Source organism: Eisenbergiella tayi (assembly GCF_001881565.1).
Taxonomy (GTDB): domain Bacteria; phylum Bacillota; class Clostridia; order Lachnospirales; family Lachnospiraceae; genus Eisenbergiella; species Eisenbergiella tayi.
Genome location: NZ_MPDJ01000001.1, coordinates 356,651 through 471,993, shown reverse-complemented (window position 1 = coordinate 471,993; position 115,343 = coordinate 356,651). Strand labels below are relative to the sequence as shown.

The 115,343-nt window shown below is 48.4% G+C and carries 101 protein-coding genes (1 of these 101 cut by a window edge); 80 read left to right on the top strand and 21 right to left on the bottom strand.

All coding sequences use genetic code 11. From position 1 onward, the window contains the following. Window positions 1-1,381, top strand: partial view of an AAA family ATPase gene (locus BLA28_RS01975; protein WP_071698868.1) — the 3' portion only. Its footprint begins 308 nt before the window's first position; the window shows 1,381 of its 1,689 coding nt (coding positions 309-1,689); its start codon lies beyond the left edge, outside the window; the stop codon is at window positions 1,379-1,381. 156 nt (window positions 1,382-1,537) lie between these two features. On the opposite strand, the gene BLA28_RS01970 is transcribed toward BLA28_RS01975, so the two are convergent. After that, window positions 1,538-1,852 (bottom strand): hypothetical protein, encoded by a 315-nt coding sequence (locus tag BLA28_RS01970; RefSeq protein ID WP_044970693.1) that lies wholly within the window; start codon window positions 1,850-1,852, stop codon window positions 1,538-1,540. 264 nt (window positions 1,853-2,116) lie between these two features. On the opposite strand from BLA28_RS01970, the gene BLA28_RS01965 reads away from it, so the two are divergent. After that, window positions 2,117-2,665: a hypothetical protein gene (locus BLA28_RS01965; protein ID WP_069155814.1), complete on the top strand. Its 549-nt coding sequence runs from the start codon at window positions 2,117-2,119 to the stop codon at window positions 2,663-2,665. 71 nt (window positions 2,666-2,736) lie between these two features. On the opposite strand, the gene BLA28_RS01960 is transcribed toward BLA28_RS01965, so the two are convergent. After that, window positions 2,737-4,812: a pyruvate formate lyase family protein gene (locus BLA28_RS01960; RefSeq protein WP_069155813.1), complete on the bottom strand. Its 2,076-nt coding sequence runs from the start codon at window positions 4,810-4,812 to the stop codon at window positions 2,737-2,739. Continuing rightward, window positions 4,809-5,732 carry a glycyl-radical enzyme activating protein gene (locus BLA28_RS01955; protein WP_069155812.1) on the bottom strand — a complete coding sequence of 308 codons (924 nt, stop codon included), beginning with the start codon at window positions 5,730-5,732 and terminating at the stop codon, window positions 4,809-4,811. Before BLA28_RS01955 ends, BLA28_RS01960 begins: the two co-directional genes overlap by 4 nt. A gap of 319 nt (window positions 5,733-6,051) precedes the next feature. Here BLA28_RS01955 and BLA28_RS01950 point away from each other — a divergent pair, with 319 nt between their 5' ends. Together BLA28_RS01950 and arfA are read left to right on the top strand one after the other, a co-directional pair. Further along, window positions 6,052-7,083, top strand: coding sequence for a LacI family DNA-binding transcriptional regulator (locus BLA28_RS01950; protein WP_069156571.1), 1,032 nt, complete (start codon window positions 6,052-6,054; stop codon window positions 7,081-7,083). 133 nt (window positions 7,084-7,216) lie between these two features. Continuing rightward, entirely contained in the window at window positions 7,217-8,752 is a 1,536-nt protein-coding gene (arfA, locus tag BLA28_RS01945; RefSeq protein WP_069156570.1) for an arabinosylfuranosidase ArfA, read from the top strand. Between the two features lie 119 nt (window positions 8,753-8,871). Here the strand turns inward: arfA and BLA28_RS01940 are convergent, their stop codons facing one another. Both BLA28_RS01940 and BLA28_RS01935 read right to left on the bottom strand, forming a co-directional pair. Beyond that, window positions 8,872-10,590: a sensor histidine kinase gene (locus BLA28_RS01940; protein WP_069155811.1), complete on the bottom strand. Its 1,719-nt coding sequence runs from the start codon at window positions 10,588-10,590 to the stop codon at window positions 8,872-8,874. Next, entirely contained in the window at window positions 10,587-12,095 is a 1,509-nt protein-coding gene (locus tag BLA28_RS01935) for a response regulator transcription factor (RefSeq protein WP_044971140.1), read from the bottom strand. The genes BLA28_RS01940 and BLA28_RS01935 overlap by 4 nt, the downstream gene beginning before the upstream one ends. Window positions 12,096-12,349: 254 nt before the next feature. Here BLA28_RS01935 and BLA28_RS01930 point away from each other — a divergent pair, with 254 nt between their 5' ends. From BLA28_RS01930 to BLA28_RS01920, 3 genes are all read left to right on the top strand, one after another. Continuing rightward, window positions 12,350-14,062, top strand: a complete 1,713-nt coding sequence (locus tag BLA28_RS01930) for an extracellular solute-binding protein (RefSeq protein ID WP_069155810.1) — start codon at window positions 12,350-12,352, stop codon at window positions 14,060-14,062. An 86-nt stretch (window positions 14,063-14,148) separates the two neighbouring features. Beyond that, window positions 14,149-15,090, top strand: a complete 942-nt coding sequence (locus BLA28_RS01925; RefSeq protein WP_009254579.1) for an ABC transporter permease — start codon at window positions 14,149-14,151, stop codon at window positions 15,088-15,090. Between the two features lie 66 nt (window positions 15,091-15,156). Then, window positions 15,157-16,044, top strand: coding sequence for a carbohydrate ABC transporter permease (locus BLA28_RS01920; RefSeq protein ID WP_009254578.1), 888 nt, complete (start codon window positions 15,157-15,159; stop codon window positions 16,042-16,044). Between the two features lie 152 nt (window positions 16,045-16,196). Here the strand turns inward: BLA28_RS01920 and BLA28_RS01915 are convergent, their stop codons facing one another. The 3 genes from BLA28_RS01915 to BLA28_RS01905 all read right to left on the bottom strand — a co-directional run bounded on the left by BLA28_RS01915 (window position 16,197) and on the right by BLA28_RS01905 (window position 17,866). Further along, the gene (locus BLA28_RS01915; protein ID WP_069155809.1) at window positions 16,197-16,487 is read right to left on the bottom strand and encodes a helix-turn-helix domain-containing protein; all 291 of its coding nucleotides are present in this window, start codon (window positions 16,485-16,487) and stop codon (window positions 16,197-16,199) included. Then, window positions 16,484-16,726 (bottom strand): type II toxin-antitoxin system RelE/ParE family toxin, encoded by a 243-nt coding sequence (locus tag BLA28_RS34630; protein ID WP_242879804.1) that lies wholly within the window; start codon window positions 16,724-16,726, stop codon window positions 16,484-16,486. The genes BLA28_RS01915 and BLA28_RS34630 overlap by 4 nt, the downstream gene beginning before the upstream one ends. Window positions 16,727-16,996: 270 nt before the next feature. After that, window positions 16,997-17,866, bottom strand: coding sequence for a LysR family transcriptional regulator (locus BLA28_RS01905; RefSeq protein ID WP_069155808.1), 870 nt, complete (start codon window positions 17,864-17,866; stop codon window positions 16,997-16,999). Window positions 17,867-18,044: 178 nt separating this feature from the next. Here BLA28_RS01905 and BLA28_RS01900 point away from each other — a divergent pair, with 178 nt between their 5' ends. The 10 genes from BLA28_RS01900 (at window position 18,045) to BLA28_RS01855 (ending at window position 29,564) form a co-directional block, all read left to right on the top strand. Beyond that, complete coding sequence (locus BLA28_RS01900; RefSeq protein ID WP_069156569.1) at window positions 18,045-19,328, top strand: L-cysteine desulfidase family protein; 1,284 nt, start codon at window positions 18,045-18,047, stop codon at window positions 19,326-19,328. A gap of 64 nt (window positions 19,329-19,392) precedes the next feature. Further along, window positions 19,393-21,135, top strand: a complete 1,743-nt coding sequence (locus BLA28_RS01895; RefSeq protein WP_044972609.1) for a peptide ABC transporter substrate-binding protein — start codon at window positions 19,393-19,395, stop codon at window positions 21,133-21,135. Between the two features lie 145 nt (window positions 21,136-21,280). Further along, window positions 21,281-22,237, top strand: coding sequence for an ABC transporter permease (locus BLA28_RS01890; protein ID WP_044972610.1), 957 nt, complete (start codon window positions 21,281-21,283; stop codon window positions 22,235-22,237). A 12-nt stretch (window positions 22,238-22,249) separates the two neighbouring features. Beyond that, window positions 22,250-23,167 (top strand): ABC transporter permease, encoded by a 918-nt coding sequence (locus BLA28_RS01885; RefSeq protein WP_044972611.1) that lies wholly within the window; start codon window positions 22,250-22,252, stop codon window positions 23,165-23,167. Window positions 23,168-23,183: 16 nt separating this feature from the next. Beyond that, window positions 23,184-24,212 (top strand): ABC transporter ATP-binding protein, encoded by a 1,029-nt coding sequence (locus BLA28_RS01880; protein ID WP_044972612.1) that lies wholly within the window; start codon window positions 23,184-23,186, stop codon window positions 24,210-24,212. Continuing rightward, on the top strand, window positions 24,209-25,201 hold the full coding sequence (locus BLA28_RS01875) for an ABC transporter ATP-binding protein (protein ID WP_069155807.1): 993 nt from the start codon (window positions 24,209-24,211) through the stop codon (window positions 25,199-25,201). Before BLA28_RS01880 ends, BLA28_RS01875 begins: the two co-directional genes overlap by 4 nt. A gap of 20 nt (window positions 25,202-25,221) precedes the next feature. Next, on the top strand, window positions 25,222-25,569 hold the full coding sequence (locus BLA28_RS01870) for a hypothetical protein (RefSeq protein ID WP_069155806.1): 348 nt from the start codon (window positions 25,222-25,224) through the stop codon (window positions 25,567-25,569). Between the two features lie 516 nt (window positions 25,570-26,085). Continuing rightward, window positions 26,086-27,540 (top strand): DEAD/DEAH box helicase, encoded by a 1,455-nt coding sequence (locus BLA28_RS01865; RefSeq protein WP_069156568.1) that lies wholly within the window; start codon window positions 26,086-26,088, stop codon window positions 27,538-27,540. Beyond that, a complete protein-coding gene (locus BLA28_RS01860; RefSeq protein ID WP_069155805.1) occupies window positions 27,537-29,033 on the top strand; it encodes a methyltransferase domain-containing protein in 1,497 nt (498 codons plus the stop codon). Before BLA28_RS01865 ends, BLA28_RS01860 begins: the two co-directional genes overlap by 4 nt. A 102-nt stretch (window positions 29,034-29,135) precedes the next feature. Beyond that, entirely contained in the window at window positions 29,136-29,564 is a 429-nt protein-coding gene (locus BLA28_RS01855) for an isochorismatase family protein (protein WP_069155804.1), read from the top strand. 86 nt (window positions 29,565-29,650) lie between these two features. On the opposite strand, the gene BLA28_RS01850 is transcribed toward BLA28_RS01855, so the two are convergent. Next, window positions 29,651-30,001: a DUF2200 domain-containing protein gene (locus tag BLA28_RS01850; RefSeq protein ID WP_069155803.1), complete on the bottom strand. Its 351-nt coding sequence runs from the start codon at window positions 29,999-30,001 to the stop codon at window positions 29,651-29,653. Between the two features lie 160 nt (window positions 30,002-30,161). Here BLA28_RS01850 and BLA28_RS01845 point away from each other — a divergent pair, with 160 nt between their 5' ends. Together BLA28_RS01845 and BLA28_RS33950 are read left to right on the top strand one after the other, a co-directional pair. Continuing rightward, window positions 30,162-31,559, top strand: a complete 1,398-nt coding sequence (locus BLA28_RS01845) for an MATE family efflux transporter (protein ID WP_044971225.1) — start codon at window positions 30,162-30,164, stop codon at window positions 31,557-31,559. Window positions 31,560-32,154: 595 nt separating this feature from the next. Continuing rightward, complete coding sequence (locus BLA28_RS33950) at window positions 32,155-32,805, top strand: coiled-coil domain-containing protein (RefSeq protein ID WP_176726798.1); 651 nt, start codon at window positions 32,155-32,157, stop codon at window positions 32,803-32,805. 60 nt (window positions 32,806-32,865) lie between these two features. Here the strand turns inward: BLA28_RS33950 and BLA28_RS01835 are convergent, their stop codons facing one another. Next, window positions 32,866-33,876, bottom strand: coding sequence for a LacI family DNA-binding transcriptional regulator (locus BLA28_RS01835; protein WP_069155802.1), 1,011 nt, complete (start codon window positions 33,874-33,876; stop codon window positions 32,866-32,868). Between the two features lie 305 nt (window positions 33,877-34,181). Here BLA28_RS01835 and BLA28_RS01830 point away from each other — a divergent pair, with 305 nt between their 5' ends. Genes BLA28_RS01830 through BLA28_RS01805 form a run of 6 tightly spaced genes read left to right on the top strand, consistent with a single transcriptional unit; the run spans window position 34,182 to window position 41,379 of the window. After that, window positions 34,182-35,582 carry an L-fucose/L-arabinose isomerase family protein gene (locus tag BLA28_RS01830; RefSeq protein ID WP_069155801.1) on the top strand — a complete coding sequence of 467 codons (1,401 nt, stop codon included), beginning with the start codon at window positions 34,182-34,184 and terminating at the stop codon, window positions 35,580-35,582. A gap of 40 nt (window positions 35,583-35,622) precedes the next feature. Then, complete coding sequence (locus tag BLA28_RS01825) at window positions 35,623-36,453, top strand: transketolase (protein ID WP_025485588.1); 831 nt, start codon at window positions 35,623-35,625, stop codon at window positions 36,451-36,453. Then, window positions 36,446-37,384, top strand: a complete 939-nt coding sequence (locus BLA28_RS01820; RefSeq protein WP_069155800.1) for a transketolase family protein — start codon at window positions 36,446-36,448, stop codon at window positions 37,382-37,384. The genes BLA28_RS01825 and BLA28_RS01820 overlap by 8 nt, the downstream gene beginning before the upstream one ends. A 41-nt stretch (window positions 37,385-37,425) precedes the next feature. Continuing rightward, window positions 37,426-38,910, top strand: coding sequence for an FGGY-family carbohydrate kinase (locus tag BLA28_RS01815; RefSeq protein ID WP_069155799.1), 1,485 nt, complete (start codon window positions 37,426-37,428; stop codon window positions 38,908-38,910). 21 nt (window positions 38,911-38,931) lie between these two features. Continuing rightward, a complete protein-coding gene (locus tag BLA28_RS01810) occupies window positions 38,932-40,470 on the top strand; it encodes a DUF5605 domain-containing protein (RefSeq protein WP_069155798.1) in 1,539 nt (512 codons plus the stop codon). A 48-nt stretch (window positions 40,471-40,518) separates the two neighbouring features. Then, on the top strand, window positions 40,519-41,379 hold the full coding sequence (locus BLA28_RS01805) for a helix-turn-helix domain-containing protein (RefSeq protein WP_069152030.1): 861 nt from the start codon (window positions 40,519-40,521) through the stop codon (window positions 41,377-41,379). Between the two features lie 33 nt (window positions 41,380-41,412). Here BLA28_RS01805 and BLA28_RS01800 read toward each other — a convergent pair whose 3' ends face one another. Beyond that, window positions 41,413-42,054 (bottom strand): CPBP family intramembrane glutamic endopeptidase, encoded by a 642-nt coding sequence (locus BLA28_RS01800; protein ID WP_069155797.1) that lies wholly within the window; start codon window positions 42,052-42,054, stop codon window positions 41,413-41,415. A 161-nt stretch (window positions 42,055-42,215) separates the two neighbouring features. Here BLA28_RS01800 and BLA28_RS01795 point away from each other — a divergent pair, with 161 nt between their 5' ends. Both BLA28_RS01795 and BLA28_RS01790 read left to right on the top strand, forming a co-directional pair. Continuing rightward, entirely contained in the window at window positions 42,216-43,379 is a 1,164-nt protein-coding gene (locus tag BLA28_RS01795) for a Gfo/Idh/MocA family protein (protein WP_069155796.1), read from the top strand. 82 nt (window positions 43,380-43,461) lie between these two features. After that, a complete protein-coding gene (locus BLA28_RS01790; protein WP_044964672.1) occupies window positions 43,462-44,541 on the top strand; it encodes a Gfo/Idh/MocA family protein in 1,080 nt (359 codons plus the stop codon). 74 nt (window positions 44,542-44,615) lie between these two features. Here BLA28_RS01790 and BLA28_RS01785 read toward each other — a convergent pair whose 3' ends face one another. Then, a complete protein-coding gene (locus BLA28_RS01785) occupies window positions 44,616-45,704 on the bottom strand; it encodes a helix-turn-helix domain-containing protein (protein WP_069155795.1) in 1,089 nt (362 codons plus the stop codon). Window positions 45,705-45,910: 206 nt separating this feature from the next. Here BLA28_RS01785 and BLA28_RS01780 point away from each other — a divergent pair, with 206 nt between their 5' ends. The 4 genes from BLA28_RS01780 to BLA28_RS01765 all read left to right on the top strand — a co-directional run bounded on the left by BLA28_RS01780 (window position 45,911) and on the right by BLA28_RS01765 (window position 50,766). Further along, window positions 45,911-48,337 (top strand): glycoside hydrolase family 2 protein, encoded by a 2,427-nt coding sequence (locus tag BLA28_RS01780; RefSeq protein ID WP_069155794.1) that lies wholly within the window; start codon window positions 45,911-45,913, stop codon window positions 48,335-48,337. Between the two features lie 252 nt (window positions 48,338-48,589). Next, window positions 48,590-49,123: a helix-turn-helix domain-containing protein gene (locus BLA28_RS01775; protein ID WP_069155793.1), complete on the top strand. Its 534-nt coding sequence runs from the start codon at window positions 48,590-48,592 to the stop codon at window positions 49,121-49,123. Beyond that, the gene (locus BLA28_RS01770; protein ID WP_069155792.1) at window positions 49,110-49,592 is read left to right on the top strand and encodes a hypothetical protein; all 483 of its coding nucleotides are present in this window, start codon (window positions 49,110-49,112) and stop codon (window positions 49,590-49,592) included. Before BLA28_RS01775 ends, BLA28_RS01770 begins: the two co-directional genes overlap by 14 nt. Window positions 49,593-49,785: 193 nt before the next feature. Further along, a complete protein-coding gene (locus tag BLA28_RS01765) occupies window positions 49,786-50,766 on the top strand; it encodes an alpha/beta hydrolase (RefSeq protein ID WP_069155791.1) in 981 nt (326 codons plus the stop codon). A 102-nt stretch (window positions 50,767-50,868) separates the two neighbouring features. Here the strand turns inward: BLA28_RS01765 and BLA28_RS01760 are convergent, their stop codons facing one another. Beyond that, window positions 50,869-51,486: a peptidase C39 gene (locus BLA28_RS01760; RefSeq protein WP_069155790.1), complete on the bottom strand. Its 618-nt coding sequence runs from the start codon at window positions 51,484-51,486 to the stop codon at window positions 50,869-50,871. A gap of 267 nt (window positions 51,487-51,753) precedes the next feature. On the opposite strand from BLA28_RS01760, the gene BLA28_RS01755 reads away from it, so the two are divergent. Genes BLA28_RS01755 through BLA28_RS01730 form a run of 6 tightly spaced genes read left to right on the top strand, consistent with a single transcriptional unit; the run spans window position 51,754 to window position 58,468 of the window. After that, on the top strand, window positions 51,754-53,430 hold the full coding sequence (locus BLA28_RS01755; RefSeq protein WP_069155789.1) for an ABC transporter substrate-binding protein: 1,677 nt from the start codon (window positions 51,754-51,756) through the stop codon (window positions 53,428-53,430). 24 nt (window positions 53,431-53,454) lie between these two features. Then, window positions 53,455-54,429 carry an ABC transporter ATP-binding protein gene (locus tag BLA28_RS01750; RefSeq protein ID WP_009254543.1) on the top strand — a complete coding sequence of 325 codons (975 nt, stop codon included), beginning with the start codon at window positions 53,455-53,457 and terminating at the stop codon, window positions 54,427-54,429. A gap of 2 nt (window positions 54,430-54,431) precedes the next feature. Then, window positions 54,432-55,448, top strand: a complete 1,017-nt coding sequence (locus BLA28_RS01745) for an ABC transporter ATP-binding protein (protein ID WP_069155788.1) — start codon at window positions 54,432-54,434, stop codon at window positions 55,446-55,448. Then, entirely contained in the window at window positions 55,445-56,392 is a 948-nt protein-coding gene (locus BLA28_RS01740) for an ABC transporter permease (RefSeq protein WP_009254541.1), read from the top strand. Before BLA28_RS01745 ends, BLA28_RS01740 begins: the two co-directional genes overlap by 4 nt. Before the next feature lie 13 nt (window positions 56,393-56,405). Continuing rightward, entirely contained in the window at window positions 56,406-57,299 is an 894-nt protein-coding gene (locus BLA28_RS01735; protein WP_009254540.1) for an ABC transporter permease, read from the top strand. Window positions 57,300-57,355: 56 nt separating this feature from the next. Beyond that, the gene (locus BLA28_RS01730; protein ID WP_069155787.1) at window positions 57,356-58,468 is read left to right on the top strand and encodes an amidohydrolase; all 1,113 of its coding nucleotides are present in this window, start codon (window positions 57,356-57,358) and stop codon (window positions 58,466-58,468) included. A 109-nt stretch (window positions 58,469-58,577) separates the two neighbouring features. On the opposite strand, the gene BLA28_RS01725 is transcribed toward BLA28_RS01730, so the two are convergent. Then, window positions 58,578-59,825, bottom strand: a complete 1,248-nt coding sequence (locus tag BLA28_RS01725) for a GNAT family N-acetyltransferase (RefSeq protein ID WP_044964644.1) — start codon at window positions 59,823-59,825, stop codon at window positions 58,578-58,580. Between the two features lie 199 nt (window positions 59,826-60,024). Next, window positions 60,025-60,687, bottom strand: a complete 663-nt coding sequence (locus tag BLA28_RS01720) for a Crp/Fnr family transcriptional regulator (protein ID WP_069155786.1) — start codon at window positions 60,685-60,687, stop codon at window positions 60,025-60,027. Window positions 60,688-60,846: 159 nt separating this feature from the next. Between BLA28_RS01720 and BLA28_RS01715 the strand changes: the two genes are divergently transcribed. Then, window positions 60,847-61,473, top strand: coding sequence for an ATP-binding protein (locus BLA28_RS01715; RefSeq protein ID WP_069152043.1), 627 nt, complete (start codon window positions 60,847-60,849; stop codon window positions 61,471-61,473). A 193-nt stretch (window positions 61,474-61,666) separates the two neighbouring features. Here BLA28_RS01715 and BLA28_RS01710 read toward each other — a convergent pair whose 3' ends face one another. Beyond that, window positions 61,667-62,503, bottom strand: a complete 837-nt coding sequence (locus BLA28_RS01710; protein ID WP_069155785.1) for a polysaccharide deacetylase family protein — start codon at window positions 62,501-62,503, stop codon at window positions 61,667-61,669. A 255-nt stretch (window positions 62,504-62,758) separates the two neighbouring features. Here BLA28_RS01710 and BLA28_RS01705 point away from each other — a divergent pair, with 255 nt between their 5' ends. The 3 genes from BLA28_RS01705 to BLA28_RS01695 all read left to right on the top strand — a co-directional run bounded on the left by BLA28_RS01705 (window position 62,759) and on the right by BLA28_RS01695 (window position 65,412). Then, a complete protein-coding gene (locus tag BLA28_RS01705) occupies window positions 62,759-63,601 on the top strand; it encodes a tyrosine-type recombinase/integrase (protein ID WP_069152045.1) in 843 nt (280 codons plus the stop codon). A 353-nt stretch (window positions 63,602-63,954) separates the two neighbouring features. Further along, window positions 63,955-64,488: a hypothetical protein gene (locus tag BLA28_RS01700; RefSeq protein ID WP_069152046.1), complete on the top strand. Its 534-nt coding sequence runs from the start codon at window positions 63,955-63,957 to the stop codon at window positions 64,486-64,488. A 195-nt stretch (window positions 64,489-64,683) separates the two neighbouring features. After that, on the top strand, window positions 64,684-65,412 hold the full coding sequence (locus BLA28_RS01695) for a hypothetical protein (RefSeq protein ID WP_069429158.1): 729 nt from the start codon (window positions 64,684-64,686) through the stop codon (window positions 65,410-65,412). Between the two features lie 94 nt (window positions 65,413-65,506). Here BLA28_RS01695 and BLA28_RS01690 read toward each other — a convergent pair whose 3' ends face one another. Then, entirely contained in the window at window positions 65,507-66,862 is a 1,356-nt protein-coding gene (locus tag BLA28_RS01690; RefSeq protein ID WP_069155783.1) for a carbohydrate ABC transporter permease, read from the bottom strand. Window positions 66,863-66,874: 12 nt separating this feature from the next. Beyond that, a complete protein-coding gene (locus tag BLA28_RS01685; RefSeq protein WP_069155782.1) occupies window positions 66,875-67,774 on the bottom strand; it encodes a carbohydrate ABC transporter permease in 900 nt (299 codons plus the stop codon). Window positions 67,775-68,046: 272 nt separating this feature from the next. On the opposite strand from BLA28_RS01685, the gene BLA28_RS01680 reads away from it, so the two are divergent. The 10 genes from BLA28_RS01680 to BLA28_RS01635 all read left to right on the top strand — a co-directional run bounded on the left by BLA28_RS01680 (window position 68,047) and on the right by BLA28_RS01635 (window position 78,918). Next, on the top strand, window positions 68,047-69,447 hold the full coding sequence (locus BLA28_RS01680; protein ID WP_069152050.1) for an extracellular solute-binding protein: 1,401 nt from the start codon (window positions 68,047-68,049) through the stop codon (window positions 69,445-69,447). A gap of 136 nt (window positions 69,448-69,583) precedes the next feature. Further along, window positions 69,584-71,542 carry a cache domain-containing sensor histidine kinase gene (locus tag BLA28_RS01675; RefSeq protein WP_141702853.1) on the top strand — a complete coding sequence of 653 codons (1,959 nt, stop codon included), beginning with the start codon at window positions 69,584-69,586 and terminating at the stop codon, window positions 71,540-71,542. Further along, window positions 71,517-73,052, top strand: a complete 1,536-nt coding sequence (locus tag BLA28_RS01670) for a response regulator (RefSeq protein ID WP_069155780.1) — start codon at window positions 71,517-71,519, stop codon at window positions 73,050-73,052. The genes BLA28_RS01675 and BLA28_RS01670 overlap by 26 nt, the downstream gene beginning before the upstream one ends. A gap of 209 nt (window positions 73,053-73,261) precedes the next feature. Then, complete coding sequence (locus BLA28_RS01665) at window positions 73,262-73,921, top strand: response regulator transcription factor (protein WP_009254525.1); 660 nt, start codon at window positions 73,262-73,264, stop codon at window positions 73,919-73,921. Then, window positions 73,918-75,345: a sensor histidine kinase gene (locus BLA28_RS01660; RefSeq protein WP_069155779.1), complete on the top strand. Its 1,428-nt coding sequence runs from the start codon at window positions 73,918-73,920 to the stop codon at window positions 75,343-75,345. Before BLA28_RS01665 ends, BLA28_RS01660 begins: the two co-directional genes overlap by 4 nt. A gap of 64 nt (window positions 75,346-75,409) precedes the next feature. Continuing rightward, the gene (locus tag BLA28_RS01655; RefSeq protein ID WP_069155778.1) at window positions 75,410-76,312 is read left to right on the top strand and encodes a hypothetical protein; all 903 of its coding nucleotides are present in this window, start codon (window positions 75,410-75,412) and stop codon (window positions 76,310-76,312) included. 146 nt (window positions 76,313-76,458) lie between these two features. After that, complete coding sequence (locus BLA28_RS01650) at window positions 76,459-77,088, top strand: TetR/AcrR family transcriptional regulator (RefSeq protein WP_069156566.1); 630 nt, start codon at window positions 76,459-76,461, stop codon at window positions 77,086-77,088. A gap of 112 nt (window positions 77,089-77,200) precedes the next feature. Continuing rightward, window positions 77,201-77,935 carry an ABC transporter ATP-binding protein gene (locus tag BLA28_RS01645; RefSeq protein WP_071698867.1) on the top strand — a complete coding sequence of 245 codons (735 nt, stop codon included), beginning with the start codon at window positions 77,201-77,203 and terminating at the stop codon, window positions 77,933-77,935. Next, a complete protein-coding gene (locus BLA28_RS01640) occupies window positions 77,929-78,627 on the top strand; it encodes an ABC transporter permease (protein ID WP_069155776.1) in 699 nt (232 codons plus the stop codon). Before BLA28_RS01645 ends, BLA28_RS01640 begins: the two co-directional genes overlap by 7 nt. Further along, window positions 78,628-78,918 (top strand): hypothetical protein, encoded by a 291-nt coding sequence (locus BLA28_RS01635; protein WP_069155775.1) that lies wholly within the window; start codon window positions 78,628-78,630, stop codon window positions 78,916-78,918. A 181-nt stretch (window positions 78,919-79,099) separates the two neighbouring features. Here BLA28_RS01635 and BLA28_RS01630 read toward each other — a convergent pair whose 3' ends face one another. Continuing rightward, window positions 79,100-80,176, bottom strand: coding sequence for a sensor histidine kinase (locus BLA28_RS01630; RefSeq protein ID WP_069155774.1), 1,077 nt, complete (start codon window positions 80,174-80,176; stop codon window positions 79,100-79,102). A gap of 100 nt (window positions 80,177-80,276) precedes the next feature. Here BLA28_RS01630 and BLA28_RS01625 point away from each other — a divergent pair, with 100 nt between their 5' ends. From BLA28_RS01625 to BLA28_RS01480, 28 genes are all read left to right on the top strand, one after another. Then, entirely contained in the window at window positions 80,277-82,070 is a 1,794-nt protein-coding gene (locus tag BLA28_RS01625; protein WP_169897193.1) for a sensor histidine kinase, read from the top strand. Then, complete coding sequence (locus BLA28_RS01620) at window positions 82,045-83,052, top strand: response regulator transcription factor (protein WP_069155772.1); 1,008 nt, start codon at window positions 82,045-82,047, stop codon at window positions 83,050-83,052. Before BLA28_RS01625 ends, BLA28_RS01620 begins: the two co-directional genes overlap by 26 nt. Window positions 83,053-83,295: 243 nt before the next feature. Continuing rightward, window positions 83,296-84,612 carry an urea ABC transporter substrate-binding protein gene (gene urtA / locus BLA28_RS01615; protein ID WP_069156565.1) on the top strand — a complete coding sequence of 439 codons (1,317 nt, stop codon included), beginning with the start codon at window positions 83,296-83,298 and terminating at the stop codon, window positions 84,610-84,612. A 77-nt stretch (window positions 84,613-84,689) separates the two neighbouring features. Continuing rightward, complete coding sequence (gene urtB, locus BLA28_RS01610; protein ID WP_069155771.1) at window positions 84,690-85,598, top strand: urea ABC transporter permease subunit UrtB; 909 nt, start codon at window positions 84,690-84,692, stop codon at window positions 85,596-85,598. A 16-nt stretch (window positions 85,599-85,614) separates the two neighbouring features. After that, window positions 85,615-86,748 carry an urea ABC transporter permease subunit UrtC gene (gene urtC / locus BLA28_RS01605; protein ID WP_069155770.1) on the top strand — a complete coding sequence of 378 codons (1,134 nt, stop codon included), beginning with the start codon at window positions 85,615-85,617 and terminating at the stop codon, window positions 86,746-86,748. A gap of 38 nt (window positions 86,749-86,786) precedes the next feature. After that, window positions 86,787-87,554, top strand: a complete 768-nt coding sequence (urtD, locus tag BLA28_RS01600; protein WP_009254509.1) for an urea ABC transporter ATP-binding protein UrtD — start codon at window positions 86,787-86,789, stop codon at window positions 87,552-87,554. Window positions 87,555-87,568: 14 nt separating this feature from the next. After that, window positions 87,569-88,255: an urea ABC transporter ATP-binding subunit UrtE gene (urtE, locus tag BLA28_RS01595; RefSeq protein ID WP_069155769.1), complete on the top strand. Its 687-nt coding sequence runs from the start codon at window positions 87,569-87,571 to the stop codon at window positions 88,253-88,255. A gap of 671 nt (window positions 88,256-88,926) precedes the next feature. Then, on the top strand, window positions 88,927-89,958 hold the full coding sequence (locus BLA28_RS01585) for an RpnC/YadD family protein (protein WP_069155767.1): 1,032 nt from the start codon (window positions 88,927-88,929) through the stop codon (window positions 89,956-89,958). A 122-nt stretch (window positions 89,959-90,080) separates the two neighbouring features. Further along, window positions 90,081-90,425, top strand: a complete 345-nt coding sequence (ureA, locus tag BLA28_RS01580; protein WP_009254506.1) for an urease subunit gamma — start codon at window positions 90,081-90,083, stop codon at window positions 90,423-90,425. Beyond that, window positions 90,422-90,802 carry an urease subunit beta gene (gene ureB, locus BLA28_RS01575; RefSeq protein ID WP_069155766.1) on the top strand — a complete coding sequence of 127 codons (381 nt, stop codon included), beginning with the start codon at window positions 90,422-90,424 and terminating at the stop codon, window positions 90,800-90,802. Before ureA ends, ureB (BLA28_RS01575) begins: the two co-directional genes overlap by 4 nt. Beyond that, on the top strand, window positions 90,799-92,517 hold the full coding sequence (gene ureB / locus BLA28_RS01570; protein ID WP_069155765.1) for an urease subunit beta: 1,719 nt from the start codon (window positions 90,799-90,801) through the stop codon (window positions 92,515-92,517). The genes ureB (BLA28_RS01575) and ureB (BLA28_RS01570) overlap by 4 nt, the downstream gene beginning before the upstream one ends. Before the next feature lie 45 nt (window positions 92,518-92,562). Next, entirely contained in the window at window positions 92,563-93,045 is a 483-nt protein-coding gene (locus tag BLA28_RS01565; RefSeq protein ID WP_009254503.1) for an urease accessory protein UreE, read from the top strand. Window positions 93,046-93,125: 80 nt separating this feature from the next. After that, window positions 93,126-93,824, top strand: coding sequence for an urease accessory protein UreF (locus BLA28_RS01560; RefSeq protein ID WP_069155764.1), 699 nt, complete (start codon window positions 93,126-93,128; stop codon window positions 93,822-93,824). Window positions 93,825-93,922: 98 nt separating this feature from the next. Next, a complete protein-coding gene (ureG, locus tag BLA28_RS01555; protein WP_069155763.1) occupies window positions 93,923-94,534 on the top strand; it encodes an urease accessory protein UreG in 612 nt (203 codons plus the stop codon). Further along, window positions 94,527-95,381: an urease accessory protein UreD gene (locus BLA28_RS01550; RefSeq protein WP_081329798.1), complete on the top strand. Its 855-nt coding sequence runs from the start codon at window positions 94,527-94,529 to the stop codon at window positions 95,379-95,381. Before ureG ends, BLA28_RS01550 begins: the two co-directional genes overlap by 8 nt. Window positions 95,382-95,773: 392 nt before the next feature. Beyond that, a complete protein-coding gene (locus BLA28_RS01545) occupies window positions 95,774-96,700 on the top strand; it encodes a hypothetical protein (protein WP_069156563.1) in 927 nt (308 codons plus the stop codon). An 88-nt stretch (window positions 96,701-96,788) separates the two neighbouring features. Further along, window positions 96,789-97,841 (top strand): NAD-dependent epimerase/dehydratase family protein, encoded by a 1,053-nt coding sequence (locus BLA28_RS01540; protein WP_069155762.1) that lies wholly within the window; start codon window positions 96,789-96,791, stop codon window positions 97,839-97,841. A gap of 385 nt (window positions 97,842-98,226) precedes the next feature. Beyond that, entirely contained in the window at window positions 98,227-99,171 is a 945-nt protein-coding gene (locus tag BLA28_RS01530; RefSeq protein WP_009254495.1) for an ABC transporter permease, read from the top strand. Window positions 99,172-99,189: 18 nt separating this feature from the next. Continuing rightward, window positions 99,190-100,098: a carbohydrate ABC transporter permease gene (locus BLA28_RS01525; RefSeq protein ID WP_009254494.1), complete on the top strand. Its 909-nt coding sequence runs from the start codon at window positions 99,190-99,192 to the stop codon at window positions 100,096-100,098. A 73-nt stretch (window positions 100,099-100,171) separates the two neighbouring features. Further along, a complete protein-coding gene (locus tag BLA28_RS01520; protein WP_069155760.1) occupies window positions 100,172-101,824 on the top strand; it encodes an ABC transporter substrate-binding protein in 1,653 nt (550 codons plus the stop codon). A 116-nt stretch (window positions 101,825-101,940) separates the two neighbouring features. Continuing rightward, window positions 101,941-102,975, top strand: a complete 1,035-nt coding sequence (locus BLA28_RS01515; protein ID WP_330388759.1) for a LacI family DNA-binding transcriptional regulator — start codon at window positions 101,941-101,943, stop codon at window positions 102,973-102,975. An 11-nt stretch (window positions 102,976-102,986) separates the two neighbouring features. Then, a complete protein-coding gene (locus BLA28_RS01510; RefSeq protein WP_069155759.1) occupies window positions 102,987-105,467 on the top strand; it encodes a glycoside hydrolase family 2 TIM barrel-domain containing protein in 2,481 nt (826 codons plus the stop codon). Window positions 105,468-105,671: 204 nt separating this feature from the next. Beyond that, on the top strand, window positions 105,672-106,520 hold the full coding sequence (locus BLA28_RS01505; RefSeq protein WP_069155758.1) for an SAM hydrolase/SAM-dependent halogenase family protein: 849 nt from the start codon (window positions 105,672-105,674) through the stop codon (window positions 106,518-106,520). A 136-nt stretch (window positions 106,521-106,656) separates the two neighbouring features. Then, entirely contained in the window at window positions 106,657-107,706 is a 1,050-nt protein-coding gene (gene hisC, locus BLA28_RS01500) for a histidinol-phosphate transaminase (RefSeq protein WP_069155757.1), read from the top strand. Between the two features lie 30 nt (window positions 107,707-107,736). Then, window positions 107,737-108,237, top strand: coding sequence for a COG2426 family protein (locus BLA28_RS01495; RefSeq protein ID WP_069155756.1), 501 nt, complete (start codon window positions 107,737-107,739; stop codon window positions 108,235-108,237). 24 nt (window positions 108,238-108,261) lie between these two features. After that, window positions 108,262-109,047 (top strand): class I SAM-dependent DNA methyltransferase, encoded by a 786-nt coding sequence (locus BLA28_RS01490; protein ID WP_069155755.1) that lies wholly within the window; start codon window positions 108,262-108,264, stop codon window positions 109,045-109,047. 15 nt (window positions 109,048-109,062) lie between these two features. Continuing rightward, window positions 109,063-109,944 carry an Hsp33 family molecular chaperone HslO gene (gene hslO, locus BLA28_RS01485; protein WP_009254485.1) on the top strand — a complete coding sequence of 294 codons (882 nt, stop codon included), beginning with the start codon at window positions 109,063-109,065 and terminating at the stop codon, window positions 109,942-109,944. Between the two features lie 43 nt (window positions 109,945-109,987). Beyond that, window positions 109,988-111,895 carry an NAD(+) synthase gene (locus BLA28_RS01480; RefSeq protein ID WP_069155754.1) on the top strand — a complete coding sequence of 636 codons (1,908 nt, stop codon included), beginning with the start codon at window positions 109,988-109,990 and terminating at the stop codon, window positions 111,893-111,895. An 18-nt stretch (window positions 111,896-111,913) separates the two neighbouring features. Here the strand turns inward: BLA28_RS01480 and BLA28_RS01475 are convergent, their stop codons facing one another. Together BLA28_RS01475 and BLA28_RS01470 are read right to left on the bottom strand one after the other, a co-directional pair. After that, complete coding sequence (locus BLA28_RS01475) at window positions 111,914-112,561, bottom strand: hypothetical protein (protein ID WP_009254483.1); 648 nt, start codon at window positions 112,559-112,561, stop codon at window positions 111,914-111,916. A gap of 92 nt (window positions 112,562-112,653) precedes the next feature. Further along, a complete protein-coding gene (locus tag BLA28_RS01470) occupies window positions 112,654-113,109 on the bottom strand; it encodes a GNAT family N-acetyltransferase (protein ID WP_069155753.1) in 456 nt (151 codons plus the stop codon). A gap of 317 nt (window positions 113,110-113,426) precedes the next feature. On the opposite strand from BLA28_RS01470, the gene BLA28_RS01465 reads away from it, so the two are divergent. Beyond that, window positions 113,427-115,199 (top strand): methyl-accepting chemotaxis protein, encoded by a 1,773-nt coding sequence (locus BLA28_RS01465; RefSeq protein ID WP_141702851.1) that lies wholly within the window; start codon window positions 113,427-113,429, stop codon window positions 115,197-115,199. The last annotated feature ends 144 nt before the right edge of the window (window positions 115,200-115,343 follow it).

Sequence of the window (115,343 nt, the reverse complement as noted above, 5' to 3'; positions counted from 1 at the left end):
TTTGAAGTCTTCAAAACAGCCGGATTTTGGAATGGCTTTTGATGCGGTGGTGAATGAGATATCCAAAGAGTTTGACCGGCATAACTATATCATAAGCGGAGATATTTTGTTACCGGAAGAAAAAGAGCAGTATATTCGTATAAGAAGGAAACGGGCTTCTCAGATAGAGTATGCCACGGCGCTGGAATTTCTTACCCGCTGCCTGAAAAAGGTATACCGCAAAAATGTCATTATCCTCTTGGATGAGTATGACGTGCCGCTGGAGAATGCTTATTTTAAGGGTTTTTATGAGAAAATGACGGATTTTATCCGTTCACTGTTTGAATCGGCGCTGAAAACGAATCCGAACCTGGAGTTTGCAGTTATTACCGGATGCCTGAGGGTAACAAAAGAGAGTATTTTTACAGGGCTGAATAACCTTGAAATAATCTCGATCATGAATAAGAATTATGCGGAGTACTTCGGATTTACCCCAAAAGAGGTAGAAAGCATGCTTTGTGATTATGGGATTGAAGGCAAAAGTGATGAAGTAAAACAATGGTATGATGGATATCTCTTCGGAAATACTGAGGTGTACAATCCCTGGAGTGTAATAAATTATGTGAAAGCAGTGTCAGCAGATCAGGGGGCATTTCCGAAGCCATACTGGGCGAATACCTCTTCCAACAGCATCGTCCGGGAACTGGTAGAACGGGCGGACGGCAGTGTGAAACAGGAAATGGAAGAATTGATTGCCGGAGGAAGTATAGAAAAACCGGTGCATGAGGACATTACCTACGACGAGGTTTATAAAACAGAGGATAACCTGTGGAATTTCCTGTTTTTTACAGGGTATCTGAAAAAGCTGTCTGAAAGATTTGACGGGGAGATGGTTTACCTGACTTTGGCGGTGCCAAACACGGAGGTAAAACTGATTTACCGGAATACAATTTTAGACTGGTTCAGCCAGAGTATAAAGAAAAAAGATTTTTCTGCTTTGTACGGTGGGCTATTGAAGCAGGAAACAGGGGTGCTGGAACGGGAAATATCAAAAAAACTGATGGAGACGATTAGCTTCTATGACTATAAGGAGGATTATTACCATGGGTTTTTGGCCGGTCTGCTGAAAATGATGGACGGTTACACGTTAAAGTCGAACCGGGAAAGCGGCCTTGGGAGGAGCGACCTTCTCCTTCTGTCTCCGCCATACGAAGGGGTTGCGATAATTATGGAGCTTAAGATGGCAGATTCCTTTGCGCAGTTAGACAGAAGCGCTCAGGAGGCGTTGTGCCAGATAAAAGAAAAGCAATATGACGCAGAATTGAAGTTGGAAGGGTACCACACATTTCTTTATTACGGCATATCTTTTTTCAAGAAATTGTGCAGGGTTATGGCAGAATAAGCATAATAGGATAAGAAAGTGACAGAGAGGCATACGTACAGTATGCCTTTTCGTAAGAGTCAAAAGGTATTAAAATCAGCCGCCCTGTTATGCTGCCAAAGAGCATTTATCAACTCCTGTATATAAATTGCCGCCATAAGAAATTATTGATTTATTTCATAATTCTTCAATTAACTTTACCTTTAATGGCCTGTTTATTAAAAATTCAGCATTTTCATCCATTGTCGTTCGAGGATGTTGATATATGTCTTTGCCTATTTCTACAGGTTCATCAATAATATATAAATATCCCTTTTCTTTTCCATTGTGACTGATGTTGCCGTTATCGTCATAGCCAAGTATTGTTGGCTGATGGGAAAAAGCTTCCGCTAATTCTTTCCACTGCGTAATGGTACTTCCCTCTCTTAATTCAGAAAGCACAATATTTGAGCCATGAAACCAAATCCCATCTGCTTTTATTTCTATAACCATTTTAGTATCCTTTCAGATTCTTACTTGTACTTCACAGAAAACTTTACCTATGGCTTCCATATTCACATTATATCATTCTGATATAAATTATTCTATTATTTACCTGTTTTGGCTTACGAGTGGTTATCTGGTTTAAAGATGATATGGTATAATCTTTTCTGATAGCATCACTTAATTTCAGAAGATATTTCTGTCAGGTTAGTAATAGATAAAATCAGATTAGAAAAATATGAAATTACTTATATGCTGAAGAGGTGAAGTTAAATGATAGATATAAAAGAATTATATATTGTAAATTATTGCCATCCTAATTGTAAGCTATTACAAAATATAATGCGCCTGCCTGAAAAACAAGCGTTTGAAAAGGCCGGAGAATTAGCCCGGAAAAATCCCGAAACGAATGCATTTTACCGATTTGCGGATTTTGAAAACTATTATCCTCGTCGGTTAAAGGCTGATAGCATAATATACCGTTTGTTTATTGAACTTGGCGGCAAACCGAAAGAAAAACATCCGCTGTCGTTTGCTTTACAAGATAGTAGATATTTAGATAATTGGTTTGGAAATGGAATAATTACGAGAATTCCGCTTAAAGACATTCCGGAGGAATACATTAGTTTTACCTATGGTGACAGCAGTGCAATGATAGAGAAAACCGGTAATGTAAAGCTGATTACAAAGCAGATGCTTTTAGATGACATTCTCTCTTTTGACGGAACCATAGAAGAGTATTTGAGAGAGGCAGAAAAGAACTATTGTTACATAGAAGTACAATTATGGAATGATGATGTGATTAATGCATATATTGAATGATATTCCGACAAATGAGAGGGAGAAAGCACAGCAAATGCTTTCTCCCTCAATCCGTATAGACAGACCGTTCATCAGACAGTCAATTCCATCCTCTTAATAATATGATCCTGATATTCTTTATCCAGTTCCACAAAATAACCGCTCCAGCCCCAGACTCTGACGATCAGGTTATGATATTTTTCCGGGTGCTTCTGGGCATCCAGCATGGTATCACGGTTTACGGCATTGATCTGCATCTGATGGCCTCCCATATCAATGAAGGACTTGACCAGCGCTGCCACTTTGGTAATGCTTTCCTCACCGCGGAACAGCGTATCATGCAGTTCAATGGTGAGCGGGCCTCCGTTAATGGTATGCTTCAGACACGGACGGGTAAAGGATTTGACAATGGAAACCGGCCCCTTGCTGTGGATAAACAAACTGGGAGAGTAATTACAGGAGAAGCCTTCTCCGGCTCTGCGCCCGTCAGGTGTGGCGCCCATGTCTTTGGAATACCAGAGGTAATACATGGCGGAGCCGGTACCGGCCCTGAAGCAGCCTCCCCTTTCATTCTTCTTTCCTTTGACGGCGCGGGCAAAGGCTTCCAGCAAATCACCGGCAATGGAATCAGGAAGCTCTTCGTTATTTCCCATTTTGGGAGCTTCATACCGCAGCAGATGAAGGAGACGATCATAACCATCAAAATCTTTTTCCATGGCATCAAGCAGCTCTTTTCTGTCTATTTCGCCTGTATCGAATACATATTTTTTGATGGCCGCAAGGGAATCAGCGGCTGTGGCAAGACCAGTCCCGTGAAAACCATAGTTGTTGTAAACACCGCCGAGGGAGATATCCTTTCCGTTTTCCAGACAGCCATCCATCATCAGGGAAAGGAAAGGAGCCGGGAAAATGTAAAGGTTTTTGGTGTTTTCACACATCTCATCCACTCGTTCCTGAAGCTTTTCTGTCACGGCCTCAAAGAGGGAGGTATAGTCGGGGACGTCGGCCAGATGTCCGGTAACGGCTTTGCGCATGACATCCGCGAAGCACAGCGCATCGATATTGGGGATTTCCATTCCGCGTCCCGGTATGATGAATTCCCAGCAGGCCGCCACGGCATAATTGCGAGCATCCTCCGTGCGGTAACCCAGTTCTTCGAGTCCCGGGATAACCACGTCATCGTTGGAATATTGAGGGAAACCAAGCCCCTGTTTGGTCAGCTGGGTTCCCAGTTTATAGATTGACAAAGGTGTATTTTTGCTTACCCGGAGGTTGATTTTCGGATCAATCAGGCGGAGCTCCAGGCTGGCCTGCAGGCAGAGGCGGGAAAGGAGGTTAAAGCCGTCTTTCCCTTCGGGTGTCATGCCGCCGAGTACCATGCTCTGGCCGTTATCGCCCTGCTGCATGCCCGGATAGAGGTCGCTGTCCAGGTTGAAGGTAAGAAAAAATTCTTCCAGAAGCTCCAGCGCGCTTTCTTCCGTAAGCCGTCCTGCGTCCAGATCCGCCTGGAGATAGGGCATCATGTATTGATCAAAGCGTCCCAGCGTATTATGGTAATTGCCGGCGCACCACATGGTAAAATGGATTATGCGCTGCATCTGCAGGGCATCCTGCAGTGTATGCGGGGCATCGGAAAGCAGGCGGGTTAAGGAATCGGCTGAAAGCGTATTTCCGGCATCGGATGCGGCATCCCTGTACCGCAGGATTAAAGACTCAAGAGCCTTCAGAATGGTGAGCTGTCCTTCCAGATAAGCCGCTTTTTCCATCTGGCCGCAGGAAACGAACTTATTTTTATGTGCCTCCAAACGACTGCGCATGCCGGGAAATCCTGCATTCAGAAAACGGGTATAGTCCACACAGATATTGGATAGTTCCCCAAGTTCATGCAGACGGTATGCGGCGGCAAGGGCTTCTTTTTCTTCTTCCGTAAAAAGGGCCTGGAGCGTGGGATTGGTGCGCAGGAACAGAATGGTCTGTTCCGGAAACAGCAGAGGCGTTTCTTCATCCAGCATGTAAACCAGCCTTTTTACGGCTCTTTCCGTGTCGGGCAGATTCTGTTCCCGGAAGGCTGCGGCGAGCAGGTAGGGATCGCCGGGAGCTTTGCGAAACGTCCTGTGCTGGTGTTCCTCAATAAAAAATTTTCTTAAATTACGGATTCGTTCTGTCATAATATTTCACTCCTTATCTTATATTTTTCAAAGACAGACTGAGGCATCCGAAGAGGCGCCTCCACATCAAAGCCCGGATGGTATTCCATACCCAGCATACTGTACTTGGCGCCGGCGGTTTTGTGGTAAGGCAGGATCTCCACCCGCAGCAGGGAATCGGAACCGGCCAGGAAAGCGGCTGTGGCTTCCAGGTTTTCCCGGGTATCATTCACGCCAGGAATCAGCGGAATACGCACGACAAAAGGCTTGCTGCCCCGGCACAGACTGCGCAGGTTTTCCAGAATTACGGTGTTGTCAACTCCGGTATAATGCTTATGGAGTCCGGGATCCATGAGCTTGACATCCGTCATGATAAAGGAAAGGCGTTCTGCAATCCGGCTAAACAGCTGCGGTGAGGCATAAGCGGAGGTTTCGATGGCTGTATGTAAATCAGAGATCTGCTCAAGCACCTCCAGCAGGAAGGCTCCCTGCATCAGAGGATCGCCTCCGGAGAAGGTGACTCCTCCGCCCAGAGCGGCATAATAATCGCTGTTTTCCCGTATGGCATCCGCCAGCTGCACGGAAGTCATGACCTTACCGCTGATCTGCCTCAGTCCCATGGGACAGACCGAAACACAGGCCCCGCAGGCGGTACAGGCGGAGCCGGGAAAAAAAGCACCGGTTTCTTCCATACCGGTTTCATCCGGGCTTCCGGATGTTTTCTGTCCGGCTGCTGCTCCGAACGGGCAGACTTCCATACATTTCCCGCACCGGATGCAGGAGCTGCGGCTGAACATGAGCTGAGGGCGGGCTTCAAGGCCCTCCGGATTATGGCACCATTGGCAGCGCAGGGGGCAGCCCTTCAGGAATACGGTCTGACGTACCCCCGGCCCGTCATGGACGGCAAATTCTTTTATGTCGAAAATGGTTCCTTTTTCCATAAGCTTCTCTTTTCTTCTGTTATGCGTGTGTTCTGATTAAATTCAAATCCCACCATGCATTAACGTTAACATTATCGATAATTGAAGTATAGTCTAAAAATAAGTTTATGTCAACGATAATGTAACGACAAGTTGCACAAAAAATACAAATAAAAAATAGTGGGTATTACGGAATTGACTTATTTTCATTCTGTGATAAACTAAAACCAATCCGGAACGCAAGACCGGCTATGCCGGCGTAAGGTAGTACGGAGCAGCTGGTACAGCATTGCATGAATATCACAGGAATACAATGCTGCACTGGGACAAAGGAGAAGATATGGCAGCCAGAAGAAAGACAGGAAATGTGACATTAAAGGATATCGCCCAGGCTACGGGCTTTTCAGCCAATACGGTTTCCCGGGCTCTTGCCGACAAGCCGGATATTTCGGAGGAAACAAAAGCGGTTATCCGGGAAAAAGCATCCCAGATGGGCTATATTGCCAATGCTCTTGCCAGCTTTCTCAGGTCAGGAGTGAGCCGGAATATAGCTATCCTTGTAGGAGATATATCCAACCCTCATTTCAGTGTGATGGTAAAGGAAATGCAGACGCTGCTTCAGCGAAGGGGTTATAATTCCATCATTTTCAATACCGAAGAAAAGGCCGCCGTGGAAAAACAGGCGATTACCACATCTCTGAGCCAGAATGTGGACGGCATTATTCTTTGTCCGGCTCCGGGAGGGGAGGAAAATATCCATTTCCTTCAGATGCATGGAAAGCCGTTTGTCATGATTGGAAGGCATTTCACCGGTGAGGATGCCAGTTTTGTGATTTGTGATGATGTGCACGGCGGATACGCGGCAGCCCGCTATCTGCTGGACAGGGGACATAAGGATATTTTATTCCTTAATGGCCCAAGGGGAATATCCAGCTCCGCAGAACGTCTGGAAGGATACCGGGCGGCGCTGGAGGAAAAAGGGATTGCATACCGCAGCGAGCTGGTACAGACGGTGCCGGTCACTTCCCGCAGGGGAACGGAAAAAATGCGGGATATCCTGTCTCAGAGAGCCGAATGCACAGCGGTTCTGGTGTTCAATGATATCCTCGCCTGGCAGGTGATCTGTATCCTGGGTGAACTGGGAAGAAAGGTACCGGAGCAATGCTCTGTGGTAGGCTTTGATAATATAAAATACCCCTATCCCGTTCATCTGACGTCCGTTTCCTCTTCCAAAACCACTATGGCGAAAAGAAGTGTGGAGATCCTGCTGAAAAAGCTGGAGGGACAGAAAGGAGCAGGAGAGGAATGCGTCGTCCTTGAAACCGATGTGGTGGAAGGGGGAACGGTAGCCGTACTGAATGAAAAAAGGTAACGGTCCAGGGATATCTGAATACTTACGAAGAAGGCTGTTAAGGAACCCGCCTGAGGGCGGTTTTCTTTTACAATGCTATGTTAACGTTAATGGTAACGATAATATAAGGAATTTCATGGAGGAGGACAAAAACATGGAACAGAATAAGGCAAAGAAGCACGAGGGGGATCCGGGAAAGGCTGTCATGAAACTGGACAGGGATTTTCAGATCGGGGAAATTGACAAGAGGATTTACGGATCGTTCATCGAGCATATCGGCAGAGCGGTTTACGGAGGCATTTATGATCCCGGCCATCCTCTTGCAGACGACTGCGGATTCCGCAGGGATGTCATTGAGCTGACCAGGGAACTGCAGGTGCCTATTGTACGTTATCCGGGCGGTAATTTTGTTTCCGGATACAATTGGGAGGACGGAATCGGGCCGAAGGATAAAAGGCCGAAGCGTACGGAACTCGCCTGGTTTGCCGTGGAAAACAACCAGATGGGCACGGATGAATTCTGTGAATGGAGCCGCAGGGCAGGCACGGATGTGATGATGGCGGTAAATCTGGGAACCAGGGGAGCGGACGCCGCCCGGAATCTGGTGGAGTACTGCAATTTTTCTTCCGGCACTTACTGGAGTGATCTGCGGATTCAGAATGGTTATAAGGAGCCTCACAATGTCAGGCTGTGGAATCTGGGAAATGAGATGGATGGCCCCTGGCAGATCGGACATAAAACGGCCCAGGAGTACGGAAGGCTTGCCAGCGAGACCGCCAAGGTCATGAAATGGGTGGATCCCACGATTGAACTGGTTGCCTGCGGAAGCTCCAATTCAGGAATGGATACCTGCTATGACTGGGAAACAACAGTCCTGGATCATGCCTATGACTTCGTAGACTATATCTCCATGCACCAGTACTATGGAAACCAGGAGGACGATACCCCCAACTTCCTTGCCAATACGATGGACATGGATCATTTTATTGAAAACATAATTGCCACCTGTGATTATATTCAGGCCAAGAAGCGTTCCAAAAAGAAAATCAACATATCCTTTGATGAATGGAATGTATGGTACCATGCATTCCCGGAAAATGAAAAGGCGGTAAAATGGCAGGAAGGGCCTTCCTTTAACGAAGATATCTATAACTTTGAGGATGCGCTGCTTGTAGGAGGAATGCTGATTTCCCTCCTGCGCCATGCGAACCGTGTGAAGGTAGCCTGCCAGGCCCAGCTTGTGAACGTCATCGCCCCTATCATGACGGAGAACGGAGGCCGCATCTGGAAACAGACCATTTATTATCCTTACCTTCATGCATCTGTTTACGGAAGAGGAACCGCACTGGATGTTCTCGTGGATTCCCCTAAATACGACAGTAAGGACTTTACGGATGTTCCGGTATTGGATGCTGTGGCAGTGGAGAGTGAAGAGAAGGATTATCTCACCATTTTCGCCCTCAATAAGGGAACGCAGGATTTGGTAACCGACTGCGATCTGCGGGATTACCCGGGATGCCATGTGGAGGAAATGCTGGCATATACCAGTCCGGATCTGAAGCTGTCCAATTCCGCGGACTGTCCTGACAGAGTGGTTCCTCATACCAGCAGCGATTATAAACTGGAGGACGGGAGGCTGACTGTGAAACTGGCGGCTTATTCCTGGAACGTGATCCGTATCAGGCTGTAAAAAGAGGGATTACGTCTCAGGTATGGCCTGTCAGGGAGGATAAAAAAGGAGTCTTTGCGTTATTACAACGAAGACTCCTTTTCGTTTTGATTTCATACCATATATGAAATGTATTTTTATTAGTCCATCGCCCCCGAAACCGGCACCATGAGTACCGCGAGTGTCCCTTCCCCCGGCGTGCTCCGAATCACCAGGGAGTAATCCGATCCATAGAGCAGACGCAGTCTGTCATTCACATTTTTCATACCATACCCGCTTGTCTGTACTTCAAACAGAAGCCGCACGGTTTCTTCTTCCATCCCCACACCGTTATCCCGGATACGGATGACGATATATTCCTTTTCATCGCCGTCCAGACAGCCCTTATCCCTGTCTGCGGAAAGATGCAGGCTTTTATCCGGCCGGGAACTGTTTTTCAGTCCATGATCCAGTGCATTTTCCACAAGAGGCTGGAGAATAAAATTAGGGAAAGGCATTCCCGGCAGGGAATAGTCGATGTCATAGGAAACCTGAATGGGTTCGCTGTAGGACAGAAGCTGTATCTGTACATAGGACTGGATATTCAGGAGTTCATTTTCCAGGGTGGTCATATCCTTTCCCTTGTTCAGCGCGGTCCGGTAAAAGGTGGACAGCAGAAGAACCATATTGCTGATTTCATCCTGGCCGGAGATTATGGCCTTGCTGTTGATCAGCGACAGGGAATTATAGAGAAAATGAGGATTGATCTGTGCGTACAGGATTTTCTGCTGGTACGTCTTTTTCTCCAGTTCATTTTTCAGGTTCACCTGGATATAATGGTGGATTTCTTCCATCATTCGGGAAAAATTCTCAAACAGGATTCCGATCTCATCCTTCCTTTCGTTATCCAGCTGGATGGAAAAGGTCTGGAAACCGGCGTCCCTTACCTCGCGTATCTTTGTGGTAAGGCTCTCTATCGGCGATATGATGGAGGCGGAGAGAATGAGGACCATGGCTCCCAGAAAGAGCAGGATTATCCAGCCGAAGGCATAGATCCGGCGGGTGATTCCATTCACATATTCCAGCAGCACCCGGTAGCTTTTGGAATAGGTTACAGTCCAGCCTGTGGCAGAAAGCCTGGAGGTGAGCTGGATACACCGTGGATTATCCGTGGAGTTATCGGAAGACGCTCCCGCAGAAAAAATCTCTCCGCCGTTTTCATCCGATACAAGGATGGCATAATCGTCCTCCGAAACGCTCAGCAGGGGCGCGAACAGGTCATCATAGTCCAGCTTCAGGGAAAGATAGTTCACACTTTTGTAGCGTCCGGTATCCCCTATCTGGCGGATGGAATATAAATGTTGGCTGTCCTCTTCCTCATATACGATCCAGACAGGGATATAATTGTTGCGCACAGCCGGGTAATATTCCTTCTCCTTCAGCTTGTCCAGAGATACCACATAACCGTTGTAGGGGTGAAGATCACAGGAGGAATAAATGGTGATGTTCTCCAGCCCCGGATGCAGTGCGTAATAGGTCTGGAACAAAGGCTCTATGGTATCCTGGTAAGCCTTGTACATACGGAAATAGTCCTTGCTGTATTCCGTATTCAGTGCCTGGAGGATGGAGGTATTGTTGAACATATAATTTGACAGATTGTTATAGGTTTCCAGCTTGTTTTCCACAGACTGCACGGCCTGCTGGAGAGCGCTTTCGGTCAGGCTGGTTTCCCTTTCCAGCATGATTTGGTTCGTATAGCGGTTGGAAAAAATAATATAGCAGAGAAAAGGCAGGACTCCCACCAGAAGAAAAATCAGGAGGACTTTCCTGCGTATTTTCATGTTGATCACATATTTTTTCAGGGAAGAGAGCTTATTCATATACGTGTCTCCTTTTGGCGGCAGCTTTCCGGGCTTTCCCCGTAATAATCCCGGAAACGCTGACAAAAATAGGAGGTGTTTTTAAACCCCACTGTTTCCGCAATCATATGGACCTTCATTTCCGTAGTGAGCAGCAGCTGTCTGGCCCGCTGCAGCCGGTAATCATTAATGAATTTGATGAGATTACATCCCGTTTCCTTCTTAAAAACGGAACAGAGGTAATTAGGGCTTATGTAAAAGGCTGCGGCGATATCGTCCAGGGTGAGGGGACTCGCATAGTTTTGGTAAATATACTGCTTTATTTTTTCAATTTTCAGGTTGTCTTTATCCGACGCTTCCGAAACGGAGGTCAGCTGTTCCATAAGAGCCCGGGCCATATCAATGAGCTGTGTGATGTTGGAGGCGGTATAGATCTGTTCCGCCAGGCTGACCAGATCCGGCCGGGCTGAGGGAGGCAGAGATGCGGTCAGCTCTTTCATCAGTTCTGTAAAACAATATTTGACATAGATCAGGGAATGGGTCTTTTCATCTTTCAGGGAGTCAAAAATTTCTTCCATATGCTGTTTCAGGGAGCCGTAATCCTTCAGTTTCAGGTCATCGGTAATCATATCCATGGAGATGTGGCCTGATACGCTCTGAGACTGCATGGAATTATCCGGCAGCAGGCAGGTGCGTTCCGGAAAGAAAAAACGAGTCTCTATTTTTTTCTCCAGACGCTGGTAAACCTGGCTGATGGAAGCACGTCCCTGAAGGCTTCCGAAAGTGATATAGCATTTCTTTCCGTATTCCTCTCCGGCAGACAGGCTGATGGTCTGCGCGGCGGACAGAAGATAGGATTCTTTTTTAAAACGGGCTTCGTTATCCTGCCGTATGAAGATAAGGCTGCGTGTGGGATAGAGATTCAGGTAGTCAAAGGTGAATGGCAGCAGTTCTTCCAGCTTTTCCTGAAAATCCAGCGCCTCCTGGCTGAAAAATTCTTCTTCGCATTCCAGCATCATCAGATGGCTGTATTCGTCGGATATGGCATCCATTTCCTCCTTAGACAGACAATTATTCACAGAGAGCAGAAGCCGGTGGCTTTTCAGCAGCCGGGTCCGCTTCTGCATCTGTTCCGCCAGTCTGCCGTCTTCTTCGATCGCGGAGATGAGCCTGCTTACGGTGGCCGCAAAGTCAGCAGGCACAATTGGTTTCATCAGATAATCCTGCACGCCGATTGTGATAGCGGTTTTGGCATATTCAAAGTCATTATAGCCGCTGAAAATGATGATTCTGGTGTCAGGGGAAAGCCTGCGTGTTTCCCGGGAAAGCTCCAGCCCGTCCATGAGCGGCATTTTGATATCCGTAAAAAGAATATCAAAATGTCTCTCCCCGGCCTGCAGCTGCCGGAGCGCCTCCTGGCCATTGACTGCCGTGGTGGCATGGAGGGGAAGTTTATATTTGTCAATCAGAAAAAGAATACAGTCAATGTCCAGAACAGAATCATCAACAATCAGTATTTCATACATGGGAAACTCCTTTTACCTACTTTTTTTATAGCCTTCATTATAACCGGCGCTGTATTTATTCTACCATATTTTTCCGGGTGAAAAAGAGGACGGAAGGAAGTCGGTAATTTTCTGATATGAATGATAATATCCTTTTATTTACATGAAAAATGGCGGCCTGTATGATAAAAATATAGATTCATTCAGCTGTTAACGGCGCCGTAACGCTAAAATCTATAGAAAAAATATTGGGTATACAGGGAGGTTACCAAGATATGAAAAAAAGAAAAGTAATATCCGTCCTGCTGGCTTTAACGCTTATTGGAAGCTGCCTTGCAGGCTGTCAGGGTAAAGCGGAAACAACCGCAACCGCCGATAGCAGTCCCGCGCAGACACAGGCTGCGGCTGATAACGCAGAGGTTCTGGAAGAAAATGTGGATCCTTATGGGCCGGTGAGCGATGAAAAGACGGTCATCCATGTGGGCAGGGCGGAATCCGCCAATGTTTCTTATGAGGATGGTGAGGATTCCCAAAATAACTATATAGTGAAATATCTGCAGGATAAGCTGAATGTGGAATATGTGTATGATTTCAGCGTGGACGATTCTTCTTACAACACCAAGGTTGCCATGGCCATTGCATCCGGAGATATGCCTGATGTGATGAATGTTTCCTACACACAGCTGGTACAGCTGGTCAATGCCGGGGCTGTGGAGGATATGACGGATGCCTTTTATACATACCGTTCGGAAGGACTGGCGAAATGCTTTGATTCCACCAACGGCATTTCAGAAGGGCTTGCAACCTTCGACGGCAGGCTGATGGCTATTCCTGATATCCAGCCCGGTATGGATGCGGTTCCCCTTGTTTTTGTCAGAGGCGACTGGCTGGAAGAACTGGGGCTGGAAGAGCCGAAGACATTGGATGATATCGTAACGATTGCTAAAACCTTTATGGAAAAGAATCCGGGCGGGAACGTTTCAAACGGGATTGCCATTGATAAGGATATCGTGCAGAAGGGTGGCGGCGCATGGCATATGAACGGGCTCTTTACCATGTTCGGCGCATATCCCAAAATGTGGCTGCAGCAGGATGACGGCAGCGTGGTTTACGGTTCCGTGACTGAGGAGACGAAGCACGCGCTGACGGAAATCAGAAAGCTTGTGCAGGACGGCATCATTGATCCTTCCTTTGCAGTGCGTGACGGCGATCAGTGTACGGAAATGGTCAGCAACGGGCAGGCCGGTATTTTCTTTGGCGCATGGTGGTCCTATCAGTGGCCGGTTGTATCCATGCTGGAAGGTGCGGACGATTCTGTGAAATGGAATGCTTATCTGGCTCCGCGGGGCGATGACGGCAAGCTCAATGTTCCGATGAAGAGTCCCACAAGCACTTATATCGTAGTGAAAAAAGGATGCTCCGATGAAATAAAGGAAGCGATTGTTAAGACAGTGAATTATCAGTATGATCTGGATCAGTCCCAGGCGGAAGGTGTCCGCCCCAATGGTATGGACTCCCCGTTCTCCTGGCATTATTATCCTATCAATGTTCTTCATTGTGATTATGATGCGAAGGAAAAACAAATCCAGGCCGTTATGGACTGTATCGACGGCAAGGTGGCTTATGACGATCTGAACGGTGACGGAAAGACCTGGTACAACGGCTATACAACCGTTCAGAAGGACGGCTTCCGTAAGGCGGTGGAAACGAATATATCCACGGCAAATGCATGGGGCTGGGCTACCGGCGCATGGGTCGTACAGAGCCAGGCTGCAGACCTCAATCAGGTATATGCCGCAACCTATGCGGAATCCCCGTCAATGGAATCTTTGTGGGCGACGCTGGAAACCCAGGAGGATGAGTTCTTCCTTCAGGTGCTGACAGGAGACGTTTCCATAGATGAATTTGACAGCTTTGTAAGCCAGTGGAAGGCCCTGGGAGGAGATACCATTACCGGGGAAATGAACGAAATGGTAAAGGCAAAATAAAGCCGATAGTGCGCGGCTGACATAAACCGGGCTTCCGGGAATACCGGACAGTCCGGTTTTTATGAAAAGAAGAGGTGAAAAAGCAGATGCTGGGAAAAAAACAAAATGTGAAAAAAGTGCAGGCCGGCCGGAAGGTTACGTTCAGACAAACCTACCAATATCATCTGTTGATGCTTCCGGGCTTTCTGGTGCTGTTTATTTATACAATTATCCCTTTTTTCGGAAATATCATGGCATTCCAGAATTTTCAGCCCATACTGGGCTTCTTCAAGTCCCGGTGGGTGGGTCTGGATAATTTCAGACATATGCTGATGCTGCCGGACACGGCCAGGATTTTCAGAAATTCCTTTGTTATTGCAGTGGGAAAGCTGGTGTTCACCATGGTGTTCTCCATCCTGTTTGCGATCCTGCTCAATGAAATCAATCATATAAAGTTCAAGAAAACCATACAGACAATCTGTTTTCTTCCCCATTTCCTTTCCTGGGTTATCCTGGCTACCATTTTCAGGAATCTGCTGGATACCAACGGGATTGCCAACCAGCTCATGATGAGCAGCGGGCTGATTAAGGAACCGCTCATGTTTCTGGGTTCCAATAAGATTTTCCAGGGAGTGATTATCAGTACGGATGTATGGAAGGAATTCGGATATGGGGCCATTATTTTTATTGCAGCGCTGATGGGAATCAATCCGGAGCTGTATGAGGCGGCCAATGTGGACGGGGCGGGAAGGCTTCAGAAAATATGGCATGTGACCCTTCCGGGAATCCGGGTGACGATAGTCCTTGTGGCGACGCTGAATATTGCAAATATCCTGAATGCAGGCTTTGATCAGATTTACAATCTGTACAGTCCCATCGTTTATAAAAGCGGCGATATCATAGATACCTATGTATACCGGATGAGCTTTATCAACACCCAGTATTCCCTCGCTACGGCGATAGGCCTGCTGAAATCGGTGATCAGCTTCATCATGATTGTAACTGCCCACGGCCTGGCAAAGAAGTTTGCCAACTACCGCATTTTCTGAAAGGGATTTCCCTGATTGGATTGCATGATTTACATGCCTGCCTGTGGCGGGCAGATGGGAGCAAATATGAGAAAATATAAAACATGGAGCAATTTCCTTTTTGACAGTGTTGTGGTGCTGCTTCTCCTGATTTTCGGACTGAGCTGCCTGATTCCCATTCTGCATGTGGTGGCCTTGTCTTTGAGCAGTAAGACGGCGGCGCTGGCGGGAAGGGTATATCTGTGGCCTGTGGAATTTACCATAACGCCCTATAAGGTGCTTGTGACCGATGCCAAGTTTATGCAGGCGCTTTGGGTTTCTGTAAAAAGGGTCGTGCTGGGAGGCGGGCTGAATCTGATATTGACTGTCATTACGGCCTTCGCCCTTTCCCAGGAAGAAAAAGATTTTCCGGGAAGAAAAGTTTATATGTGGTTTCTGGTTTTTGCCATGCTGTTCGGCGCGAGCCTGGTGCCCTGGTATTTTGTGATTAAAGCCACAGGGCTGATGGACAGCATATGGGCTCTGGTGGTTCCCGGCGCCCTTCCGGTCTATAATACGATACTTCTGATGAATTTTTTCCGGAACCTGCCGAAGGAGATCAAGGAATCGGCCATACTGGACGGTATAAGCCCTGTGCAGATGATGCTGCGCATCTGCGTGCCTCTGGCTCTGCCCGCGATAGCCACTGTAACCGTATTCTCCATAGTCGGCCACTGGAACAACTTCTTTGATGGGCTGCTGCTGACCAATACACCCAGCAAAATGCCCCTGCAGACCTATATTCAGACGCTGACCAATAAAAATATCGATGTGTCCAGTTCCTCACTCACGCCGGAAGAACTGGAGGTGCTGACCTCCCTCAAGACCTTTAACGCCGCCAAAATTGTAGCGGCATCCCTGCCGATTGTGGTGTTTTATCCCTTTATGCAGAGATTTTTCGTGTCCGGGCTGACCTTGGGGTCGGTGAAGGAATGACGGAACGGGATAATTTATTCCATAATGAAATAAAAGGATTTCTGCCATCCGGAGGGGTTAGTCCGGCTGGTGGGAATCCTTTGTTTATACGTTCATGGAAACAAATTTTTAATCTGCTCCATTATGACAATAGACTGGTTATATAATTGCAATTACCGTCCGGTTTGTTTGGATACTGATACTGTGAGTTTTAACCCTAATGGCTGGAAAATTTTTAACAGGGTATCTAAGTTAGGTGTAGTCTTGAAGGATTCAATTCTTGCCACGGAAGACTGGGGGATTCCGCAGATAGCGGCAAGTTCCCTCTGGCTGATTCCAAGTGCCTTACGCTGTTCAATCATAGCTCCTACAATGGCGGCAAGATTTTCAGCTTCTTCGATATCAACTTTGCTTTCAGGGTCAACTGTCTTTACATGGCTTTTGTAATCGTTCCAGGTTTTCATGCTTTTTCAGCCTCCTTTCTGGATAAGTAATCATCACGCTCTGATTTGGCCTTGTCAATTTCGCGGCGTGGTGTTTTCTGCGATTTTTTGCGGAATTGATGGAGAAGAACAAAGGTGTCATTATTAAAATAGAAATAGAATACACGGTTGTTTCCGGGACGCAGTTCCCATATGCCATCGCCGAGATGTTTGGTGACATTTTCCGGAAGGCGGGTACCATTGTCCTGTAGAAGCTGAATGTAGAGGACTGTCTGCTTATATTGTATGCGGGCGTCTTTATTTGTGGATGCTTTCTTCCGCAGCGATTCAAGGAACTCCCAAATTTCGGATTAACCGTTGCTTTTTTCATAAAATTCGATTGTATACATCCTTAGTATGCTCCAAAATGTTTTAGTTATTTCTTAATGATACGATAGCACAAATGCTATCATATATCAACGACTTTATATATATTTATGGATAATTTATTCCTGTGCGAGGATACTGTCGCTCCGGTCTGATATCAAATCTCACAAAGAATCAAGAAAGGCTCTGAGGGGCAGGGATATCCGGCGCTTGTTGCTGTAAATAACCTGGATGGACATGCGGATCTGGTAGTTTTGAACCTGGATCAGGGAAATGGTTCCGAGCCGCAAAGCCTCCGAAAGGGTCATGGCAGGAAGCAGTCCGATACCCAGCCTGCGGGAAACCGCCTGGATGATGTACCTGGTATAGCCGATTTCGGTGATGCAGGTCAGTGTCTGGCCCCTGGCGGCGACCTCGCTTTCAAATACCTCCCGGTAATTGCAGCCCTTTTCGGTCAGGATGAAGGGCTCCTGCAGAAGCTGTTCCAGCGTAATATCTTTCTGGGAAGCGAGCGGATGGCCGGAGGCGCAGAAAAAAGAAATATCAACAGGGTATTCCCGCGCAGTCACCATGTCTGGGCGGGATATTTTGTTGTCCAGAAGGAAAATCAGGTCGAACTTTCCTTTTTCCAGCATATCAAGAGCCTGGTGGGTGGTGACGATTTGTAAATTCAGTGATACCTGGTGATAATTCAGACTGAAATTCTGGAAAAGGTTAACGAACTCGGAAGCGCATATTGTTTCCATAATACCGATGTTCAATTCCCCTTCGGGTTCGCCTGACAAAGAAAAATGTTCGACAGCCATGGACTCATATTTGATTATTTGATAAGCATACTGAAGGAATTCTTTTCCGGAAGCGGAAAGGACAATACGTTTTCCATTCCTCTCGAAGAGGTTCACGTGCAGTTCGTTTTCCAGCTGCTGAATCTGTGCGGTTACTGTTGATTGTGCATATCCCAGTTCCTGTGCGGCCTTTGTAAAATTTCCCAGCTCCGCGGCCTTGACAAATGTACATATATTTTTAATCTCCATATCGTCCTGTCCCCTCGTTCTGAAACTCATTTTTTCTCAACGTATTTATAATCGAAAAAATCGATATGTATTATTATACATTTTAATTATGCATATTACAATAAATATGCTATACTGTAACACAAATTTAAAAATGATTTACCATAGTATACACATGATAATCAGGAGCCGGGAAATGATGGAACTTACGAAGGAAGAGTATAGAAATTTTGTGGAAATATTGAAGGAAGAGCTGACGCCGGCCTTTGGGTGTACGGAGCCAATCGCCATCGCCTATTGTGCGGCGAAGGCAAGAGAGACTCTGGGATGCCTTCCGGAGAAAGTAGTGATTGAGGCTTCCGGCAATATCATAAAAAATGTGAAGAGTGTAATCGTTCCGAATACCGGCAGGCTGAAGGGAATTCCGGCGGCTGCTGCAGCAGGGATTGTGGCGGGAGAAGCTTCAAAGATCCTGGAGGTGATTGCACAGGTTTCTGATGTCCAGAGAGAGCAGATCCGGGAATATCTGGAGCAGGCCTGTTTTGTGGTGAAAGCGCTGGAAAACGGGGATAAGCTGGATGTGCGGATCACTGTTTCGGCAAAAGGGCAGGAAGCGGTGGTGCGGATTGCCAAATGCCATTCCAATATTGTGCGTGTGGAAAAGAACGGTGAAGTGCTTTTGGACAGGGAAGGGGAGAACTGTGACGTTTCAGGCCGCAAAGCCGACCGCAGCGGCCTTTCCATTGAAAAGATAATAACCTTTGCCCGGGAGGCGGAGATATCTGATGTGCAGGAGATTCTGGACAGGCAGATTTCTTATAATTATGCAATTGCCGAAGAGGGAATCAAACACGATTGGGGAGCAAATGTAGGAAGCGTCCTGCTCAGAACCTGCGGCACAGATGTGAAGACGAGGGCCAAGGCCATGGCGGCGGCCGGTTCCGATGCGCGTATGAGCGGGTGTGAACTGCCGGTTGTCATCAATTCCGGAAGCGGTAACCAGGGGATTACAGTATCTGTCCCAGTCATCGTATATGCAAAGGAACTGCATTCCTCTGCGGAAGAACTGTACCGGGCGCTTCTGGTATCCAATCTGATTGCCATCCATTTAAAGAACGGCATCGGCCCGCTGTCCGCTTTCTGCGGGGCGGTGTGCGCCGGCTGTGCGGCCGGATGCGGCATCGCATGGCTGCAGGGCGGCAGGCTGGAAGATGTTTCTCATACATTGGTCAATTCCATTGCCATTGTCTCAGGAATCGTGTGTGACGGCGCCAAACCGTCCTGTGCCGGGAAAATAGCGTCTTCTGTAGACGCGGGCATCTTAGGGTATTCTATGTTTCAGGAAGGACAGCAGTTCTATGCGGAAGACGGGATTGTATCCCAGGGTGTGGAAAACACCATACGGAATATTTACCGTCTGGGTGCGAAGGGGATGTGTGAGACCGACGAGGAAATCATACGAATCATGACGCACTGTGATTAAAGCATGGGACACAGGCTTTCACAATAGAAGATGTACAAGCAGATAAGAAAAAGGAGGACACAAAATGAAAAAGATACTGGCAATGTTACTGACGGGCGTGATGATAATCGGCACACTGTCAGGCTGTGGGGACGGTACGACAGAAGTGGCTACCGCCGGGGATTCCAATGTTTCCGCTCAGGCGACGGATAATGCTTCCGACGAAGGCGCGGCGGCAGGCGCTGATACGCAGGTGCTGAATCTGCGGACAACCGCATTCGGAAACAATTATGACGTACAGGATATGGGCTGGCGCTGGATGATGGGCGACTGCTATGAGGGGCTGTACCGCAACGTAGCGGATGAGGACGGGGAGCACTTCATCCTGGCAGGCGCGGAGAGCGTTGATGTTTCCGACGATGGCCTGGTATATACCTTCCATCTGAGACAGAACGCGAAATGGTCCGATGGGCAGCCTGTTACGGCCCATGATTATGAATATGGCTGGAAAAGACTGCTGGATTCTTCCAAAGGTTATGATTACGCTTCCTTCGCCCTGAATGTTGTGGGTGCGGAAGAATATAACAAAGGAACCGGAAGCAGAGATGATGTGGCGGCAAAGGCGCTGGATGATTATACCTTTGAGGTTACACTGAAGGTGGCGGATCCTACCTTTGATGCGAAGCTGGTGGCAACTCCTCTGTATCCCACACGTGAGGATATTGCGGAAGCTGCAGGCGACAACTGGGGCAAGGACTGGACGCTTTGTGTTTACAACGGACCGTTCTGTATGTCCGAGCTGGTGGAAGACAATAAAATGGTATGGACGAAGAACCCTTACTACTGGGATGCGGACAATACAAAGCTGGATACCGTGAATTGGTTTTTGGTAGCGGAGGATTCCACCGCAGCGACCATGTTTGAAAACGGAGAGCTGGATGTGCTGCAGACCTCCGGCGATTATGCGACAAAATATTCCGCAGCGGCAGCTGAAGGAAAGTATGTGGAGCTGACCTCGGATTATCCGGGAACTGTTACCATGAATTTTGAATTCAGAGACGGCGGCCTCTCCGGACTGATGAAGAATGTAAAGATCCGGAAAGCGATTTCTTACTGTATTGACAGGGATGAAATGGTGGAAGCGATCTATGGCAGATACAAACCCGCTTACGGATATGTGGCTCCTGCGATCACCTTTGACGGAGAGCCCTGGCGCAACCAGGTAGAGGAGCCTGCAAAGGCAGAATATGAGCAATATGGCGGCGATCCGGCCAAGCTGCAGGCACTGTTTCAGGAAGGTCTGGATGAACTGGGCGTGACCACACCGATCAGTGATATTACACTGAACCTGCTTACCAGCGGGAATACGATTGAGAATCAGTCTGAGAGGGAATATATCCAGCAGGTGATCTCCCAGAAGCTGGGCTGTAAGGTGGAACTGAATTCCGTGGGTGATTTTGCCCTGTTTAAGGCACAGAGAGATGATAATCAGTATGATATGATGATCGGCGGCTGGTGGAGCGATTACAATGATCCGCTGGATTACCTGAATACCTTCCATACCGGTTATTATGATTCCTATGGATATTACAGCAATCCGGAATATGATGCGCTGGCTGATTCCCTGGTTGGTGAAAACGATATGGCAAAGCGTAAGGAAATCTATACACAAATGGAAAACATGCTGTTTGATGACTGTGCGCTGGCGCCGATTTATTACAATACCAAGCAGGTATTCCTGCAGAACTGGGTGAAGGACTTCAGGACTTCCTCCTTCGGCGCGAGCCAGGAGCTTTATATCACCAGAATTGAAGGAAGAAACAGATAAAAGAAGCTGTAATTTCAGTGAAATAAGGTATACGATAAAAGAAAAAACTTTAGAAGGGCTTACGAAGGGCGGTATGGTTTGGCGAAGGTGCCAGGCCGTCCGCGTGAAGTAGCCCTTCTTTGGTATAAGAACAGGGAGTGCTGTTATGGTAAAATACTTACTCCGGCGATTCTGTGAAATGATACTGACACTTTTCCTAATCGCTACCGCAACATTTTTTCTCCTGGAGGCGGTTCCGGGAGATCCTCTATCCCAGCGTGCGGACAAGCTGCAGCCGCAGGCAAAGGAAACTCTGTATAAGAGATACGGTCTGGATAAGCCCGTGATGGAGCGTTATGCCATCACAATGGTCAATATGGCGAAAGGCGATTTCGGTGAATCCTTCGTATATGCGGGGCAGACGATCGGCAAACTGGTTCATGACAGGCTGCCTGTATCCGCCAGGCTGGGGATCCAGCAGATGCTGCTGGGTGTTACCATCGGCCTTCTTCTGGGAATTCTGGCTGCCACACGGAGGGGAACGATTGCGGACTATATGGTGGTCGGCCTGTCAGTGCTGCTCATTTCCGTCCCGCATCTGATTTTCGGCCTTCTGCTGCAGAAGGTATTCGCGGGAAACCTGCGATGGTTCCCGACGATCGGCTGGCCGGCGGGGAAGGATCTGTGGGTAGGAGGCTGGGAGTATACCTTCCTGCCGACGCTGACAGGGTGCTTTACCTATGTAGCTACCTATGCCAGGCTGTTAAAGACCTCCATGCTGGATGTCATCAACCAGGATTATGTGCTGACTGCAGAATCCAAGGGCTTAAGCCGTGCGGCTGTCGTGCGGCGGCACATTCTGCGCAACTCCTTTATTCCGGTCATGACGCAGCTGCCCATGTCCGTGGCCATGTGTATCACCGGCTCCTTTTTTATTGAGAGCATTTTTTCGATACCGGGCATCGGACAGTATTTCGTGACAGCGGTTAATAATCAGGATCTTTCCATCGTGCTTGGGGAGACGGTGCTGCTCGCCGCGCTCTATATTGTGGTGCTGTTCATCACTGATATTCTCTATGTGCTGGTGGATCCCCGGATCGGTATGCCGGGCAGCGGAAAATAGGAGGAGAGAAGAATGGCACAATTAACACCGGAAAAATTTAAAGTCATCGGCTTCTCCCAGGAGGAAGCCAACCGGATCGACCGTCCAACCATCTCCTACTGGCAGGATGCCTGGAGAAGGCTGAAGAAAAATCCTGTGGCTATGGTATCGCTGGTGGTTCTGGGACTGCTCGTTGTCCTTGTCATCATCGGTCCTTATATCCGCGGCTACGATTATATTGCCATGAATGTGGTGGATAAGAACAAGGGCTCAAGCGCCCAGTACTGGTTTGGCACCGATAACCTGGGACGTGATCTGTTTTCACGAATCTGGGTCGGCGCACGGGCTTCTATCCTGATCGCCATCGTGGCTACCATATTAAAGCTTGTTGTGGGCACCCTGTACGGAGCGGCTATGGCGCACTTCGGCGGCTGGGTGGACGATGTGCTGATGAGAATCATTGAGGTCATCAATTCCGTTCCCTATCTGCTGGTGACCATCCTGATCATGATGGTACTGGGCAATAATTTGTTCGCGCTGCTGATCGCCCTGAGCATTACCGCATGGTGCAATACGGCCAGACAGACCAGAGGTATGATCAAGCAGCTGAAGGAATCGGAGTATGTCTATGCGGCAGAGGTCCTGGGGGCAAAGCCGTCCCGGATCATCTTAAAGCATTATATCCCGAATATGCTCAGTATCCTCATTCTGGATGCCTCCACGGCAATCCCGCAGTTCATTTTCACTGAGGCCGGACTGAGCTTTCTGGGGATCGGCCTGAAAGCTCCGGCGATCAGCCTGGGCGTCCTGATTTCCCAGGGACAGCAGACCATGGATTTCTATCCGGCCCAGCTGTTTTATCCCTGTGCGGTCCTCTGTATCATCGTCATGGCCTTTAACCTGCTGGGAGACGGCCTGCGTGATGCCCTTGACCCGAGACTGAGACAGTGAGGGAGGATAAGACAAAATGAGCGAAACAAAAAATATACTGGAAGTGAAGGATCTGCGGGTTTCCTATCATACCTATGCGGGAGAGGTACAGTCTGTCAGAGGGGTTTCTTTTGAATTGGAAACAGGGAAAGCGCTGGCAATTGTGGGTGAGTCCGGCTGCGGGAAATCCGTTACCGCCAAGTCCATTATGGGGCTGATCAAAGGACCTGCCGGAGAAATCAAGGAAGGCAGCACGATCCTTTATAACGGCGATAATATATTAAAATACAGCAAAAAGCAATGGCAGGCATATAAGGGCGGGGAGTGCGCGATTATTTTCCAGGACGCGCTGGCCTCCTTAAATCCCACCATGCGTGTGGGAAAGCAGATTATGGAAAATCTGATGGCCCATAAGAACATGGATAAAAAATCGGCGCAGAAGGAAGCGGTGGAAATGCTGCGTATGGTCGGCATCCCGGAGCCTGAGAAGAGGGTGAAGCAGTACCCGCATGAATTTTCCGGCGGTATGCGCCAGCGTGTTATGATCGCCATCGCCTTTGCCTGTGACCCGAAGCTCCTGATCTGCGACGAGCCGACGACGGCGCTGGATGTGACTATCCAGGGGCAGATTCTGGATATCATCAAGGATCTGCAGAAGAAGCATAATACATCCGTTATCATTATCACCCATGACCTGGGTGTTGTGGCGAATCTGGCGCAGGATATCGCGGTCATGTATTCCGGCGTGATCGTGGAAAAGGGAAAGTGTGCGGACATTTTTTACCGCCCGAGGCATCCCTATACCTGGGCGCTGATCGAATCCGTACCGCGCCTTGACCTGGAAAACAAACAGGAGCTGGCATCCATACCCGGAACGCCGCCCGATCTGCTGAATCCGCCCAAAGGCTGCCCTTTTTCCACCAGATGCAGATACTGTATGGAAATCTGTAAAGAGGAAATGCCGGAGCGCACGGATTTCGGGGACGGCCATATGGCATCCTGCTGGCTGCATCATGAGATGGCGCCGAAGGTGGAGATGCCGGAGCGGAAAGGAGGAAAGCGATGAAGGAACAAAAGGAAGTGCTGCTTTCCGTACAGCATCTGAAAAAATATTTTCATGTGGGGAAAAATACCATATTAAAAGCGGTGGACGATGTTTCCTTTGATATTTATAAGGGCGAGACGCTGGGGATGGTAGGGGAATCGGGCTGCGGCAAGACGACCTGCGGCCGTACCTGTATCGGCCTCTATGACAGAACGGACGGAAAGGTCCTGTACAAAGGGCAGGATGTACACGCGCTGGATCCGAAGGAGAAACGGTCCTTTAAAAAAGAAGTGCAGATGGTGTTCCAGGATCCCTATAATTCCCTGGATCCCCGTATGACAGTTGCGGAAATCATCGGCGAGGGAATTGACATCCATCACCTGGCAAAGACAAAACAGGAACGCCAGGATATCATTTATAAGTATCTGGAGCTGGTTGGGCTGAACAGGGAACACGCGAACCGGTTTGTACATGAATTTTCAGGAGGACAGCGCCAGAGAATCGGCATTGCCCGCGCGCTGGCGGTGCAGCCGGAGTTTATCGTGCTGGACGAGCCGATCTCCGCGCTGGATGTTTCCATCCAGGCGCAGATTGTCAACCTGCTTGTCGATCTGCAGAAGAAGATGGGGCTGACCTATCTGTTTGTGGCGCATGACCTGTCCATGGTAAAGCATATTTCCGACAGGGTGGCGGTGCTTTATCTGGGAACGCTGGTGGAGCTGACAACCTCGGCGAAATTATATGATAACCCGCTTCATCCCTACACGCAGGCGCTGCTTTCCGCCATCCCGATCCCGGATCCGGAGATCGAAAAGGAAAGGGACGAGAACAAAATACGCCTGGAGGGGGAAGTGCCGAGCCCCATCAATACAAAGCCCGGCTGCAGATTCAGGGGAAGATGCAAATATGCGATGCCCGTCTGCGAACAGGAAATGCCGCCTCTTACGGAAATCGGGGAAGGGCATTATGTGGCCTGCCACCGCTGTGTACAGGGAAACGACGGTAAGTGACAGGTTTTAGAGGAGTGAATATGAACAGGATAAAAAATCTGCTTAAGGATTTGGTAAAAGCGCTTCTCGTGGGAATGGCTGCTGCATTGGCAGCGGCTGTTCTTTTATTTGTTTCAGGCTTACTTTTCGGAAAGGGGGGAATTGGCACCGGCCTGGAAACAGCAAAAAACGGCGTTTTTCTTATTGCGGCGCTTCTTCTGTTTCTTTTGTCGGGAATGCTTATAGTGAAGGGGAAAAAGCCCGACAGGGAGGAAAAGGGCCTTCGGAAACATTTCGAGGTGATAGGTTTTAAAACGGCGGCAGGCATGGCTGCCGTGGCTTTTGTGGCTGTTGGAGCTGCTGCGGATTTCCTTCAGCGTTATTTATAGCCTTATTTATTGCAGCAAGTTACGATTCATAGCCGTCTGGCCCCTGCCCCGCTGCCCCGCCCTGCTTTGTCCCGCCCCTGCTGTCCGCCCTGTGCCGCGCCGGTCTGCAAGGTTTCCTGTAAGGGGCGTTATAAGCTCGCCGGTCCTTAGGCTGCGTCTTTTGCAGCCTTAGTACCGTTGCGTGCTTATCCGAACGGAAGTGTCCCCTGTAAGGAACCTTGCAGACCGGCGCGGCACAGGGCGGACAGCAGGGGCGGGACAAAGCAGGGCGGGGCAGCGGGGCAGGGGCCAGACGGCTATGAATCGTAACTTGCTGCAGCAGGATATGGATAAAGCCGCTTGACAGGAGTATTTCTTCCGCCTTACAATAGACACAAGGCTGCTTTGTTTCTGCGGATTGGTTCTATCCTATTGCGGAATCAATCGGGCAGCAGGAATAAGGAAACAGGTAATGAAAACGGAAAAGGCTTTCCCGGATCAGGGGAAGTCTTTTTTCTGGGTAACGGAAAGGGTTTTATGATAAATCAGGATAATGTGCAGTTCAGTGACTATGCCATATCGGACGGAATTCTGGAGGCATTAAAGGCTTTGGGCTATAACAGCCCTACAAATATTCAGAAGGAAGTGCTGCCCGTTCTGCTTGCCGGGAAAAATGCGGTGGTAAAGGCGCCTACAGGCAGCGGAAAAACGGCGGCGTTTGCCATTCCCATATGTGAAAGTATCGAATGGGAGGAAAATGCGCCGCAGGCACTGGTTCTTGAACCAACCAGAGAATTATCCGTGCAGGTCAGCGATGAAATTTTTCATATAGGAAGAAAAAGAAGGCTGAAGGTTCCAGCCGTATTCGGCGGATTCCCTGTTGACAAACAGATACAGACGCTGCGGCAGAAATCCCATATCGTCGTGGGAACTCCGGGACGTGTTATGGATCTTGTGCGCAGGGACAGCCTGAAGCCTGATAAAATAAAGTGGCTCATTCTGGATGAAGCGGATCTGATGCTGGATATGGGATTTGTCGATGAAGTGAAGGAAATCTGCGCCCTCATTCCTAAGGGGTGCAGGATATCCCTGTTTTCTGCGACTCTTAAACCGGAAATTCAGGAGCTGGTGGATGAGTTTATCCGGGATATGGTTCCGATTATCGTGGAGAACACGGAGGAAAGCGCGGGCAGTATCGAACAGAAGGCATATCGGGCGGACGGGGAGGAGAAATATCATACGTTTCTGCATGTTTTGATGGATGAGAATCCGGAAAGCTGTATTATTTTCTGCGGAACGCGGGAAATGGTAAACGTACTGTTTCAAAAGCTGCGGAGAAACCGGATTTTCTGCGGGATGCTTCATGGGGATATGGAGCAGAAGGAACGTCTGAAGACAGTGGATGCTTTCCGACGGGGATGCTTCCGGTTTTTGATTGCCACAGATGTGGCGGCAAGAGGGATTGATTTTGAGAGCATTACCCATGTCATCAACTATGATTTTCCGACGGGAAAAGAAACCTATGTGCACAGAATAGGAAGAACCGGAAGAAATGGGAAAAGCGGGATTGCGGTCAGCCTGGTATCGGACGAGGAGCTGCATATGGTAAAGCAGGTGGAAGCGTATACAGGCCGCAGTCTCACATTGCTTGCGGATCCGGGAACGGATGAAGAGAAGGAAAAAGAATTCTGGAAAAGCCAGCGCATCAAATCAGCGCCCAAACCGGCAAAGGGGGCGGCGCTGAATGCGGGAATTATGCGACTGTCCATCGGCGGGGGACGGAAATCGAAGCTGCGGGCGAGCGATATTGTGGGAACCATCTGCGGCCTTGAGGGAATAGAGGTTTCCGATATCGGTATTATTGATATCAGGGACAGCCTGAGTTATGTGGAGATACTGAATCAAAAGGGAAACATGGTGCTGGAGTACCTGCAGACCAGACCTATCAAAGGGAAAATCAGGAAGGTCAGGAAAACGAGAGGGACGTTATGATTAAAGAAGAGTGGCAGCAAATCAAAGAAAATCAGGATGTACGGCAGAATTTAAGCAGGCTCAGGCAGGAGATAAAGGATAAGGATTTGCGGCGGCGTTTTTCCGAACTGATCAGAGGGGAGGAATTCCTGCTGACAGAGCTGCTTCATTCCGAGGATGCCAAGACAAGGAAAAATGCGGCGCTGCTGATGGGTGATTTGGGCCGTCAGGAGTTCATGGCTCCTGTTTTTGAAAGCTACAGAAAAGAAGAACAGCGTTTCGTCCGAAGCTCTTATCTGACGGCAATGGGGAATTTTGATTATGAGGAATATGTGCAGGACTTAAAGGAATGTCTGGAAGAGCTTCAGAAAACGGAAGTAACAGCTGAAAACCAGAAACATCTGGCGGAGGAAATGAGGGAATTATCTTCCCTGATCGTCCGGGCGGAGGGAATTCAAACCCATCGTTTTACCGGCTGGAACGAATCCTTTGATATCATCCTGCTTACAAACCGTAACTTTGCGGAGTATACACAGAAGGAGCTGATCAGCCTTGAGCCCGGTGCAAAAACAAAGCTTTTCGGAGCAGGGGTCAGGGCCCGGGTGACGAATCTGAAATGGGTGGATACCATACGCACCTACCACGAACTTCTTTTTGTCATAAAAGGAATGGAAAATTCCCCCATGGATGCATTGCAGATGGCAGAAAAAATTGTGAAATCCGATCTGCTCTGCTGGCTGGAAAAAATACATGCCGGAGAAGCGCCATATTTTTTCCGTGTGGAGATGAAGAGCAAAAAGCCGCTGGACGAAAAGAGTGCATTTGTGAAGAAATTGTCTGCCCGGATAGAACGGTTATCGCAGAGGAGACTCACGAATAATACGGCCAATTATGAGCTGGAGCTGCGCGTTATACAGAATAAAGAAGGCGGCTGTAATCTGCTTATGAAGCTGTTTACATTGAAAGATGATCGCTTTTCCTATCGTAAGGAAGTCATTCCCACAAGCATCCGTCCGGTGAATGCGGCCCTGACGGCGGCGCTTGCGGCCGAATATATGAAAGAAAATGCCCAGGTTCTGGATCCCTTCTGTGGCGTGGGAACAATGCTGATCGAACGTTATAAAGCGGTTAAGGCCGGTTCCACCTATGGCGTGGATATCCAGGAAGACGCCATTGTGAAGGCCAGGATAAATACCAGGGCGGCGGGCCAGATCATTCACTATATAAACCGGGATTTTTTCCGCTTTGAGCATGCGTATCTGTTTGATGAGGTGATTACGGATATGCCTTTTCAAATAGGCAGAATTACGGAAGAGGATGTGGAAGAGATTTATGAACGTTTTTTTCATAGCATTTCCGATTATCTGAATCCGGATGCTCTCATGATTCTCTATTCCCATAACAAGGAGCTGGTGGAACGCTTTGCCCCGCGCAGCCGGTTTTATATATATAAGAGCTTTGAAATCTCCAAAAAAGAAGGGACTTATGTATTGCTGCTTCGGCGGAGGGGATAAAGGCTGTAAGGCCAGGGCGCAATGGTATAGCTTGCAAAAAGCAGGGAACGGATGGAATTGAAATGAAGGCATTATTAGTAATAGACATGCAGGAAAATTATCTTGGAAAAAAATGCAAAAAGCCATTATGATGCGGAGGGGCTGATTCAAAATATAAACAGGCGTATTGCTGAATGTCAGGAAAATAAGGAACTCATAATTTATATTGTCAATCGTTTTTTCTATCAGAGAAAAGCGTTCAGGCCTCAGCTGGCCGATGGATTGACGGTAGCATCAGAATTGCTGTTTGAAAAGCAGCATGCAGACTGTTTTTCCAATCCGGATCTGGTGCGGTTTCTGGAGGAAAATTCGATTGATGAAGTTGAGGTGGTCGGTATAGACGGGCAGTTTTGTGTGGGTATGTCGGCGCTGGGGGCCGTAAAACATGGGCTGACGGCGGTTTATAACAGTGACTGCGTCGGGATAAAAAATAAGGCCGGATTTCAAAAAATGAAGGACAGGCTGGAAAAGGCAAAAGTGATTTTTATTTAATCAATCCAATAATCAAACTTCGCCCCTGCTCCCTACGGCAAGTGCGAAGTTTGTCAATAAACAGACCATACATCCGCAAAGAGCCATTATTTACGCAGGATTTTGTCCATTGCTTTTCCCTTGGACAGCTCGTCGATCAGTTTATCGAGATAGCGTATTTCCTGCATAAGAGGTTCTTCAATTTCTTCTACCTTGATACCGCATATGGAGCCCTTTATCAGGTGCCGGTCAGCATTCAGCTCCGGAGCATTCCGGAAAAACTCAGCATAGCTGACCTGTTTTTCGAGAATTGTTTTTATATCTTCCGGCTGGTATCCGGTAAGCCAGCAGATGATTTCATCCACTTCGGCCTCAGTTCTTCCTTTTTTCTTTGCTTTGTTCACAAGAAGGGGATAAATTTTTGAAAAATCCATCTGATATACTTTATCGTTGTTCATATAGGCTTTCCTCCAAAACAAATCTATTGATATTGTATCATAAATTGTTGGATAAGCCACAGTAATTTTAAGGGAATGGTTGAATTTTGTCTGAAGAAAGATATAATGAAAGATATCGGCTTTTTAGCTGTATTTGTTAGGGAAGACGAGGGGATTTACATTGAAAAAGACAAAGGTTGACTGGAGTATATTTTTTAAAGCAGTGGTGACAATAGCCCTGCCCATAGCCCTGCAGAATTTTCTGTCCACAACGGCAAGCATGGTGGATACGATTATGATTGGAAGCCAGGGAGAGCTGTCTGTGGCTGCGGTCGGGATCTGTTCCCAGATATCATCGTTGTTTTTTTCCTGCTACTTCGGTTTTGCAGGAGGCTCCCTGCTGTTTTTCTCTCAGTACTGGGGCGCAGGGAACGAAAAGGGAATCAATAAGACCTTTGGCCTTTCCATGGTCTTTATGCTGGCAATAGCCTTGCTGTTCGGCACAATGGCCGTTACCAATCCGGAGTGGATTCTGGGTATTTATACGGATAAGGAAAATATCATAGAGGTGGCCGTTCCTTATATACGTATTGTGGGATTTGCCTATCCTCTGCAGGTATTGGCCATGCTTGTGAGCTTTCTGATGCGATCCACAGAACGGGTAAAAGCGCCCCTTATCAGTTCCATTCTGGCGCTTATTACCAATTTTGTCCTGAACTGGATCTTAATTTACGGACGGTTTGGCATGCCCAAAATGGGAGCGGCAGGAGCCGCTGTGGGGACACTGGTGTCCGGTATTGTAAATCTTTGCATACTGTTCACTTTTCTTCTGAAGGACAGCAGAATGGTGAAATTGAGAATAAAGGATATGTTCAGCTGGGGAGATGGTTTTTCCAAAGTCTATCTGAGCAAATGTCTCCCCATTCTCTGTAATGAGCTTTTTTACGGAGTTGGCCAGATGCTGATCAATGTGGTAATCGGAAGACAGGCGGAATCCGCTATAGCGGCTATGGCTGCATTCCGTGTGCTGGAAGGCTTTGTGTTCGCCTTTTTCGGAGGACTGGCGGATGCAAGTTCCGTGGTGGTGGGGAAGGAAGTCGGCGCGGGCCATCATATGAAGGGATATCAGTACGTGAAAGGCTTTGCCCTGCTGTGCCCGGCTATTACCTTTGTTATCTGTTCCATCGGGCTGGCGTTTAACCGCCCTCTTCTCGGTTTGTTCGGGCTGGGGTCAGAGGCTATGTTCTACGGAAAATATATGATTATGATCTACCTGGCGGCAGGCACCATCCGTACCTGCAACTATATTATGAACAGCTGTTACCGTGCGGGCGGGGAGGCTGTTTTCGGCACGGTTCTGGAAATCGTTTGCCTCTTTACCATCAGTGTTCCGGCTACATGGATTGCGGGAATGGTGCTTCACCTGCCGTTTCTGGCGGTATTTGCCTTCATCTATACGGATGAAATTATCCGTCTGATTTTTGAAGTTTATTATACGAGAAGCGGAAAGTGGATTAAGCCGGTTACGGAAGAAGGAAAAGCCATGGTTCAGCAATTCAGGGAAGAACTGCGGGGGTGAAGCGTTTAGCTTCGCCCTTTTCTATTCAAGGAAATGGAGGTTGAGTAATATCCTTTAAGAAAAATTTTGATTGTCGGAAATACATGCTTTTGACATCTGAAAAATCAGTATTTATGCGGCCTGAAAGCTTTTTGAGGCACAGGAAGCATTAAAAAAAACGTCATTTTGCCAATTGAAATTCTGGATGTTACCAGTTAATATAACAATCAAGGACGAGATGAAATCGTCAGCCAGATTAAGGGACTGCAGTTTCCCGGAAATAACTGCACAAAATGTCGGTGTATATTCTGACGCGCCGCTAATTTCTTAATTACTGTTTTTATACCTGATTTTGAAACAGTATCACCTATACAAGTCCGGTATTACTTCCCCCTGTTTACGAGTGAGTTAACTGCTGACTAACGGTATGTTTATGTGCTGTTTTTATGCATAAAAAGGCAGCCCGGACTTGTTCCTATCTGAATCAAGATGCGCATGCACAGAAGAAAGCGGATGCAGAATTCATGAAACGTTTGCTGAATGTGATGCTTTTTCCAAAGCTTTTCATGCGGTCTTCATTATATATTTTATTAATTGTACACAGGAGGTATTGCGTGTGAACGACAGTGAAAAAATGGATTTGATTTTGAATATTGGTATGGAGATTTCAGAACAAATGAAGGCTGCGAACGGCCGGATGGAAGTGATGGAAGGCGGAATGAGTACGCTGTCAGAACAAATAGGGGGTCTGACAGGGCGGGTGGATGAATTTGCGGAACAGGCGGCGGCTCTGACGGAACAAGTATCTGCGATGGCAGGAGGAATGGACACATTAACCGGACAAGTATCGGTGCTGGCAGAGCGGATGGATATGCTGACGGGGCATATGGATACGCTGGCAGAACAAGTGGACACGCTGACGGGGCGTATGGACACGCTGGCAGAACGGGTGGATACACTGACAGAACGGGTGGATACACTGGCAGAGCGAATGGATATACTGACGGTACGAGTGAATACACTGACCTCCCGAATGGATGCCCAGGAAGCGCGAATGGACGATATGTCTGAACAGATTGACAGCATGGCGGATCAAATCAAAAAGATAAATAACCGTATCGACTTTTTGGAACTGCAGATCAAGAGCACAGAATCCAATCTGAAAAGTGAAATTCATAAATCAGAAGGCCTTATATTGGATGAAGTGGAAAGAATCCATAACATATTAAACAGGCACATGGCTGATCCAAAAGCACACAGCGCATAAACAGAAATACAGTATGGAACATAATGTAACATAAAAAATGCCGCATAAAAGAAAGGCGTCTCACAAAACAGAGACGCTTTCTCTTTTTATTAACTTGGTTGCCATACACATTTTCAGACATTCAATTTGGTTGTTTTCCACCCGATCCATCAGCCGCTGGATCGCAGTCGCCCCCAGTTCCTGCTTCTTTACGCGCATGGTGGACAGCGAAGGGACCATCATATCACACAGGGGCATATCGTCAAAGCCTATGATGGAAATATCTTCCGGGAGGCGATAGCCCCGTTCCCGGAAAGCCTTCATGGCTGCAGCGGCTATGATGTCATTATCTGCAAAATATGCGTCTGCCAGTTCCGGTCTGGTATCCAGAATGGCCAGCATGTCCTGATAGCCTTCTTCCGCAGTGGGGGAAATAGCATGGACATAAGGGTGGGAAGTGCTTTTGTTATGAGCGCGAAGAGCTTTGTAATAGCCGTCTGCCCTTTCTGCAAAATTGCTGATTTCTATGGCGGAGCGCAGATAACCGACTTTCTGATGTCCGCATTGAAGCAGATAATTGGTAGCTTTAAATGCTCCCTGTATATTATTTATCAGTACACAATCATATTTCAATTCATCGTAGTAACAGTCGAGAACCACAATAGGCACATGAAAGTCTTTGAATTTCTTAAAATCTTCTTTTCCCATTTCCGTTGCCAGAAGCAGAATGCCAATACAGTCCACTTCCTTCAGGGATGCAAGCTGGGTGGGAATATCCATGTTTTCATAAAAATAAGAAATGTGGAGGGCTGCGTTCTGGCGGTAACATTCCTGGGTAATCCCTTCCGTCAGTTGGGAAAAGAAAGGCGTATCTGCTGCAATTTTTCCATGCTTTTTATAATTGATTAACTGAATAACTCTGGAAGAGGATGCCGTCTGTGTGCTTTTTCCCGTATATCCATACTGCGCAGCGGTGCGCATAACCAATTCTCTGGTAGCCTCGCTGATTCCCGGTTTATTGTTAAAAACCATGGAAACGGTTGCAGGTGAGACATTTATTAATTGAGCTAATTCTTTTGCTGAAATTTCCATGAAGAATCTCCTGAAGATTTGAATTTTTATTTAATTTTAATACGAATTTAAACATTAGTCAAATTATTCCTTCAAAATTTAATTAAATCCCTATAAAATATGATAAATATGGCGTTTTTGCCACGGTATATCAACATGTCAGCTATCTGTATGATTAATTTAGTTACTCTGATTTAGTAAATTATATAAAAACATATCTTGACAAATTTAGTTAAATTAAATAGTATTAAATTAATAATTAAATAAGTTCAGTAAATGTTAATTATTTATTCAGCGGGCGCCGGAGTGCGCAGAAGGGAGATTGTATGAAAAGAATTAAAATTGGTTTTCTGCCGACCAGAAGAAGTATTTTCAGTGCACCGGATGCAATAAAATATGCTAATCTGACCAGAAAACGTCTGGAGGAACTGGGCATTGAATTTGTGGATATTACAGATGTAAACGAAGAAGGGCTTTTTTATGATGAGGCCGACAGGGAGAAAATCCAGGAGAAGTTTCGGTCTGAAAAAGTAAAGGGCATTTTCATGCCTCACTGTAATTTCGGGACGGAGTATGTTTGCGCAAGGCTGGCAAAAGAGATGAATCTGCCGGTACTCCTGTGGGGCCCCAGGGATGAAAGACCAGATGAGGATGGTATCCGGCTGCGTGACAGCCAGTGCGGATTGTTTGCTACCGGTAAGGTCCTGCGCAGATTTCGTGTCCCCTTTACATATATGACAAACTGCCGTCTGACGGATCCGGAATTTGAGAGAGGCATACGTAATTTCCTTGCTGTCTGCAATGTGGTGGATGTATTCCGTCATACCAGGATTCTGCAGATCGCTCCCAGACCTTTTGACTTTTGGTCCACTATGTGCAATGAAGGAGAGCTTCTGGAAAAATTCAACATCCAGCTTTCCCCTATCCCCATGCCGGAGCTGACCGCGGAGATGAAGAAGGTGAAGGAGGAAGGCCTGGAAGTAGAAAAAGTAGTTGCCTACTGTATGGATAAGATGTGTGTAAAAATCAAACCGGAGGAGCTTGTCAATGTGGCGGCGCTGAAGGTGGCTATGAAAAACCTGGCTGATAAATATGGCTGCAATGCCATTGCCATACAATGCTGGAATGCCCTGCAGGGAGAGATAGGAATCATGCCCTGTGCGGCGAATTCTCTGCTGAATGAAGAAGGAATTCCCGTGGTATGTGAAACAGATATCCATGGAGCGATTACGGCTGTACTGGTGGAAGCAGCGGGAATGGATGAAAACAGAAGCTTTTTTGCAGACTGGACCGTTCGGCATCCGGATAATGAAAATGGGGAACTGCTTCAGCATTGCGGGCCATGGCCGATTTCCGTGGCAAGGGAAAAGCCGGTTATCGGATACCCTCTTGCATTTGATCATCCCGGTGCTGTGGAAGCACAGGCTAAATCAGGCGATATGACGCTGGTACGTTTTGACGGAGACAACGGGGAATATTCTCTGCTTCTGGGAAATGCAAAAGGAGTGGAAGGCCCTTATACAAAGGGAACCTATGTATGGGTGGAGGTGGAAAATCTGAAGAGGCTGGAAGCGAAACTGGTGGAAGGGCCTTATATCCATCATTGTGTGGGGATCCATCAGGATGTCGTGCCGGTGCTTTATGAAGCCTGCAAATATATGGGAATCACTCCGGATCTTTATGATGATAAGGAAGAGGAAGTAAAAGCATTTTTAAGAGGGGAATGAATGTCACTTTTCTGATAATGGAGGTAAGAGAATGGATGAGATAAAAAAGCTGTCGGCGCTGGCCTATGAACTCCGCAAAGATGTGGTGGATATGATTGTGGAAGGAAAGGGCGGACATATCGGGGGCGATATGAGCGTTATGGATATTCTGGTATCTCTTTATTTTAAGGAGATGAACATAAGCCCGGAAAATAAAGACGATGAAAACAGGGATCGCTTTATTCTGAGCAAGGGGCATTCCGTGGAGGCTTATTATGCTGTACTGGCCGCGAAAGGTTTTTTCCCTAAAAAAGAAGTGATGGAACAGTTTTCACGGTTCGGTACACCCTATATAGGACATCCCAACAATAAACTTCCCGGAATTGAAATGAATTCCGGTTCACTGGGGCATGGTCTGCCTGTGAGTGTGGGCATGGCGCTGGCCGGAAAAATGGATCGAAGAGATTATCGTGTATACACGGTTATGGGAGACGGGGAACTGGCAGAGGGCTCTGTCTGGGAAGGGGCTATGTCGGCTTCTCAGTACAAACTGGATAATCTGTGTGCGGTGGTGGACAGGAACCGGCTGCAGATATCCGGAAATACGGAGGATGTAATGGGGCAGGACAGCCAGGAAGAGCGCTGGGCATCATTCGGCTGGAATGTTATCTCCATTAACGGCAACAGTATGCAGGAATTATGCGATGCATGGGAAGCGGCGAGAGCATGTAAGGGAAAGCCTTCCGTAGTGATCGCCAATACCGTGAAGGGCTGTGGCTCCGCAGTTATGGAAAATAAGGCGCAGTGGCATCATAAAGTGCCGGGAACAGAAGAATACCGGCAGATTATGCAGGATTTAGAAGAACGAAGGGAGGCATTCTGTCATGAATAAAATACCAAACAGACAGGCGATTTGTGATGTCCTGATGGAAAAAGCAAAGGAAGACAAAGACATTGTTGTTTTATGCAGTGATTCCCGGGGCAGCGCTTCCCTGACGCCTTTTGCACAGGAATTCCCGGAGCAGTTTGTGGAAGTGGGAATTGCGGAACAGGATCTGGTAAGTATTTCCGCGGGATTGGCGAAATGCGGCAAAAAGCCGTTTGCCGCCTCTCCGGCCTGCTTCCTTTCCACAAGAAGCTATGAACAGGCGAAGATAGACTGTGCATATTCCGATACCAATGTAACCCTGATAGGAATAAGCGGCGGTGTCAGTTATGGAGCCCTGGGGATGAGCCATCATTCTGCCCAGGATATTGCGGCTATGGCGGCAATTCCCAATATGCGCGTATACCTTCCAAGCGATCGTTTTCAGACGGCAAAGCTTACGGAAGCCCTTCTTCAGGATAAGAAACCGGCTTATATACGGGTCGGGCGAAATCCGGTGGAAGATATTTATGATGAAACGGCGGGAGCGTTTGTCATGGATAAGGCCACAGTACTGGCGGAAGGGACGGATGTTCTCCTGGTGGCCTGCGGGGAAATGGTGCGTCCGGCTCTGGATGCAGTGGCTCTTCTTGCCGAAAAAGGTATCAGCGCAGGGCTTTTGGATATGTACTGTGTGAAGCCGCTGGACAAAGAATCGCTCATCCGGGCGGCAGAAAAGGTTAAGGCTGTGGTTACCGTGGAAGAGCATGCGCCCTACGGCGGCCTGGGTGCTATGGTGAGCCAGGCAGTGGGAAGCTCCTGCCCCCGCAGGGTACTGAATATGGCGCTTCCGGATGCGCCTGTTATATCCGGTACCTCAAGGGAAGTGTTTGATTATTACGGCCTGAATGGGGAAGGGATCGCGGCGAAGGCGGAAGAAGGCCTGAAACTGGCCTGAGGGAACTGTTTTATGGAAGAAGACAGGAAGGTTGATGAAAAGTGAAACAGGAATATATCATAAGTATCGATCAGAGTACCCAGGGAACGAAGGCGCTGCTGTTTGATTGTGAAGGAAAGCTGCTTTTTAGGGAGGACCTTCCTCATAAACAGCTAGTGAACGAACAGGGCTGGGTATCGCACGATCTTTGGGAAATCCGTGATAATACAATCCGGGCGGCAAAGCTTCTCATGGAAAAGGCGTCTGTCAGCCCGGGGCTGATAGCTGCCGTGGGAATCAGCAATCAAAGGGAAACCACTGCCATGTGGGACCGTAAAACGGGAGAACCTCTGGAGCATGCCGTCGTGTGGCAGTGCGGCCGGGCGGCCGGTATTGTAAGGGATATTGCAAAGAAGGGATTCGGTAGTATAATAAGGGAAAAGACAGGAATTCCCCTTTCTGCATATTTTCCTGCGGCCAAGATGGCGTGGCTGCTGCAGCAGAATGCAGAAATACGGGAGCGGGCTGAATCAGGCGCAATCTGTCTGGGGACAATAGACAGCTGGCTTCTATGGCAACTCACACAGGAACATGTTTTTAAAACGGATTATTCCAACGCCTCCCGGACGCAGCTGATGAACCTGCAGACACTGGGCTGGGATGAAGAACTGGCGGAAATTTTCGGGATTCCCATGGTATGTCTTCCGCAGATCTGCGATTCCGATTCTGTTTTTGGTTATACCCTTATGGGAGGGTTATTTGAGAAGCCTGTGCCGATATGCGCAGTTTTAGGAGATTCCCATGCCGCTTTGTTCGGTCAGGGATGTCTTCTGCCCGGAATGAGTAAGGCTACCTATGGCACCGGTTCTTCACTGATGATGAACATCGGGGAGAAGGCGACAGCAAGCCGCCACGGAGTCGTGACCTCCCTTGCATGGAAACGCAGAGGCCGTGTAGAGTATGTGCTTGAGGGAAATCTGAATTATACCGGTGCGGTGATTACCTGGCTTAAGGAGGATATGAAGCTGATTCAGACGGCCGGGGAAACGGAAGAACTGGCGCTGTCTGCCAATCCTGCGGATGAAACTTATCTGGTGCCGGCGTTTACAGGGCTGGGAGCTCCCTATTGGGATGAAAATGCCAGGGCGGCTGTAATCGGAATGAGCCGGGTAACGGGAAAAGCAGAGCTTGTAAGGGCGGCTTTGGACTGTATAGCCTATCAGATAACGGATTTGATCATGGCTATGGAACAGGATACGGGAATTCCCATGAAGGAACTTTGGGTGGACGGCGGACCCACCAGAAACCGTTATCTGATGCAGTTTCAGAGTGATATTTCAGGAAAGAAGCTGAGGATACCGGCTGAGGAAGAGCTGTCAGGCATAGGGGCGGCCTATATGGCTGGTATTGCCGCAGGATTATATCAGGAGGAGGTTCTGTTCGGCAGGGAGAACGGGACAGAATTTATACCTGAGATGGGCGAAATGGTGCGGAAACAGAAACAGGAAGGCTGGAAAGCGGCAGTGGCAAAGGTTACGGCTGTTTGATAAAATAGGAGAGAATGGGAAATGAGCAGATTAAGTTATCAGAAGAAGGCAGAACGATGGGACGTATGGGAGGTAAGCTGTCACGGTCCCGAAGAGGGCAATCCCTTTGCAGATCATTGGATGAAGGGCAGCTTTTCCTGTGATAAGGAAACTGTGGATGCCGATGGTTTTTATGACGGGGACGGTATTTATAAAGTACGTTTTATGCCTTCTTATGAAGGGGAATATACATTTAAGGTGACGGCGGATTTTCTGGAGGAAGAAGAGTGCGGAAGTTTTTCCAGCATGCCGGCGAGTGCAGGGAATCATGGCCCGGTGCGGGTGGCGGATACCTATCATTTTGCCTATGAGGATGGAACACCCTATTATTCAATAGGGACTACCTGCTATGTATGGGATCTGCAGTCGGATGAGCGGATTGCGCAGACGCTGGAAACTCTTAGAAGCAGTGCATTTAATAAGATACGCTTCTGTATTTTTCCCAAGCATTACGACTATAACCTGGGAGAACCCAGATCCTATCCTTATGAAGGAACACCTATGGATTCCAGTGTGCTCACAAAGGAGAACTTCTGGGATTATGTGGGCAATGCGCAGGGAAATGACTGGGATTTCTACAGGTTTAATACGGAGCATTTCCGCCATATAGAGAAGTGTATCCTTGCCCTTCGGGATCTGGGGATTGAAGCGGATTTGATTGTGATGCATCCGTATGACCGCTGGGGCTTTTCTGCCATGAATAAGGAGCAGGATGACCATTACTGGAAATATGTGATTGCAAGATTCTCATCCTACCGCAATGTCTGGTGGTCACTTGCCAATGAATTCGATCTGATGAAGAGCAAGACAGAGGAGGACTGGGAACGCTACGGCGCTATGCTTGTGGAGAAGGATCCTTATCACCATCTGCGCTCCATTCATAACTGTATGAGGATGTATGACCACAGCAGGCCATGGATCACTCACTGCAGCATACAGCGTGTGGATTTATACAGGTCTTCCGAACTGGTCGATGAATGGCGGGAGAAATTCCATAAGCCTGTAGTGATGGATGAAATCGCCTATGAAGGGAATATCCAGCATGGCTGGGGAAATATCAGCGGAGAAGAGATGCTCAGACGCTTCTGGGAAGCGGTCTGCCGCGGAGGTTACCCCGGACATGGGGAAACGTATATGAATCCTGATGATATCCTCTGGTGGTCACACGGAGGAAAGCTTCATGGCGAAAGCTATAAGCGGTTCGGTCTTCTCCATGCGATTATGAGTGAAACTCCGGGAAGCGGCCTGATGCCTTACAAACGAGTTTGGGATGAGGTATGTGCGGTACCGGAGGAGAAGGAAGGAGAAGAGAAGGCTGTCAAAGATTATTATTTGATTTATTACAGCTTCATGCGCCCTTCCTTCCGGGATTTCTGCTTTGATGAGGAAACCCCATTCCGGGTAAAGGTGATTGATACCTGGGACATGACAGTGGAGGACAGGGGAGTTTTCTGCGGGAAATTCCGTGTGGAGCTTCCCGGAAAGCCTTATATGGCAGTACAGATAAAGAAAGAGCAGTGAAATCAGGCAGCAGGTATAAAGCCGGCCGGTGAGCGGCGGGGAGAGAAGATGAAGAACAGTGATGAATTTTTTCTGGAATTGAAGGATTCTGTTTCCATCATGGATTTATATACGGAGGAGCCTTGTGACGCCCATTTCCATTTTCATGAGGATTATGAAATTTATCTTTTCCAGGGCGGGGATGTGGACTTGTATATCGAGCAATCCTTCCATCACATGCTAAGAGGGCATCTTGCCGTTTTTAATGACAGAGAATTACACAGGGCCTGTCATTACGGAAGGGTTCCTTACAAAAGACTTGCCGTTCATTTTAATCCCCGTCTGGTTCATGGAATGTCCACGCCGGGAACAAACCTTCTGGGATGCTTCCAGAACCACCGCCCCGGCAGGGATAATGTAATCCTGCTTTCTGAAGAGCAGATGGATAAGCTCCTCAAGCTCTGCAGAAGGCTGGATGAAGTGAGCGGTTCCGGCGAATATGGGGCGGATATTCTCACCGTCACCAGCCTGGCGGAAGTACTGGTGTATGTAAATTCCCTGTATCGTGAATTTCGGCAGGAAAAGCCGGTGGTTCCTGATAAAACAATAACATCTATTCTGGATTATATTGACACCCATCTTTCTCCGGAGCTGTCGCTGGCCAGCATAGCGGACTGTTTTTCCATAGACAGGTATTATTTGAGCCATCTGTTTAAGCAGCAGACAGGCAATACCGTTTATCACTATATTCTTCTCAAAAAAACCGCCGCGGCCAAACAGCTTCTGGCTGAAGGGAAAACGGTAACGGAGACTTGTTACCTGTCCGGATTCAACGATTATAATAATTTTATCCGAACCTTTAAGAAAATAACGGGGATATCCCCGGGACAGTATCAAAAAAGCTTTTTAATGAAGCAGGAGCTTCATTAAAAAGCTTTTTTGTATGTATGAATTCAGACGGATTTACATAAAGGAGAATGCCATTAGCATGGAATTGATAAAATTACCTGCCCCGTGAAGCAGGATTCCCGGCAGAATGGATCCGTTGAATATCTTTTCATTCAGCCAGCCAAGCAGCAGGGCGGCCATTCCTGTAAAGAGGAACATAAGCATGTGATACCATAAACCGACCTGAAGGCCCGCCAGCAGATATAAGGCATTATGCATCAGGCCGAACAGGACAGCCTGCAGCAGAATTCCTTTTACTCTCCCAAGCTTATTGCAGAATCGTTTGCAGAAAAATCCTCTGTACAGGATTTCCTCCGCCACGCCGTTGCCGATAAAGTTTTCAATAAATGCAGGCAGAATGGCGGCCGCGCCGATACCGGCAAAGGCATTCACGGAAACGGAACCGCTGTTTTCCAGGTATTCCATGGTTTCCGGTGAAATCCACTGAGTAAAATCAAAGGTATAAAAAAAGTAATAAACAACAGCAAAAAGGAGGAGTGTCCACCATTTACTTTTCAGCTGCGGCTGTATAAAGCCCAGCCATTTGAAAAAAGAAGTTTCTTTTCTGTGCCGGAAAAACCACCATAAAAAAGGTATGAAAGAAAATACCAGCAGATTGACACAGGCAGTAGTGATACTGGAAAGAATAAGCTCCATATTCATAGTCTCCCTTGTTTTAGTTTTCCAGTATAATATACTCTTTTTTATTTTTGTTGTAAACGCAAGAAACGCATACTTTATGGCAAAACACGCAAAGAATTTGTATTTCTGTTGTGATATGATAAAAAATAAAAGCGGAACAGAGAAGGAGGTTTTTTATGATTTATGCGGCAATTGTAGGAACGGGAAACATATCGGCAAGCCATATTCAGGGGCTTATGACCTTTCCGGAGAGATGTAAAATTGCAGCTCTTGTGGATATTTACCCGGAGAAGGCGGAGGCGGCGAAGGTGAAATATCAGCTTGAGGATGCACAGGTTTTTGACAGCCATGAAGCGCTTCTGGCATCCGGGCTCAAAATTGACCTGGTACATGTATGCACCCCGCCGTCTTCTCATGCACAGATAGCCATAGACAGTATGAAAGCGGGCTGCAATGTGCTGGTGGAAAAACCGATGGCGCCCAGCCTGAAGGAATGCGATGCCATGCTGGAGGCGGAGAAAAAATATGGTGTGACCATGGGTATCGTTGCCCAGAACCGTTTCCGCAACAGCATTTACAAGCTGAAAAAAGCGGCGGACAGCGGCCTGGCCGGAAAAGTGCGCTGCGCTCATGTAAATTCCTTGTGGTGGAGAGGACATTGCTACTACGATTTATGGTGGAGAGGCACCTGGGAAAAAGAAGGGGGAGGCCCTACCCTGAATCATGCCGTGCATCATATCGATATGATTAACTGGATCCAGGGAGGACTCCCGGAGGAGGTGACCTCTGTTCTGGCAAATGTGATGCATGATAACTCGGAGGTGGAGGATCTGTCCTTTGCCGCCCTGCGGTATGAAGACGGTTCGGTAGCCGAGGTTACCAGTTCCGTGGTGCACCACGGAGAGGAACAGGGCATTGTGCTTCAATGTGAAAAGGCCAAGCTGGCAGCCCCCTGGTCCTGTGTTGCGGAAGTGACACAGACCAATGGTTTCCCCGTACCGGAGCATAACCGGGAGCTGATGAAGGAACTGGATGCTTTCTATGAAGCCATAGAGGATCTGCCCTATGAAGGACATACCGGCGAAATAGAAAATGTATTGTCCGCTCTGGAAAACGGAACCCGTCCTTTTATCACAGGGGAAGACGGAAGAAAAACGGTGGAGCTGATTACGGCAATTTATAAAGCCGGTTTCCAGAAAAGAACAGTGAGCCTGCCTATCCTCAAAGAGGATGAATATTATACGATGGAAGGTATTCTTAAGAATGCGGTTCATTTTTATGAAAAATCCGCAAGTGTTGAAAATTTTGCATCCGGAGACATAACCGTAGGAAATTATTAATTATTCAGCAGGTCAGCGCATTTACTGCGCTGACCGTAAGAAAGTGATTCAAGAGCGCAGAGGTGCGCGGACAGGAGTGAATATGGATAAGAAAGACGGCATGAATTATGCACCGAAGGGTAAGCCCAATCCGGTGGTGAATAAAGGAGAGTTTGTTTTTGCGGCAATAGGACTGGATCATGGGCATATTTACGGCATGAGCAACGGGCTTCTGGAAGCGGGGGCATCCCTGAAATGGGTTTACGATCCGGATCCGGCCAAAGTGGAGGCTTTTATAAACACCTACGAAAAGGAGGGCGTAAAAGCAGCGGAAAGTGAGGAACAGATTTATAACGATCCGGAAGTAAAGCTGGTGGCTGCGGCATGTGTTACTTCAGAGCGGGCGGCGCTGGGCGTGCGTGTCATGAAGGCCGGAAAGGATTACTTTGTGGACAAGGCGCCTCTTACCACCCTGGAACAGCTGGAAATGGTGAAGGCTGCCATCCGGGAAACCGGGAAAAAATATATGGTCAGCTACAGTGAACGTCTGCAGGTGGAAAGCGCCGTATATGCCGGAGAACTGATTAAGCAGGGAGCCATTGGCAGGGTTATTCAGGTACTTGGAATGGGCCCTCACCGCCTGAACGCCCCTTCCCGTCCGGACTGGTTTTTTGAGAAGGATAAATACGGCGGTATTCTCTGTGATATCGGAAGCCATCAGATAGAACAGTTTCTCTATTATACGGGAGCAACGGACGCTACGGTGGTAAACAGTGAAATAGGAAACTACAATCATCCGGAATATCCCGAGCTTGATGATTTCGGAGACGCCACACTTGTGGGAAATAATGGGGCCATGGGTTATTTCCGCGTGGACTGGTTTACGCCTGACGGGCTTTCCACATGGGGGGATGGCCGTACCTTTATTTTGGGAACGGAAGGCTATATTGAGCTACGTAAATATGTGGATGTGGCTAAGGAAGAATCCGGCGATCATGTTTTCTGGGCGGACAAGGACGGCGAACATTATCTGAATGTAAGCGGACAGGTGGGCTTCCCCTATTTTGGGCAACTGATCCTGGACTGCATAAACCGTACGGAGAACGCCATGACACAGGCTCATGCGCTGAAGGCGGCGGAGCTGTGCGTAAAAGCGCAGATGCTGGCAAGAAAAGTAAAGTAGGCGGCCAGACAGGTTCTGCCTTTTTGCCGGCATAAAATGAGATTTCCGGCCAAAAATTCCTTTGGCCGGAAATCCTATGAAACAGATGTATCTTTATGCTTTTTACGGTATTCCAGAGGTGTTTCATTGAAGGCATTTTGAAAAATACGGTAAAAGTAACTGCGGTTGGAATAGCCAAGTTCCGTTATAATCGCCGAAACGCTCATATCAGTCTTAGTGAGCAGGCGTCCGGCCTCTGCCAGGCAGAAGTCCTGCCCATATTCTGAAATAGTCTTTCCCGTATATTTTTTTACAATACGGTTCAGGTATTCCCCATTATAATGCAGCTGTTTTTCCAGATATTCCCTGGAGCTGCGCCCCCGGCTTGCCTCCATGATATGGCATATCTTTGAAAAAATGTATTCCTGGCTGCTGGAGTCGGACTGGACCCGGGCCATACAGTAAAGGGAAGGCGTGTCAAGAATCTGGAGAAACCGGGCAAAAGTCCCTTTCAGAAAAAACAGGGAACCGGGAGAATTTTTCCGAATCTCTTCCAGCATAAAATTAAAAAGAGGATTCAGCTGTTCCAGGATACTGTCGGCTGGGATCACAGGAAGATAATCCAGATATACTTTATGGAAACGGCTGGTTTTATGCAGGCTGTCCAGGTAGAGCTGGAAAATAGGGTTCATACCGGGAGCCTCCGTCTTATGCTCCGAAACCTCCTCATATTCTTCCAGAAGCTGTTCCAGGAACACATCCTGAATCATGAAAAAGACAACCTGGAAGTCACCTGCAACAATCTCGCAGTGCTTGATATTTTTATTCATAACACAGCATTGTCCCGGCCCATAGGTAAAGGTCTGGTTTTCCACATGATTGGTTATGGAACCGGAAAGCACAAACATGATTTCATAACAGGAATGCTGGTGCAGGGGGCGTTTTGAAAGGGCTTTGTACTGGGAATAGGTTGATTGGGAGGAATAGGTATTCCCAGGAGTGATCTGATATATGGAAAAGAAATTATCCTTTTCATGGCAGGTTTCCAGCAGGATCATAAAGGGCGTGTTCAGTTCATACAGCTGCAGGATATTGCTGTCAGGATTGTGGATGACAAGATTGTCCGGAGCGTCTCTGCGTATCTGCTCCAGGAATTCCTGCATAGAAGAGGATTCTGTATTCATAAGCGCCTCCCAGGTTGGTTTAGGTTACAGCAGGGCGGGGATGTTTTGGATCCCGTTATTGAAGCCGAATGTCTTTCTTTTTATACTGAGATCATACATCAGGAAAACAGGGGACGGGGAACAAAGAGTCCATGTTTTCTATTATACAACAGTATACACGAACACTGGGAAAAAAGGAATGGCACAGCGGAAAAGGAGGAGTTCAGATGCTGAAAACAAGCTTTAATGCCGGCTGGATTTATCACGATGGGGGAGGAGGCGCCCTGGATGCCTTGATTCATGGAGGGCAGGATAACGGAAAGCCGGTTACGCTGCCACATGATGCTTCGGTGGCAAGGCCCAGAGACAGCCGGGAGCCGAACGGGAGCGGGAACGGTTTTTTTGTGGAAGAGAACTGTTATTATACCAAGGAATTTTTGGTGGATGAGGCGGACAAAGATAAAAATGTGTGGCTGGAATTTGAAGGAATTTATCAGAATGCATTTATCTATATCAATCATTCCTATGCGGGACAGTGTCCTTATGGCTACAGTAATTTTTATATTGATGCCACCAAATTTATCAGGTTCGGTGAAAAAAACCTGGTGAAGGCAGTGGTCAAAAACGGAGTGCCCAGCGGACGCTGGTATACCGGCGGAGGGATTTACAGGGATGTTAACCTGATGATCTCGGATCGTATGCATTTGATTCCCGACGGTATCCATCTGTCTTGCGTGGATCTGGAGGAAGGGCAGGCCGTTATCCGGGCGGAATCCACGCTGGAATATACTGGCTGCCATACAAGAGATGTGGTGCTGGAGCTTAAGTTCATGGATGAAGAAGGAAATCTGGCGGCAGCAGACAGCATGCCGGTGACCGCGGAGGAGCATTCCCGGGAAACCTATCGTCAGAGGCTTTTTGTGAAACAGCCCTGTCTTTGGAGCGTGGATTCGCCCTGCCTGTATACATATTGTATCAGTGTCCGGGAAGGGGACCGGGTGCTGGATGAGGAAAGAGGAACCTTCGGCATACGTACACTGCAGCTTGATACAACGCATGGACTGCGTATTAACGGCGAGACGGTAAAGCTGCGGGGAGGCTGTATCCATCACGATAACGGTATCATCGGTTCGGCCGTATTCGCCCACGCGGAGGAATTCCGGGTGAAAAAGCTGAAGGAAGCGGGCTATAATGCCATCAGAAGCTCTCATTATCCCATGAACAGAAGGCTGCTGGAGGCCTGTGATAAATACGGCATGCTCGTCATGGATGAATTTGCCGATGTCTGGACCAGCACAAAGGTGGATTTTGATTATGGAATGCATATGGCCGACTGGTGGGAGCATGATGTGACCAATCTGGTGAATAAAGATTACAACCATCCCTGTGTAATTATGTATTCGATAGGAAATGAGATCCCGGAAACAGGGAACCGGTTTGATGCGGCATGGGGAAAGAAGCTTGCCGATAAAATCCGAAGCCTGGATGACACCCGTTATGTCACCAACAGCGTCAACATGATGCTGAGCATTATGGATCAGATAGGTGAAATGATGGCCGGACAGACCATGGAAATAAACAGCGCCATGAGCAGTATGGGAGAAATGATGAACCGGCTTATGGCCAGTGAAATAGCCGGAAAAGCGACGGAGGCCTCTTTTGCCCAGGTGGATATTGCGGGATACAATTATGCGGCCTGCAGGTATGAGCAGGATGGAAAAGAATATCCCAACCGTATTATTGTGGGCTCGGAAACCTATCCTCAGGATTTGGATGTGAACTGGGAGCTTGTGGAGAAAAATCCTTATGTCATTGGTGATTTTTCCTGGACGGCCTGGGACTACCTGGGAGAAGCGGGGATCGGAAAGATTTCCTACGGGGAAAGCCAGGGCATGGGCTTTTATGCCGATTATCCCTGTAAGGCCGCATATTGCGGAGATATGAACCTGTTGGGAGACAGGCGGCCGGTTTCCTATTGGAGAGAGATTATCTGGGGCTTCCGGAAAGCGCCGTATCTGGCCGTCCAGCCGCCGCAGCATCATGGACAGGAGCATCATATGACCAGCTGGAGCATGACCAATGCGGTACGCAGCTGGAACTGGTCCGGGTATGAGGGAAAGCCTGTAACGGTAGAGGTGTATACGGACGCGGAGGAAGCCGCACTTTATGTGAATGGGGAATTCCTTGAGAAAAAGGCGGCCGGACAGGAAAAGAAAGCCAGAGTTCTGTTTGAAACCGTATATACGCCGGGAATTCTGGAGGTAGCGGTTTATCAGGACGGGACAGAAACCGGCAGGGACCGTATCGTTACGGCTGATTCTTCGGTGAAGCTTCAGGCGGAGGCGGATCGCAGCGAAATCCCGGCGGACGGAAGCGATATAGCCTATGTGGAAATCTGCCTGACGGATGAGGCAGGCAATCTGAATCCGGAGGTGGATAAAGCGGTCAGCATATCGGCGGAAGGTCCGGGAACTATTTTGGGCTACGGCAGTGCGGATCCGGATTCCGAAGAGAATTATTTTGATACGACGGCCAAGGCTTTTGAAGGAAGGCTCAGGGCGGCGGTAAGAGGTACGGGGCAGGCGGGTACGATCACGATAACACTGCAGACAGAAGGCTGTGAGACGGTTACAGTGGAATTAAAAGCTGTCTGACAGCAGGTGTTGCGCAAAATAGTGAAGACGGTTTCAGAGCAGAAAGAATCTGTTCTGAAGCCGTTTTTTATTTACTCAGGCAGCGGGCCAGACGGCGCATCGGCAGAGAACCGAACATTCACAGGAACCGCCGGGATTTTCCGAACATGCAATCGTACCTGCCCGTGACGGTTGACAAGATGGAAAGCCGGCTTTATAGCGGCATATTTCCATGTTATGATATAATCCGGGCAAAACAAAGGAGGTGGTCAAATGAATTTATCCATAAAGATATATGAACTACGAAAAGCGAAGGGCATGTCACAGGAAAAGCTTGCCGAACTGGTAGGTGTTTCCCGCCAGTCCATTTCCAAATGGGAATCAGGGGAAACAATACCTGAACTGGAAAGGCTGGTGGAATTAAGCAGAATTTTTGAAGTGACAACCGATTATCTTCTGAAGCCGGGTGAAATGGATGAACTGACAATACGTACAGAGAAGCTGGAAAAACGGCAGAATGATCTGCAGTCGGAAGTGCGGAAAGAGCATATTAAAAATATCCGTATTTTAAGCACCGGTTTTATATATGCCATCGCTCTGGCTATATTTTTTTATCTTCAGCTGCCGTTTCCGTATCTTTGGCCCTTGGGAACAGGAATGACGGTAAGACTGATCGTTCTGGCTGTTGTGCTGCTGATTGCAACGGCAATTGCCATTCAAAATAACCTGTGGATAACGAAAAAGTATTGGAAACAATCGCAGGAGGATGATAAGGAAACGGGAGGAAAAAGCGATGAGGAGAAATAAGAAAAAAAGGACTCTTGTTATTACGGTTTTCTGTATTACTGTGTCCGCAGCCTTATGTATTTGGCTTTCCCGCCAACCATCGTTTAATCCCGGGCGTATTTATCATAATGATGATTTATTAGTGAGGGAGCAGGAAAACTTTCATGCCGTGAATTATGCGTTGGAACCGGTTGACGGCGATTCCGGCGGCCGATTCTTTACCGATGGATTTTCCGGTTCACGGACTGTAGCTATTATGGAGTTGGAAGAAAGAAACAGTGTGTCCTGTACGTGGAATATAGATGTAAAAAAAGGACTTTTTAAAATAGTCCTGATTGATACACAAAATGCACGGATAGCGGAAACCATATGCGAAGGATCCGGCGAAGGAAATATGGTGCTTGAAGGTCTTCCTGCCGGTGAATACCGGGTGAATTTTGCGGCAGATAATGCCGCAGTGGAAGGCATATTCCATATCATATCGGATTGATTTTTTATTAAGACACAAGTCTGCGCAAAAACAGTCCGGAATCATTCTTTTTATAAAAGATTTTTGCATATAGGGAGATATGGTATGTTATAATTAGAATGCTTTTCTGAGAATGACATAAGCAAATAAATCATTTGCTGCCAATCAAATTTGAATAGATAGAAAGTAAGCGTTTGAAAGGAGACGGGAGAAAATGAAAAAAGAAACACTGGCGGTATGGCAGGAGGGGGAATACAGTTACCCGCTGGCCTTTGGATTCGTTCCCAATCTGGTGAGCTATATCCATGAGGAGGATACGCAGGAGCGGCCATGTATGCTTGTTGTACCGGGAGGCGGCTATTGTGTGGTTTCCCCGACGGAGGGGGAAATTGTGGCGATGGAATTTTACGAAAAGGGTTATAATGCCTTTGTATTCACCTATACAACCAATCCGCTGATGCTGGAGCCCTTAAAGGATCAGTCCATGAGGGATCTGTCCAGGGCGATTCGCCTGATCAGAAGCCGTGCCGGCGAATTTCATATCGATCCCTGCAGATTGATTTTATGCGGTTTTTCCGCGGGCGGCCATCTTTGTGCCAGCGTGTGTGTCCATTATATGGATGTGGAGGACGGCAGATACGGCAGCTTTTCCAACCGCCCGGATGCGGCTATTCTTTCCTATCCGGTGATTACATCGGCGGATAAGGCGCACAGAGGTTCTTTCCAGGCACTGCTGGGCATGGATGCCGCAGAAGAAGAACTGGAATATATGTCTCTGGAAAAGCAGGTTTCTCCGCAGACGCCGCCCTGTTTTTTATGGCAGACGGCAACGGACGAAGCGGTTCCTGTGGAAAACAGCTACCTGTTCGCAGAGGCTTTGAAGGAAAACGGAGTGCCCTTTGCCCATCATGTTTTTTCCGAGGGACGGCACGGCCTGTCTCTGGCGAATGAAAAGTGGGCGAACGGGGAATACGGCGAACCCTATACCATGGAACAGACTCTGAAAATAGCGGAGAATGTGAAGAACGGAAACATTCAGGTTTCCGAAGAGGTAAAGGAAAGCTTTTTGCCTCAGTTTGAACGCAGCGAAGAGGAAACAAAGGCGCTTCTTGCAGAAAACAGCCCGAATGACGAAGTGGCTGTCTGGCCGGCGCTGGCCCATCAGTGGATAAAGGCTGTGCTTAAACCCGAATGATTTCATAAAAAATAAAAACCCCCTTCCAGGAAAGAGGCAGAGGTACCGGACGGCACCCTGCCGCATCCCTGGAGGGGGTTTTTGGCTTCTAAATATCAGAAGTCAGGTATAATCCGGATTTCTTGTGTTAAACATAATCAAAGCTTCTCTGCAGGAAAATTCCCCCATCTCATAATAACCCTTACTAAAACGGTTCAGCCGCTCCATAGAGATGGCCCGGTTGGCTTTTTTGGGCTGATCATTAATGAAGGAAATGCCTTCGGTATAATATTCCGCATCGAATTCCGGCGTGCCTTCCTCTTCGTAATAAGGATCAAACAAGAGAACATTATCCTCCTCAATCCCTGTGAGCAGCACGTAGTGGCCGACTTCCAGAAAAACATGCAGCAAAACCACGCCTCCCTGCAGGAGGGCATTATATATCTTATTTCCCTTTGAAATAGTCACGGATTCTCCGGAAAGAAACTCGCAGTGGATAGGGAAAGGCTTGACCTGGCTGAAATGGTTGAGCCAGCTGGAAACAAAATTCATAGCAGCGGCAGAGGTGCCGTGTTTACAAAGTTCACCCGCTTCATTATAAGTATCCATACAATAGAGCATAATAAACTTAATGACATCAGGATAAATTTCTTCCCGATCAAATAAGTAGCGGATGCCGTTAATAAGGGAAACAGGGCCGCAGTCGTATTCTGATGATTGATAAATTAAAAAATTTTTCATTTTTATTGTACCTTTTTCCCATAGTGTAGTAAAATGAATAAGGTTGTAAAAAGGGCGGAAATGCAAATTGATTGTAATATAACCCGTCAGCCCTGTTTTGTCAAGAAAAGTACAGAGATTGTGCATAACTTTTTTTAGAAAATCTTGACAAGGGAGTCATGTGACGATATAATAAACCAATTTATTTCATATTTGTCTGGTAGGAAAACTATAGTATCTATTAATTATAATACGTAGCAATACGTAAAAAGTGAAGGAGGAGTAACCATGAAAAAGTTTGTGAGCAAGACAATGAGCCTGCTGCTTGTGGCGGTGATGGCATTATCCCTGGCGGCCTGCGGCAGCAAGACGAATGACAGCAGCCAGGCGGCGCCGGAAAGCACCGGCAGCGCATCCGGGGAAAGCACTGCAGCCACGCAGCCTGCCGGTAATTCCGGTGAAAAAATCGTGAATGTGGGAGTGACGGATACACTTGGCAGCCTGAACCCGCTTTTATTAAACGGCGGAGAAATCAACAAATATGCCACGGCGCTGATGTTCCTTCCCCTTATGGAGCTGGATGCGGACCTGAATTTCCAGGGAATGCTGGCAGATTCCATCACTACGGAGGATAACCGTAATTTCGTCGTTCATATTGATGAAGCGGCGACCTGGTCCGACGGAACGCCGATTACGGCAGAGGATGTGGCTTACACCGCCCTGCGCCTGACCAGCCCGGTAATCAATAACACGGCTATGATGTATTATGTATTTGAAGGCGTTGGAGATGACGGATTTGTGGAAGCCGGAGCAGACAGTGTGGACGGCATTCAGGTGATTGATGACAAGACCATACAGTTTACAACAAAGGATTCCATGTCTCTGACAACCTTTGAAAATTCCTATGCCAGATATCTGCTGACTCTTCCCAAGCACGTGATCGAGAAATACACGGAAGAAGAGCTTTCCACGGCAGAATGGTTTAACCAGCCCGATGTTATCAGCGGTCCCTTTTATGTAACCGAATTTGATGTGGATCATTATATTTCCTATAAGGCGAATCCGGATTACTGGAAAGGCGCTCCCAAGATTGACAAGCTGAATATCAAGATTGTGGACGGCAGCCAGTTGTATGCAGGCCTGCAGTCCGGTGAAATCGATATAACCCAGCATACCATGAGTGTAATCCCTCCGGAGGATTATGCCAGCGTGGAAGCACTTGACAATGTGGATGTGGTTTACGGTTCTCCGGTAACCAATCAGTCCATGTTCATCCAGACGGCCAATGTTCCCGATGTGAGAGTGCGTCAGGCGATGCTGTATGCCATCAACAGAGAACAGCTCCTTTCCGAGCTGCTGGACGGCCACGGTGAAGTGGTGGACGGTTTCCTGTCCAGTGCCAGTCCTTTTTATGATGACAGCATCACGCCTGTGACCTATGATCCGGAAAAGGCGAAGGCCCTTCTGGAGGAGGCAGGCTGGGACGGTTCCCAGACGCTTCGGTTTTATGTGAATTCCGGAGACAGCACCTTTGTGAACGCGGCGACGGTTATGGTGGCCCAGTGGGCGGCTGTCGGCATCAAGGCAGAAGTGCAGACGGTGGATTTTGCCACGCTGATGTCTGTGGCGGGCACCAGGGATTATGATATTCTTGCCGTACAGTATACCTATGCTCCTGTGGATCCCTATCCCGATGTGGCATGGCTGTTAGGCGGAGAAGGAAGCTGGACCGGTTATGGAGATGACGAAGTAAATAAGGCGCTGACCTCCACCCAGCTGACAAGCGATGTGGATGAAATCAAAGGCCTTTATTCCATAGTGGATAAAAAAGTACAGGAAGATGTTCCGATGATTTCCGCTTATATTATCAGCGCCCAGGGAGCGGTAAACAAGCGGCTGACGGGTGCGGTTCCCAGCGTATACGGATTCTTTAACGATGTGCAGAACTGGGATATTGCGCAGTAGTTTATAAGCAAGTGAGGAAACGATATGTCGCATTTACTGGAGGTAAACGGGCTGACCACCGCTTTTACCGGTGATTATGGAAAGACGGTCAGCGTGGATCATGTTGATTTTTACGTGGATGAGGGAGAAGTGGTCTGCATCGTAGGCGAGTCGGGATGCGGAAAAAGTGTTACCTCACTGTCAATTATGGGACTATTAGGAAGGGGCGGGGCCGTCATAGACGGCTCTGTCCTGTTTGATGGTAAGAATCTTCTGGAAATGGGGGAAAAAGAGCTGGATGAAATCCGCGGAAACCGGATTACCATGATATTCCAGGATCCTCTGACCTCCCTGAACCCTGTTTTTACCGTAGGGAACCAGATTACGGAAAGCATACGCAAGCATCTGCACCTTTCGAAAGAAGAGGCGGCAAAAAGGGCGGAAAGTGTCCTGGAAAAAGTAGGAATGCCGGATGCTCATGCGGCCATGAAAAAATATCCCCATACTCTATCCGGAGGCATGCGCCAGCGTGCCATGATCGCCATGGCCCTCTGCTGCAATCCTGCTCTGCTCATCGCAGACGAACCGACGACGGCTCTGGATGTGACCATCCAAGCACAGATCATGAGCCTGCTGAAGGAGCTCCGTGAAGAAATCGGGATGTCGATCATCCTGATCACCCATGATATAGGTCTGGTTGCCAGCATGGCGGACAGAGTGCTGGTGATGTATGCCGGACAGATTATTGAAGAGGCGCCGGCGAAGGAAATATTCCGTGCGCCCAGGCATCCGTACACAAAGGCGCTGCTGGCCACAGTCCCCAGCATTTATGACGGGGATGACAGAGAGCTTGTGTCCATACCCGGAATTGTGCCGGAGGGTTATGACGATATACCCGGCTGCCGGTTCGCCGATCGGTGTGAATACCGCAGGCCTGAGTGCGATAAGCCTCAGGAGAATTATTCCTTCGGGGAAAAGCACAGGGCGAAATGTGTTGTTATGAAGGAAGAGGAAAAGTAAGAATGGCTCAGGATAAAAGAAACAAGGTTCCCCTGATTGAAGTGGAAAACATGAAAAAGTATTATCCCATCAAGGGTGGGATTATTACTCATACCACAGGATATGTGAAAGCGGTGGACGGCGTGAGCTTTTCCGTAATGGAGGGAGAGACGCTGGGACTGGTTGGGGAATCCGGCTGCGGGAAGTCTACTATCGGAAGGCAGATCGTGGGGCTGGAGAATCCGACCGAAGGGAAGATATATTATGACGGTAAGGATCTGGCCGCCTGTAAGCCCGGGGAAATGAAAAAAATCCGGACACAGCTGCAGATGGTTTTCCAGGATTCCTATTCTTCCCTGAATCCAAGGAAGCATATTTATGAAATCCTGTCCCAGCCCATGCTGTATCATCACATATCCACGCCTGCCACCGTGTCGAAGGATGTGGATAGAATTCTGGATATGGTGGGGCTTTCCCGGAATGTGCTGGGAAGATATCCCCATGAGTTTTCCGGGGGACAGAGACAGAGGATCGGGATTGCCAAGGCGTTGTCTTTGAATCCCCGATTCCTTGTCTGTGATGAACCCGTCAGTGCGCTGGATGTGTCCATTCAGGCCCAGATTCTGAACCTGCTTCGCCAGCTGCAGAAGGAGCTGCATCTCACCAGCCTTTTTGTGGGGCACGGACTGGGCGCGGTCAATTATGTGAGCGACCGGATCGCCGTGATGTATCTGGGAAAAATAGTGGAAATAGGCCCGGCGTCAGAGGTATTCCATACGCCGGTGCATCCTTATACAAAGGCTCTTATCCAGGCAGTTCCCGTTGCGGATCCGGACAGAGCCGGAGAAGAGAGGAACATTCTGCAGGGAGAAATAGGCTCCAGTACCAATCCGCCGTCAGGCTGCCGGTTCCATCCCAGGTGTCCTTATGCGGTGGAAAGCTGCAGCCGGGAAGAGCCGGAAATGGTGGAAACAGCCCCGGGAAGCGGCCATATGGCGGCTTGTCCTGTTGTAATGAGGAAGGAGGAGGAGCAGTCATGAGTAAATATATTATCAAGCGGATTCTGATTGCCATTCCCGTCCTTATCGGGATAACAATAATAGATTATGCCATAATGTGTCTGGCGGGAAGCCCTCTGGAAATGCTTCAGGGCCCCAGGATTTCCGAGGCGGCGGTAGAGGCAAAACGGATCGCCCTGGGACTGGATCAGCCCTTCTATGTCCAGTACTTTGTATGGCTGGGGCAGCTGCTCCACGGAAATATGGGCTATTCCCTGAAAAGCTACCAGTCGGTGAGCTCCATGATAGGAAGCCATCTCGGGCCTACGCTGCTTCTCATGGGCGCTTCCCTGATTGTGAGCCTGATCATGGCGGTGCCTGCAGGAATCTACAGCGCTATCCATCAGTATTCCAAAGGGGATTATACGGTGGTTACCTTATCCTTTCTGGGAAGCAGCATTCCCGGATTTTTCCTGTCCCTGCTTTTGATCTTTTTATTTACGGTAAAGCTGGGCTGGCTGCCCTCCAGCGGAATGAACACGCTGGGAGCTTCGGGAGGAGCCCTGGATGTGGCTAAACATATGGTCATGCCGGTTCTGGTTCTCGCCACCTCTATGGCGGGCACCAACATACGTTATATCCGAAGCGCGGTTCTGGAAATTTTACAGCAGGATTATCTGCGTACGGCGAAGGCGAAAGGGATCGGACGTTTTAAGGTGATTAACAAGCATGCGCTGCGCAACGCCCTGATTCCCATCGTGACGGTAATCGGGATGGAAATCCCCATGCTTTTCGGCGGACAGGTAATTATTGAGCAGGTATTTTCCTGGCCCGGCCTGGGCCTTATGACCATGAGTGCCATAACCAACAGAGATTATCCGGTGATCATGGGAGTCTGCCTGCTGTCCGCTGTGGTGGTCCTGGCGGCGAATCTGTTGACCGATATTTTGTATGCACTGGTGGATCCTACGATTCAGCTGCAATAGGAGCAAAGCGGATATGTGGAAGAAAAAACAAACGGAAGAACCTAAAAATAAGGATATTACAAGAGAGAGCTATCTGCAGACTGTGTTCCGGCGTTTCCGCCGCCATCATCTGGCGGCGGTAAGCCTTGTGATCCTCGTGATCCTGGGAGGTGCCGCCTTACTGGCTCCGGTGATCGCCCCGTATGATCCGGATGCCATTGTGGGAAGCTTCAGCGGCGCGCCCAACCTGCAGTTCTGGCTGGGAACGGATCAGATAGGAAGAGATGTATTCAGCAGATTGCTGTTTGCCATGCGGATTTCTTTGCTGGTGGGCGTGATGGCCACACTGATTTCCACGGTTATCGGCGTGGTGCTGGGCCTGATTGCCGGTTATTTCGGCGGTGTGGCGGATATGATCATCATGCGTTTTACGGATATGGTCATGTCCTTTCCCTACATCCTCCTGGTGCTGGTGGCGGCCTCTATTTTCAAACCCGGTCTGTGGAATATCATTCTGATTCTGGGGTTTGTGGACTGGCCGGGAATCGCCCGTCTTGTCAGGGGAAATGTTCTCAGTCTTCGGGAAACCAATTTTATCAAGGGAAATATTGTGGCGGGTATGCCCCTCAGGCATATTCTTTTTTCGGAGATCCTGCCGAATACGGCGGCGCCTATCCTGGTATACGCCACTTCTGTGCTGGCGCTTTCCATGCTGGACGAAGCGGCCCTGAGCTTTCTGGGAATGGGAGTGCAGCCCCCCACGGCCAGCCTTGGAAATATGCTGAACGGCGCACAGTCACTCACGGTGCTCACCAAACAGCCCTGGCTCTGGATTCCCCCGGGACTCCTTATCGTGGTGCTGGTCATCGCCATCAACTTTATCGGTGATGCCCTGAGAGATGCGTTGGATCCCAACAGCAGGAACTAATACCACTCTTCATGAGTATCAAAGGAATGCCGGACCGGAGGGAAAAGAGGTAAGCTATGCTGGAACAAAAACTGAAGGAAGCTTTTTACTGGTTCCATCAGAACCCGGAGCTTTCTTATGAAGAATATAATACGACGGCCAAAATCAGGGAGCTGCTGGAAGGGGAAGGGATAGAAATCCTTCCATACAGGCTGGAGACAGGCCTTGCAGCCGTAATCCGGGGGGAAAAGGAAGGGCCTGTGCAGGCTTTGCGCTGTGATATTGATGCGCTTCCTATAAAAGAGGAGTCCGGGCTTTCCTACAGTTCCCTTTGTCCGGGGAAAATGCATGCCTGCGGGCATGATTTCCATATCACGGCAGGAATCGGCGCGGCCCTGCTTCTTCAGGAAAAAAAGGAAGAACTGAAGGGGAACGTGCGGATTCTTTTCCAGCCGGGCGAGGAAACCTCTCTGGGCGCGCTGAAAATGCTGGAAACCGCTGCCTGTGATGGTGTGGAACGGATTTGGGGGTTCCATGCGGATCCCACCAACCCTGTGAACACCATAGGAATCAGGGAGGGCTATGTTGCTGCCGCGGTGGATCGGTTCGTGGTAACGATAAAAGGCGTGGGCTGCCACGGGGCGCATCCCGATGACGGAACGGATCCCATCCCTGCGGCGGCAGCCATGGTGCAGGCGTTTCAGACCATAGTAAGCAGAAATGTCAATGCTTTTCATCCTTCTCTTTTAAGCGTCACGAGGATCCAGGCGGGAAATACCTGGAATGTGATTCCGGAAACGGCACAGCTGGAGGGTACCGTAAGGACAATGGATCGGGATGACAGGAAGCTGTATGAGAAAAGGCTTCGGGAAATTGCGGAACAGACAGCCCTTGCTTACGGCGCTGCGGCGGAAGTGGAATGGATTCCCGGGCCCCCCGCCGTATATAATGACGGGGGTATGGCAGAACTTGGAAGGAAGAAAGCGCAGGAACTGGGTTTCCTGGCAGTGGAGGAAGAACGTTCTCTGGGCGGTGATGATTTTTCTTTTTATGAAGAAAAGATACCTGGCTGTTATATCAAAATCGGAACGGGACAAGGACAGCTGATCCATCAACCGGGCTTTCAGGTGGATCCCCGGGTGCTGCTTCCTGCGGCGCAATATCTGGCGGAGCTGATCCGTGATGTTTAAGGATTGAAATAAGAAACATACAGATAAGAGAATAAGAATCTGTGCGGAAAAAAGGATGGCGTACCTTAATGGTATTGCCATCCTTTTTGACTGCATATAATTCTGTATCTTAAAAATAATCCGAAAAATAAGGCTTTTCGACCGGTATCAGACGTTCCAGCCAGGTGAGCATGTAATATTCGGTCTGGATTTTTTCATGATCATAGAGATAGGTAGGCCGTTTATAGCCCATGAGCATGGTTGTCAGTGTATTGATGCTCAGTTCCACCACATTGATGGACTGATTATCCTCCACCTGCTCACATATCGTTTCCCCGTTGTGCCAGGATACCATGAAATCACCATTGTTCCAGGAAGACATTTGATCGATCACCCGGAAATGGATTTTAAAATCTTCGGGCTGGATCTGGTAAGGATATTCTGTAAGAAAATCCTTTACGTCTATGATGCGGGCCATGATATAGGGAGAGATCGTTTCCGTAATTTCACTGTCTTCAAAAAGATAGGCCATGGGTTCGCCGGAATAGTTGTCTCCCTGTACCTGAGTGATCATGGAAAAATGGGCGCTGATATAGTTCCACAGCCCATAGTTGGCTTCAATATTCAGATAAACCATTTCTTTAATGTGGAAAATTTCATTGGCGATGTAGTAAACCACATAACCCAGGGGCTTATGTTCTTTATTATAGTAGACGGCGGCAATCATATCATCATTTTCCCAGCGCCAGTATTCGTCCCAGGCGAGAGAGTCCCGGATCATGGCGCCATGCCGCTGATATGCGAAGTAAGAATATACGTTTTTGTAATCTTCGGATTCCAGGCTGACCCGCTCCACCATACCTTTTACAGGCCTGGCTTTGGGCAGCTGGGTATCCTTTACCGTAAAGGAAAGCTTGTCGGAAACAATTTCCCAGCCCATTTTACGATAGAAGGGAATCGAGTAGGGATACAGGAATGATATGGGGAATTCCTGATCGTGCATATAGTTGATGGCCCGCTTCATCAGGGAATGTATGAGCCCCTTGCCCGTATATTCCGGATAAGTGGCAACACCTGTGATTCCGCCCATATCCATAATGTTGTCATGGATATTTACCTTCATGGAATAAACTACGATCATGGAAGCCAGTTTTTCCCTGTAAAACCATCCCAGGACGTAAGCCGCTTCCAGGATGGGGCGTTTGGCATATTTTATTTCGTCCTGCTCCCAGCCGGTCTGGAGCAGTTCGTATGAGGTGACCTGGAATGCGTATTGGAGCAGGGCATTGAACTGTTCCAGGTCACTTTTGTCCAGCTCCCGCATTCGGTAATCTCCGTTTGTTTCCAGATACTTATGATTTTCTTTTTGGTTTTCCATAAAAGCCTCGTCTGCTGATAGTTGTTATGTTTCTTTTCCCGTTCCTGAATACGGCTGTTTGCCGCAGCACGGATTTCCTTTTTATTTTACATCAAGAAAACCCCAGCGTCCATGGGCTTTTTAAGAAAAACATCTTTAAGTTTTTACAAAAGATCCTTTTCCCGGGGGTCCCTGTGCTGTCCCGGCGTATTTATTACTCCTATTCTTTTTGCTTCAGGATAAAGTGGTTTTTATTTACCTGAAGCAGCCCGTCGCGCTGCATTTTTCCCAGTTCATTGGACAGGGCGCTGCGATCTACGCTGAGATAATCCGCCAGCTGCTGACGGTTAAAGGGGATCGTGAAGTCCGGGCTTTGGGATTGCGCAGCCTGGACGGAGAGGTAGGATACCAGGCGTCCGCGGATGGTTTTGGCGGAGGTATGGAAAATCCGTCTGGAAAGATTCAGGTTTTTTTGTGAGGATATGGTCAGGAGGCGGCGGATCAATTTGCTGTGGTGGACACAGGCATTGGGACAGGACTGCAGAATTCGTGCTCCGTTTAAAAACAGGATTTCGGAAGGCTCGGAGGCAACGGCGCTGACCATGAGGGGCTCGCCGGGAAGGAAAGCATAGGTTTCCGCAAAAACCATGCCGGGGGCTATGCTGTCCAGAACACTTTTATTCCCCCACAGATCGTCATTTTCAATTTGTACACGGCCGGAGAGAACCAATCCCATGGACTGTACGGTATCTCCGGCACGGTAGATCACATCGCCTTTGGCGAATTTCTTTTTTTCCGCTCCCAGACAATTCAGCATAGACTTTATTTCATCTATGGAAGAATCACAGAATAAGGGTGTTTTCTGTAAAAATTGATAGTCCATTCCGCTCCTTTGTTGTTATAACAACATACATTTGTGAGTCATTGTATTATACTGAATCCAATAAGTCAAGATTGTGCCCTGAACTGCAAATTGAAAACAAAACGTTTTTGGCATATTTATGCTATCTGCGTCAGGGAAAATGAAAAGGAGGACGAAAGTATGATTCGTAAAATAATTCATATTGATGAAGAAAAATGCAATGGGTGCGGGCTGTGTGCGAAAGCCTGTCATGAAGAAGCGATCGGTATGGTAAACGGAAAGGCAAAGCTGCTCAGGGATGATTACTGCGACGGCCTGGGTGATTGCCTTCCGGCCTGTCCCACAGGGGCCATCACCTTTGTGGAACGGGAAGCTGCCGGCTATGATGAGACGGCTGTCCTGGAAAATAAGAATAGAAAAATGCAGAAGGAGGAAGGCGGTATTTCACAGCTGACGCAGTGGCCGGTACAGATTAAGCTGGCGCCGGTTAATGCGCCGTATTTTAACGGTGCAAATCTGCTGATAGCGGCGGACTGCACCGCATATGCCTATGGCCGCTTCCATGAGGATTTTATCCGGGACAGGATCGTGCTGATCGGCTGTCCTAAGCTGGATGCCTGTGATTATACGGATAAGCTGACCCAAATTATCACGGGGAATGATATTAGGAGCCTGACGGTGGTGCGTATGGAAGTCCCCTGCTGCGGAGGCATCGAACATGCGGCCGTGACGGCCCTGAAGAACAGCGGTAAGTTCATTCCCTGGCAGGTAGTCACTGTCTCAACAGACGGACGTATTTTGCAATAATACAAGGTTGGCTGAACTCCCTCTGTTCTGCGCGGACAGTTACCAATACCAGGAATAAAGAAGATCATAAAAGACCGGGCTTTGTCAAAAAGGATAAGCAGCAGTATGCTTTCCTTCAAACGGACAAAAAACCCGGTCTTTTATGATGTTACTGGCTGGAGGATGGAAAAATGAGAATCTGTTTCAGCGGTATCTATTTATCCTTGACCTGCCGTCCTTCCGCATCCATATGGTAACCGTCACGGTAAATCAGTTCAGAGATGGGAACAATTTCATATCCCTGCCCTTTCAGGTTGGTAATCAGGGTATCCAGGGCATCCGCTGTAAATTTTGCTCCGTTATGGCACAGGATGATGGAACCGTTTCCCAGATGCTTGTTGCTGCATACCGTGTTTACGATGGAATCAACACCGTAATCCTTCCAGTCCAGGGAATCCACATCCCATTGGATCGGGTAATAGCCGCATTTCGTAGCGGTCTTTATGACATCATTATCATAATCACCGTACGGAGGGCGGAAGAGGAACATTTCATAACCGGTAAGATTCTTCACTTTTTCATGTACCTTCATCAGTTCCTGCTCTTTGTCATCATTGGAAATCTGGCTCATGTTTTTATGGTTCTCGCTGTGGTTGCCCAAATCATGGCCGCCGGCGAGTATGGCCTTCACATCTTCGGGATAGCTGTCAACCCATCCCCCTGTCATGAAAAAGGTCGCATGTACGTTATGTTTGGCCAGTATCTCCAGTATTTTCTGCGTATCCTCATTTCCCCAGGCGGCATCGAAGGAAAGGGCCACCTTTTTATCATCCGTTTCCACACAGTATATGGGAAGCTCTTTTCCGTTGATTGTGCTAGAGACGGAAACCGCCTGGGGCACAAAGGTGGTAACACACTTGACAAAGGCCACTACGCCCAGAAGAAAAAGGGCGGATTTGATAACCTGGTTGCGCAGATTGGTCTTAAAATCCTCCGCTTCCCGGAGCCTTTTTATCTTGCATTGTATGAGGTGGATAAAATCTTTTAACATATGCTGCACCCGGTAAATCTATTGTTACAATATATGCCGGGATAACGGGGTTATGCGGACTGTTATCCGCAGACAAGTTATAATTTTCTTTGGGTTTCAGGTTGTACAGGCATGATGTAATGTAAAAATTATGTAAAATATAGTATTTTCACCGCCTAAATGCCCATTTTAAACGTACTTTCCATTATTTTCCATTATAGGGTAAAATAATACGCCGTATAATAAGCTGTATCTGAAAATAAGAGGAGGTACTATATGAATTCAAAATCTGAGAAAAGCGACTTATTGCAGAGATATAAAGAAGAACTGATAGAAAACGAAAAATCAGAGGCTACGGTAATTAAATATATGAGAGAAGTGAATCTTCTGCTTGACTATCTTGAAGGACATGAAAGAAACAAGGCATCTATTCTTGATTACCGTGAGGCTTTAAAGAAAAATTTTCAGGCCCAGACGGTTAATGTAAAGCTTGCTGCTATCCATTCATTTCTGGAATTTTGCAACAAACCCGAGTGGAAGGTGAAGTTTTTAAAAGTACAGAGAAGGGCTTTTGCGGATGAGGCGCGGGAGCTGACAGAAAAAGAATACAGAGTTTTGCTTGATACGGCCAAAAGAAGAAAAAAGAACAGGCTTTATTTTGTTATGCTGACTTTGGGAGGCACGGGAATCCGGATAAGTGAGCTTCCCTATATAACGCTTGAAGCCGTAAAAAAAGGAAAAGCAGAAATCAGCATGAAAGGAAAAAACCGTATCATTCTGATACCGAAATGTTTAAAAGAAAAGCTGCTGGCTTACGCATCGCAATGCGGTATAAAAAACGGCAGCCTTTTTCAGAGCAGGAACGGAAAACCGCTTAACAGAAGTAATATCTGGAGGGAATTAAAACGGCTCTGCGGGGAAGCGGCAGTAAATCCGGAAAAGGTATTCCCTCATAATTTCAGGCACTTATTTGCCAAATGCTATTATGCAATAGAAAAGGACATCGCCCATCTCGCAGATATTCTTGGTCATTCATCTGTGGAAACCACCCGTTGTTATATCGCTGTCAGTTACAAGGAACATGAAGAGACATTGACAAGACTCCGGCTGATAATATAAAAATACAACAGAATTATAGTTATGTTGTTAAAAAAATAATACGACTGTTTACATATCATTCAGATATCGATTATTATATCTGATTGTTCGATTTTTTTCAACAAAATATAATTAAGTAAATGAAAATTCCGTGTGTGTACGGTAAGCAGCAACAGAAAAAAGACATCAAAAAATAAGCCTGTTAAGAATTTGGGTTAACAGGCTTTTGGGCTTGCCCTTAAAAAACGGCGCAAAATTAAAGAGTTATCAAAATGGAGATAACTCAAAAGATTTTACAACATAACTATAATTCTGTAGTAAAAGTGTTTTGCTTTTTGGAAAACAGGTCGGTTTTTAACGAAGGAGAAAAAAGTATGTATGATGAAAAAACGAGGGAGAAGCTTATACGAGAGACAGCCGAGAGCATCTATCAATATTATCCGATGGCCTGTAAAATGGTGATATGTTTTCTTTCCTATAACAACAGGAAGGTGAGTGGATATGTAAAATCGGTATATTATGATAACAGGCCGTTTTATTTTGAAGGTCTGGATCATCTGCTGCTTCTCATGGAGGATATTATGGATACCACAGATTATCCTCAGGTTACCGTGGATTACCATAACCTGAAAGGGAAAACCTTTAAGAGGCAGTCCGATATTTTTAAGGCATATGACGATCGTAAAATGGTCAGCCTGTTTGAGGATGAAGAAATAAAGGATGCTGGCCCTAAGAAAAAGATTGCCTGTGTTCAGGTCATTTCCAGAAAAAACAGCAGCATACAGGGGGAACTCAGCATTAATGCAAAAGTAAAGGTCTTTTTCCGCAGCGGGATAGAACTGATGCAGCTATTATATGAATTAATGGAGGACTGGCAAAGGGAAACATCGGAACCGGAGGAATTATAAAACAGCGCCGCGATTCCCGTACAGTCAGTAAGAATCGTTAAAGAAACAGTGTCAATGTCCATTCGGAGATGTATTTGTGTCCTTTCCCTGTCGTAAAAAAATATATTGTATTATGATATTTTTTTTAGTATCATTATTCTGTAAAGACATCAAAAGATGTTTTATAAGGGAATAATGAAAAGGGGGCTTTATGTTATGAACAGAAAAATTTGGGGAGTATTGCTCAGTGTGGTGCTGTTTGCCATGTATCCGCTGCCCGCGTCGGCCGCGCCAATGACCGAGGCTCCGGTCACCTCGGATCAGATGGTACAGATATCGAATGGGGCCATGGCAGGGGTTACATCCTTCCGTTTTGACCACATGGTGATATCGGATATTACAAATAGCGTGAATCCCAAACTGAGCGGTACGGGACTTACTACGAAGCAGATTATTGTGGGTCCCAATGTGGTGCATCAGACAACAAGTGATTCCATGACTGTCGCCGGCAGAACCAAAACAGAATACACGGATCAGTATATCGTGCGTGAAGGGGGGAACACAAAGGTTTATATGCAGAAAAACGGACGGGCATGGGTGGTTATGCTTTTCCCTGATAACGGCAAGACCGTTGATAATTTCCGCCTGCCTCAGCTGACAGGAATGACCAAGCCCGGAGTCGGGCAGTCCGCTGCGCAGGTTTATACGGACGGGGAAGTATTTCAGTTTACGGAAATCCTGGCCGGAAATAAGTATCCCACAGTTTTCACCTTTGATGCCGTTACCATGCTTCCTGTCGGCTTACGATTGGAAATGCCGGCAGAGGCGGACAGCTCAGGGCTGGTTCAGACTGGAACGATCGAAATGGTTATCTCTGACTTTGGCATGTACGATACGCTGACAGTACCTCCGGAGGTGGTTGCTTCCGCAGTTCCGTTATATTAAGATAAAAATGCCCATAATAAAACAGGTCCCGTTTACCGGGGCCTGTTTTATTTGGAACAATGGCCGGCCTGAAGCGTATGGCAGCCGGTTAATATTATCCTTTTACGCCGGAAGCCATGACACTCTGTTTCAGCTGTTTGGAGAAGAGAATTGACAGCAGGATTACCGGTGTGATGGTGACGATGGCAAGCCCCATCAGCGCATTCTGCTTGGTTCCTCTGTTGTTGGAGATATTGTACAGGGCTACATTCAGCGTCCAGAGCCTTTGATCCTCCGTTACCAGCCAGGCCCAGAAGAAATCGTTCCAGTTCCCGATGAAGGTCTGCAGGGCGATCAGGGAAATGATGGCTTTGGAAAGGGGCATGCAGATTTTCGTGTACAGGTAGAAATTACTGGCGCCGTCCAGGGAGGCCGCTTCGAAATAGCTGCCGGGAATCTGGTCGAAAAATCCCTTGTACAGATAGACATAAAAGCCAAAGGGATAGAGGAAGGGCAGCAGCAGGGCGGCATAGTTGTTGTAGGCCCCTATCTGACGGTACATGATGAGCTGCGGCAGCATGATGCTGGCAAAGGGGACCATCATCCCTCCCATAAAAAAGAGGAGGACGAAGTTTCCCGCTTTTTTCGTCAGCAGGCGGCTGATCACGAAGGCGCAGACGGAGCAGAGAATCACCTGGGAGATCATGGCGAAGCCGATGACGATAATACTGTTGGCAACGAAGGTCATAAAACCGAACCGGACGATGGTTTCGTTCTGGGGATAAATATATGCGGGCATCTGGAGATAGTATTTGAAGCTTTCCAGATTCAGAATATTCCTGGTACGGCTGCCGGCAGCGGCAAGCGTGCCGTTCAGGGGATAATTATCCGAAAGGAGCAGGGATACCTGCTGCTCAAAGGCATCCGACAGGCCTTCGGCAGGTGTCCGGGCGATCCCGTCAGGATCGAATTCATAGCCGATGGAATCGCTGGCCCTTACATAACGGTCCCCATGTAGCAGCACATCTTTTTTAATGGTGGTGCTGGAATAAATCCCGTAATCCCGTTCCATTTGAAGCTTCATCTGGTGCGCCCTGGAATAAAAAATCGTTTTGCCGTCTTTTGTCCCGTACACCTTGATTTCCATGATGGACTGGTCGGCCATTTTGTAGTTGATGCCGAGCATTGCCAGAATATTGTCCTGCAGCATGGCGTCCTTCATCTGCGCTTCGTCAGAGAATTCCATTCCGGAGTAATCTATGACGACAGAAAGGCTGTTGGCGCTGTCCGGCAGAAGCTGCGGCGGTATTTCATAGATTTTGGCATTGTCCTTCATGGAACTGGAAATGGCAAAAATAAGCGGATAGAGCATGAGTGCGGCAAACAGCAGCGAAATGACCACCGCACAGATTTTCAGCCTTCGTTCCGACGGACCCGGTTTTACATGGATAGTCTTGTTTTTATTTTTCATGGATATCCGCTCCTATTCTTTTTCTGATTTTTCAAAATGCATCTGCAGCATGGTCAGGCCTGCAATAACGAAAAGCAGGACGATGGATGCGGCGGACCCGCGGCCATAGTTGAGATCCTGGTTAAAGGCGTTATAGATGAAAATCCCCTGTGTGGTGGATGCCCCGCTGGGGCCTCCGGATGCGTACATATAGGGAGCGTCCAGCAGCTGCATGGTGGTGATTACGCACATGATCAGCTGGATAAAAATCATAAAGGAAATGTTGGGCAGGATGATCCGAAATATTTTACTGAAGCCCGTGCAGCCGTCCAGGGCCGCGGATTCCATAATATCGGAGGAAACTCCCTGTATGGCGGACAGATACAGAAGAACGGTAAGACCGCCTCCCAGAACGCCGGGGAAGATAATACAGAATTTGACCAGGCCGGGATCACTCAGCCAGGCCTGGGGCTGCCCTCCGAAAAATTTGATGATTTGATTGGCAACGCCGTAGTCCGGATGCCAGATCCACTTCCATATAATGACGTTTACGGAGGTGGGAATGAGGGCCGGAAGGATGTAAAGGGTGGTAAGGCATTTCTGGAGCCGGATCAGCTCGTTTAAGAAAAGCGCCTGGATCAGGGGAATGAAAAAACACATGGCCAGCTGCAGCAGCAGAAAGATAAAGGTGTTTTTCCAGGCATCCCAATAATACTGCATCTTAAACATTCCTATATAATTCGAAAGCCCCGCAAATTTCCCGGGCGGGTTGATGGGATCATATTTGAATAAGGAAATAAAAAAAGCACTGAGGATCGGATAGTATTTAAGCCATGCGGTAAATGCCATGGGCAATGCCAGGATGCACCAGGGCGCGGCCTTTTTACGGAACGTATAGCTGAAGGGGCCGCCGGTATTTTTTTTGCCTTTCATAGAGATTTCCTCCCAAAATGAATTATTTTTTTACGTCTGACGAATTAACCTTATTATATAAAGATTCTGTCCGGCGCAAAATCAATAAAATAAACCTCAATGTCACCTTTCTTAAGCTGTTTCCATTCATTCGCAAAAAGCTTAAGATAAGTGACATTTTCAGCGATTTTGGTTAATATTGCATCGTTTTCAGAAGCAGTGATATTTGTTATGATAGTTCTATCAAAAGCGCGTTCCCATTATTTCGGGGAAGAGAAAAAGGAGGAAACAGGATGAAAAAGAAAGCACTGGCTATTGCTTTATCACTGTGTATGACAGCCGGTTTGATGGCGGGCTGCGGAAGCAAGCCTGCGGAAAATACGGCGGCGGAGCCATCGGAGCAGGCTGCTGAGCAGCAGAAGGCCGAAACGGAAGCCGCGGCGCCGGAAACGGAGGCGGCGGAGATGGAAAAGGAGCCTGTGGAGTTGACCTTATGGGTAACAAGCCGTAATACGGACGATTTTTCTGAAGAGATAGAGAATCAGTTCCTGGAAGAGCATCCATGGATTACCTTAAATAAGGTGGTAAAGGAAGGCGACCCGGGCAACGAATTTTATCAGGGTGTGGCTGCGGGAAATGCGCCTGATCTGGCAAACTGTTCCTTTACCATGATGAATTCCTATATGGCGGCCGGCATTCTGGAACCGCTCAATGCCTATACGGATACCTGGGATGAATGGGGAAATTTCACGAAGGAATATGTGGATATGTTTACAAAGGACGGCAGCGTTTACGGTCTGCCGGCAACCGTTTCCCCCATGCTTTTTGGATACAATAAGGCTCTTTTTGAGGCGGCAGGAGTGACGGAACCTCCCAAAACCTGGGACGAAGCCATCGAAGCGGCCAAAAAGGTCAATGACCCTTCCAACCAGATTACCGGATATGCCACACTGGCGGCGGAATGGACCGAATGGTTTTTCCAGTATTATGTATGGCAGGCCGGCGGCGATCTGACAAAAGAGAATGCTGACGGAACCGCGGAGCTCACATTTACCGATCCCGCTGTGATTGAGGCGGCGAAATATTATCAGAGACTTCGCAGTGAAGGGGTTCTGCAGAGTGATCTTACCTTGAAGTTCGGGGATCTTGTAGCGAATTTCGGCCTTGGAAAGGTGGGAATGATGCCTTTTGCAGGCGACTGGGTATCAGAGGCTATTTCAAACGGGATCGATCCTGATGATATCGGCCTTTGCCTTCCTCCGGCAGGTCCTTCGGGGGATCAGACAACGGCTATCGCAGGTACCTGTTATGTAATTAATGCGAAATCGGATCAGGCGAAGAAGGATGCGGCCTGGGAATTTATCAGCTACTATACCAGTAAAGCCTATCTGACCGCTTATTTTGAAAATCTGGCTACCAAAGGGGCTCCCAATCCGATGATTATTCCTCGTGATGATATGAGTGTAACTGATTTTTATGAATTCCCGGAGGAATATAAGGAAGTCCTGGAAGCGGCTAAGGTAGTGGGACGTCTTGAATTTTACGGAAAGGCCGATTTCGGTTCCTATGTAGACAGGGCGGTACAGAAGATTCTGGTTGATCCCAACGCGGATCCGGAAAAAGAGTTCGCCGATGCCCAGAAGCTTTGTGAAACAGAAGCTCTGGATGCATTCAATGAAGCCAACAAGAGATAAACCTTTTTAACGGGAAAAGGGAAATAAAACCTTGCAGCCGGAAAGTGTGAGAATTTATTCTTGCACTTTTTGGCATTTACAGCTGCTTATGGTATAATTCCAACAGGACATATGTTTTACGGAGGGATCCAGACGTATGAATGTACTGAAGAAGGTGAAGGAAGCAGGAAGAAGGGCCAACAGGCATATCAGGACGATCCTGCGGAAGGTGAGTATCTTCCGCAGGCTTAATTTGTCATTTATGCTGCTGATTATATCAGCAGCTATATTTCTCACTTTTTTCAGCTTTTACAAGTATTCGGATGAAATCAGTAAAAATATAGACAAGTATATATCCCTGCTGGTTCAGAATGCCGCCATGAAAATAGAAGACACCATGCAGGAGTACGAAGAGGAAGCCCTCCGGTTTTATGATAACAGCCAGGTGGTGCGTGCGCTGCTGGAAAATGCGGGATCAAAAGCCGACACGGAGAGCGGTGAATATGAACAGAACCGTTACTGTATCGAAAATGCGCTTTACAATATGGGTTATGGACGGAAATATATCGTAAATGTCCAGTTTGTCACGCCTGAAGATCAGTATTATATGGTGGAGCCGGGGGGATACCGCCGGGGAGGGATCATACGGGATCCGGATGCGTTTTATGAGACGGAATTTTATACGCTTCCCCAGGAAAAAAGAGGGTATCCCGTCTGGTTTGATACGGCGGAGCAGACGTCGGTTTTTTATAAAAACGAACAGAATGTCTATGGCCTTGCCAATATCGTAACCCTGGGCATCGCGGTGTATGCGCCCGCCGACAGGGAATTCCTCGGCGTCCTTCTTCTCAACATTGATTTGAACGCATTTTCCGGGGCAATGGAAGGGTATGAGGAATATAATGACGGAAATACGTTCCTGATAGGGGAGGACGGGATTCTGATGTGGTTTAATCCCAGCATATCGGCACCCGCTTTTCCCAGGGACGGACTGCTGTTTCAGGAAATGAAGGGGAACGGCAAGGGAATATCGCAGATGAACAGTGACGGGCAGGAGCTGCTTCTGGCGTATGAAAAAATACCCAATACCGATGTCTTTGTAGCCCATGTCGTGGATTTGGCGGTGCTGTATGCGGGTACCTATCAAATCAGGAACCTGTGTATTCTGGTGCTGCTGGCGGTGGTGATCGCCTGTACCGTAATTTCCTATTATGTTACCAGCAGTATTTCGGAGCCGATAGGCCAGCTGATTAAGGTTATGCAGATGACCGGGGACGGAAAATGGAATGAGAGATTTCCCAACTCCGGAAAGGATGAGATCACCATTTTAGGAGATCGTTTTAATGAGATGGCGGATAAGACCGATCAGCTCATCGAACAGGTTTACCTGTCGGAAATCAGAAGACAGGAGGTTTCCATCAGCTGGACCAATGCAAGGCTGGATGCCCTGCTGATGCAGATCAATCCCCATTTCCTGTATAATACGCTGGATATTATCCGCTGGGAGGCCATGTATGAAGCGAACGGGGAAAGCCCTGTCACGCAGATGATTGAAAAGTTCAGCCAGCTTTACCGTATGGGCATGCGTACCGGGGGAAATACGATTACCCTGAAGGAAGGGATAGAGCATGCGAAAACGTATCTGGAGGTTATTAATTTCCGGCACAGGGAAAAAATACAGCTGGAAATCCATGTGGAACCGGAGGAGGAACAGCTATACGTTCCCCAGTTCATGCTGCAGCCGATCATGGAAAATGCGGTGGTACATGCCTTCGGTGACGCCAGCAGGGGGTACCGGATCACGATCCGCGCATATCGGGAGGAAGAAAAGCTTTTTATCAGAATTAAGGATAATGGAAAAGGAATGTCCGGGGAGGAGCTGGAAAAGCTGTCTCTCACCATGGAGAGGAATGCTTTTGCAGAAGAAAATATAGGGCTTGTGAATGTAAACCAGAGGATACGGCTTTTCTATGGGGAAGGCTACGGAATACGGATAACCAGCAGAATCGGGGAAGGAACCGAAATAATAATTTCACTGCCGGTGAGGAACTGCTCGGAAAATATGGAAAAGAACAGGGGAGGGGAACAGGATGGCATACAAAGTATGGATCGTTGATGATGAGGAGATTGTATGCAGGGGCCTGGCCCAGTTTGTCAAATGGCAGGAGCATGGGTTTGTGGTTGCGGGAATTGCCAACAGTGTGGATGAAGCGCTCCTGCAGCTGGAACATGCGGAGGCCGACGTTATTTTTCTGGATATCCGTATGCCCGGGAAAACGGGGCTGGATATGCTGCAGATTCTGAGGAAATCCCGGCCCGGGGTGAAGACGGTGATACTGAGCGGTTTCAGTGAATTTTCCTATGCAAGGGAGGCGATCCGGTACGGCGCGGTAGATTACCTCACCAAGCCTGTTAATTTAAAGGAAGTGGAAGCTCTTCTGGAAAGGTTGAAGGAGGAATTTGAGAAAGAAGACAGGGAACAGGAGATCCGCGACAACCGGATCGAAGGGCTGCTTATATCGGTGGTAAAAGGGGTTGCCGAGGTGGAGCAGGAAAAATACCAGCTGCCGGAGCTGGAGCAATGGTACGGTTTTTCCGCCAGATTACTGGATAATGAGATATCGGACGAGGAGCTTGCTGAAAAAAAAGAGGAGCTTCGAAGAAATATCAAGGCAGTGGTTCCCGGTTCCTATATTTTAGATCAGGATGTATACGGAGTGTTTGCGATTGTGCCCTGCAGTGAGGAGGCGGAAGCGGAAAATTTTGTGGTTATGCTGGAACAGACCTGCCGGGTGGAACAGGAATGGGCCTGCGGGCTCAGTAAATACAAGCGGGGGATCCGGGATTTAAGGGAAGGCTACCGGGAAGCCGAGTACGCACTGCGCTATCATATGGCGAGAGAAATGCATGGAATTGTCTGGTATAAAAATATTGAGACTCTCTTCTCACAGAGCGCACCGGAGGTTCCGGATATCGTAAAGGATCTGACGGGAAGGCTTATGAACCCGGAGGAGAGAGCCGGAGTGGCGGAACAGATGGAACAGGCTCTTGAGAATATCTGCCTGCAGCGGCCGGTCATCATGCAGTTCCAGACCACATGCATCCGATGCCTGATCGAGATGAACAGCCTTTTGGAAGGGATGGATTTGAAAGGGCTTGATCTTCACGGACAGCTGAATAAGGCGCTGGAAAAAATACTTTTCTGTAATGAATATAAGGCGACAATCGGCTGTATGACAGATTATGTGAGGTTTCTTGCAACAGGGCTTGAAAGAACGGACGAAAAGCAGCTGGGGAAGGGGGTAATCCGCGAAATCCAGCTGTTTATCAGACAGAATTACAGTAAAAATATTACCCTGAATATGCTTGCCGAGCAGTTTTATTTACACCCTAATTATTTAAGCAGGCTCTTTAAGGAGAAGACGGGGAAAAACTTTGTGGAATATATGACGGAGATCCGGATGGAGCAGGTGAAAAAGCTTCTGGAAAACCCGGAAAACCGGATTGCGGATATCAGCATTATGGTGGGTTATGATAATGCCAGGTATTTTAACAAGGTATTTAAGCAATATATGGGGATGACGCCCAGTGAATACAGGGAAAAGATATTAAAGAAGGCGGAGTAAAGGCGGCCGATCCTACCGGAATGTGAGTAGGATCAGCCGCTTTTGTCCTGCCGGGATATTCACGGCAGGAATGCCGGAGAATTTTCCGGAAATTGGATGGGCGCAGGCTGAGCAGAAAAACGGAAAATATGGTAGTATTATGTTTCAAATCTGTTACAAACGGGGCGTATACTACGGTTCATAACAGAAAGGAAAGGAGGCTGCCGGCAGTGAAGATATTGATTGTGGAGGACGAGGAAATGATTGCCAGGCTCATCCGTATAGGGCTGGAAAAAGCGGGATATTCCTGTGAATGCGTCTATGATGGAAAGGCGGCTGCGGATTTACTGGAGGAGAAGCGTTATGATCTGATTCTTCTGGATATTATGCTTCCGGAAATCGACGGATATGAGCTGCTGGAATACATCAGGGAATTTGAAATCCCTGTTATATTCATCACGGCAAAATCCAGCCTGGAGGATAAGGTAAAGGGCCTGAGGGCGGGGGCAGATGATTATATAACGAAGCCCTTTGAGCTGGCGGAGCTTACGGCCAGGGTGGAAAGCGTGCTGAGACGGTATCACAAAGGGCAGGACAAGATAAAATTAGCGGGCCTGGATATTGATATGGAATCCCGGACGGTAAAAAGGGACGGAACGGAAATAGAACTCACCATGAAGGAACTGGAGCTTCTGCAGCTCTTTCTCCGCAACAGGAATATAGCCTTGTTCCGCGACCGGATCTATGAAGAGGTCTGGGGCGGGGAATATGATCCGGAAAGCAGGACGGTGGACGTGCATATCCAGCGCCTGAAGAAAAAGCTGGATCTGGAAGGCGTCATCGTTTCGGTAAGAAAAATAGGATACAGACTGGAGGCGGATAAAGAATGAAGCTGAGACAAAAAATAGTCATTTCCACTCTTTTACTCTTCATGGCAGTGTTTACAGGAGCGAATATACTGACCATTGAAAATAACTGCAAGCTCTCCTTTAACCGTATCCTGCAGCAGGCCAGGGATGAACAGGAGAGTATTTCCTCGGGAATCGAACAGTATGTGTGGGCTGAAGGGGAAAAAAACGGAGGGGATGCCAGGTATCTGAATGCGGTCATGGAATATCTGGACAGCAGGGTGAATACCCAGGGAACCGCGCTGGAGATCCTGGCGGAGGACAGGGTGCTGTACAGCACTCTGGATTTTAAACAGCAGGTGACGGTGAAGGCTAATTATATCGGCAGGATGGCCGAATACAGCAGGCAGGAAATTGACGGGAAGGAATATTTGATTTTAAGCAGCTTTTTTCCGCTGAAGGATACACAGATCAGAAATCTCTTTTTCGTGGATATCAGCGGTATCTATGCGGATCGGGCGCAGCAGTATGCCTTTTTCCTCCGGCTTGCCGCCGTGACCCTGCTGCTGCTTGCCGCGGGCCTGTTTCTTCTCACCGGCCGGCTGACGAAGACCCTTCGCCTGCTCACCGCTTCCGTGAGGAAAATCGGGGAAGGGAATTACCGGGAGAGAATACAGATCAAAGCAAAGGATGAAGCGGGAGAACTGGCGGACAGCTATAACAAAATGGCGGATGCCATTGAAAGCACGGTGGAGGAGCTCAAAAGAAAAAACCAGGAGCAGCAGCGTTTTACGGATAATTTCACCCACGAACTGCGGACGCCCCTGACGGCGGTGGTGGGCTATGCGGATCTGCTGCGTTCCACTAGCGGGGACGAGGAGTACGTGCAGGAGCTGGGAGAGTGTATTTTCCGGGAGGGAAAACGGATTGAAAGACTGTCCGAGGTGATGATGGATCTGATTTTTGTGAGACGGCATACCTTTGATATGGAGCCCTGTGATGCGGGAGAGCTGCTCCGGCAGTCGGTCATGGCCTATGAACCGGCAGCGGCGAAAGCGGGGCTGCGGCTGGAAACCGAATTGCCTGAGAAACCGGTTATGATTTTCGGGAAAAAGGAACTGCTGCTGGCCATGTTCGGAAATCTGCTGGATAATGCGGGAAAGGCTTCTGACACCGGCGGCAGGATCTGGATAAGGCTCAGAGAGGAGGGCGGCTTTGTGACCGCAGAGGTAGAGGATGAGGGCAGGGGGATACCGGAGGAGGAACAGTCCCGGATATTCGAAAGCTTTTATCAGGTGGATAAGGTGAGAAACCGGAAAAATAACGGCGTCGGGCTGGGGCTTTCCCTGTGTGCGGATATTGCCGGGATCCATGAGGCGGAAATAAAGCTTGCTTCCCGGGTGGGAAAAGGGACTTTGGTGACAGTCCGTTTTCCCTGTTACAAAGAGGTTACAAAAGCGATGTAGACTATAAATCTGACAAAAAGCAGGTAAATAAGAAACTGCGGAAATGATTAGGAGGATTATACGGATGAAACGAAGAAAACAATGGTTACTGCTCCCGGCTGTGCTGCTGGCGCTGGTGCTGTCAGGCTGCGCAGGAGGGGCTTCCGGCAGCGGGGAGGCTGCTGCCGCGGCTGTGCCCCCAGAGATTACAGAAAGCTCTCTTGATGAGGCAGGAGAGGAAGAAGAACTCCATCCTGGTACGGAGGCAAATGAAGAAACGGAAAAACAGCAGCGGACCGATACTGCCGGAGGGGAAACAGATGTAAGGGAAACAGACGTAAGGGCAATGGACACGGACGGTATACAGGTGACGGCAGAAAACAGCACGGTTGTCAGCAGAGATCCGGCGGACAGGCAGCAGAAGACTCCTTCACCGGAAATGGTGCAGAAGGCAGCAGAAGCCTTAAATTACTACTTTGATGTGACGCTGGATACAAAAGACTTTGAAATCACCAGCCGTTTTTCACCGGAAGAGGTTTATGAAGGCGACCTCTATAAAGCGAATACCACCTTATTTTTTGCTTCTCCGGAAAACAGGGAGAAGACGGGAGTTTTTACGGGTGAATATGTGACGCCGGAATATATGGTATCTTTTCTGGAAAACGGGGAGATAAAGGATATCTATCTGTCGGGGATGAATACGGTGTGGGAGGATGCACAGAGGCCGCCTACCGTGGAAGAAGCGAAGAAGGTTACCAGGCAGTTCCTGATCTCCAAAAAGCTTTTTGCGGAAAAGGATATCGAACTTCTGGGAGCGGCCTTTACCAACGATACATCTATCGCAGTCATCTATAAAGACGGTAAGGACGGGGCTATTGTGGTGACTGTTGATGTGGCTTCGGGAAAGGTGGATTGCTTTGACCGCCAGAGCAGGGGACGGGCCATGAGATGGATTGCCCCCCTAGATGCAGGAGCTGGAAAGGGATGAGCACGGTGAAGCAAAGCAGGCACGGACAACGGCAGAAGGCTGAACTGTAATGCAAAGGATGAAGTAAAGTAAACATATTCTTGACAAATGATAAACAGACTGATAGAATAATGGAAACCGACCATCGGTTTGTATGGGAGAAGAATATGGGAAGAAACAGACATCCGGAGCAGACCCTGGAAAAAATAGTAGATATATCTGCGGAGCTCTTTGCGAAAAAAGGTTATGAACAGACAAGTATTCAGGATATCCTCGATGCGACAGGGCTTTCAAAGGGAGGGCTTTATCATCATTTTAAATCAAAAGAGGAAATATTAGAGGCTGTCATGCAAAAACGCGTTCAGTATGTGAACGGCAGGTTTCATAATATCATCCGGAATACCGAAGAAACAAACGCAAAAGAGAAATTGAAAAGAATACTTTATCAGCTGGCAAGTGATATGGAAACCCATTCGCTTGATAAGGCAATAACTGCCCGGATAGACCCCTATTTTGTGGTAAACGGCCTGCAAAGCTGTATCAATCAGGATGCGCCGATTATTTGTGAAATAATTGAGGAAGGCATCAGGGACGGCTCTTTACAGACAACGCAGCCGGCATTTTGTGCGGAGGTTTTTTTAATGCTTCTAAATTACTGGGCCAATCCCATTTTGTTCGCACGTAATTATGCAGAAACGGAGAGCCGGCTGCATTATCTGCGGTTTGTCATGTGTCAGCTTGGACTGGATGTTATGGATGATAATTTAATCGCGGCCATGCTGAAAGCATATGACTGATTTTTAAACACTATAAACAGCTGCCAGTCAGCAAAAAAATAGCTGTTACAGATAACAGCCTATTTTTTTAACATCATAAAAACCGACAGTCGGTTTTATAAGGAGAAAGAAATTGAATACGCAAAAGGTAATACAGGTAAACAATCTGACAAAGTGCTTCGGAGAGAAGGAAGTGCTCAGAGACTGCAGCATGACGCTGTCCCGGGGGACGATCTATGGATTGCTCGGAATGAACGGTGCCGGAAAAACGACGTTATTTAAGCTGTTGACAGGGCTTTTATGTCCGGATTATGGGAGCATTGAGATTCTGGGTTCGGATATGCTGAAGGAACGTGATAAAATGCTCGCCAGAATAGGAAGCCTGATTGAAGCTCCTGTCTTTTATGAACATCTTTCCGCACATAAAAATTTAGAGCTTCATCTTTCTTATATGGGTACGGCTGGCATGGGTGCTGAGAAAGCCCTGCAGATGGTTGGGCTGACCGGTATAGGTAAAAAAGCTGTTTCCGCATTTTCCCTGGGCATGCGGCAGCGGTTAGGAATTGCGAGGGCTATTGTACATGAACCGGAGCTGCTTGTTTTAGATGAACCGATTAATGGGCTCGATCCTATGGGGATTAAGCAAATGCGTGAACTGTTTGTAAACCTTGTCAGAGAAAAAAAGACAACGATTCTGTTTTCCAGTCATATTCTCAGCGAGACAGAGCATATTGCAGATACGGTTGGTGTGTTATCAGGAGGAAAAATTGTGGATGAGGCGGATTTAAAGGAACTAAAAGAAAGAAAACAAGGCAGCTTAGAGGATTATTTCTTTACACTTATGACAGGAGGAGATTCAGCATGTTAAAACTTATGAGGTTGGAAGCACAACGTATCAATTTACGGGTTTATTTTTTTACCGCTCTTATATTGGGAGGCATTCTGCTGCTCTTTGCTTACTTTACAGCAAATGCGGCACGGGTTACCGGGGAAACGGAATTTATGAATTACAGAAATATTCTGCAGTTTACCTGTGTAATAAGCCTTTTGCTCTTCAGTATACTGGCAGCAGTCATGTATAACAATGTGGTCATAAAGGAATATTCGGGAAAGCGTTTATCCCTGCTGTTTTCCTATCCTTCTGACCGTAAAAAAATATTTATGGCAAAGATTATCATGGTTTTTTCCCTTATTTTTGGTTTGATGCTGCTGGGTACGGTAATACCTGCCGCGATATTTTTAATCACGGAATCATTTGCTCCCACAATAGAGGATACCATAACAGCGGGCCTGTTATTATCAACGTTCGGATCGATATTAGCTGCCGTACTGTTTGCGAATACGATTGGAATATTCGCTATGGGAATCGGGTTCATCAAAAAATCGGTTACCGCAGCCCTGATAGCAGCTTTTGTTTTATTCGGAATTTACGGCAATATTACTATTATTACAGGCAACAGCCCGTTTATGGCATCGCTTGCTGCAGGAATATCGATTTTTGCTGTTATTATCATACTTGTTATGCTGGCTGATAAAATAAAACGAATGGAGGCAGATTAAATGAAGCCATTATCAGAATATACTCGTTCCGCTTTGGAATTATCCGAAAAGACAACAGAGAAACTAAGGAGATCAACACACGCTGCTCTGGCTAAAACGGAAAAAATACGCAGACCATCAACCGGAATCGATAAAAAAGGGACGGCGGCTGGTGGCCTGGTAAGCATCGGCCTGATACTTGGCGGAGGCGTTTGGCTTTTTTGGGGAAAAACGCTGTGGGCCTTGGGAACAATAGCGGTCGGTGTTATTTCCTTCCTGTCAAATCGCAGTCATCATAAACGGATAAAGTAATTTAGGAAGGCTGGCGGATAAGTCCCTGCCGGTATCAGCTGTATATGGCTGCCTCATGCTTTTCCTGATTATAAGCGGGTTGCATTAATCCGATCAAGCATGTATAATAAGGCAAAAGACATTCAACGGAGAATGAAGACTCCGCCGAATGTCTTTTTTGTTCCTGACAGATCCGGGGCTTTTACGGAAAATAAAGAGTAAGGGAGGTCCCTTCATCCGGTACACTCTGAATGGAAACATCGCCTCCGTGCCTGAGCATAATCCGTTTCACGATGGTAAGGCCGACTCCGGTCCCCTCAAATTCGGAGGAAGAATGAAGTCTTTCAAAGACGGAAAAAAGTCTGTCCGCATAGGCCATGTCGAAGCCTGCTCCGTTATCCGTAATGGTTATGGCTGTCTGTCCTTTTTTAACCTGTGAGGTCACACGGATCTCGGCTTCCGGCTTGTTTCGGGTAAATTTCAAGGAATTGCTCAGTATGTTGGTAAACAGCTGAGATAAAAGGACCGGATCCCCGCAGACGGAAGGCAGTTTTTCTATGGTGAGATGAATGATTCTGCCCTCTTCCAGGAGTACGAGATCGTTATAGGCGTTCCTGATTATTTTTTCCGGATCCACAGGAACCGGGCGGCAGGGCAGCTGTGTCATGCGGGAGAAATCCAGAAGCCTCATTATCATGGCTTCGGCCTGGCTGCATTTGTGAAAGAGCCTTTCCATCACTTCATCGGCATCTTCAGGAAGGGGATTGGCGGATTCCTTCAGTATGACAGAGAGAAGCTCCAGAAGCTGGTGCATGACCTGAATCGGGGATTTCAAATCATGGGAAACGCTGTGACAGAATTGATCCATTTCCCGGTAGGCCGCTTTTAATTCACGTGTCTGATTGATGATCTGAAGATGGGTACGGATTCTGGCGAGAAGCTCCGAAGGCTGACAGGGCTTGAGGATATAGTCCTGTGCGCCCAGACGGAAGCCCTCTTCCAGGCTGGCGCGATCCTGTTCGCCGGTGATGAAAAGGATGGCTGTGTCCTCACATCGGGAATTTTCTCTTATCTGCCGGCATACGGCCAGCCCGTCCATTTCCGGCATGCGGATATCCAACAGGATCAGATCGGGGATTTCCCTGTCCAGCAGGCTGAGCGCCTGCCGTCCGCTGTCTGCCACACGTACCTCGTAGCCGTTCCTTGTAAGCAGCGTACCGGTCATATGGATAAATTCAGGATTGTCATCAACGATCAGAATTACGGAAGAATGTTCCATTCCAGTACCCTCCTGGCCTATTTTGCTCTGCAATGATTGTAAATTATACACCAGACGGAGGTGAGACGCAATGTTGTGCAAAGGGAGACCGAATCAGAAAATGATGAACAGCATCCTGCTTTTTGCCGCAGGTATGATCATGCTGTTTTTGGGAAAGGGCAGCTGGGATATCCGGCAGGCCTTCCTGCTGCAGCAGCAAACGCAGGAAAAAAGGGAATTGTGCCGACAGCTGTGTGAGGATTTATCGGATTCGGTGGACTTTCTGTCGGAGTCGGCCGGGAGGTTTGTCATTTCAGGAGATAAAGAGTATCTGGAAGCCTATTGGAATGAGGTGCGGCAGGGACAGCGCCGGAACCGGATCATTGAAAGCCTTCAGGCGCTGGAGCTGCCCGGGGAAGAGGCACGGCTTCTGGAAACGGCAAAGAAAAATTCGGATTTACTGATCTATATGGAAACACGTTCCATGAAGCTTGCCGCAGATGCTTATGGCTTTCCGGATTCGGAGCTGCCGGAGGAGGTCAGCGGCTATGTGCTTAATGTTGTGGAAAAGCAGATGAGTCCCGGAGAAAAGAGGCTGGAAGCCGCCTCCATTTTATTCGGGGATAATTACAGGGCGGAAAAGGAAGTGATAACGCAGTATACGGATCAGTTTATGGAACGGCTCTCGGAAAGAATGGATAAGGAGCTCGGACAGGTAGAGGACGGCGTGCTGCAGACCACGGTGAGGCAATGGGCACTGCAGGCGGCTGCGTTTCTGCTGGCGGGGCTGATACTTTTTTTATATTACCGATTCTGTATTTCCCCTGTACTTCAATATCAGCTGTGCCTGAAGGAAAAAAGAGAGAAGGAGCTCAGGCCGGCAGGGACCTGGGAGGTATACCGGCTGGGCAATGAAATCGAAGCCATGTATTGTTCCATGCAGGGGGCGCTGAAAACAAAGGATGTGTTTCTGGGGGTTGTAAGCCATGAGATCCGCACGCCGCTTCAGACTATTCTGGGGTATCAGTCTCTGTTGGAACAGACGGTGCAGGGAAAGGAACAGAGGGAATATCTGGATGCGATGAAGGACGCGTCCTTCCGTCTCCTGCAGCTTGTGAATCATCTTTTGGATGCTTCCCGCCTTGCGGCCGGACAGAGCCAGATACAGGAGGAGGCCTTTGAGGTGACGGATTTCATCAGAGAACTGCGGAATTCCTTCAGCAGGCAGGCGGAAGAAAAGGGATTGTATTTTTCCGTCGGGAGGGGTACGGATGTACCGGATGTCCTGCGGGGGGATTTGATGAAAATCAGGCAGATAGCGGGAAATCTCATTACCAATGGTTTGAAATTTACGGAAAAAGGAAGAGTAACCGTAAACCTGGGATGGGAAGAACGGGCGGGAGAACAATTTCTTCTGATTAAGGTAAGGGACAGCGGAATCGGTATCCGCGAGGAGGATAAGAAACGGATTTTTGATGTGTTTGAACAGGCGGATTCGTCTGTCAGCCGGCGTTTCGGAGGAAGCGGCCTGGGGCTTGCGGTGTGCCGGCAGCTTGTGGGAGTGCTGAAGGGGACGCTGGAGGTGGTGAGCGAGCCGGGAAAGGGGAGCTGTTTTACGGCTGCCATACCGGTAAAAGCGGCTGAGGCAGCCGGAGAAAAGCAGGAGGCGGCGGAGGAAGAAGAGGATTGGTCAGATTTTTTCCGAAGCTGGAGGGAACTTCTGGAGAGAGGGGATTTCGGTGCGGAGCAGTATTTCCGGGAAAATAAGGCTGTGTGTCAAAGAATTTGGGGGAGGGAAAGAACGGAACGGATAGAACGGGAGATGGACTGCTATCATTTTAAAACGGTGGCAGAGTGGCTGGAGCAGTGGGAGAAGGAAGGTGAATGCCATGTATCGGGTACTGTTTGTAGATGATGATGAAGCGATTGGCTTTCTGGTAGCGCGTTACCGGATATGGAAAACGGCCGGGTTTGAACTGGCGGATTTTGCATACAACGGCAGAGAAGCGCTGGAAAAGCTGTCCGCAGGAGACTTTGATCTGATAATTACCGATATCCGCATGCCTGTCATGAACGGGCTGGATCTGCTGCGCCGTATCCGGGAAAAGGGATATCCGGCAATCGTTATTCTCGCGAGTACATATCAGGATTTTACCTATGCCAAGGAGGGGATACGGCTGGGAGCGGTGGAATATCTGGAGAAGCCGTACAGTGAGGAAAAGGTGGCGGAGGCGCTGAGGCTGGCGGAGGATTATCTGGGGCAGGAAAGGGAGGATGCGCCGGAAAGATACTGGCATGCGCTTTTGGAAGGGGAGGATCCGGCACAGCTGGCGGACAGTCTGTTCCAGGAGGCGCAAGAGCGGTATCCTCAGGACGGGGAGCGGATGAGACGGGACGTGGCGGGACTGCTGGAAAAAGTCTATCAGAAGATGTGTGAGCAGGCCCCTTGGCTGAAGGTCATTGATAAAAAGGATTTCATAATCGGCGGAAGGCCTGCAGATGAGGCGGAAGAAATTTTTAAGGAGCTGCAGTGGAAAATAAAGCAGTATGGACTGCGTTCTCCTGATTTGATGGCGGTCCGCATTGCCAGGCTGATAGAGGAATACCTGGTGTCCGATCACCTGCAGGATATTCTGGCGGAAAAACTGGAACTGAGCAAGGATTATATTGCCAAACTGTTCCGCGGCCGGTCGGGAATGACCATATCGGAGTATACCACACTTCTGAAAATGGAGAAGGCAAAGGAGCTTCTTCGTACCACAAATGATAAGGTTTATGAAATCGGGGAAGCTTTGGGATACAGCACTACAGATTATTTTACCAGACTTTTTAAAAGCTGTATCGGGTGTACGCCCGCTTATTTTCGTAAATACAGTACTTCGGAAGAAAAATTCTGACAGCCCGGGGCCGCGCACAGCCACAGGAAAGACAGTGGGGGAAGGCTGGTACAGAAACAAAAAACGGATCTGTCATGGTTTTTTCCGTATTTGTCAGGTTTCTTTTTCTCTTTTATTCCGGTATTCTGTTTACAGGTCCTAAACAACAAGTAGTCCCCTAAGACGAAGTGGTCGTAATTCCGGAAGGAATGCGGGCACTTTTTTGCGTTGGGTAAAATGATTTACTTTGAGGAGGAACAGATTATGAAAAGAAGAGCGATTGGAACATTCGGAGCATGGATTACGGCGGCGGCCCTGTGTCTTTCCCTTACGGCATGCGGCGGCGCCATGTCGGAGGTGGCGGAAGGAGCGGCGGCGCCCGATACTGCAGGAAGCCAGGCGGAAGCGGATTCTGCTTCGGCGGCAGACGGACAGGAAACGGCAGCCGTATCGGGCGAGGATTCCATCAAGGTAGGAATACTTCATTCCCTGAGCGGAACTATGGCAATCAGTGAAACCTCCGTAAGGGATGCGGAGCTTCTCGCGATTAAGGAAATTAACGAAAACGGAGGAGTCCTTGGAAAGCAGCTTGTCCCGGTCATTGAGGACGGCGCTTCGGATAATGCGGTTTTTAAGGAGAAGGCGGAGAAGCTTCTTCTGAATGATAAGGTGGCAACGGTATTCGGCTGCTGGACTTCTGCCAGCAGAAAAGCGGTGCTTCCGGCATTTGAAAGCAGCAACGGGCTGCTCTGGTATCCGGTGCAGTATGAAGGACAGGAATCATCCCCCAACATTTTTTACATAGGTGCGGCGCCGAACCAGCAGATTGTCCCTGCCATTGAATATATGAATGAAAATTACGGGAAAAAGGTTTTTCTGCTGGGCTCCGATTATGTATTTCCCAGAACGGCGAACGCCATCGTAAAGAAGCAGGCGGAGGCCCTGGGGATGGAGATCGTGGGAGAGGAATACACGCCGATGGGGCATACGGATTATACAACCATCCTCAGTAAAATAAAGGAAGCGGATCCGGATTTCATCTTTAATACGCTGAACGGAGATTCCAATGTGGCTTTCTTCAAGCAGTTCAAGGATGCAGGATTGACGCCGGAGCAGATTCAGACCTGTTCGGTTTCCATTGCGGAAGAAGAGGTAAAAGGAATCGGGGCCTCTTATCTGGAGGGGCATCTGGTGGCATGGAATTATTACCAGACAACAGCTACGCCGGAAAACAAGAAATTTGTGGAAGCATACAAAGCGGAATACGGGGCGGACAGAGTGACGGATGATCCGATAGAAGCCGGTTACAATGCGGTTTATCTCTGGGCGGCTGCCGTGGAAAAAGCGGGCACCACAGATGTGGATGCGGTGAAAGAGGCCGCGGCGGGGATTTCCCTGGATGCGCCGGAAGGAAAGATTACCATTGACGGAGAAAACCAGCATATTTACAAGCCGGTACGCATCGGTATGGTAAACGCGGACGGATTGATTGATGAGGTATGGAGTACGCCGGAGCCGGTAAAACCGGATCCTTATCTGAAAGGATATGAATGGGCCGCCGGACTCAGCGGCGCGCAATAGGGGAACAATGGCAAAGAGGCCGCTGAATACAGCGGTCTCTTTGTGCGTTCGGGCAGACAGAAAGGAGCAGACGCGCTATGGAAGTTTTTTTAATGCAGCTGTTTAACGGTATCAGTGTCAGTTCGATTCTCTTGCTGGCAGCGCTGGGCCTGGCAATTACCTTCGGACTGATGGGAGTCATTAATATGGCTCATGGGGAGTTTATCATGACAGGGGCTTATACGGCATATGTGATGCAGAATCTGTTTCAGGCTGCCCTGCCCGCCGGAATGCTGGACTGGTACTGCCCGGCGGCGATTATACTGTCATTTCTGACAGCGGCTGTGCTGGGATATGTGCTGGAAAGGCTGGTTATATGCAGGTTATACGGAAGAACGGTAGACAGCCTTCTTGTTACCTGGGGGATCAGCCTGATACTGCAGCAGGCGGCCAGAAGCATTTTCGGCTCTCCCAACGTGGGGGTGAAGGCGCCGTCATTCCTGGAAAAAAGCCTGCGGATAACAGGGATGCTTTCCCTGCCCTATAAGAGGCTGTTCATTCTGGTGATTGCCGTTGTCTGCCTCGTCGGAGTTTATCTGCTGATGTATAAAACAAGGCAGGGAAGGAATATCCGGGCAGTTATGCAGAACCGGGATATGGCCGCAAGCCTGGGGGTTAATACCAGAAGAATCGATTCCATGACTTTTGCCATCGGCTCCGGCCTGGCAGGCCTTGCCGGCTGTGCGCTGACATGGATTGGAGCGATTGGCCCCACCCTCGGCACCAATTACATCGTGGATACCTTTATGACGGTGGTGGTAGGCGGCGCAGGAAGCATTGTCGGATCCGTTTTCGGCGCAGGCTTTATCGGCGTGGGGGGAACAGCATTTGAATTCCTGACCAATGCGTCTATCGGAAAGGTGCTTATTTTCCTGTGCGTCATTATCCTGCTGCAGTTTAGGCCCAAGGGCATTTTTGCCATAAGCAGCAGAGCGCTGGAAGAGTAGAAAGGCGGTGAAAGACTTGAAACGACAAACGAAATCTTTAGCAGAGGGAAAAGGGAAGCCTGGCATACAGGGAACTACGGTGCTTGCCGTACTGCTGTTTATCTTTCTTGCAACCCTTCCCTTTTATATGCCGATGTTCCGGGTAAGCCTTTTCGGTAAATATATGTGCTTCGCCATTGTGGCGCTGGGACTGGATATGATTTGGGGCTATACGGGAATCCTGAGTCTGGGACATGGCGTTTATTTCGGCCTGGGGGCTTACTGTATGGCGATGTATCTGAAGCTGGAAGCTTCCGGAGGCGCCCTGCCGGATTTTATGTCCTGGAGCGGCCTGATGGAGCTGCCCGGATTCTGGAAGCCCTTTCAAAATCCGGTGTTTGCCGTCGCCATGGCCCTGCTGGTTCCGGTGGCGCTGGCAGTGCTTATCGGTTATCTGACGTTTATCCATAAAATAAGAGGGGTATATTTTTCTATCCTTTCCCAGGCATTAGCCATGATTTTCGGCACGCTCCTTGTGGGCAGCCAGGCATATACGGGAGGCTCCAACGGGCTGACTAATTTCAGCACTATTTTCGGCAAAAGCCTCAATGCGCCGCTGACCAAAATAATGATGTTTTATGCCACCCTGGCAGGCCTGGTCCTGGTATTTGCCCTGTGCCGTTTTCTCACGAACAGGCGGATTGGGAAGGTATTTCTGGCTATCCGTGACGGGGAGAGCCGGGCCGGTTTTGTGGGTTATAATACGGCCGTTTATAAGGTTTTTGTATACGCGCTGTCAGCCTTTATTGCAGGTCTGGGCGGAGCGCTTTATGTGACGCAGGTGGGAATCATTTCTCCGTCGGAGGTGGGGATTGTCCCTTCTGTAGAGATGATTATCTGGGTTGCCATCGGCGGGAAGGGTACCCTGGCAGGCCCTATTCTGGGCGCGCTTGCCGTAAACGGATTAAAAACGGCGGCCAGTGAAAATTTTCCTGAGTTGTGGTCGTATTTTATAGGAATCTTGTTTGTTGTGGTAATTCTCTGGCTGCCGGGCGGTTTTGTTTCCCTGAAGGAAATTCCGGGGAAAATCAGGCATAAGATGTCAGCCGGGAAGAAAAACACCGAAACCGGGGAAGACAAAAAAACAGCGGCGGAGCAGGCATTGTCCTGACGAACGGCAGATTGGCAAAGGCAAAGGAGGCAGAAAAAATGGGAGCGGCAAGACAGGAAGCACCGGCATTGAAGATTGAGAATGTGAGTATCCGTTTTGGGGATTTTAAGGCGATTAAAAATGTTTCCACCTCTGTGGGAAAAAACGAAGCCCGTTTTTTTATCGGGCCGAACGGAGCGGGCAAAACAACGATACTGGACGCTATCTGCGGAAAGAACCATGTGTCGGAAGGTAAGATTTTATTTTTCAGCGATAAGGGAGAACGGGATGTTTCCAGAATGAAGGAATATGCTATTTCCGATCTGGGAATCGGCAGAAAATTCCAGGCCCCCAGTGTATTTACCGGGATTACCATTGAAGAAAATATGGAGCTTGCCGTGGCGAAACGGCATTCTCTTTATTCCACCACCTTCCGCCGCCTTTCCAAAGAAAGCAGGGAATATATGAATTACTGCCTGGATTTTATCGGTTTGAGTGATAAACGATTTTCTTATCCCGGAAGCCTTTCTCATGGAGAAAAGCAGTGGCTGGAGATCGGTATGATTCTGGCATCCAGGCCGAAGCTGATGCTTCTGGATGAGCCGGTGGCCGGCATGGGGCGCAGGGAAACGGAAAAAACCGCAGAAATGTTAAAGAATATCAAAAAGGAATGCTCCATTATCGTGGTGGAGCATGATATGCAGTTTGCCAAAGAGGTATCCGATACGGTGACGGTATTTCATGAGGGTGAGATTCTGGACGAGGGAACCATGGATACCGTCCAGAAAAACCAGAAGGTAATCGATGTCTATCTGGGCCGCGGCTGAAGGGAGGAAAGAGAATGTTTGAACTGAAGGATGTGTACGCTTCCTACGGGGAAGGAATGGTGCTGCGCCATGTGAGCCTGGAAGCGCCCAAAGGCCGTGTGACCTGCCTGGTAGGAAGAAACGGTGCGGGAAAGACGACCACGCTCAAGTCGGTCATGGGACTTGTAAAAACACCTCAGGGAAAGATTTTGCTGGATGATAAGGAGATTCAGGATCTTCCGGTTTATGAAAGGGCCAAAAAGGGAATCGGCTATGTCCCACAGGGGCGGGAAATCTTTCCCCAGCTTACTGTGGAAGAAAACATTCTTCTCGGCCTGGAGGCGAAAAAGGGAAAGGGCGGTATACCGGATTTTATTTATGAAACCTTTCCGATACTGAATGAATTCCGTAAAAGAAAGGGCGGGGATTTATCCGGAGGCCAGCAGCAGCAGCTGGCGATAGCGCGGGCCGTGGCGGCGGAGCCTGCTCTGCTGATTCTGGATGAACCTACGGAAGGAATCCAGCCATCTGTTATCCAGGAAATCGGGCGGGTCATCACGGAACTGAAATCCCGTATGGCAGTTCTGATTGTGGAGCAGTATCTGGAATTTGTGATGGAGATTGCGGATTATTGTTATGTGATGGAGAATGGGCGGATTATTATGGATGGGGATCCGGAGGAACTGGACCAGGAAAAACTGCAGGCCACTATGTCGTTGTAGGAGGCAAGAAATCCCTTCCCCGCCTGTCTCTCAGCATTTTCTTTGCGGCCGGAGAACCTGCCTGCGCTGCCCCGGATTTCAGCCGGACAGACCGGACGCGTTCCCTCTGTACCGCCGGCGGCAGACAAGAAAAGGGGCTGTTTCTAACTATTTTGTCCCTATTCTCCTCTGTCAACGCGGCTGAACTCCTCCCTTTGGTCGTCAAACAACGCCGCTAAGGACGGACAGCGGAGCATAGGAACAAAATAGTAAGAAACAGCTCCCTTTTCTTGAGATGCCGCCGGTGGTACAGAGGGAACGCGTCCGGTCTGTCCGGCTGAAATCCGGGGCAGCGCAGGCAGGTTCTCCGGCCGCAAAGAAAATGCTGAGAGACAGGCGGGGAAGGGATTTCTTTCAGGCAGTTATATTGTATGAAATTCAGAAGTATTCAAAAATTTGAAATAAAAGTTTAGTTATAAATGGGGTTGAGATTTTGACGGTAAAGTGTTAAGATATGTTTGAGCATATTATTCTGTGAATCTGGGCGTTTCGCCATCTTAAATTCTATTTCCATTCAGAGACTCTATGCTTAATCCAATGAATAACAGGCAGGGGTCAGGCGGATGGAAGAGAAGGGATGATTTTTTTCTGTAAGGCTGTTTCCTGCGCATAATTGCAGAAAGGAGCAGTTTATGGAAGAAAAACAATCCATGGAAGAAAAACAATCCATGGAAGAGAATTATTCTGTGGCAGGAGAGGGGCTTCATGTGGTGAGGAACCACAAAGATACGGTATTCCGTATGATTTATAAGGACAGGACAAAATTGCTGGAGCTGTATAATGCCCTGAACGGAACGGACTATGAGGATGCGGCGGAGCTGGAGGTATGTACGCTGGAAAATGCGATTTATATGGGGATGAAAAATGATGTTTCTTTCCTGTTTGATTCGGAAATGAATCTGTATGAGCATCAATCTACCTTTAATCCTAATATGCCGCTCAGGGATCTTATGTATGCTGCAAAGCAGCTGGAAAAGTATATGGCAGAAGATACGCTTTATTCCAGCAAGCTGGTAAAAATTCCGGTTCCGCGGTTTGTGGTATTTTATAACGGGACGGAAAAACAGCCGGAGCGCAGAGTATTAAAGCTGTCGGATGCGTATGAAAAGAAGGTGGCATCTCCGGAGTTGGAATTAAAGGTTCTGATGCTTAATATCAATCAGGGGAATAACAGGAAACTGATGCAGCGGTGTAAAACTTTGAAGGAATACTGCCAGTTTGTGGAATGTATCCGGAAGTACGCGGCCACTATGGAGATTGCGGAAGCGGTGGACAGGGCCGTGACGGAATGTATTAAAAAGAATATCCTGGCGGATTTTTTGACTAAACAGAGAGCGGAGGTGGTAGCAGTGTCGATCTTTGAATATAACGAAGAAGAGGAACTGAAGAAAATCCGTGCCGCCGAATTCAGTGTAGGAAGAGAGGCTGGATATGAAGAGGGAGAGGCAGTTGGAAAAGCGGCCGGAGAAGTAGTCGGTAAGGCCGAAAGTGTGCTTGAGCTTCTGGAGGATCTGGGGAAAATTCCCAAAGAACTGCGGGAGAGAATCCTTTCGGAATCAAATCTTCCGGTTTTGAAGCAATGGCTGAAGGCAGCGGCGAAAAGCGAATCGCTGCAGGATTTTTTGGATCAGGCCGGTATTCTGGATCTTGACGAAAGGGAATGATTGTTTTAATATAAGGACGTGGACGCAGGAGTCGATATATATCGGCTCCTGCTTTTTTGTTATTTAGGGATATTGATGAGGAACACGCCGGAAAATTATGCGGCGTGGGGAAAGGAGCAGATATGCATTTTACACCTAAGGATCAGGAAAAGCTGATGCTTCATATGGCGGGAGAGCTTGCCGGAGAACGGGGACGGAGAGGGCTGCGGCTGAATTATGTGGAGGCGGTAAGCTTCCTTGCTTCCGGTCTGCTGGAGTATGCAAGAGATGGAAAGACGGTGGCGGAGCTGATGGAGCTGGGAAGAAAAATGCTTTCCACAGAGGATGTGATGGAAGGTGTGGCGGATATGGTGAGCGAGGTGCAGGTGGAAGCTACTTTCCCGGACGGCACCAAGCTGGTGACGGTACATAATCCCATTCAGCCGGGGCCGGCTTTTATCTGCGGGAAAGGAAGGTGCGGAGAATGAAACCAGGGGCTATGGTTATTGCGGACAGAGAGATTGTTTTGAATGAAGGAAAGGAAACCAGAGAGCTGCTGGTGGCTAATGTGGGAGACAGGCCTGTGCAGGTTGGATCCCACTATCATTTCTTCGAGGTGAACCGGCTGCTTACCTTTGACAGAGAGTCGGCCTTCGGTTTTCGGCTGGATATTCCCTCCGGGACAAGTGTGCGTTTTGAACCGGGGGAGGAAAAGAAGGTACGGCTGGTGGAGCTGGGCGGCAGGAAGATTGTTTATGGCTGTAATGATTTGACCAGAGGGGAAGCGGTGCCGGATAACCGGGAGGCTGCTATGGAAAAAGCGGCGGAGAAAGGAATGCTTTCCCCAAAAGGAGGCGTGTTATGAGTTATCGGATCGATGCAAAGCAGTATGGTTTGATGTATGGGCCGACGGTGGGAGACAGTGTCCGGCTGGCAGATACCAATTTATTCGCAAAGGTGGAAAGGGATTATACCATCTATGGGGAAGAGGTGAAGTTCGGAGGCGGCAAGACCATACGGGACGGCATGGGACAGTCGGTAAGAACCACTCATGAAGACGGCGATCTGGATCTGGTTATCACCAATGCGCTTGTGATTGACTATACGGGGATATTCAAGGCGGATATCGGAATCCGGGACGGAAAAATTGCAGGTATCGGAAAGGCCGGAAATCCGGATATTATGGATGGCGTGACGAAGGGCATGACCATTGGAGCCTCCACAGAGGCTTTGGCAGGGGAAGGGATGATCCTGACGGCAGGCGGGATCGATACTCATATCCATTTTATCTGCCCACAGCAGATCGACTGCGCATTGTTTTCAGGAGTTACTACCATGATAGGAGGGGGAACCGGACCGGCTGACGGAACCAATGCCACTACCTGTACGCCCGGCCCCTGGAATCTGGCCCGGATGCTGGAGGCGGCGGAGGAATATCCCATGAATCTGGGTTTCCTGGGAAAAGGGAACTGTTCCGATGAAGCGGCGCTGGAGGAGCAGGTGAAGGCGGGAGCCATGGGACTGAAAATCCATGAGGACTGGGGAGCTACTCCGGCGGTCATCGATCACTGTCTGCGGGTGGCGGATGCTTATGATGTGCAGGTGGCAATCCACACGGATACATTGAATGAAGGCGGCTGCGTGGAAGATACATTGGCGGCCATCGGCGGCAGAGTCATACATACGTATCACACGGAAGGGGCCGGCGGCGGCCATGCGCCGGATATTATCAGGGCGGCGGCGGCTCCCAATATCCTTCCTTCCTCCACAAATCCAACCATGCCTTTTACGGTCAACACGCTGGATGAACATCTGGATATGCTGATGGTGTGCCATCATCTGGATAAAAATATACCGGAGGATGTGGCGTTTGCGGATTCCAGGATCAGGCCCGAAACCATTGCTGCGGAGGATGTGCTTCATGATATGGGGGTATTCAGCATGATGAGTTCGGATTCCCAGGCAATGGGACGGATTGGGGAGGTAATCACCCGGACATGGCAGACCGCACATAAAATGAAGGAAGAGAGAGGCGCGCTTCCGGGAGACGGGGAATACTGTGACAATTTCCGCATCCGGCGTTATATTGCCAAGTATACGATTAACCCGGCGATCACTCACGGAATTTCTGATTATGTGGGAAGTGTGGAAATCGGGAAAACGGCGGATCTGGTACTTTGGAATCCGGCATTTTTCGGAATCCGGCCTGATATCATCATAAAGGGAGGCATGATTATCGCTTCCAAAATGGGAGATGCCAATGCCTCCATACCAACCACCCAGCCGGTCATGTATCAGCATATGTTCGGCGCCCACGGCAGGGCAAAATACAATACCTGCATCACCTTTGTGTCCCAGGCGGCCTGTGAGGGAGGCATCCGTGAACGCCTGCATCTGCAAAAACAGGTACTGCCTGTACACAACACCCGGAAAATAGGGAAAAAGGATATGCTTCTGAATGATAAAACACCGGAGATCCTTGTGGATCCGGAAACCTATGAGGTGAGGGCGGACGGTGTTCTTCTGACTTCAAAGCCGGCGGAAAGGCTGCCGCTTACACAGCTTTATAATCTTTTTTGAGAAAAATGATAAAAAAGCCTGGGAAGCCTCAGGCAGGAGGTAACAATGATTCTGTGTGAAAAGATACTTGGTAGCATGGCGGATCCCGCCTTTGCGGACTGTCAGGCGGATTATGTGGAAATAGAATGGCATGAAGCGTATAAAAGGCTTCATCAGAAAACGACGGGTTCGGGACTGGAAATCGGAATCCGGCTGGATACGGATATCCTTACCAGAGGCCTTCGTGAAGGAGACATACTCTGGCAGGATGACAATTGGGTGATCGCGGTTACAATACCTCCCTGTGAGGCCATTGTAATTGATGTGGATGCCGCCCATCCGGATATGGTGGCAAAGGTTTGCTATGAGCTGGGAAATAAACATGCGGCGCTGCTGTGGGGAGAGACGGAAATGCAGTTCGTCACGCCATATAATGAACCGACTCTTCAGCTGCTGAACAAGCTTCACGGAGTTACGGCCTGTAAAAAGCTGGTAAAGTTTAATTTTGATAAAAGTATCTCTTCCACGGTCAGCAGCCATACCCATTGATTCCCGCAGGGATTTGACTTATCCGGACGGAAAATGGAACGTGAGAACCGAAAGCGGAAGGAAAGCCGGAAAGGACAGGGATGACGGAACAGGAAAAACAATTTTTGCTTTTACAGATAAATGATGCGCTGTTTCCCATCGGCGGCTATTCTCATTCTTATGGGCTGGAAACATACATCCAGAAGGAACTGGTATCGGACGAAGAGAGCGCTGCAGAGTATATTCGGAACAATCTTCGTTTCAGCGTTTGCTTTAACGAACTGCTGCTGGCGCGTTTGGCTTATGAGGCAGCGGCGCAGGACAGTGAGAATGCTTTGCAGGAGCTTCTTGTATTGGAGGAGCTTGCCGCTGCTTCCCGTTCACCGGAGGAGGTAAGAAGAGCCGGGGAAAAGATGGGTTCCCGTTTTATTAAAACCGCAGGAATGCTGCCGGTTCCCATGGACAAAAAAATATTTGCAAGGTACGCAAAGGCGGAAGGCAGCAAAACCCATGCGGCTGCCTATGGGGTATTCTGCGCCGCGGCAGGCATAGATGAGGACAGGATGCTGGAGCATTATCTGTATTCCCTGACCTCGGCCATGGTGACCAACTGTGTGAAGACAATTCCCTTAAGCCAGACAGCCGGACAAAAGCTTTTGTTTGCATGCAGGGAAATCTGGCCTGCAGTGACGGAACAGGTAAAACAGCTGACATTGGAGGATTACGGGGCCTGTACCCCGGGATTTGAAGTCAGGTGTATGCAGCATGAAGGTCTGTACTCCCGTTTATTTATGTCATAGGGCATTTATGCCTTTGGCTGGTATAATGCTGCATAATATCACAGTAATGCTGTATTGGTAATGGAATATAAGATGAGAAAAAGAAGGGAAGCAGAGCGATGTCATATGTAAAAATAGGAGTGGCAGGTCCGGTAGGTTCCGGGAAAACGGCCCTGATAGAAAGCCTGACCAGAAAAATGGCAGGTGATTACAGCATTGGGGTTATCACCAATGACATATATACCAAGGAGGATGCGGAGTTCCTGTGTAAAAACAGTATTATGCCGAAGGAACGGATAATAGGTGTGGAAACGGGAGGCTGCCCCCATACAGCCATACGGGAGGATGCATCCATGAATCTGGAGGCAGTGGATGAGCTGCTGGAACAGTTTCCCGACATTCAGATTGTTTTTATTGAAAGCGGCGGGGATAACCTGTCCGCCACCTTCAGCCCCGAACTTGCCGATGCCACTATTTTTGTTATTGATGTGGCGGAAGGCGATAAGATTCCCAGAAAAGGAGGCCCGGGCATTACCCGTTCGGACCTGCTCATTATCAATAAAATCGATCTGGCGGAAATGGTAGGGGCAAGCCTTGAGATCATGGACAGGGATTCCCGCAGAATGCGTGGAAACCGGCCCTTCCTTTTTACAAATATCAGAGGAGATTCGGGAGTGGATCGTGTTGTGGAATGGATAAAAAAGAGCGTATTGTTTGAAGAGAATGTCTGAGAGAATGGCGGAGAATGGAATGGAAAAAGGGACGGAAAATGCATTTGGCAGAAAATCGGAACTGAGGCTGACCGCAGGATGGGATGGCGAAGAAACCTTCCTTCGTGAGCTTGGCTTTACCGCGCCCTTTAAGATCATGACTTCATTTCCACGTAAGGATGGAGGCAAAGAGGTGATGATCATGTGCGCTTCTCCGGGAATTATGGAAGGCGACAGCCAGTGGATCCGCATTGAAACAGAGAGAGGGGCACGGCTTGCCGTGACATCTCAGTCCTATGAAAAAATACATAAAATGAACAACGGCTGCGCGTACCGTAATACGATAATCCGGATTGCCGGCAATTCCGTCCTGCGTTACAGGCCTCTTCCGGTAATTCCCTTTGGAGGCTCCGCATTTGAAAGCAGGACAGCGATTGAACTGGAGGATGAGAGCAGTGAACTGATCTATGAGGAGCTGCTTTCCTGCGGCCGTGCCGCCTGCGGAGAACGTTTTGCCTACCGCTTTTTTCATTCCCTGTCAGAGGTCTCCTGCAAAGGGAAATTGATCTACAGAGAAAATAACCGCTTCCGACCTGCGTCCTGGCCGATGGAGGAACTGGGGCTGTTTGAAGGGTATACCCATATGGCAGGAATGCTGATTCATATGCAGGCGGTGAAAGAAAAAGAGAGGGAAATACGCAGTCTGGCAGAAGAGGCAGAAAATGCTCAGGAAGTACAGTGCGGTGTGACCAGAACGGCCGCCGGGGACCTGGTGGTGCGCATTCTTGGCAGAAGGGCGGAAACCGTGAGAAAAATATGTGATGAAATATGCAGCTGTATGGAATATTCAGTCCCGGGAAGTGAATAAACGTTATTTTACTTATTATACTTTTTTCCTGTTTTGTCCACGGATATTTGACTATATAGAAATGGTATGCTATCATAAAAAACACCGGCGGCTGATGTATGTGTAAAAATCTGTCATCCGCAAAAAAGTTTATTCCTGCGGGCGGAGAATCAAAGACAAGCCCGCATCAAACGAAAGATATGTTTGGCCCTGACAGTGTCAATGAAGGTCAAAATATAAAACAAATCAATATTTCTGTCCGAATCGGACAATAATTTCAAAATTACAGGAAAAAATAAAAAAGCGAAACTAAGAAATGAAAAGAGTAAGAGACAGTTGTCCGGTGTCGGATTTTCAGATATAATTATGTGGAGGATGGAAATTTACACATGCCTTACGGAACAGGAGGCTGTGTGGAGAAAGAAAAACAGAAAGAGAAACAGACTGAAGTAACTGAGATTCACCATGAGGATCTGGCACTGAAAACGGCGGCGCAGTATTTCGGTAAAGAACTGCTCCCTCTGCTGGGAATCCCCGGAGAGGTGAAGTACATTGCACCCACTGAAAGTGTGAAGCTTGAGACGAGGCAGATGTATCAGGATTTTAATTATGTCTCGGAAGAAGGAAGCTGGATTCATCTGGAATTCGAGAGCGATGCCGTTACGGACGATGATTTGAGACGCTTCCGGGAATATGAGGCTGCTACCAGCCGGACATTTCATGTGGCGGTGATTACTTATGTAATTTGTTCCTCAAAGGTAAAGCGGCTGAAGGCGGCACTGGCTGAAGGAATCAATGTCTATCATGTGAAGATTATCCGTTTGAAAGACGATGATGCAGATCAGCTGTTATCCGGGCTTGAGGAAAAACAAAAGCAGGGAATTCCGTTGGAAAAGGCGGAACTAGTGCCTTTACTTCTAACGCCGCTGATGTCAGGCAGTATGGAAATCGGAGACAGGATTATTAAAAGCTTTGGAATCCTGAAAAAGTCCGGTGATGCGGTAACGGAAATGGAACTGGAAAAGATGTATGCCGTACTTTACACATTGGCAGATAAATTCCTGAGTGAGAAGGAATTGAACAGAGTGAAGGAGATGTTAGCGATGACAAAGCTGGGGACCATGTTGTTTAATGATGGAAAAGCAGAAGGCAGAGCCGAAGGAAAGGCTGAACTTGTTGCAATTATACGTAAAAAAAGGAAAAAAGGTCATAATATATCAGACATAGCGAAAGCTCTGGAACTGGATATGGTATATGTGAAAGAAGTGGCAGATTTGATTGATGAAGATCCTGCAAGAACAGATTTGCAGGTGGCGGAGATTCTTATCAGCCAGAGCTGAGTATATCAGTAATTTATTCGAAAGCTGAATCGGATTAACAATTATGTAGAATAAAGCAGAGCCCCGGAAAGGGCGGAATGGAGGAAAAATGAAGGTATTATTTATCGGAGGAACCGGAACTATCAGTATGGCAATTTCCAGAAAGCTTCTGGAGCAGGGACATGAACTGTATCTTATTAACAGAGGGAACCGGAATGCGGGGCTGGCCGTACAGCTGCCCGGTACGGGAGAATGGAACCGTCCAAAGGAAATACTTGTGGATATTAATAATGAAGAAGAGGCGGCAAAACTGCTGGAGGGTATGCAGTTTGATGCGGTGGCAGATTTTATCGCATTCCGGAAGGAACAGCTGGAGAGAGATTACCGTTTGTTTGGCGGCAGAACCAGGCAGTTTATTTATATCAGCTCCGCGTCAGCTTATCAGAAGCCGGCAACGGATTATCTGATTACGGAAAGCACGCCGCTGTGTAACCCCTATTGGCAGTATTCAAGGGATAAGACAGAGGGGGAGGATTATCTGATGAAGCTTTACAGAGAGGAAAGCTTCCCCATCACTATTGTAAGGCCAAGCCATACCTTTGACGAACGTTCCGTGCCGCTCGGCGTGCATGGAGAAAATGGCAGCTGGCAGGTGCTTAAAAGAATGCTGGAAGGTAAGCCTGTTATCATCCATGGTGACGGGACCTCCCTGTGGACCATGACCCATAACAGTGATTTCGCACCGGGATTCATCGGTCTGCTGGGCAATCCTCATGCATTGGGGCAGGCGGTGCACATCATGTCGCCGGAAAGCATGACCTGGAACCAGATTTATGAAGTGGTTGCGAACGCTCTTGGAGTGAAACTGAATGCCGTGCATATTTCCACAGATTTTCTTGCTGCGGCCGGCGGCGGAAAATATGATTTTACCGGTTCCCTGACCGGGGATAAATCCAATTCCGTTGTTTTTGATATCTCCAAGCTGAAGAGGCTGGTACCCGGCTTTGCCCCGGTGAAATCAATGGAACAGGGGCTGCGTGAAACGGTGCAGAATGTTCTTGCCCATCCGGAACTTCAGCGGGAGGATCCGGAATTCGATTCCTGGTGTGACAGGGTGATTGAAGCAAGACAGAAGGCGCTTGACAGTCTGCAGCAGGGATAAAAAATTACAGAATATATATATTAACAAAAAAGAAGCCTGGGGAGTGGACAGGCTTCTTTTTTTTATGTCCTTTTATTCAGTGAAAGAAAACCCCTCTGATTCGTTGCACACATTTGCGCATGATGAGTTGCGCAAGATTGCGCAAAAAATACGGAAAAATTTAGGGACTATATACTGTGTGGATAAAGAATCTTTGTTTTTATTGCGAATTGATTGTCATAAATTACAATGATATCATTAAATATACTTAAAAATACAGCAAATACAACAAAATATGGAGGCTCGAAAGAAACGGATTGGGTAAAATGTATATTTGGTTCAGCGCTCTCGACAGCTGCAGAAGACAGGGCGTTTCAATCCGGGTAAGATGAAAGGAGCAAAGATAATGAAGAAGGTAGCAGAACCGATGCGGTACAAACCGTCTTTTTTTAAAACCGCAAAAAAGCACTGGATGTTGTTGCTGATGCTGGCGCCGGCACTTTTGTATGTCATCATATTTTCATATGTGCCTATGACGGGGATCGTGCTGGCATTTAAAAATTATCAGTATGCCGGCGGTATTTACGGTTCACCGTGGACGGGGCTCGATAATTTTAAAGCGCTGCTTGTCGCCGGAAAGCTGGGGCAGGTGACGCGGAACACTTTGCTGTACAATATTGCATTTCTTGTACTGGGCGTTATTTTTGAAATGGGCAGCGCAATATTGCTGAACGAGCTGTTCGGCAAATGGTTTAAAAAGATAGCGCAGTCCTTCATGTTTCTGCCCTACTTTATCAGTTGGGTGGTCGCGGGGGCGATTATGTACAATATTTTCAATTACGAGCGAGGCGTGTTTAATCACGTGCTGAATATGCTCGGCGCCAATTCCTTTGATTTGTACAATACACCCGCCGCATGGCCGTTCGTTCTGATTTTCCTGAAAATCTGGAAACAGACGGGGTATGGTTCCGTGGTTTATCTGGCGGCAATCACAGGACTGGATCAGGAAATGTTCGAGGCCTCGGCGATTGACGGAGCCAATGCATGGCAGAAAATCAGATACATTACGATTCCGTCTCTGATTCCTACAATGATGATTCTGGTTCTTATGGGGATCGGCAATATATTCCGGGGAGATTTCGGTCTGTTCTATCAGACGGTAAAGAGCAGCGCCCTGCTCCAGCCCGTGACGGATGTCATAGATACCTATGTATTCCGTCTGTTGATTAATAACAGCGACATCGGGGTATCCGCAGCAGCCGGTCTGTATCAGTCGGTGCTCTGCTTCGTGACAATCACGATATGCAATAAGCTGGTCAAAAAAGTGGAGCCGGACTATGCCTTGTATTGACGGAGGGAGTGAAAAGCTATGGCAAACAAAAAAATACATCACGGCAGAACGATGAGCAGGGACGCGCTTGCCATCAATATTGTGGGATACCTGTTAATCGGAATATTCGGCCTGCTGTGTGTAATTCCTTTTTATCTGATCATTGTAGCCTCTTTTACATCGGAAGCTTCGCTGATCCGGAACGGATATCCCCTGATACCAACGGATTTCAGTATACAGAGTTATCTGCTCTGTCTGAAAAATCCTCTTTCCATATTGAAGGCATACGGAACTACGATTGGGGTTACCATGGCAGGTACATTGATTTCCGTATTTATTGCCACCATGACGGGATATGTGCTTTCGCGCAAGGACTTTCCGTGGCGCAACCAATTGTCCTTCTTCTTTTTCTTCACTACCTTATTCAGCGGCGGTCTGGTGCCCTGGTATATGCTGTGTGTGCGTTATTTGAATTTTAAGAATTCCTATCTGGGAGTTCTGCTTCCGCTTATGTTTTCCGTATGGAACATGATCATTGCCAAGTCCTTTATGGCGGGGATACCCAGTGCCATCAGTGAATCGGCCAAGATGGACGGAGCCAATGATCTGGTGATATTCATCCGTTTGATTCTTCCGCTGAGCAAGCCGCTGCTGGCAACTCTGAGTCTGTTTTCGGCGCTGGCCTACTGGAATGACTGGTATAACTGCATGCTGTACATAACCAATGAAAATATGTTTACCCTGCAGTATTATCTGCAGCGGATGCTGGGAAGTGCGGAAGCCATGAGAATTGTGGCGGAAAAATCGGGTATGGCGCTCCCTTCCGTACCATTGGAAAGTATGAAAATGGCCATGACGGTTATTGCAACCGGGCCCATCGTTCTTCTGTATCCGTTTGTGCAGCGTTATTTTGTTAAAGGCCTTACGATTGGGGCAGTCAAGGGCTGAGGTATCCGGAAACGGCCCGATACCTCCCGGGATGTCTGCACCACAAAACTATAAATAAGAAGGAGAAAAAGCTATGAAAAAGAAAAAATTATTGTCACTTACCCTGATTGTTTGCATGCTGGTCACTATGCTTGCAGGATGCGGAGGTTCCTCCGCCGCATCCACAGACAATTCTTCCGCAGCGGCGCCGGCAGCGGAATCGTCGGCTGCAGGAGGCGAAGAGACTGCGGCTGCCGCATTGGACAGTCTGCCGGCAGCAGTGGGGGAGGGGACAATCACCGCGTCACCGGAATTTTATGCATCCACTGATTTAAGCAAGGATTATACGGTTAATATGTATCTGATAGGTGACGTTCCCAACGACTGGGATAAGGTGCTGAGCCTTGTCAATGAATACCTCAAGCCTTATAATACACAGCTTGCTGTAACCTTCATGAGCTGGAGCGATTATCAGACGATGTATTCCCTGGTGCTGGCGGGCGGCGAGCAGGTGGATCTGATTTTTACCGCACCCTGGTGCTATATGTACAACGAAGCGGCAAAAGGTTCCTTCTATGAGCTGACGGACGATTTCATAACCAATTATATGCCTCTGACAAGAAAATACCAGGCGGCTGAGAGTTGGGATGAAACCACTATTTCCGGCAGGACGATTGCAGTTCCTTCCAATGTTGCTTCACCCATGGGAAAGATCGTGGCGGTAAGACAGGATTTGATGGAAAAATACGGAATGAGTGAGCTGAAGACCTGGGAGGATTACAAAAAATATATGCTCACAATTGCGGAAAAGGAAACACCTGAAAGCGGTATCTATGCCTTGGCGGCATCCGGAGACAACAATGAGCTGTGGGATGTATACCGTCAGCAGACAGATACCTTCCTGGCGCTGGACAGCAGCTATATGGATATGATGTATGAATATAAAGGGGATATTCCCGCCAAAGAAGATATCAAGCTGGCTTATGAATTTGATTCCTTCCTCGCTTACGCCAAGGACATGAAGGAAATGGCTGATGCGGGCTGCTGGAGCCGCAGTGCGCTGACCAATACGGTAACGGATGACGATGCGTTCGGCAATCTTCAGGGTGCATCCATCGCATGGAATGCTTCCGTATTTACCTACATGGAGCAGGCGGAAAAAACAGAAGGCGTGGAATGTATGGCTTATGATCTCACTACCGATCATCTGGTGAGTGCGGAGGCATATTCCAATAATGATATGGCCATTACGGCAGGTTCCAAAAATCCGGAGCGCGCAGCTATGGTTCTGGATATGATTAAATTTGACACCTATCTGAACAGACTGCTGATTCTCGGCATCGAAGGAGAGCATTACAGCATTGATGATAAGGGACAGTATACGGAGCTGGATAAGGCGACCGAATTTGCGGCAAGCGCCATTTCTGCTTCCTGGGCCATCAAGAACGGCGATCTCACAGAAGCCGGCGTGCCGGAGCGTGAGAAAAAGATTACCGATGCCTGGAAAGAACGGGTGGAGATGAACCCTACCATCACCTTTGTATTTGATGATACGAATGTGAAATCCTACGTATCAGCAGTAACCGCAGTACTGACCGATTATGTCCCCATGCTGGAGCTGGGCCTGGTGGATGATGTGGAAACCACACGGGATGAGATGATTACGAAATGCTATGATGCAGGCCTGCAGAGTATTTATGACGAGTTCTATACACAGTATGATGCCTGGCTGGCAACCCGTCAGTAAATAAGCGGCGCAGTGGGATAGTGGTTCCGGTTTTCTCTCAGGAGAAAATATACGGATGTGATTTTTAAGCCTGCGGCGGCTGCCGGACAGATTGCTGCCGCAGGAACAAGCCGGCCATCGGGCCGGCTTTTATCAATGATTGGAGGAACGGGAAAATTACTCTTGATAATATAGCGAAAGAACTGGGAGTCTCCAAGAGTACGGTTTCCCGCGCATTGTCGGGAAAAGGAAGGATTGGAGAGGCTACCAGACAGAAAATACAGGCCTATGCCCGTGAACAGGGAATATGGCAGGAAAAAAAACAGAAAGAAGATCCTGTCAGAACGGAAAATATAGCGGTGGTTATTCCCATGGATGCCTATTCCACAAATGTCCCGTTCTTTCAGGAATGTCTTCTTGGGATCAGCGAAATGGCGACCATGCTCCGGTACAATGTGCTGATTACGATAGGCACACCCAATGATATCTCCAATGTCCAGAGGTTAGTCGAAAAAAAGCAGGTGGACGGCATCGTTCTCCTGCGCGATTTGGAGCATGACAGGCTTCTGCAGTATCTTACGGAAATCCATTTTCCTGCGGGCCTGTCCGGAACCTGCGATTATGAGGAGATCATCCAGGTTGATATTGATAACAAAGCCGCTTCAAACAGTCTGGTTTCCCTGCTGATAGGTCAGGGCTACCGCAGATTCGCAATGCTTTTCGGGGAAATGTCTTTCCGTGTGAACCAGAAACGCTGTCAGGGCTGTTATGATGCCCTGGATAAATACGGGCTGTCCAGAGCGCATCAGCTGTGCTATTCTGACTTCGATAATACGGAATTGCTCAACAGCATTATCAGCGATATGTTTGCAGGAAAAGTGGAATGTATCATATGCGGGGATGATGTGATCTGTACAAAGGTCATGTCCGCACTTCAGGCGGAAGGGTACCGGATCCCAAGGGATATTTCCATCGCATCCCTGTATAACAGTGCGAATCTGAATTGCTTTTCCCCTGCGGTAACAGCGATCAGCGTCTCCGCAAGACAGGTGGGAAATGTGGTGGGAAGGCAGCTGATAAACAGTCTGCGCGGGGAGGCCTATAATGCCAAAACGAATCTTGGATATGAAATTCTGCTGCGTAAATCTACCGGGAAAATGTATCCGGTATAGAGGAGGAGAACATGTATTTAACAGGGAAGGATGTAAGGCAGAAGGAAACATTTAATTTAAACTGGTTTTTTTATCTCGGGGAGGAAGAAAAGACACCGGGGGATAAGGATACCGCCGGCTACAGACCGGTGAAGCTTCCCCATGACTGGAGCCTGGAATATCCTTTTGATGAAGCTGCCCGGTCGTGCGGTTCAGGGGGCTATGTAAGGACGGGAACCGGCTGGTATAAGAAAATTTTCCGGGTAAATCCTGACGCGGTAAAGGACGGAAGAGCGGTCCTTCATTTTGAAGGAGCGTATATGCTGGCGCAGGTGTGGCTGAACGGACAGAGCCTGGGCCGCCATGTGTATGGATACACGCCGTTTGAGTGGGACATCACGGATTTGCTTAAGACTGACGGCAGTGAGAATGTGGTGGATGTGAAGGTGGACAATTCGGCCCAGCCTAATTCCCGATGGTATTCCGGTTCGGGAATTACAAGAAATGTATGGATCTGCGGGATGAAGGATATCCATGTTGCCCCTTACGGGGTATGGATCCGCCAGCCTGAGGTGTCCGGGAAACAGGCGCAGATACATATGGAAACACGGGTATGTGTGAATCACAGGAACCGTGCTTCATGCGAAGGTACGGCTTCGGAAGAAAATGGTGAAATAACAGTGGAAACCGGCATCTATGCACCGGACGGCAGTCTGTGTATGCAGGAAAGAACCGCGCAGAGCCAACAGATCGCGGCAGGCGTAAGAGAAGAACTGCTTTTCTGCCAGGATTTTCTATTGAAGTCTCCCGTGCTTTGGGATACGGAGAATCCGGCGCTGTATAAGGCAGTCACCAAAATATATAAGGGCGGACTCCTACTGGATGAGGTATGTACCGTTACAGGCTTTCGAAATGTGAGATTTGACAGCTCTCAGGGCTTCCTTCTCAACGGAGTCAGAGTGAAGCTGAACGGCGTATGCGTTCATCATGACGGCGGCTGTGCGGGGGCCGCTGTCCACCCGCAGATATGGGAGAGAAGGCTGGAAAAGCTGAAGGCTATGGGAGTGAATGCCGTGCGTATGTCACATAACCCGCCGGATCCGGCCCTGCTGGATCTGTGTGACCGGATGGGCCTGATGGTCATGGATGAGGCCTTTGACGAATGGCGCATCATGAAGGGCAAGGAGCTGGGAAGCAACACCCATGAAAGCAGGGGATATTCGGAATGGTTTGACAGCTGTCACGAGGAAGATATGCGTTTGATGCTCCTGCGCGACAGGAATCATCCTTCTATTATTATATGGAGTATCGGTAATGAGGTGCCGGATCAGACGGTACCGGAGGGGTATCTGACGGCAAGACATCTGAAGAGTATATGCAGAGAACTGGATCCGGAACGTTTGGTTACTCAGGCAAATGACCAAATCTGTGCGGAGCCGCGGGCGGCAGCGGAGGAATTCCTGAACGAACTGGATGTGGTTGGCTATAATTATGTCGACAGATGGCGGACCAGGGCGGAAACTCTCTATGATGATGACAAACGCGCCCATGCTGACTGGTGTGTGATCGGTACGGAAAACGGGAGCCTCGGAGGGGTAAGAGGGGAATACCTGTTGGATATGAAGGAGAAAGCCGGCTGGTGGAAAATGCCATACTACAGCGCGCCGGTGAAAATAGGTAAGCTGCTGCATTTTACCATGACTCATGATTATGTGGCAGGAGATTTTATGTGGACAGGGGTGGATTATCTGGGAGAAGCCCACTGGCCCGCACGCTCTTCCTCCGCAGGCGTATTGGATACCTGCGGCTTTGAAAAGGACAGCTATTACTTTTATCAGAGTATCTGGAAACGGCCGGAACCCATGGCGCATCTGCTTCCCCACTGGAATCCGGAGGTGGAAGAGGGGACCATTATTCCGGTGCTGGGCTATACCAGCTGTGAGAGTGCGGAGCTCTTTTTAAACGGTAAATCCTATGGAAGAAAGGCATATGCCTATCCTTCCTATGGTATGACGGAGAGGTACGGTCATTTTGACAAAACGCCGGTGCCGGTGAATACCGATGATTTGTTCCTGAGCTGGGATGTGCCTTATATACCGGGATATATTGAACTGGTGGGCTATATGGACGGCAGGGAAGCCGTGCGTCATACCGTGAGAACAGCCGGGGAGCCGGCGGCGGTGAAGCTGAATTGTTACCGCAGCGAAATGAAAGGGGATGGGCTGGATATCGCCCAAATAGAAGCGGAGATTCTGGATGAACACGGAAATCTGTGTGTACAGGCCGATACAAAGCTTACATTTACCGTTCAGGGACCGGGCTATGCGGCGGCAGTTGACAATGGTAATCCGGAAGGGATGGAAAGCCTGAGGGGAAGCTGTATTTATGCATTCCACGGACGTGCTTACGTAATTATCCAGTCGGATGAAACGAAAAACGGGGATACCTGTACCGTATGCGTGGAAGCGGAAGGCCTGCCGGGGGCTGCCGTAACAGTTTCCATAATTCCATAACAGAAAATCGACAGATATAGCAAAAAGCAGGCCGTTTCAGGCTTGCTTTTTTCCTGCCGGTTTTCCTTCCCGGAAAATCCGGTATGTGAGATGGGCCGGAGAGTTATTCCAGTCCGGCGGAGAAAGTAAAATAACATGGACACCGCCGGAAGAATCTGTTACCATCAAGAAAAGACCTGGGCTGAAAGGAGAGAGAATAATCATATGAATCCACTTATTTTTCAATCGGATTTCGGGAGGGCTGACGGAGCCGTAAGCGCCATGTATGGAGTGGCATATTCCGTATGCAGTGATCTGAAGATTTCCGATCTGACGCATGAAATTCCTCAGTATGACATTTGGGAGGCTTCCTACCGTCTGATCCAGACTGTGAGCTATTGGCCGGAGGGTGCGGTTTTTGTATCCGTTGTGGATCCGGGAGTAGGTTCCACCAGAAGAAGCATTGTGGCGAGGACAGAGGGCGGCCAGTATGTGGTGACGCCGGACAACGGGACACTCACCCACATCAAGAAGCTGTGCGGTATTACAGAGGCCAGGGTGATCGATGAAACGGTGAACCGTCTTCCGGGCTCCGGGGAAAGCTATACCTTCCATGGACGGGATATTTATGCCTACACAGGGGCCAGGCTGGCTTCCGGAATCATTGATTTTGAAGGAGTGGGGCCGGAGGTGCCGGTGGACAGTGTGGTGGAAATTTCTTTCGAGCCTGCCCGCCTGCAGGAAAATGAGGTATCCGGTACCATTGATGTGCTGGATGTCCGTTTCGGCAGCCTTTGGACGAATATACCCCGGAAATTATTCCTGCAGATGGGTGTGGCCCATGGAGACAGGATAGAGGTTATTATAGAAAAAAGAGGGCATACCGTTTACCGTACGTCCCTGATATATGCCCATTCCTTTGCGGACGCATTTATCGGTGAGGCGCTTGTGTATGTAAACAGTCTGGATTTCATGGCCGTAGCGATTAATCAGGGTAATTTTGCAAGAGCTTATAATGTGGGAACCGGCCTTTCGTGGCGTATAACCATGCGGAAGTCAACACTTAACAGGTAATTATTGCTATTGCCGCATTTTCATACTATAATAGAAAAGTTAAAACCCGGCCGCCGGCAGGATCTGCAGGCGGCCATGATAATCAGACTGCCCGGGCCTTTGTGCCCCGGCCGGTTTTGGAAAAGAGGTACATAGAATGGGCTGGGAAGAAAAGGTACGTAGAGTAGTTCCCTATATTCCCGGGGAACAGCCAAAACAGAAGGGAATAATAAAGCTGAATACCAATGAATGTCCTTATCCGCCGTCACCTCTGGTGAAACGAAAAGCAGCGGAGTTCCAGACGGATGAGCTTCGGCTGTATCCGGATCCGGATGCATCGCTTCTGGTAAAGAGCCTTGCGGATTATTACGGTGTAAAGGAAGATCAGATATTTGTGGGAGTGGGCTCGGATGATGTGCTGGCTATGTGTTTTCTGACTTTTTTTAATTCAGACAGGCCTGTGCTTTTTCCTGATATTACCTATTCCTTTTATGATGTATGGGCGGAGCTTTTTCAGATCCCATACCGCTGCCCCGCTCTGGATGAAGATTTCCGCCTGAAAAAAGAAGATTATTTATCAGAAAACGGCGGAATTGTAATCCCCAATCCCAATGCGCCGACAGGGCTTTACGAGGAACTGGATACCATAGAGGAAATCGTGGCCTCCAATCAGGATTCTGTTGTGATTATCGATGAGGCATATGTGGATTTCGGCGGCAGGAGCGCCCTGGAGCTTGTGGATAAATATGAAAATCTCCTTGTAGTGCAGACGTTTTCCAAATCCAGAGCCATGGCCGGCATCCGTATCGGTTTTGCCGCGGGAAGCAGTAAGCTGATCCGTTATTTGAAGGATGTCAAATTTTCCTTCAATTCCTATACCATGAACGCCCCTTCCATCGCCTGGGGCGCCGCCAGCATTCTGGATGACGGGTACTTTAAGGAAACCGTGGGAAAGATCATAAATACAAGGGAACGGGTAAAAAAAGAATTGTCGGCTCTGGGCTTTGTTTTCCCTGATTCCAGCAGCAACTTTATCTTCGCATCCCACAAAAGCATTCCGGCATCGGAGCTTTTTGAAGCGTTAAAACAGGAAGGAATCTATGTCCGTCATTTCAACAAACCAAGAATTGACAACTATCTTCGTATCACTATAGGTACGGATGAAGAGATGGATAAGCTTCTTGCCTTTTTAAAAAGATACATATAAACAGTTAAAATACGGAGGATAATTATTAGTATGGATTCAATAGCATTATGGTTTGCTTCTACTCTGGGGCAGTATGTTTCTAAGGAAGTGGTTATTTTCATTATATCCATGATTCCCATTCTGGAGCTGAGGGGCGGCCTGCTTGTGGCGTGGTCTCTGGGAGTGCCGATTCTGAAGGCGATTCCTATCTGTATCATCGGTAATATTATCCCGATACCATTTATTCTTCTTTTTATTAAGAAGATTTTCCAGCTGCTGAAGAAGGTGCCGTTCTTTGAAAAAATAATCGGCAAGCTGGAAAACAGGGCAATGAAGAAGAGTGACAGTATAAAGAAGTATGAGTTCTGGGGACTGGTGCTTTTTGTGGGAATCCCTCTGCCGGGAACAGGCGCGTGGACGGGTTCTCTTATAGCAGCTCTGCTGGAAGTTGATTTCAAGAAGGCGGTGCTGGCGGAGCTTCTGGGTATTATCCTGGCTACTATTATTGTTTCTTTTGTAAGCTATGGGCTGCTGGGAAGTATTGTGGGCTAGAGTGCTGAGCCGGGAGGTGGATAAGTGGAGGCTTATACGGATTTCGCATATGTGTACGATGTTTTCATGGATAACACGCCCTATGATAAATGGGGCGGGCTTCTTGTCAGCAGGCTGGAAAAGGAGGGAATAACGGATGGTATTCTGCTGGATTTGGGCTGCGGGACAGGAAATATGACGGAGCTTCTCTCGGAAAAGGGCTATGATATGATCGGCGTGGATTATTCCGGGGAAATGCTGAATGTTGCCATGGAAAAGAGGGCGCGTTCCGGAAGGCAGATTCTGTATCTGCAGCAGGATATGCGTGAGTTTGAGCTTTACGGGACCGTGCGGGCCGTGGTGTGTGTCTGTGACAGCCTGAATTACCTTCTTGAGGAAGAGGAAATAGAGGATACCTTCCGGTTGGTGAACAACTATCTGGATCCGGGAGGCCTCTTTCTTTTTGATTTTAATACGGTTTATAAGTATGAAACCGTCATAGGGGATGCCACAATCGCGGAAAACAGGGATAACTGCAGTTTTATATGGGAAAACTTCTATGAAGAAGAAGGGCAGATCAATGAATATGATCTGACTGTGTTTGTGAAAGAGCAAGAAGAAGAGGAGCTTTTCCGGAAGTTTACGGAAACCCATTATCAGCGTGGATATACTCTGGAGCAGATAAAGCGGCTTTTGGAAAAGAGCGGGCTGGTGTTTATGGAGGCGCTGGATGCGGATACTCTGAATGAGGTGACGGATACCAGCGAGCGTATTTTCTGCGTAGCCAGAGAACAGGGAAAGGTATGTGACCGGAGCCCGGACGGGATTTAGCCATGGAGGAACAGGATGAAGGATTATTTGGTAAGAGCGACGGCGGCCGATGCCCAGATAAGGGCTTTTGCCGCCACAACAAGGCAGATGGTGGAAACGGCAAGGCAGAAGCATGATACCAGTCCGGTGGTGACAGCGGCTCTGGGACGGCTTCTTACGGCAGGCTCCATGATGGGAAGCATGCTGAAGGGGGAAGAGGATCTTCTGACCCTGCAGGTGACCGGCGACGGTCCCATGGGAGGCATGACAGTGACGGCTGACAGCAAGGGCCATGTGAAGGGATATGCCAACGAACCGCAGGTAATCCTGCCTGCCAACAGTCAGGGGAAACTGGATGTGGGAGGAGCCGTGGGCTCCGGAATTCTGCGGGTGATCCAGGATTCGGGACTGAAGGATCCCTATGTGGGCCAGACTGTTCTGCAGACCGGAGAAATAGCGGAGGATCTGACCTATTATTTTGCAACCTCCGAACAGGTGCCTTCCTCCGTTGGACTGGGAGTCCTGATGGAAAGGGATAATACGGTACGTCAGGCCGGCGGTTTTATTGTGCAGCTCATGCCTTTTGCAGAAGAGGAAACCATAAGCAGGCTGGAGCAGAATCTGGGGAAAATACGTTCCGTAACCTCAATGCTGGATGAAGGATTGACGCCGGAAGAGCTGCTGGGGCTTGTACTGGAAGGAATGGATATACAGTTCCGGGATACCTGTGAGGTGGAATTTTCCTGCAGCTGCAGCAAAGAGCGGGTGGAAAAGGCGCTGATCAGCATCGGCCGGGAAGAGATAGATAAGATGATAGCGGATGGTGAGCCTATTGAGGTAAAATGCCATTTCTGCAATAAGGGATACCAGTTTTCCGTACAGGAGCTGGAGGAAATCGTGGAAAAGTGCAGGAAGTGAAATATCCGCGGCAGAGGGAAAGACTGACAGGAGAAAGAAAAGCATGAAACATGGATTTGTGAAAGCGGCGGCACTGACTCCGGGCATCAGGGTTGCGGATACCGGATATAACGCAGGGCAGATAAAAAAGAATATGGACGAGGCGGCGGAGCAGGGAGCAAAAATCATTGTATTCCCGGAGCTGTGCATAACCGGATATACCTGCGGGGATCTGTTCCTTCAGGAAACCCTCTTAGAGGGAGCAAAGGAAGCGCTGAAGGATATTGCAGCCCATACCAGGGGAAAGGACGCCCTTATATTTGTGGGGCTTCCTCTGGAGATGGAAGGAAAGCTTTATAATACGGCGGCAGTGCTTCATGACGGGAAAATACTGGCCTTTGTTCCCAAGGCTACCATCCCCAATTACGGGGAATTTTATGAAGTCAGACATTTTGCGGCCGGCAGGAAAGAAGCGGAAACCATATTGTTTGACGGGGAGGAAATCTCTTTCGGAACGCATATTCTGTTTCGGTGTGATGCAATCGAAGGGCTGCAGGTAGGCTGTGAGATCTGCGAGGATATATGGGCTCCGGATACGCCGTCCACGGCTCATGCGGTTGCGGGGGCCACGGTGATTGTCAATCTTTCCGCTTCCAATGAAACGGTGGGGAAGGACAGCTACCGGGCTGATCTGGTGAAGTCCACCAGCGCCAGGCTGATCTGCGGTTATGTGTATTCCAGCGCAGGCGAAGGTGAGTCCACACAGGATCTGGTATTTAACGGCCATAATATGATAGCGGAAAACGGAACCATTCTGGCTCAGGCCAGACGTTTTGAAAATGAATCCATTTACGGGGAAATCGACATTCATAGGCTGCGCCATGAGCGGCGGCGCATGAATACCTTTGTACAGGATTCAAAAGGGTATCTGGTGATTCCTGTTCATATGGAAAAAGAGGAGACCTGCCTTACCAGGACATTCGATCCCCTGCCCTTTGTTCCCTCCGATGAAGCCAGAAGAAATCACAGATGCAATGAGATTTTATCCATTCAGTCCTTCGGCCTGAAAAAAAGATATGAGCATACCGGAGCTAAAACCGCGGTGGTGGGGATTTCCGGGGGGCTGGATTCCACGCTGGCGCTGCTGGTGACGGTCCGGGCCTTTGATATGCTGGGCCTTCCCCGGGAAAATATCCATTCCGTAACAATGCCCTGCTTCGGCACCACGGACAGAACCTATGACAATGCCTGCAAACTGGCCCGCACGCTGGGAACCACGTTGTCCGAGGTGAATATCCGCGAGGCCGTAAGCCTGCACTTTAAGGATATCGGCCAGGACAGCGGCAATCATGATGTGACCTATGAAAACAGCCAGGCAAGAGAGCGTACCCAGGTGCTCATGGATATTGCCAATAAGGTGGGCGGGCTGGTGATCGGTACCGGAGACATGTCGGAGCTGGCGCTGGGCTGGGCCACCTACAACGGGGATCATATGTCCATGTACGGCGTGAACGGCGGCGTCCCCAAGACCCTGGTGCGCCATCTGGTAAAATACTACGCGGATACCTGCGACAATGAAGAACTGAGGGAGGTCTTGCTGGATGTGCTGGATACGCCGGTCAGTCCCGAACTGCTTCCCCCTGTGGACGGGCAGATCAGCCAGAAAACGGAGGATCTGGTCGGCCCCTATGAGCTTCATGATTTCTTCCTGTACTATATGCTGCGCTGCGGCTTTGAGCCTTCCAAGATATACCGCCTTGCAAAACAGTCTTTTGCCGGACAATATGAGGATGCTGTCATTCTGAAATGGCTGAAAAATTTCTACCGCCGTTTCTTCCAGCAGCAGTTCAAACGTTCCTGCCTGCCGGACGGGCCAAAAGTAGGAAGCGTCGCCGTATCTCCCAGAGGCGATCTGCGCATGCCCTCGGATGCCTGTGCCACGCTTTGGCTTGAACAGGTGGAAGCGTTATAAAAGAAACAGCAGCGGGGGCTATTCAGCCGCCGCTGCTGTTTCTTCCGGTGTGTCAGCCGGTGTTTCCATATTTGTATTTTCCGCCGTATTTTCTCCGCTTCCTTCCGTACTGTTTACCGTGGTATTTTCTGCCGCGTTTTCCGCAGGAGGAGCAGCAGTGCTTTCTTCTATGGTTTCAAGAGTCGTATTTGATTTTTGGCTTTTCTCCTTCGTGCTGCTGCCCGGATTCTTTTCCGCTTTTCCAAGGGCGGAGGTAATGGCGTCCAGCAGGACCTGGGAGGTATACTTATTGTCGTCCGAATAAGTAATGTCCTCAAGAGACTGCTTGGTACAGATTTGGGAGGCCAGGTCGTTCAGGGCCGGCTCCATCAGAGGGTACATGGTAGTTACCGCTTCGTCCAGGTTCACAAGCCGTATGGAATTGATATTATTATCGTCCACAACGACCTCCACATCAACTGCGGAATTCCCCAGAATCAGAGAAGTTGTGTATTTCCCAGGGGTATAGCGGCCTTCATCGGCGCCGGATTCTTCCGGTGTTGTCTTTTTCCCGGGCAGGAACATGATAATGAGAAGAAGCAGGAATAGTATTCCCAACACCACAAAGATGCCGGTATATATTAATTCTTTTAAATGCAGTACGACTATTTTGGTCTTGGAACTCATATCAATATCCCCGATTCATGTTATTTATACAGTTTACTCCTCCCGGTCCGTAATTATTACTCAAACTTCCGTCAAGATGAAGATAAAGTTATTCACGCGGGAAGTTCTAAAACCATTACCTTTTCATCGTTGATATCCCGCTCCCCGTTAAAACGGAATCCGAATTTTTCATACAGCTTTGCGGCTGTTTCGTTTTCTTCTATAATACTCAGATAAATCCGGCGGCAGCCATATTCCCCGGAAAGCCTGCCAAGCAGCATACGGAGCGCTTCTGTCCCATATCCGTTTCCCTGGAAATGCCGGTCAATCAGCAAGCGATCCAGCCATACTCTTCCCTCCGGACGGTATTCCCGGAAATAGCCATACATGGCAAAGCCTACAAGTGTGCTGCCGTCATAAATACCCACCGGACGCCAGCAGGGATTGCTGTCGGCTTCGGAAAGGCATTGCTTTACATCTTCCACAAAATGCTCCTGGCCGGGGCCGGTCTTCAGCTGAACCGCGCTTTCCCGGTTTTTATCATTTATTGGTTCCACATGGAGCTCCATTTCTTTTTGTCCTTTCTTTTGTTTTTCCTTTTTTCCTATATATACTAAGCTATGGAGCGGCCCCATAGTCAATACTGAAGATATGTTTAAAATGCGGATAAAGAGATTTTGGCGGTCATATTGTCAAATTCAGTCAGAAAAAATATTTTTTAGTAAATTTTTCCTTAAATATTGCCTCTATCCGGCCGATACTACAACAGGCCGATACTGATTAAGTATTACTAATCGTTTATTTCATCTTTCTGGATCAGACGACCGGTAGTTTGAACATACAGGAAGGAGATAAGAAAAAGAACGGCCGCGAATGGAGGCTGAAGATGAGACATAACAAAAAGGAAAAGACGATTCGGAGTCAGATTTTAAAAGGATATCTTCTTCTGACAGGGATGATGGTTGTTCTTGTGGCGCTCTCCTGTCTGTTTTTTGAACTGATTGCCGCGAACTATGGAAAGGCTTCTGCTTTCCAGAATCAGCAGTATGAAGCGCAAAAGGTGATAGCAGCGCATTATCAGTGGCTGGAGCAGCTGAGTGATTCGATTACGACGGGCAGTGAATTTGAAGGAAGCCTGAATCCGGATACCTGTGCTCTGGGAAAATGGATAGATAATTCGGCTGCGGATCTGGAGGACTATCCGGAGCTTGCAGCAGTGATTGAGGAAATAAACAAGCCTCATGACGAGATTCATTCCGAGGCGGCGAAGCTGGTGGAACTGGCAAAAACCAACAGGGATGAGGCTTATGAACAATATGCCGGCGTATTTAAGCCGAAGGTGGTTAATATAGGTAAGGGGCTGAATAAAATCAGCGATATTTATCAGGAGAAAGCGGAGCAGATAATCAAAGAGACCAGACAGGGCGTTCTGGTTTCGGTTCTGATCCTCCTTGCCATAGGCATGGGCGCTTCCCTGGCTTCTGTCATTTTGGGCAGACGTATGGCTACCCGTATTTCAAAGCCGATATTGGCGGTAGCCAACTGGTCTGAACAGCTTTCCGCAGGAGTGGATAACCTGCGTTTTGATGCGGAAGATTTACAGGAACGGGGCAATGCGTCTGAGATTAACAGGATGATCAGCAGCTTCCGGGAAATGGCGGATAATATCAGGGAGCATGTGAGGGTGATTCAGAAAGTGGCGGAGGGTGATCTGACCGCCTATGTGGATATCCGTTCCGAAGGGGACAGCCTGGGTTCCGGCTTATATCATATGGTGCAGAATAATGACTTTATGTTTGCCCGGCTTCTGGAAATCGCAGATACGGTGGCCGATAATGCCAACCAGATCGCGGATTCTGCGCAGATGCTGGCCGAAAGCTCTACCTCACAGGCCGGTGCGGTGGAGCAGCTGTCGGATACCGTACAAAACGCCGATACACTGGCCGCGGGCAATGCGGAAAATGCCAGCGGGGTGATGTCCCTTATTAAAGGAATGAATCACGAAATCCTTGAAGGCCAGGACAAAATGGAGGAGCTTCTGGAAGCAGTGCAGGGAATTGAAAGGGCGTCTGAAAATATTTCCGTGGTCATGAAATCCATTAATGATATCGCATTCCAGACGAATATCCTGGCTCTGAATGCGGCAGTGGAGGCCGCGCGGGCCGGCAGTGCCGGAAAGGGCTTCGCCGTGGTTGCGGATGAGGTGAGAAATCTGGCATTAAAAAGCCAGGAGGCGGCGGAGCAGAGCCGTGCTCTGATAGAAAATACCATTACCAAGGCAGCAAAGGGAGGAAATATCTCTCAGCAGGCATCAGAAACATTTCAGTCTATTGTGGACAGGATTAAGCAGATCGAAGAGAGGATTGGTTCCATAGATGATGCCTCAGCCAGACAGCAGGAGCTGATGCGCCGGATTAACGAGGAAATCGGAAGGATATCAAGCGCGGTGACGGAAAATGCGGCTACCAGTGAACATACGGCGGCATCCACCCAGCAGATGAATGCAGGAGCGGCGCAGATTAAGCTTGCCATGGATCGTTTCCAGCTTCGGAAGCGGGAGCCGGGCAAGCCGTATATCCCGCCGGAAAAAGCGGATGATAAAGAGTTTATCGAGCTTGCCACCCGGAATTTTTATGCGCATGCACAAAAAAAGGATTGACAGACCCTGACAGCTGCTGGTAGTATATGAAAGTAGGGCAAGGGTGTTCTTACCGGTGGGGTAAGAGCACCCTTTTTTCTTATTGAACGGCAGGACGGACTGCTTGGTCTGAGGAAGAAGCCTCTCCTGATGATGCCTCCGGAG

Excerpts from the sequence above, each read along its gene's own strand:
- BLA28_RS01865 (WP_069156568.1), top strand. The coding sequence starts at position 26,086 with ATGATAAATCAGGATAATGTGCAGTTCAGTGACTATGCCATATCGGAC.
- ureG (WP_069155763.1), top strand. The coding sequence starts at position 93,923 with ATGTCATATGTAAAAATAGGAGTGGCAGGTCCGGTAGGTTCCGGGAAA.
- BLA28_RS01780 (WP_069155794.1), top strand. The coding sequence starts at position 45,911 with ATGCTGAAAACAAGCTTTAATGCCGGCTGGATTTATCACGATGGGGGA.
- BLA28_RS01785 (WP_069155795.1), bottom strand. The coding sequence starts at position 45,704 with ATGAATACAGAATCCTCTTCTATGCAGGAATTCCTGGAGCAGATACGC.
- BLA28_RS01750 (WP_009254543.1), top strand. The coding sequence starts at position 53,455 with ATGTCGCATTTACTGGAGGTAAACGGGCTGACCACCGCTTTTACCGGT.
- BLA28_RS01760 (WP_069155790.1), bottom strand. The coding sequence starts at position 51,486 with ATGAAAAATTTTTTAATTTATCAATCATCAGAATACGACTGCGGCCCT.
- BLA28_RS01510 (WP_069155759.1), top strand. The coding sequence starts at position 102,987 with ATGTATTTAACAGGGAAGGATGTAAGGCAGAAGGAAACATTTAATTTA.
- BLA28_RS01920 (WP_009254578.1), top strand. The coding sequence starts at position 15,157 with ATGAGAAAATATAAAACATGGAGCAATTTCCTTTTTGACAGTGTTGTG.
- BLA28_RS01565 (WP_009254503.1), top strand. The coding sequence starts at position 92,563 with ATGATTCTGTGTGAAAAGATACTTGGTAGCATGGCGGATCCCGCCTTT.
- BLA28_RS01475 (WP_009254483.1), bottom strand. The coding sequence starts at position 112,561 with ATGAGTTCCAAGACCAAAATAGTCGTACTGCATTTAAAAGAATTAATA.
- BLA28_RS01630 (WP_069155774.1), bottom strand. The coding sequence starts at position 80,176 with ATGGAACATTCTTCCGTAATTCTGATCGTTGATGACAATCCTGAATTT.
- BLA28_RS01930 (WP_069155810.1), top strand. The coding sequence starts at position 12,350 with ATGAAAAAAAGAAAAGTAATATCCGTCCTGCTGGCTTTAACGCTTATT.
- BLA28_RS01890 (WP_044972610.1), top strand. The coding sequence starts at position 21,281 with ATGGTAAAATACTTACTCCGGCGATTCTGTGAAATGATACTGACACTT.
- BLA28_RS01885 (WP_044972611.1), top strand. The coding sequence starts at position 22,250 with ATGGCACAATTAACACCGGAAAAATTTAAAGTCATCGGCTTCTCCCAG.
- BLA28_RS01835 (WP_069155802.1), bottom strand. The coding sequence starts at position 33,876 with ATGGAAATTTCAGCAAAAGAATTAGCTCAATTAATAAATGTCTCACCT.
- BLA28_RS01670 (WP_069155780.1), top strand. The coding sequence starts at position 71,517 with ATGGCATACAAAGTATGGATCGTTGATGATGAGGAGATTGTATGCAGG.
- BLA28_RS01530 (WP_009254495.1), top strand. The coding sequence starts at position 98,227 with ATGAAGAAGGTAGCAGAACCGATGCGGTACAAACCGTCTTTTTTTAAA.
- BLA28_RS01790 (WP_044964672.1), top strand. The coding sequence starts at position 43,462 with ATGGATAAGAAAGACGGCATGAATTATGCACCGAAGGGTAAGCCCAAT.
- hisC (WP_069155757.1), top strand. The coding sequence starts at position 106,657 with ATGGGCTGGGAAGAAAAGGTACGTAGAGTAGTTCCCTATATTCCCGGG.
- BLA28_RS01560 (WP_069155764.1), top strand. The coding sequence starts at position 93,126 with ATGACGGAACAGGAAAAACAATTTTTGCTTTTACAGATAAATGATGCG.
- BLA28_RS01725 (WP_044964644.1), bottom strand. The coding sequence starts at position 59,825 with ATGGAAAACCAAAAAGAAAATCATAAGTATCTGGAAACAAACGGAGAT.
- BLA28_RS01965 (WP_069155814.1), top strand. The coding sequence starts at position 2,117 with ATGATAGATATAAAAGAATTATATATTGTAAATTATTGCCATCCTAAT.
- BLA28_RS01775 (WP_069155793.1), top strand. The coding sequence starts at position 48,590 with ATGAATTTATCCATAAAGATATATGAACTACGAAAAGCGAAGGGCATG.
- BLA28_RS01970 (WP_044970693.1), bottom strand. The coding sequence starts at position 1,852 with ATGGTTATAGAAATAAAAGCAGATGGGATTTGGTTTCATGGCTCAAAT.
- BLA28_RS01470 (WP_069155753.1), bottom strand. The coding sequence starts at position 113,109 with ATGGAGCTCCATGTGGAACCAATAAATGATAAAAACCGGGAAAGCGCG.
- urtA (WP_069156565.1), top strand. The coding sequence starts at position 83,296 with ATGAAAAGAAGAGCGATTGGAACATTCGGAGCATGGATTACGGCGGCG.
- BLA28_RS01695 (WP_069429158.1), top strand. The coding sequence starts at position 64,684 with ATGAACAGAAAAATTTGGGGAGTATTGCTCAGTGTGGTGCTGTTTGCC.
- BLA28_RS01765 (WP_069155791.1), top strand. The coding sequence starts at position 49,786 with ATGAAAAAAGAAACACTGGCGGTATGGCAGGAGGGGGAATACAGTTAC.
- BLA28_RS01925 (WP_009254579.1), top strand. The coding sequence starts at position 14,149 with ATGCTGGGAAAAAAACAAAATGTGAAAAAAGTGCAGGCCGGCCGGAAG.
- BLA28_RS01495 (WP_069155756.1), top strand. The coding sequence starts at position 107,737 with ATGGATTCAATAGCATTATGGTTTGCTTCTACTCTGGGGCAGTATGTT.
- BLA28_RS01705 (WP_069152045.1), top strand. The coding sequence starts at position 62,759 with ATGAATTCAAAATCTGAGAAAAGCGACTTATTGCAGAGATATAAAGAA.
- BLA28_RS01740 (WP_009254541.1), top strand. The coding sequence starts at position 55,445 with ATGAGTAAATATATTATCAAGCGGATTCTGATTGCCATTCCCGTCCTT.
- BLA28_RS01680 (WP_069152050.1), top strand. The coding sequence starts at position 68,047 with ATGAAAAAGAAAGCACTGGCTATTGCTTTATCACTGTGTATGACAGCC.
- BLA28_RS01870 (WP_069155806.1), top strand. The coding sequence starts at position 25,222 with ATGAACAGGATAAAAAATCTGCTTAAGGATTTGGTAAAAGCGCTTCTC.
- BLA28_RS01915 (WP_069155809.1), bottom strand. The coding sequence starts at position 16,487 with ATGAAAACCTGGAACGATTACAAAAGCCATGTAAAGACAGTTGACCCT.
- BLA28_RS01820 (WP_069155800.1), top strand. The coding sequence starts at position 36,446 with ATGAATAAAATACCAAACAGACAGGCGATTTGTGATGTCCTGATGGAA.
- BLA28_RS01940 (WP_069155811.1), bottom strand. The coding sequence starts at position 10,590 with ATGAATAAGCTCTCTTCCCTGAAAAAATATGTGATCAACATGAAAATA.
- BLA28_RS01640 (WP_069155776.1), top strand. The coding sequence starts at position 77,929 with ATGTTAAAACTTATGAGGTTGGAAGCACAACGTATCAATTTACGGGTT.
- BLA28_RS01875 (WP_069155807.1), top strand. The coding sequence starts at position 24,209 with ATGAAGGAACAAAAGGAAGTGCTGCTTTCCGTACAGCATCTGAAAAAA.
- BLA28_RS01550 (WP_081329798.1), top strand. The coding sequence starts at position 94,527 with ATGTCTGAGAGAATGGCGGAGAATGGAATGGAAAAAGGGACGGAAAAT.
- hslO (WP_009254485.1), top strand. The coding sequence starts at position 109,063 with ATGAAGGATTATTTGGTAAGAGCGACGGCGGCCGATGCCCAGATAAGG.
- ureB (WP_069155766.1), top strand. The coding sequence starts at position 90,422 with ATGAAACCAGGGGCTATGGTTATTGCGGACAGAGAGATTGTTTTGAAT.
- BLA28_RS01505 (WP_069155758.1), top strand. The coding sequence starts at position 105,672 with ATGAATCCACTTATTTTTCAATCGGATTTCGGGAGGGCTGACGGAGCC.
- BLA28_RS01625 (WP_169897193.1), top strand. The coding sequence starts at position 80,277 with ATGATGAACAGCATCCTGCTTTTTGCCGCAGGTATGATCATGCTGTTT.
- BLA28_RS01540 (WP_069155762.1), top strand. The coding sequence starts at position 96,789 with ATGAAGGTATTATTTATCGGAGGAACCGGAACTATCAGTATGGCAATT.
- BLA28_RS01720 (WP_069155786.1), bottom strand. The coding sequence starts at position 60,687 with ATGGACTATCAATTTTTACAGAAAACACCCTTATTCTGTGATTCTTCC.
- BLA28_RS01955 (WP_069155812.1), bottom strand. The coding sequence starts at position 5,732 with ATGGAAAAAGGAACCATTTTCGACATAAAAGAATTTGCCGTCCATGAC.
- BLA28_RS01810 (WP_069155798.1), top strand. The coding sequence starts at position 38,932 with ATGAGCAGATTAAGTTATCAGAAGAAGGCAGAACGATGGGACGTATGG.
- BLA28_RS01950 (WP_069156571.1), top strand. The coding sequence starts at position 6,052 with ATGGCAGCCAGAAGAAAGACAGGAAATGTGACATTAAAGGATATCGCC.
- BLA28_RS01960 (WP_069155813.1), bottom strand. The coding sequence starts at position 4,812 with ATGACAGAACGAATCCGTAATTTAAGAAAATTTTTTATTGAGGAACAC.
- BLA28_RS01675 (WP_141702853.1), top strand. The coding sequence starts at position 69,584 with ATGAATGTACTGAAGAAGGTGAAGGAAGCAGGAAGAAGGGCCAACAGG.
- BLA28_RS01685 (WP_069155782.1), bottom strand. The coding sequence starts at position 67,774 with ATGAAAGGCAAAAAAAATACCGGCGGCCCCTTCAGCTATACGTTCCGT.
- BLA28_RS01620 (WP_069155772.1), top strand. The coding sequence starts at position 82,045 with ATGTATCGGGTACTGTTTGTAGATGATGATGAAGCGATTGGCTTTCTG.
- BLA28_RS01935 (WP_044971140.1), bottom strand. The coding sequence starts at position 12,095 with ATGTATGAAATACTGATTGTTGATGATTCTGTTCTGGACATTGACTGT.
- BLA28_RS01830 (WP_069155801.1), top strand. The coding sequence starts at position 34,182 with ATGAAAAGAATTAAAATTGGTTTTCTGCCGACCAGAAGAAGTATTTTC.
- ureB (WP_069155765.1), top strand. The coding sequence starts at position 90,799 with ATGAGTTATCGGATCGATGCAAAGCAGTATGGTTTGATGTATGGGCCG.
- BLA28_RS01525 (WP_009254494.1), top strand. The coding sequence starts at position 99,190 with ATGGCAAACAAAAAAATACATCACGGCAGAACGATGAGCAGGGACGCG.
- BLA28_RS01520 (WP_069155760.1), top strand. The coding sequence starts at position 100,172 with ATGAAAAAGAAAAAATTATTGTCACTTACCCTGATTGTTTGCATGCTG.
- BLA28_RS01660 (WP_069155779.1), top strand. The coding sequence starts at position 73,918 with ATGAAGCTGAGACAAAAAATAGTCATTTCCACTCTTTTACTCTTCATG.
- BLA28_RS01710 (WP_069155785.1), bottom strand. The coding sequence starts at position 62,503 with ATGTTAAAAGATTTTATCCACCTCATACAATGCAAGATAAAAAGGCTC.
- BLA28_RS01770 (WP_069155792.1), top strand. The coding sequence starts at position 49,110 with ATGAGGAGAAATAAGAAAAAAAGGACTCTTGTTATTACGGTTTTCTGT.
- BLA28_RS01735 (WP_009254540.1), top strand. The coding sequence starts at position 56,406 with ATGTGGAAGAAAAAACAAACGGAAGAACCTAAAAATAAGGATATTACA.
- urtE (WP_069155769.1), top strand. The coding sequence starts at position 87,569 with ATGTTTGAACTGAAGGATGTGTACGCTTCCTACGGGGAAGGAATGGTG.
- urtD (WP_009254509.1), top strand. The coding sequence starts at position 86,787 with ATGGGAGCGGCAAGACAGGAAGCACCGGCATTGAAGATTGAGAATGTG.
- BLA28_RS01745 (WP_069155788.1), top strand. The coding sequence starts at position 54,432 with ATGGCTCAGGATAAAAGAAACAAGGTTCCCCTGATTGAAGTGGAAAAC.
- BLA28_RS01860 (WP_069155805.1), top strand. The coding sequence starts at position 27,537 with ATGATTAAAGAAGAGTGGCAGCAAATCAAAGAAAATCAGGATGTACGG.
- BLA28_RS01480 (WP_069155754.1), top strand. The coding sequence starts at position 109,988 with ATGAAACATGGATTTGTGAAAGCGGCGGCACTGACTCCGGGCATCAGG.
- BLA28_RS01850 (WP_069155803.1), bottom strand. The coding sequence starts at position 30,001 with ATGAACAACGATAAAGTATATCAGATGGATTTTTCAAAAATTTATCCC.
- BLA28_RS01585 (WP_069155767.1), top strand. The coding sequence starts at position 88,927 with ATGGAAGAAAAACAATCCATGGAAGAAAAACAATCCATGGAAGAGAAT.
- BLA28_RS01650 (WP_069156566.1), top strand. The coding sequence starts at position 76,459 with ATGGGAAGAAACAGACATCCGGAGCAGACCCTGGAAAAAATAGTAGAT.
- BLA28_RS01800 (WP_069155797.1), bottom strand. The coding sequence starts at position 42,054 with ATGGAGCTTATTCTTTCCAGTATCACTACTGCCTGTGTCAATCTGCTG.
- BLA28_RS01905 (WP_069155808.1), bottom strand. The coding sequence starts at position 17,866 with ATGGAGATTAAAAATATATGTACATTTGTCAAGGCCGCGGAGCTGGGA.
- BLA28_RS01900 (WP_069156569.1), top strand. The coding sequence starts at position 18,045 with ATGGAACTTACGAAGGAAGAGTATAGAAATTTTGTGGAAATATTGAAG.
- arfA (WP_069156570.1), top strand. The coding sequence starts at position 7,217 with ATGGAACAGAATAAGGCAAAGAAGCACGAGGGGGATCCGGGAAAGGCT.
- BLA28_RS01700 (WP_069152046.1), top strand. The coding sequence starts at position 63,955 with ATGTATGATGAAAAAACGAGGGAGAAGCTTATACGAGAGACAGCCGAG.
- BLA28_RS01655 (WP_069155778.1), top strand. The coding sequence starts at position 75,410 with ATGAAACGAAGAAAACAATGGTTACTGCTCCCGGCTGTGCTGCTGGCG.
- urtB (WP_069155771.1), top strand. The coding sequence starts at position 84,690 with ATGGAAGTTTTTTTAATGCAGCTGTTTAACGGTATCAGTGTCAGTTCG.
- BLA28_RS01690 (WP_069155783.1), bottom strand. The coding sequence starts at position 66,862 with ATGAAAAATAAAAACAAGACTATCCATGTAAAACCGGGTCCGTCGGAA.
- BLA28_RS01880 (WP_044972612.1), top strand. The coding sequence starts at position 23,184 with ATGAGCGAAACAAAAAATATACTGGAAGTGAAGGATCTGCGGGTTTCC.
- BLA28_RS01715 (WP_069152043.1), top strand. The coding sequence starts at position 60,847 with ATGATTCGTAAAATAATTCATATTGATGAAGAAAAATGCAATGGGTGC.
- BLA28_RS01795 (WP_069155796.1), top strand. The coding sequence starts at position 42,216 with ATGATTTATGCGGCAATTGTAGGAACGGGAAACATATCGGCAAGCCAT.
- BLA28_RS01805 (WP_069152030.1), top strand. The coding sequence starts at position 40,519 with ATGAAGAACAGTGATGAATTTTTTCTGGAATTGAAGGATTCTGTTTCC.
- BLA28_RS01730 (WP_069155787.1), top strand. The coding sequence starts at position 57,356 with ATGCTGGAACAAAAACTGAAGGAAGCTTTTTACTGGTTCCATCAGAAC.
- BLA28_RS01465 (WP_141702851.1), top strand. The coding sequence starts at position 113,427 with ATGAGACATAACAAAAAGGAAAAGACGATTCGGAGTCAGATTTTAAAA.
- BLA28_RS01635 (WP_069155775.1), top strand. The coding sequence starts at position 78,628 with ATGAAGCCATTATCAGAATATACTCGTTCCGCTTTGGAATTATCCGAA.
- ureA (WP_009254506.1), top strand. The coding sequence starts at position 90,081 with ATGCATTTTACACCTAAGGATCAGGAAAAGCTGATGCTTCATATGGCG.
- BLA28_RS01895 (WP_044972609.1), top strand. The coding sequence starts at position 19,393 with ATGAAAAAGATACTGGCAATGTTACTGACGGGCGTGATGATAATCGGC.
- BLA28_RS01755 (WP_069155789.1), top strand. The coding sequence starts at position 51,754 with ATGAAAAAGTTTGTGAGCAAGACAATGAGCCTGCTGCTTGTGGCGGTG.